This is a genomic window from Enteroscipio rubneri, assembly GCF_002899715.1.
Lineage (GTDB): Bacteria > Actinomycetota > Coriobacteriia > Coriobacteriales > Eggerthellaceae > Enteroscipio > Enteroscipio rubneri.
Window position 1 is genome coordinate 1 of record NZ_PPEK01000012.1, and the last position, 92699, is coordinate 92699.

Below are 92699 nucleotides of genomic sequence, written 5' to 3' on the forward strand. Positions count from 1 at the left end.
ACCCGCGCCGAAGCGCCGTGCGAGCAGCCGGCGCTCGCGCTACCGCGGCGCCGCGTCGGGCGGGCTGCGGACCGAGGCCGCGGAGCGCGTCTCCGTGGTGGGTGTCGGCTCCGCAGGTGCGGCGCTCTCGGGCCGTTGGTCGCTGCTCGCGCCGTCGCCGGAGAACGACACCGTGCGCGCCGTGGCGCTGGTGGAGTCGATCCTCGACCGTTACGGCGTACTCGCGCGCGACGTGGCCCTGCTCTCCGGCGTACCCGGCGGCCTGGGCGCCCTCATGCCGGTGCTGCGGTCGATGGAGGACGCCGGCGACCTTCTGCGCGGCATGTTCGTAAAGGGCCTCGGCCCGGCGCAGTTCGCCGCCCGTGAGACGGTGGACCTGCTGCGCACCTATGCGGCCGACGGCGATGCGCGCGACGGCCGCTCTGGTGCCGAAGGATACGTGGTGCTGGCGGCCGACGACCCTGCATGTCTGTTCGGGGCCGGCCTGCCGTGGCCGCCTCTCTCGGGCGGCGATGCACCCTCCGCGGCGCGCCCCGCGCGCCGGTCGGGAAGCCTCGTGGCCATGCGCGCCGGCGTGCCGGTGCTGTACACCGCGGCGGGCCTGCGCTCCGTGCTGGCCTTCACCGCGGACGAGGCGGCGCTCGAAGAGGCCGCCCGCGCCATCGTCGCCCACGCGGCGCGTGCGGCGCGGCGCGACGGGGCGGAGGGCTCCCGCAAGAAGGTGGTGGTGGAGTCGTTCAACGGCCGGCCCGTGCTGGACACGCCGTTCGCCGACGTCCTCCAGCGGGCGGGCCTCGTCCGCCTGCCCGACGGCATGCGGCTCTACGTGGACCCGTTCGCACGATAGGGTGATTTCGGATCCGTGTTCGCAGGCGCTTCCTAGTCCGATCACGCGGAGAGAGACCGCCATCCGCAATCGTCGCCGTCGTGGTTGCGTTTCCCCTCATGCGCCCGCACCCTATGAAACGCTCGCGCCGGTCGTTTCCGACGGAGCTTGCCATCAGGGCAACCCCTTGGCTTTTCACGTGCGTCCAGCTTGCCCGATATGCACCGTTCGAACGCGGCGGCGGGTCGAATGCGCATTCTGTGATGTGCCGTTAACGATTGAATGGAGTACGCAGAGGCTACATCTTCGTACGGTATGTTCTGAGCGGCTACGGCTTCGGATGCGGGGCGAACAGGAGGTACCGATATGGCTCGAAACGCACGCGGTGACAAGGCTGAAAAGGCCGGCAAGGGCAAAAGCAGGCTGTTCGACGACCTGTCGATCGCGCAGGTTGCCGCCGGTGCGTTGGCGGCTGTCACCTCGATGCTGCTGGCCTCTCAAATTGGGATATACGGATCCGTGATCGGCGTGGGCGTGGGCTCCGTCGTGTCGGCGGTGGCCTCGCAGTTGTACAAGAAATTCCTGCAGGCCTCGGCCGAGAAAATTCAGGAGCTGAAACCGGGCGAGACCGGTCATCTGGGAGGATCGCGTTCAGGCGGCTCCGTTGCGGGCGGTGCTGCAAAAAGCGCATCCGACGAAGACGGGAAGTCTGCCGCCGACAACGGCTCGACGTCTTCCGCCAAGGAAGGCACAGTCGCATCCAGCCGCTCGTCGACGCAGAGATCCGAAGCCGCTGAGCTTGGCGTCGATGTCGAGGTTCGACGCGCTCGAGCGCGGAGAGCGCATAAGAAGAAGGTTCAGCGAGGCGTTGTCATCGTGGCTATCGTATCGGCGCTTCTGGCTGTGGGAGCTTCGGCGCTCATCGTGGACTTCGCCACGACGGGCCAAGGCGTCGGCGCAAAGCCAGCGCCGCTCGTTGGCGCGCAGTCGGACGATCGGGGGTCGTCAGGGCACGAGGCTTCTCAGGACGATTCGGCCGACGCGCGGGATTCCTCCGACAGCTCCAAGCAGGACGACTCGACTTCGGGCGATGCCGGATCGGGCGACTCCTCGTCGGGCACGTCGGGCGATTCGCAAAATTCGAGCGGTTCCCAAGACCAGGGATCGAACGGAGCTGACGGAGGATCCCAAGACGGCGGATCCGGCTCGGACTCGAGCGGACAGCCGAATGGGGGCTCGTCCGGGTCGGGTACGGACTCAAAGCCGGACTCCGGTTCCGATTCCGGTTCGGGATCCGACTCCGGTTCCTCATCGGGCGGCTCGTCCGGCTCGGGCTCCAAGCAGGAATCGCAAGCGGCCGTCGGATCCGACTTCGGCGGCAGCGCAGCTTCATAATGCCGAAGGTCCTCGGGTACGACGTTGCTCGAGAATAGGTCCCTATGGGCCTTCCGGATCTTAGGTAAGCCTCCTCGCTGCATCTTGACTTCGAGTGCGGTCCATGGAGTAGACTGGCATGCATGCCGTTAGCCGCATTGGGCGGGCGACGGCCGTGCATCGCTAACGCCGGGGGATTTCCATGACAGACCTGTCAACCGCCATCGAGCAGATGGTCATGCTCTTTCTTGTCGCGTGCGTCGGGTTCGGTTCGGCGAAGCTCGGCTATCTCGACAACCATACCAAGGAGCGGCTCAATAAGCTGCTGATGAATGTGACGCTTCCCTGCATGGTGATCGCCTCGGCGGAGGGCGCGGGCGCCGACGCTTCGGGCACCTTGATAGGCGGCGCTTTCATACTGGGGGCGGTGCTGTTCTTTACGCTGCTCCTTGTTGGCTTCGTCTGCAACCTCCTGTTGCGCGTCCCGCGCAAGGACCGCAGGCTGTACCTGTTTATGAGCGTCTGCTCGAACATGGGCTTCCTCGGTATTCCCGTGATCGCATCCGTATTCGGCGACGCCAGCATCATCCTGTCGAGCATCTTCGTCATGATGCAGGGCGTGTTCCTCTACAGCCTTGGCTTCATGCTGCTTTCGTCGGAGGAAGGCGGGGGAGAGAAGGTGTCCTGGTCGGCCATCATGAATCCCGCAATGGTGGCATGCATCCTCGCCATCGCGCTGTTCCTGGGCGGCGTCAAGCTGCCTTCGGTGATCCAGGGTACGTTCGATCTGGTGGGCGGCCTCACGACGCCTCTGGCTCTCATGCTCGTTGGCGTCATCATCTCCCAGGTGAACGTGAAGGCGGTGGTCTCCGAATGGCGCCTCTACCTCTACACGGCCGTCAAACAGCTAATCGTCCCCGCCGGGCTGTTCTTGGCGCTCAGGCTGGTTGTCGCATCCCCGTTGCTTGTCGGGGTGTTCGTGCTCATGATGGCTACGCCGGTGGGAACGCTTGTGCCCATGTGGGCAGAGCGGTTCGGTCGCGATCCGGTGCTTGCAGCGAAGGGTACCATCATCAGCACCGCGCTTTCGTTTGCGTTCATCCCCGCGCTCATCACCTTCATGGCGACGGTTTGACGACGAAGCGCGGAAACGTCGAAATCGCCACGATATGGCATGTGCGTGCTTTGCCGGATGTCATGCAGGTATAATGGCTTCCATGAACACGCGAGATGCCATTGGATTCGACGTCGCACCCAGCTTCGGGGGTGACAACTCGGTGTCCGACGACACCGAGACCGCCCTGTCGAAACTCGAGCTTATCATGGGATGCGAAGGGCTTGCGCGTCTCGCATCGTCTACCGTGATGGTGCTTGGTTTGGGCGGCGTGGGTTCGAACTGCGTCGAGGCGCTTGCACGCGGCGGGGTGGGGCGGCTGGTTGTCGTCGACCACGACGTGGTGCAGAAAAGCAATATCAATCGCCAGGCCATTGCCTTCCAAAGCACGATCGGGCGGAAGAAGACCGACGTGGTGCGTGCAATGGTGGCTGATATCAATCCGGACGCACAGGTCGAGGCGCTCGACGCATTCGTGCTCGCGGAAGACGTCCCCGCGCTCCTGGACGCATACGACGGTCGGGCGGATTACGTGATCGATGCCATCGATACGATCTCGACGAAGCTGTCAATCGCCGAATATGCGGATCGTGCGGGTATGCGGCTCATTAGCAGTATGGGAGCGGCGAACAAATTGCTTCCCGAATGCTTGAGAATCGCCGATGTCTACGATACGGTGAATTGCCCGCTGTGCCGCATCATGCGCAAGGAAGGCCGCAAGCGCGGCATCCGGCGGTTGCGCGTGCTGTATTCCTGCGAGCAGCCTGTTCGGGTGCCCGTCCGCGAGGGCGCGACGCGCAAGGAGCGCTCAAATTTAGGTACCGCCTCATACGTGCCGCCCATTATGGGGCAGATGATAGCCGGCGCGGTTCTCCGCGAACTGGCCGGGTTGGATCAGGCGTGATGGAGGCGACGGACCGAGCGTCGGCCTTGAACGCGCGAGAGGAGCCGGCGCCTCGTGCGGTGTTCGATATGCATTGCCATCTGGATTTCGCACCCGACGTGCATGAGGCGGGCGCTGATGCGCAGGAGCAGCTGGCGGGTGCGTTTTCGGTCACCGTGTCACCTGCCGGCTACGTGCGTGCCGCGCGCGAGCTCGACAGCTTCGAGCGCGTGCGCGTAGGCCTGGGGCTGCATCCCTGGTGGATTGCGGACGGGACGTGCGAGGACGAGGTGGCCCTGTTCGAGCGCCTGGCGCCCTGCGAGCGCTTCATCGGCGAGGTGGGACTCGACTTCGGGCGGGAGCATGCGGCGCGCCGCGAAGCGCAGCTCGCAACGTTCGATCGGGTGGTCTCAGCATGCGCGGATGGAGGGAAAGTTCTCTCGATCCACGCCGTGCGGGCAGCGGGTGCGACGCTCGATGTGCTCGAGCGTCGAAGCGCGCTGGCAGGGAACGTCTGCATTTTCCATCGGTTCGCGGGCACATCCGATGAGCTTCACCGTGCCGTGAGGTTGGGTTGTCGCTTCTCGATCAATCCGAAAATGCTGGCTTCGAAGCGCGGGCGCGCCTACGCGCGCTCGATCCCCGAGGATCTGCTGCTGCTTGAAACCGATGAACCATCGGGAGAGGGCGCCGCCTACGACGCGCATGCGGCCCGGCTGCGGCTCGAGAGCATGATCGACGAGCTTGCCGCACTCAGACGGGCACCGCGCTTCGAGCTGGCTGCACGCATTGCGCATAAGAGCGCCGAGCTGCTTTTGTAGGATGTTCCGCCGCAGATAGCAAGTTCGCTTCAACCGGCAGGCGATCTTGTGAGTCGCATGTGGTTTCGCCGGGCGGTCGGCCGCGCCGGTACAATACGGCGCGAAGGGTCTTGCGATCGTGGTCAAACGGGTTGAAAGAAGCGAAGCAAACGGAAGGGGCGACGCGTGGAACTGTTCGAACTCGTGCTTCTCCTTCTCGGCGCCGTGCTGGTTTCCGCCGTTCTCGATGAGATCATACCCCGCGTCTCGCTTCCCCTTGTGCAGATAGCCATTGGCGCGGCCGTCGCGGTGGCGTGGGCGGAACCGCTCGATGTGCAGGTCGATCCCGAATTGTTCCTGGTGCTGTTCATCGCGCCGCTGCTATTCGACGAATCGCGCCGCGCCGACAAGCGCGCGTTGTGGGACAACAGAGGGGCCATTGTCTCGCTGGCCGTGGGCCTCGTGCTGCTCACCGTGCTCGTGGTGGGCTTCGTCCTGCACTGGATTAAGCCTTCCATTCCCTTGACAGCGGCTTTCGCGCTGGGAGCGGCTCTCGGACCGACCGACGCTGTGGCGGTCATGTCGCTTTCGAAGGATATCCGGCTGAGCAAGCGGCAAAAGACGCTGCTGTCGGGCGAGGCGCTCATCAATGACGCTTCGGGTGTCGTTTCGTTCCAGTTTGCGATAGCCGCTGCGGCAACGGGCGCGTTCTCGCTGGTGGAAGCTAGCGCGTCGTTTGCGTTCTCGTTCTTCGGCGGTATTATTCTGGGCTTGACCCTCGGTCTGGCCGCTGAGATCGTGCTTCGCGCCCTGCGCAGTCGCGGTCTGGAAAGCACGACACTTCACGTCGTGTTCGAGGTTTGCATGCCGTTCTTCGTGTTCTTGACCGCCGAGCATCTCGGAGTGAGTGGGATCCTTGCGGTCGTTGCGGCCGGGTTGCTCATGGCCTTCTTCCCGCGCAAGACAACCTCGGACTCTTCGCGCATCAAGATCGTCTCCTCAAGCGTGTGGGACGTGCTCGTGTTCGTCATCAATGGCGTGGTGTTCGTGCTTCTGGGTATGGAGCTGGCCCTTCTCGTCTCGCCGACCTGGGACCGCAGCGGTATGAGCCGGTCGATGCTTGTCGGATGCGTCATGCTGGTCACGCTGCTCGTGGTGGGAGTGCGGTTTCTGTGGGTGCTCGGTATGGAGGCATGGCGCGCCAGAGCCAAGAGGGAGCGCACGGGCTTCGGCCTGACGAAGGCCGCCGTGAAAAGCCTGCTGGTCACGACGCTTGCGGGTCCGAAAGGCGCCGTAACCCTCTCTATTGCGTTCACGATCCCCTACTATCTTTCGACAGGCGTCGCGTTTCCTCATCGCAATGACCTTATTTTTCTGGCGTCGGGCGTGATCGTGTGCACGCTTTTGCTGGCGAACTTCGTTGTGCCCCTGCTAGCTCCGAAGGAGGATTCCGCCGAAGAGGACGATGCGGCGGATCGTGCGGCGGAAGTCGCCATACTTCGCAACGTAATAGCGGAACTGACGAGGGAGCGCGATTCGAAGTCGGATGCGGCACTGCGTGTCGTTGCGAAAGGTTACGAGGAGCGCATCGCGCGCATCGTAGAGAGCGATGTGGCGCCGGAGCGTCTTCTTCAGCTGCGCCGTGAGGTGGTCGAGCGCCAGCGGGCCTACGTGCAGCAGGCCGGCGAACGTGGAGACTTCGCCCGGGAGGCTTGCGATTGCTACAGCGAGCGCCTTGATCGTATGGCCGAGATGCTCGGAGGGCGCCGGCCAGAGCGGCATGCGCAGAAGTACCTGAAGCGACGGGCTTTTTTGCGCGTTCGCGACGCGCTGAAAGGGGCGCTAGGATCTTCGGGGGAAACCGTTGCTGCCGAGGCTGTCGAACGGTACCGCATCGCGGTCGGCGCGGAGCGCTGCGCGGTCGAGTATCTGGCATCTCTTGGGAACCAGGCCGATGCCGACGAAGCGATGGCTGTCAGGTACCTTTTGGGCGAACATCATGCGGCGCTTCGCACGCTTGAGACGCGCGATGCCGAGGAACTGGGCACGCTGGCGGCGTCGGTCGCCGACCTTCAGAGCATGGCCGGGTTGCGGAAGCCGTCTCAGGGGCAGAGGACGCGCATCGTTGAATTGGAGGCAGAGGCGCTCAGGCTCGAGCTTGAGCAGATCCAGAGCATGAAGGAGCAGGACCGTCTCTCCCGCGACCGCGCTCGCGCGCTGCGCGAGGAGGTTTACCTGCTGCAGATGGGCCTTGGAATCGAGTAGGGAGTGTGATCGCACATGGCGATCATTCGAATCGACAATCTTGACGATCCGCGCCTCGCGCCGTATTCAGGCGCTGCCGATGCGCAGCTACGCTTGAGCCCGAGCGCTCCGAACGGTCTGTTCATTGCGGAGTCACGCAAAGTTGCCGAGCGGGCTCTCGATGCGGGCGTTTCTCCTCGCTCGCTGTTCATGGAGGAGCGCTGGCTTGCTCAGAGCATGCCGCTCGTCGAGCGTCTGACGGCTGCTGATCCGTCATTTCCGGTACTCGTCGCCACGCGCGAGCAGTTCCACGCGCTCACGGGCTACGAGGTGACGCGCGGGGCCCTGGCTGCGTTCGAGCGGCCCGCGCTTCCCCGCGTCGAGAAGGTGCTTGCAGGAGCGCGACGGGTGGCAGTGCTCGAGGATATCGTAAACTATACCAATATCGGCGCCGTCTTCCGCTCGGCGGCGGCGCTCGGCATCGACGCGGTGCTCGTCACGCCATCCTGCCACGATCCGCTTTACCGTCGTGCTGCGCGGGTGTCGATGGGGACGGTATTCCAGGTGCCGTGGACGCGCATCGGCAGCGAGCGCGACTGGGCTGCCGAAGGTGTACCGCTGCTTCATGAGCTGGGATTCGAGACCGCCGCGCTCGCGCTTTCCGATGATGCGATACCGTTGCACGACAAACGCCTGCGCTCATGCGACAGGCTGGCCCTTGTTTTGGGAACGGAGGGCGACGGGCTGTCGGCGTCCACTATCATGCGATGCGATATGACCGTCAAGATCCCCATGGACCATGGGGTGGACTCCCTCAATGTAGCAGCCGCCAGCGCCGTGGCGTTCTGGGAGTTGAGGACCCAGAACCGCTGATCTTTTCCTGGATCGCGCGAATTGGCGTGTCCGGGTGTTCTTCTCCGGCGTGTTGTCCAAGCGGAAGAAACGGTGCTGCAACGATCGCGCTTCGACTCCTCGTCGTGCCAACGGATGGCCGTATAGTCCGAAGCGGCGTACCGTCGGGAGAAAGGAGGCGGGCATGGCTTCGGACGAGGCCTGCGAAGAACGCGAAAAGCCGGTGAGCACCGTGCACGGCGTGGCGCTTGTATTTGAAGGCGGCGGCATGCGCAACTCCTATTCGGCGGGGGCGGTGTCCGTCTTGCTGGAAAACAAGCTGTACTTCGATGATGTGTACGGTCTTTCGGCTGGGGCGACGAACGCGATCGACTACGTCTCGCGCGACGTCCGCCGCGCGGAGGCTTCATTCACAAGGTGTTTGGACGACCTCGCATTCCGCCGCTGGCTCGAACCGCTCGTGCACGCGGACGGACTCGATGCGGAGCTGCACGGGCATCGGCGCGCACGGGCGGCATGCTCGTTGCCGTTCGATTTCGCGACGTTTTCAGCCAACCCCGCGCACTTGACGCTGCAATCCATTGATCGCGACTCGGGCGCGACCACGTACTTCACGCGCCGCGATTTCCCGACCGAGCGAATGCTTATGGAGCGAGTGCGCGCTTCGGCCAGCTACCCCATCATCATGTCCCCGACTGTGATCGATGGGCGCGCGCAGTACGACGGCGGCATCGGCGCCGGCGGCGGCATCATGCTGCCACGCGCGATGGACGACGGCCTGCGCCGCTTCTTCGTGGTGTGCACGCGCCCGCGCGGGTTCCGCAAAAAGGAGCGGCCTCGGCGCCTCTACGATGCATTCTTCTGGCGCCGCCCGCGCATGAGGGCAGCGCTCGATTCGTGGAGCCAGCGCTATAATGCAGAGCTGGACTACCTGGCCAAGCTGGAAGCCGAGGGGCGCGCCTATGCATTCTACGCGAACGAGCAAGGCGTAGCGAACACCGAGCGCGACGAGGCGAAGTTGGCGGCCAATTACGAGCGGGGCCGCCGCCAGGCGCAGGCGGAACTCGGCGCATGGATGAGCTTTCTGAACCGATGAAGCTCGCTGTTTCTGCGGCGTCGCGCTCTGGGGCTGGCGGGAGGGCCGTCGGGGTGGTATGTTGAAATGAGGCCTGCGGCGTTGGAACGCGGCATTTCATCGCTGGGCGCGGGGCGTTTCAGCGAAAGAACGAAGGAGGCTTCAATGGAGTTGATGGATGCCATCAAGGGGAGAAGGAGCATAAGGAAGTTCACCGGCGAACCCGTTGCACGGGAAACGATCGAGCATCTGCTCGAGGCCGCAACCTGGGCTCCTTCGGGGCAGAACCTGCAACCGTGGTACTTCGTGGCGCTCACGCAAAAAGAGGATCTTGCGTTCGTGTTCTCTGAGCTTGGGACAACGGCGTTCTCTCATCGCAAAGAGCTTGAGGCGCGTTTCAAGAACAACCCTGAGATCGTCGAGGAGACGATGGAGTTCGTGAGCGCGATGGGCGGTGCTTCGACGATCGTTCTCGCGTTCCTTCATAAGCCCTACAGCGAGGATCTGCTGCCCAGCTGCATCGAAAGCGTGGCAGCTGCCATGGAGAACCTGTGCCTAGCAGCCTATGAGCAAGGCCTCGGTTCGTGCTGGGTCGAGGTGGTCTGCCGGGCGGGAGACGCCTTGCATGAGCGGTTCGCGCCGGACAAGGGCAAGCTCGTCGGCGGGATCGTGCTGGGATACCCGGACATGGAGGCGCGTCCGATCAAGCGCAAGGAAGGCCGCTACGAGATCAGATAGGCGGCGGACGCCGTTTGCGGCTGCAACGGACTGCGTGCCTTCAGATTGCCCCTCCAAGCCGGTGCTTCGCGGATCGCATGGCGTCGGCTGCGTCGATCCGTTTTCCGACGAGGGCGACCGAGTGGCGGCAAACGGCGGATGCTGTGTGTGACGCCGTCGAAAAATGGACTATCCTATGCGCGCGATCGCGATGCTTACGCGAACGGCGGGTTTCTGCCTGCGGCTGCGCTGCAGGCGGGTTTTACACCTATCCGCATCCCGATCCCGATTGAACGAGCGGCCCCGTAGTCGGTGCGCGGCTCTACCAAGTTGCAGACGAAGGCCGGAGCCCGCGTTGACGCGGCCGGACGAAAGGAGCTTTGATGTATCTGACCTGCCTCGATCTGGAGGGCGTGCTCGTTCCCGAAATCTGGATCGCGTTCGCCGAGGCCACCGGCATCCCGGAGCTTGAGCGCACCACGCGCGACGAACCTGACTACGACAAGCTCATGGGCTTTCGTCTGAACGTTCTGAGCGAGCACGGCCTCGGGCTAAAGGAGATTCAGGAGACTATTGCGAAGATCGATCCGCTTCCTGGGGCGCGAGAGTTTCTCGATGAGCTGCGGGCATTCACCCAAGTGATCATCATCAGCGATACGTTCACCCAGTTCGCAAGTCCTCTTATGGAGAAGCTCGGCTGGCCGACCATCTTCTGCAACGAGCTGGCCATGACGCCGGAAGGCGAGATCGCCGGTTTCAGGATGCGCTGCAAGGACTCCAAACTTACCACCGTGCGAGCTCTGCAGTCGTGCGGGTTCGACACCATTGCGGCGGGCGACAGCTTCAATGATCTCGGCATGATACAAGCGAGCAAGGCGGGATTCCTGTTCAAGAGCACCGACGCTATCAAGGCCGACCATCCGGAGCTGCCTGCTTACGAGGAGTACGCCGAACTGCTCGATGCCATCAAGCGGGCGCACGCATAAGCGCCTGTCACCGCGCGTCAGCCTCTCGTCTTTCATCGGTTTCGTTTGACGGCGAAGGCGGGGTGCGGATGCGCTAAAATGAGACGCTTGAGGCAATGAAACGGCGTTTGTAGGACGGCCAGGAACGCCGTCCTGCATCGACATGGGGGAAACGTTGGCAAAACTATCGATTGCGTCCAAGGTCGAAGATGATGCACTGCTGGGCGCGTTCCTCGAACGGCATGGGCGCCGTATCGCGGCGATGCCGCCGGGCATCTGCCCGGTGGCGGCCCAGCTTTCACTTCTGCAGGCCGCCGCTGCCCAGACCTGCGGGAAGTGCGTGCCCTGCCGAGACGGGCTGCCGCGCCTCGTGGCAATGATCGAGCGGGTGGCGGCCTGTGAAGCAGGCGAGGACGAGCTTCGGGCGTGCCGGTCGCTCGCCGAGATGGTGCGCGACACCTCAGATTGCGCAATCGGCTACGAAGCTGCGCAGGCACTGCTCGAGGGCATGGATGCGTTTGCATCCGAGTACGAAAGCCACGTGCGGTCTCATGGTTGCCGCGAGGGCGTGAAGCAGTCGGTGCCGTGCGAGACGCTGTGTCCCGCACATGTCAACGTACCGGGCTATATCGCGCTTGTCGAAGCTGGCGACTATGCAGGTGCGGTCGGCATGGTGCGCAAGGACAATCCGTTCCCGACCGCCTGCGCTCTCGTGTGCGAGCATCCTTGCGAGGCGCACTGCCGCCGCACGCTCATCGATGCGCCTCTTAATATCCGCGGTATCAAGAAGTATGCGGTGGACCATGCGCCGGCTGACACGGTGCCCATTCCTGTCCATAGCGCGGACACGGCACGCACGGTTGCGATCATTGGCGGGGGGCCGAGCGGCCTAACCTGCGCGTACTTCCTTGCGCTCATGGGGCATCGGGTGACGGTATTCGAAGCCCGCAAGCAGCTTGGCGGCATGCTTCGCTACGGCATCCCTGCATATCGCTTTCCGCGCGAACGGCTTGACGAGGACATTCGAGGGATTCTGTCTGCCGGATCCATTACGGCTCGGTGCGAGTGCCCCGTCGGCTTGCATGAAATGGGCGAGATCGCGGAAACCTACGATGCGGTGTATATCGCCATCGGCGCGCAAACGGGCAAGACGCTGCGCATGGATCATGCCGATGCCGCGGGCGTCATGTCGGCCGTCGACCTGCTTGGGCGGATCGGGGACGGTGATTACCCCGATTTCTCCGGAAAGCGCGTGGTTGTGGTCGGCGGCGGCAACGTGGCTATGGACTGCGCGCGCACATCGGTACGCGCGGGGGCCGCGGAGGTGACCGTCGTGTACCGGCGCCGCAAGGAGGACATGACGGCACTTTCGGCTGAGATCGAAAGTGCCATCGCAGAGGGCGTTGAGATGATTGTGCTCCAAGCTCCCGTCGGTATTGAGACTGATGAGGCTGGGCGCTGCGCTGCGCTTATCACCCAGCCGCAGATGATCGGTCCGGTGCGCGGAGGCCGACCTGCGCCGATTGCGGCCGACAAGCCGCAGGACAGGGTAGAGGCGGACGTCGTGCTGATCGCCGTCGGCCAGGATATCCAAGCCGCGCCGTTCGAAGAATACGGCCTGGAGACCAATCGGGGCTGCTTTGTGGTCGACGAGTATCTGGCGGTCACAGGGCGGGATAATGTATTCGCAGGAGGCGACTGTCAGACGGGCCCCGCAACGGCTATCAAGGCCATCGCCGCGGGAAGGGTCGTGGCGCGAAACATCGATGAATACCTAGGCTACCATCATACGCTTCGCTCGGATATCCCGGTACCGCAGGCGCACGAGAATGATCGTACGCCCAGGGGTCGTGTGGAGATTACGGAGAGGCCCGCGCGTGTTCGCAGGAACGATTTCGACCATGTGGAAAACGGCATGAGCCGCGAGGAGGTCGAGCAGGAGTGCGGGCGCTGCCTGCGGTGCGATCGGTTCGGCTTCGGCGTTTCGGAAGGGGGCAGGCAGCAATATGCCTAGCATCAAGATCGACGGGACCGTCTTCGAGGCGGCGGAGGGTGCTACGATTCTGGAGGCTGCGCAGCAAGCCGGCATCCGTATTCCCACGCTCTGCTACTTGAAGGATGCGAACGCTATCGCCTCCTGTCGCGTGTGCGTGGTCGAGGTGGAAGGGCAGGAGCATCCCGTTCCCGCGTGTGCGACCGCTGTGCGCGACGGCATGAGCGTGACAACCGATTCGCTGAAGATTCGAGCGTACCGGCAGGTTGCGCTGGATCTCATCATCTCCGATCATGGATTGGATTCGACGCGCTACTGCTTCTCGTGCGATAAGAACGGCGCGTGCGAGCTGCAGGCGCTCTGTCGCGAGTACGGCGTGCTCGAACCGACGTATCGGCAAGCCAAAGAGCACAAGCCGATTCTGGATGCCAATCCGTTCCTATCCTTCGACCCGAACCTGTGCATCGTCTGCCAGCGGTGCGTGGGTGCATGCAACGCGACCGCGCGCAATCACACGCTTGCTACTGGCAAGCGCGGTGTGCGAACCGTCATCGAGGCGCCATTCGGCGAAGACTGGTTGGCGACGGGCTGTGAATCGTGCGGCAATTGTGCTCAGGCGTGTCCGACGGGGGCTATCGCGGTCAAGCGTCGCGGCGGGTACCGCTCATGGGAGACCGAGCGCGTGCGCACCACGTGCCCCCACTGCGGCGTGGGCTGCCAGCTCGATCTCGTGGTGAAGGATGGCCGAGTCGTGGATGCCGAGGGTGCGCCCGGTCCGTCGAATCAGGGGCTTCTGTGCGTCAAGGGCCGTTCGGCTAGCTTCGACTTCGTGGATGCACCCGACCGCATTCGAACGCCGCTTGTGAAGAATTCCGCAACCGGGGAGTTTGAATCTGCGACCTGGGACGAAGCCCTTGATCTCGTAGCTGCGCGCTTTGCGGAGATACGAGATGCGCAGGGCGGCGGCGCGCTTGCGGCCTTCGCGTGCTCGCGCGCCACGAACGAGGACATCTACCTGTTCCAGAAGATGGCACGGACGGTGTTCAGAACGAACAACGTCGACTGCTGCGCGCGTGTTTGACACGCTCCCACGGTCGCCGGTCTGGCGACCATGCTTGGTTCGGGAGCGATGACGAACTCCATCGAGGACGTTACGCGCGAGGCGGACGTCATCATGCTCGTGGGATCGAACCCCGAGGAGGCACATCCAGTCGCGGGCATGCAGATCCGCGCCGCGGTCGAGCGCGGATGCCGTCTCATCGTCGCAGATCCGCGTAGCATCGGGCTTGCGGCGCATGCCGATATCCATCTCAAGCTGCGGCCGGGCACGAATGTGGCGTTCGCGAACGGCATCGTGAACGTGCTCATCCGCGAGGGACTGTACGACGAGCGTTTCGTGCACGAGCGCACCGAGGGCTTCGAGATTCTGTCTGCGACTGTGCGCGACTATACGCCCGCGCGCGTTGCCGAGATATGTGGCATCGATCAGCGCGATCTCGTGTCAGCCGCGAAGCTGTATGCGGCTGCCGATGCGGCTGCCATCGTCTATTGCCTGGGCGTGACCGAGCACTCAACGGGCACCGACGGCGTCATGGCGCTGTCGAATATCGCCATGGTTACGGGAAACCTGGGACGTCGGGGCGGCGGCGTGAATCCGCTGCGCGGGCAGAACAACGTGCAAGGCGCCTGCGACATGGGTGCCGGTCCGGACGATCTGCCTGGTTATCAGAAGGTGGCCGATCCTGAAGTGGTACGGCGATTCGAGAAGGCGTGGGGCACCGAACTGTCGCGCGAAAAGGGCGTGAAGGCGACCGAATGCTTTCCGGCGATGATCGAAGGCGATATCAAAGGCCTGTTCCTGTTCGGCGAGGATCCTGTGCGCACTGATCCCGATACGACTCATGTGATCCGCGCGCTCGAGGCACTCGAGTTCTTCGTAGTGGACGATCTGTTTATGACCGAGACGGCGAAGTATGCCGACGTCATCTTGCCGGGGCGCAGCTATGCAGAGAAGGAAGGAACGTTCACGAACACCGAACGGCGCGTGCAGCGCGTGCGCAAGGCCGTGGACGTCGCAGGCGATACTCGCCTCGATACCGATATATTCATTGAAATCATGAACCGTATGGGCTACGATCAGCCGCGCTTGACCGCCTCCGAGGTTATGGATGAGATCGCGGCGGTCACCCCCACGTACGGCGGCATGAGCCACGCGCGTCTCGACGGGGAGGAAGTGGCCGGCCGTGGCCTGCAATGGCCGTGCCCGAGCGCAGACCATCCGGGGACGCCCATCTTGCATATGGGCGAGTTCGCCCAAGGCCTGGGCGCGTTCTCCACGCCCGATTACCAACCCTCAGCCGAACTCCCTGACGAGGAGTACCCCTTCGTTCTCATGACGGGCCGTGTACTGTACCAGTACAACGCCTGCGCGATGACGGGGAGAACCGAGGGTTTGAGCGAGCTTGCGGGAAGTTCGTTTATCGAGCTGAACGAGCGCGATGCTGCCGTTCTCAACGTGTCTGACGGCGATCGCGTGCGCGTCTCGTCGCGGCGCGGTGAGCTTGAGACCACGGCTCGGGTGTCGGACAAAACGAATCCTGGTGAGACGTGGATGCCGTTTCACTTCCAAGACGCCAACAGCAACTGGCTGACCAATGCCGCGCTTGACCGTGTGTCGAAAGCGCCGGAGTATAAGGTCTGCGCCGTACGCGTGGAGAAGGCATAAGAAGGGGCCGCACGATCGGCGACCCCTTCTTCTCCAACCGGTAGCCCCGCTTTCTTGTGTCGGAAGCGGGGCTGCTGACGTTTAATCACGCGTGAGCTTGCGATGGACGCGGTGCGGACGGGAAGCCTCCTCGCCAAGACGCTCCACACGATTCTTCTGGTACGCCTCGAAGTTGCCCTCGAACCACGTCCAGGTGCTGGGGTTCTCGTCGGTGCCCTCCCAGGCCAGGATGTGCGTGGCCACGCGGTCGAGGAACCAGCGGTCGTGGCTTGTGACCACAGCGCAGCCGGGGAAGGCCAGCAGCGCTTCCTCCAGGCTGGCCAGTGTCTCGGTGTCCAGGTCGTTCGTGGGCTCGTCGAGCAGGAGCAGGTTGCCGCCCTGCTTGAGCGTGAGCGCCAGGTTCAGGCGGTTGCGCTCGCCGCCGGAGAGCACGCCGGCCGGCTTCTGCTGGTCGGAGCCCTTGAAGCCGAAGCTGGCCACGTAGGCGCGGCTGGGGATTTCCGTGTCGCCCACAATCATGAAGTCGTTGCCGCCGGAGACGACCTCCCACAGCTTCGTGTTTGGATCGATGCCCTCGCGGTTCTGGTCGACGTAGCTAATCACCACGGACTCGCCAATGTCGAGCGTGCCGCCGTCGACCGGCTCCAGGCCCATGATCATCTTGAACAGGGTGGACTTGCCCACGCCGTTCGGGCCGATAACGCCCACGATGCCGTTCGGAGGCAGGTCGAACGACAGGTCGTCGATGAGCACGCGGTCGCCGAAGGCCTTGTGTAGGTGGCTCGCCTCGATGACCTTCGCGCCCAGGCGTGGCGGCACGGGGATCTGGATCTCGTTGTAGTCGAGTTTCTTGTTCGCCTGTGCCTCGGCGGCCATTTTTTCGTAGGCGGCAAGACGCGCTTTGCTCTTGGCTTGGCGGGCCTTCGGGCTCGAGCGCACCCATTCGAGCTCCTTCTTCAGCTTCTTGGCAAGCTTCTCCTGGCTTTGGCCCTGCGCTTCGATGCGGGCGGCCTTCGTTTCAAGGTAGGTGGAGTAGTTGCCCTTGTAGGGGAAGAGGCTGCCGCGGTCCACCTCGCAGATCCACTCGGCCACGTTGTCGAGGAAGTAGCGGTCGTGCGTGACGGCGAGGACGGCGCCTGGATAGCTGCGGAGGAACTGCTCGAGCCAGAGCACCGATTCGGCATCCAAGTGGTTCGTAGGCTCGTCGAGCAGCAGCAGGTCGGGCGCCTCGAGCAGCAGGCGGCAGAGCGCCACGCGGCGCCGCTCGCCGCCGGAGAGGTGCGTGACCGGCTCGTCGGGGTCGGGGCACTGCAGTGCGTCCATGGCCTGGGAGAGCTGGCTGTCAAGGTCCCAGCCGTTCGCGGCGTCGATCTCGGTCTGGAGCTGGCCCATCTCCTCCATGAGCGCGTCGAAGTCGGCGTCGGGCTCGGCCATCTCCATGCCGATGGCGTTGAAGCGCTCCACCTTCGCGAAGATGTCACCGAAGGCCTGCTTGATGTTCTCGAGGACCGTCTTATCCTCGTCAAGCGGCGGCTCCTGTAAGAGGATGCCCACCGAGTAGCCCGGCGTGAGTTGCGCCTCGCCGTTCGTGACCTCTTCGAGTCCGGCCATGATCTTGAGCAGGGTGGACTTGCCCATGCCGTTCGGCCCCACGACGCCGATCTTCGCGCCGGGGTAGAACGACAGCGTCACGTCGTCGAGGATGACCTTGTCGCCATGCGCCTTGCGGGCCTGGTGCATCTGGTAAATGAATTCTGGCATGTCGTGCTTTCTGGTTCGGGGTTGTTCGTGCGAGGGATATTGTCGCACGAGTTAGGACGTGTACTCTACGGTAATTTCCCTGATGCATACGATAATCGCACGTCCCATTGGAGTGCAACGGGGCTTCGCACGAGGTTGTGGCGCGCATAGCGTCTCAAAATGCGGTTCAGTTAGCGCAGGGGTTTGATTGGAATAATAGCAGAGGGCCCGAAAGGGCCCTCTGCAGTGAGTCAAAGTGCCGCCTCCGCGGCGCCCCGAAGGGCAGGTAAGGCTTAGCCTTTATTTTGACTCGCAGTGACATCTTGACTGGTATCAAGATGTGATCCATTCTATCAGGTATATCCTGAAAGGGGAACCTATGAATCTGCGCAACGTCGAATCATATCAAATCGGGTTGGATATCGGAACGGGATCGGTAGGATGGGCGGTGCTCGATGACAAAGGCGATCTTTGTCGCTTCAAGGGTAAGCCGACATGGGGGAGCCGCGTGTTCCCGTCGGCGCAGACCGCTGCCGACACGCGGGTGCATCGCGGTCAGCGCCGCCGCTACGACCGTCGGCGCCAGCGGCTCGATCTGCTGCAAGGGCTTTTCGCCGAGGAGATGGCGAAGGTCGACCCGGAGTTCTTCATCCGCCTGAACCAGGCGCGCCTCTTGCCTGAGGATCGCGACCCGGCCCACGCGGCGTATCGTTGGCCGCTTTTCAATGACGGCGACTTCACCGAGGCGGACTACTACCAGCGCTTTCCTACCATATACCACCTGCGCGCCCATCTGATGGAGTCTGATGAGAAGGCCGACATACGCCTTGTCTACCTGGCGTTTCACAACATCGTGAAGCATCGGGGGAATTTCCTGCACCAGGACAACCCTGCGCTCAGCGCGAAGAACGCCAATATGGGGGATGCGGTTGGGGAGCTGTGCCATGCGCTCGGGGAGTGGTGCGCGAAGTACGATGTCGAGTGCGCATGCAACCAGGATGCGCTCGCGAGGATCTTGAGCGACGCATCGTTGCAGGTTGCCGAAAAACGGGAACAGGTCGAAAATGCGCTCGGAATAGAAAAAGAGTACAAGAAGCTCGAGAAAGCCGTTTCTGCAGCCGTCGTCGGATATGCAGCTGAGTTCTCGCATATCTTTTTCGCCGATGCAGAAGGCAGCAAGTTCGCGCTATCCAACGACGAAAAGGTCGAAGCGTATGCTTGTCCAGATGAAGGCCGTGATCTCTTTGAAGCGATGCAAAAGGTCTATTCGTCCTACGTGTTGATGAGTATACTGAGCGAGGCGCAAGGCGAAATGCTTTCGTTATGCAAAGTGCGGGAATACGATCGCTACGGCTGCGATCTGGAAACGCTCAAAGACCTGGTGCGTGCCTATGGACCTGAACGGTACGACGAATTCTTCCGGGGATCGTTCTACGAGGGGACGCATGACTACGATCCCGGAAAAGCGAAGGGCTACACCAAGTACAACCTGGGTACGAGCAAGCTTTCGCATGAAGACTTTCTGAAAGAAGTTCAGAAGCTCCTGATGGACATCGGAGCGCAGGCGGACAAACGGTATGCGGCCATCGAGCGCGCCATCGAGGCGGGCACGTTTCTGCGCCGCTTGAAGACCAGCGATAACGGCACGATTCCCTATCAGCTGCATCGGGAAGAAATGCTGGCCATCATTGAGCGACAGGCACCGTACTACCCCTTTCTTGCGAGCGAGAAGGATGAGCTTGAATCGCTCGTGACGTTCCGTATCCCTTACTACATTGGGCCGCTCACGCGGAAGAACGCCGCAGTCGATGCCAGGGGTGAGACGCGTTTCGCGTGGTCGTCGCGCAAGCCGGGGATGGAGAACGAGCGCGTCTACCCGTGGAACTGGGAAAAGGTCATCGACAAGGACCAAAGCGCCGAAGACTTCATCCGCCGCATGACCGGCACGTGCACGTATTTGAAGGGCGAGCCGGTGCTTGCGCGCTGCTCGCTTGATTACGAGATGTTCTGCGTGCTGAACGAGCTCGCCGGGGCGCGCTGGACGCAGGATGGAGACAAGAGCTACCGGTTTGACACGGCCGACCGCCTGGGTATCGTGGAGGATCTCTTCAAGAAGCGCAAGCGCGTGACCTACGAGGCGGTGGAGAAGTGGCTGGCGAAGACGCACGGGCCGGAGGGTGGCAAGTCCGTCGGCGGCGCGTACCACGTGTCGGGGGGTCAGGGCGAGGACGCGTTCGAGTCGCAGCTCTCCTCGCACCGCGACTTCTGCAAGATTCTCGAGGTCGATGATCTTTCCGAAGCGGATGCCATCATGGCTGAGGACGTCATTTTGTGGAACACCGTGTTCGAGGATCGCTCCATCTTGAAGCGTAAAATCAAGCTCGCCTACGGCGACCGCTTGAGCGATGCGCAGATCCGCAAGCTCTGCAAGAAGCGCTACGCTGGTTGGGGGCGGCTGTCGGCCGAGCTTCTGCGCGGGCTGCGTAGCGCCACCGACAACGGCCCCAAAACCATCATGGATATATTGCTGGAGGGCGACCCGAACCATGCGCGCCGCATGGGGGCGGCCATGAACCTCATGGAGATACTCCATGACGACCTGCTGGAATTCCAGGCGAAGATCGACGAGCGCAACCGCGAGCGCGCGCTTGAGTCTGGCGGGATGACGGTCGACGAGGTGACGGGCTCGCCGGCTCTGCGGCGTGGCATCAACCAGGCGCTTCGCGTCGTGGATGAGATCGCGCAGATCGCCGGCAAGCCCCCTGCGCATATCTACATCGAGGTGACGCGTGACGAGGATCCTCGCAACAAGGGTAGACGAAGCACGAGTCGCTACAAGGCCTTGGAAGCGGCGCTCGCCAGTTTGAAGGGCCAATATGCTGACGTGTGCACCGAGCTCAAGGAGCGCGATCCGCGCGCTCTCGATGACGAGCGGCTGACGCTCTACTTCATGCAGTGCGGCAAGTGCATGTACTCGGGAAAACCGCTGGATATCAATAAGCTATCGACCTACCAGGTCGACCATATCTTGCCCCAGTCGTACACCAAAGACGACAGCTTCGAGAACAAGGTTCTGGTGTACGCGGACGAGAACCAGCGCAAGCTTGACTCGTTACTGCTGGACCAAAAGCTTATCGGGCGCATGCAGGGATTCTGGCGCACGTTGCGCGATGCAGGACTCATCGGCGACAAGAAGTTCAACAACTTGACGCGCACGAGTGTGGGCGACGAGATGATGAAGAAATTCATCAACCGCCAGCTGGTGGAGACGAGCCAGATCGTGAAGCAGGTGCAGCAGCTGCTTCAGACACGCTATCCTGAAAGCGACGTGCAGCCGGTGAAGGCAGGCGTTTCCCACCAGTTGCGCGAGCAGTGCAGGCTTGCGAAGAGCCGCGAGATCAACGACTTCCACCATGCGCACGACGCCTATCTTGCCTGCCAGGTAGGACGGTTCATACGGTATCGCCATAGCGCCGTGTACAGCGAGCCGGTGAAGATGGCCGCGGTGGTGAGGCAGTTCATCAAGAAGCAGGCTGACGATTATCGCCGTACCCGCGAGATGCCGGGCTCGGCTGGGTTCATCGTGTCGAGCTTCCTAACGCCTGGCTTCGACGTGGAGACGGGGGAAGTGTTCCGCGACGCCTGGAACGCCGAGTTCGAGATAGACCGCATCAAGCGCTGTTTCGACTACAAGGACTGCTTCATCTCGCGCATGCCTGAAGAGACGCATGGGGCGTTTTGGGATGCCACGATCTATTCGCCGAAGATGGCGGGCAAGACGCTCAATCTTCCTTTGAAGAAGGGGCTTGATCCGCAAAAGTACGGCAGCTATTCGCGCGAGCAGTTCGCGTACTTTTTCGTGTACGAGGCAACCAAGCCGAAGAAGAACCAGCGGGTGCTTGAGTTTGCGCCGGTGCCTGTACGTGTGGCATCCGCGCTCGCAAGCGATCCGCAAGCGTTGGACAACTACGCGCGCGAGCTTGCGGAGGGGGCAGGGCTCGTGTTCGAGCGCATCCGTCGGCGGAAGGTGTACAAGTATCAGCAGATTATCATCGGTGATTCGCGGCTGTACATCACGGGGAAGAAGGAGGTTCGTAATGCGCAGCAGTTCGCCTTCTCTCAGGACGAGACGGAGCTGATCTGGCGTATTGAAAAGAGCAAGGATTGCTCGCTGGATGAGTTGCTCGGATTGCTTCGCTCTCTGCAGGGCAAGTATGCTCACTACGCCTCTCGGTTGGGCCAGCAGATGAAGGTGGCTGAAATGGAGGATGCATTCGCGAAGGCAAGCGATGCCGATCAGCGTCGGGCGCTGCTCTCTTTAGTGTCGATTGCGGCTGCGCATACGAACATGATCGATTTGTCGTCGGTTGGCGGCTCGAAATACTCGGGATGTATGAACGCTTCGTTCTCTAAAGAGCTCTCTGCAGGTAAGATCTGCTTCGTAGATTCTTCGGTAACCGGCATGTTCGAGAGGCGTGAGACGGTTGGCCTTTAGAACCATCTTCATCGAGAGCCAGTGCCGATGCAGCTATCAAGGCGGCTACCTCGTGGTGCGGAAGACGGACGACACGAAGAAGATCCACCTGTCGGAGATATCGTCCATCATCTTGCAGAACACGCAGGTGTACTTGAGCGCGTACTTGCTGGCCGAGTTGGCGAAGTGCAAGATATCGCTGGTTGTTGCCGACGAGAAGTGTAACCCCATCGGACAATATCTCCCGTTGTACGGCGCGCATAACGCAAGCAAGCGCGTGACGGAGCAGCTCTCGTGGGGTGAGCCGATCAAGAAGCGCGTGTGGCAGCAGGTGGTCAAGGAAAAGATTCGCCAGCAAGCGCGCGTGCTCGAGGAAAGAGGGCTCGCGGAAGCTGCGAAGTCGCTCTATGCAAGTCGCGACGAGGTGCGGTCCGGCGACACTACCAACCGGGAGGCCCATGCGGCGCGCCTGTACTTCGCCGCGGTGTTCGGCCGCGGCTTCTCGCGCGATGATGATGTCCCGGTCAACGCGGCTCTGAACTACGGGTACGCCGTGCTACTCTCCATGGTGAATAGGGAAGTGGTTTCGCGCGGGTACTTGACGCAGTGCGGAATCTGCCATCGCAGCGAGTACAACCAGTTCAACTTCTCATGCGACTTGATGGAGCCTTTCCGGCCCATCGTCGACCGCTTGGCGTACGAGTACGCGCAAGAGCTTTTCGATCAGGACGTACGGCGTTTGCTGGGCGATTTGGGAAATCGCGTCGTGGTGTACAAGGGAGGCTCGTACCGCCTACATTCGGTGGTTTCCCTTTTCGTGCAAGACTGCCTCGCGGCGCTCAACAAGAACTTGGCGGTGTCTGAGATCGAGGGCTTCGAGCAGTGATGGGCGCTCAGGAGAGGATTCGGTACATGAGGGTGTTCGTGTTCTTCGATCTGCCGGTTGACACGGCGACGCAGCGGAAAGAGTATCGGCTGTTCCGTAAGTACCTTATCAAGGAAGGGTTCCTCATGTTGCAGGAGTCGGTGTACGCGAAGCTGGTGGTGAACGACGCGCAGGCGGGTGCTGCCATCAATCGCCTGCGACAGCACCGTCCTCCGGCTGGGTTGGTGCAAGCGCTTAAGGTGACGGAGAAGCAGTTCGCCATGATGGAATTCATCACAGGCGTGCGACAATCGTACGATGAGCTTGATACGCTGGAAGGATTCGTGGTGCTATGAACCTCGTGCTGTCGGGTTTCTCCGAAGCTCTGGCCTTGGGAAACGACAAGGTATCGGTGCTGGAGGTGCATAACCGCCGGTTGTTCGCGCGAATTTGTCAGTCACTGGCGTCCGAGCTTGATGACGAGGCGCTGGAGCCGTACGCTTTGTGGGATGGCGAGGATCGGCGAAGCTCCAGGAACCGCTTCTTGTTCGTGTTCGATCCCTTCGAGCTTCCCTGGTCGGAGAAGGCGCTGCTTGGCGAGGTGCACGAGCGCGTCGAGGAGATGTTTTTGGCCGAAGACGACGTGCGGCAAGAGATCGAGGCGGCGGGACGGGCCTTGTCGGAGCGAGTGGCATCGTTGGGACTTCGGCTTCAATCGGACTATGCCTTTGAAGTACAATGGGAAATGCGAAAGTATCTGAAGGCATTTGATTTCAGCGTCGAGGTTGATCCTTCCGACGCGCTCCTTGATAACCTGATAAAGTTTTTGAAGCTCGCGTCTGATGCGTCCTTCGATAAGCAGCTGGTGTTCGTGAATCTGAAGACCTTTTTAGAGCCGGATGAGGTGCAAGAGTTCTATCGGCAAGCGGTTTTTTCTAAGTTGAGCGTGCTGCTGCTTGAGAATATCCCGGATGAAGCGAGCTTTGAGTATGAACGAAAAATGGTTATTGACCTGGATTTTCTTCAATCATGAAGATGCCAGCCAGTCAGTTGTCCGTCCTCCTGCAGAGAGGATTTTGCCCTAACGGTTTTGGAGCAGTGACAAACTGACTGGTAGTCAAACTTTCGCGTGTTTACGGTCGTAGCCTGATAGTTTTGGAGCAGTGACAAACTGACTGGTAGTCAAACATTCAGCAGGTTAAAATTATTAAGGGGGTGTTTTGGAGCAGTGACAAACTGACTGGTAGTCAAACCCCACGCACTCGACCTTCCTGTTCCTCACGTTTTGGAGCAGTGACAAACTGACTGGTAGTCAAACACGCCGGCATCGAAGCCGTCGTGACAGAGCGTTTTGGAGCAGTGACAAACTGACTGGTAGTCAAACCCAGACGTACAGCATGGATTTGCCAGCTTGTTTTGGAGCAGTGACAAACTGACTGGTAGTCAAACCTTGCTGCACGAACTCCGACACCTGCTGCTGTTTTGGAGCAGTGACAAACTGACTGGTAGTCAAACTCCACGCTGGTGTACGGCTACACGCAGCTGTTTTGGAGCAGTGACAAACTGACTGGTAGTCAAACCACCTATGTCACGATGGATACCGCTATCGGTTTTGGAGCAGTGACAAACTGACTGGTAGTCAAACCGTGGCGGTGGACTTCGACGGCGTCCTGTGGTTTTGGAGCAGTGACAAACTGACTGGTAGTCAAACGTGCTCCGTCGTGTACTGCCACCACCACTCGTTTTGGAGCAGTGACAAACTGACTGGTAGTCAAACCCCGACGCGTCACAGAGCGGCGGCCCGCGGGTTTTGGAGCAGTGACAAACTGACTGGTAGTCAAACGCTTTCTACATTGCTTCACAGGCCTTGTTGGTTTTGGAGCAGTGACAAACTGACTGGTAGTCAAACTGATGCAACGGATTGAGCATCAAGCACCTTGTTTTGGAGCAGTGACAAACTGACTGGTAGTCAAACCCATAAAGGCGATGTCTTGCCGTTTATTGGTTTTGGAGCAGTGACAAACTGACTGGTAGTCAAACCTAACTACAGGGAGAGCGAAAGGCACTCCGTTTTGGAGCAGTGACAAACTGACTGGTAGTCAAACCGGCCTTGACGCCGGCGCATACAACCTTGAGTTTTGGAGCAGTGACAAACTGACTGGTAGTCAAACTGCTTCGCGCTTCTATGCAACTCCCTTGAGTTTTGGAGCAGTGACAAACTGACTGGTAGTCAAACTCGTGTTCCACAGTGTGATGACGGCTGCAAGTTTTGGAGCAGTGACAAACTGACTGGTAGTCAAACATCATGTGCGGAAAATGCTACGGAAAACTCGTTTTGGAGCAGTGACAAACTGACTGGTAGTCAAACCACTCAAGTTATATTGCCAGTAACTTCCCTGTTTTGGAGCAGTGACAAACTGACTGGTAGTCAAACTCATTCTATCGATGGCGGAACAACTTATAAGTTTTGGAGCAGTGACAAACTGACTGGTAGTCAAACATACTGTTCTGAAAATATCAGACAGGCTTTGTTTTGGAGCAGTGACAAACTGACTGGTAGTCAAACCCAGGATCCGGTCGATCTCCGACCGTGATTGTTTTGGAGCAGTGACAAACTGACTGGTAGTCAAACATCAGGCTTGTCAGATGGGAGCGCGAGAAGGTTTTGGAGCAGTGACAAACTGACTGGTAGTCAAACAGACACGTCCGCCACCACAAACATGGCAATGTTTTGGAGCAGTGACAAACTGACTGGTAGTCAAACCAGCTCCTCTGCCGGTAAGGACTACGCGATGTTTTGGAGCAGTGACAAACTGACTGGTAGTCAAACTCGCCCGCGCGCTTGTAGAGGCGAACTGCCTGTTTTGGAGCAGTGACAAACTGACTGGTAGTCAAACTTGGAGCGAGGACGGGAGCCTGGTTGGCTCGTTTTGGAGCAGTGACAAACTGACTGGTAGTCAAACCTTAATGGTGTTGATACAACCAACTTGCTGTTTTGGAGCAGTGACAAACTGACTGGTAGTCAAACTCGCATTCGGTATGTCCCAAAAAGTATTTAGTTTTGGAGCAGTGACAAACTGACTGGTAGTCAAACGGTGACATATCCGCGAAGCTCGCGGTGCTTGTTTTGGAGCAGTGACAAACTGACTGGTAGTCAAACGCTCCGTCGCTTCAGCCGAAAACACGAGGTGTTTTGGAGCAGTGACAAACTGACTGGTAGTCAAACCGCCGAGTCGCAGGGAAACATACCCAGGTTGTTTTGGAGCAGTGACAAACTGACTGGTAGTCAAACCCGTCTTTTATTTCACTACTTATTAGGAGGTTTTGGAGCAGTGACAAACTGACTGGTAGTCAAACAACCAAATGGCACATACCATTCTACACGTTGTTTTGGAGCAGTGACAAACTGACTGGTAGTCAAACACTTGCACCGTCAACTACTCGCATGCTTCAGTTTTGGAGCAGTGACAAACTGACTGGTAGTCAAACGACGAGTACACGAGAGGAGCATGACGATGAGTTTTGGAGCAGTGACAAACTGACTGGTAGTCAAACCGCGCTTCCTAGTCCGTTCGCCCTGTTGTTGTTTTGGAGCAGTGACAAACTGACTGGTAGTCAAACTGACGCGTCGGGCACTATGCAGGGCATGGCGTTTTGGAGCAGTGACAAACTGACTGGTAGTCAAACATCTTCCAGGGCGCCACCAATGAGAAGTTGTTTTGGAGCAGTGACAAACTGACTGGTAGTCAAACAGGAAAGCACACAGGACAAGGAACCGTCAGTTTTGGAGCAGTGACAAACTGACTGGTAGTCAAACAGCGCGCAAAATGCCGCTACTCTCGAATTCGTTTTGGAGCAGTGACAAACTGACTGGTAGTCAAACGACACCATGGCGACGGCAGTGACTATCGACGTTTTGGAGCAGTGACAAACTGACTGGTAGTCAAACTGCCAACTGGTTCAAGGAGCATGAAGGCTAGTTTTGGAGCAGTGACAAACTGACTGGTAGTCAAACGCGGGCCTGAGCCGCCCGAAGCCGCCTAGTGTTTTGGAGCAGTGACAAACTGACTGGTAGTCAAACGAGCGCACGTGCCGACTCGAAGGCCAGTACGTTTTGGAGCAGTGACAAACTGACTGGTAGTCAAACCAGCTGAAGAAGTCGTGGGCTACGTTGATCGTTTTGGAGCAGTGACAAACTGACTGGTAGTCAAACTAAAAGGAGGAACTAGGATATGGAAGACAGTTTTGGAGCAGTGACAAACTGACTGGTAGTCAAACTGTGTCCGACGTGCTGCTGATGACGCAGAAGTTTTGGAGCAGTGACAAACTGACTGGTAGTCAAACCAATTGAATCATAATCATCTGTAGGATAAAGTTTTGGAGCAGTGACAAACTGACTGGTAGTCAAACATCAGGCTTGTCAGATGGGAGCGCGAGAAGGTTTTGGAGCAGTGACAAACTGACTGGTAGTCAAACCCTCATAGCTCTGTGCTTCGCATGCCACAAGTTTTGGAGCAGTGACAAACTGACTGGTAGTCAAACTCCGAATGCGCGGCGCTGCTATCTAGTTTTGTTTTGGAGCAGTGACAAACTGACTGGTAGTCAAACCAAATCCGTCCGCTACGCGCTCAGGTTGCCGTTTTGGAGCAGTGACAAACTGACTGGTAGTCAAACGGAACAGCTTGTATGGCTTGTGCTGCTTGGGTTTTGGAGCAGTGACAAACTGACTGGTAGTCAAAAGCTGCGCGAGGTCGGCTTGCATAGTTGTCAGTTTTGAAGCAGTGGTGAACATTGTTACCTACAATCACCCGCAAGCGGTCATGCCCTTCGTCATCGACAGAATGACTTCCGGCTAGCGTGGGCGCAGAGGCTCGCATGACGATGACGAACAACGCGAGTGGCGGTCTTATAGCGGGCTAGAATTCCGACTAGAGCTGCTCGTCGAGTGCGTATCGATCGGCCTGAGTAGCGGGCTTGTGACTTTTGGGGTAGCGACATTGCTGATATGCTTCTAGAAAGTTTACGCCAGACAGTAGCATTTTCTCCCCTAGACAATATTAGCCGGCTTTAGCTATTCCAGCAGTAAATCATAAAACCAGATGAGGTTGCTATAGGCGGATACTGTACAGATGGTCTATACTCCGCATCGGAGGAGTGGAGGGCGACTCGATCGCGAGGAGGACTCTCATGGCTGTCAACCGTCAGAAGCTCAAGCTGCTGTACCTTATGCGGATGCTCGAGGAGGAAACAGACTCCGAGCAGGGTCTCACGATGGCGCAGATTCTCGAAAAGCTCGAAGAGCAGGGCATCTCGGCCGAGCGGAAGTCCATCTATCGCGATATCGAGGCGCTGCGCGAGTTTGGTGTGGACGTCCGCACGTATCAGCGCGCTCCGGTCGAATACGCGGTAGAGCATCGCGACTTCGCGTTTCCCGAGTTGCTGCTTCTGGTGGACGCTGTGCAGAGTTCTCGGTTTCTTACGCAACGCAAAAGCGACGCGCTTGTTGAAGGTGTGAAAAGGCTTGCTTCGAAGCGTCAGCGCGCGCTGCTCGACAAGCGCGTGCATGTGGAGGGCCGCATCAAGATGCAGAACGAGTCGGTGTTCTACAGCGTCGACCGCATTCAAGAGGCCATTGCGCGCAAACGCATGATCTCGTTTTTGTACTTTAAGTACGATGCCGCCAAGCGCAAGAAGCCGCAGCATGATGGTGGGCGTTACCTTGAAACGCCCGTGCAGCTTGTGTATTCGGATGGGTACTACTACCTAGTCACCTTCAACGAGAAGCATGACGACTTCGCTACGTATCGTGTTGATCGCATGGACCGTATCATGGTGATGAACGAGCCGGCGCTCAGAAACGAGCGCATTGCGACGTTCGATACGCGTGAATTGGAAAGCCGTGCGTTCGGCATGTACCGCGGCGAGCCCGTCTCGGCAACGTTGCTCGTGAACGAGGCGGCGATGGGTGCTGTAATCGACCGTTTCGGCAAGGAGGTCGATTCCGTTCCGGCGGACGCAGGCGAGGCGCGTGTCCACGCCGTCGTCATGAAAAGTCCTGCGTTCTTCGGGTGGCTCGCCCAGTTCGGAAGTCGCGTCCGTGTCGAGAAGCCGACCTGGCTCGCGCACGAGTACCGCGACTACCTCGCAGATATCGTGACGGCGTACGAATGAGCGTTCCGGCTTTTTTCTGGTGTCGACGAAGCCTCAGACGGCGTGCGGCAACGACCAGATGCGACACGACTCGCGCGAGTGTGCACCCGTGGGCAACGTGCCTCCGATGGTGATGCTCCCTCCATCATCGAGGGTTGTTTCGAGCTCTACAATAAGCTCGCTTTCGTCTGTGTGCAGCACGAAGTTTTCTGCCCGCCGGCCGATCGCGTACGAACAAGGGCGGAAGCTTCTCCATCGCAGGTTCGACGGCTTCTCGGGCTGCGATAGTCCTGTGCGGCATTCGAACGTCGCTAAAGGTTCGTCGGTCTCTATCCTGCCGATGAACAACGCAATATAGGGCCTTCGCATGACGAACGCGGCGATATCGCATTCTTCAAGTCGTATGAGGAACGGCGCGTCAGCAAGATAGTCGCATTCGTTTTCATCCCAGAGCGTCAGCACGTCGACTACAAGCGATCCGGCGGCATCGCGGGCCTGGCGCCTGTTCGCATCCGTTACGCCTTGCGCGTCGTCGAACCAACGCCGGTGAAGATTCGCGAATGTCGTAGCTGCGTCGAGGAGGCGAGTCATCGGGCATCCTGTACGTACAGACCCACACGAACCTGGTGCCAGGGGGCTGCTTCGGGGTCGACCTGAAGGATGCGCAGTTCGAACGCCTCGGCGTGTCCATATGCGCACATAAGGGATACCGCTCGGTTTTGATCAGAGGGAATGTAACCCAGCTTCACGTCTTCGTGATAAATGGCGACCGCTGCGGGATCATGCGGATTTTCAGGCTCGGGCGCAATACGGAGCGTCGCTCCGGGTTTGAGTTCGTTTAGGACGAGCGCACCGTCCCAATGCTGGTATCCTGCGATGTAGTACGTTGCCAGATGGCGCGACGGTTCGTACATGACTGCCTCCTTCGTCCCTTCGTTTCCTCGCGATGCCAATAGTACGCGTTTGCGTCGATGCGCCTGTCCTGCGCATGGGACAGGTAGAGTTCTTTTCCCGAATATGCGGCGATGGGGCTTTCTTGAAATCCGCTGAGTCACGTTGACGCTTACACGGCCGTTCCTCCATCATGGAAGGAAAGCATCCGCAGCAAAAGCGATGAGGAGAGCATATGGCGAAAACGCGCATCGGCATTTTGGGATACGGCAACCTGGGTAGAGGCGTGGAGCTTGCCTGTCGCCAGAACGACGACATGGAGTTCGCGGCGCTGTTCACGCGGCGCGATCCGGCGTCGGTAAGGCCGCTAACGGCCGGCGTGCCCGTGTACGCGGCCGATGATCTGGCTGCTCATCGGGACGACGTGGATGTTCTCGTGCTGTGCGGAGGAAGCGCGCGCGACCTGCCCGAGCAGACGCCGGCATGCGCGAGCCTGTTCAACGTGGTGGACTCGTTCGACACGCACGCAAACATACCCGTGCATTTTGCGAACGTGGACGTGGAGGCAAAGGCGGCCGGCACGGTTGCCGTCGTGTCGGGAGGATGGGATCCGGGCATGTTCTCGCTTGCGCGCTTGTATGCCGAGAGCGTCCTGCCCGAAGGCAAGGACTATACGTTCTGGGGTCGCGGCGTGTCCCAAGGGCACAGCGATGCCATCCGTCGCGTCGAAGGCGTGGCCGACGCTCGCCAGTACACGGTGCCCGTGCACTCTGCGCTCGAGGCGGTGCGCGCAGGTGAGGATCCCGAACTCACCACCCGTCAGAAGCACACGCGCGAATGTTACGTGGTTGCTGAGGAGGGCGCCGATAAAGCCGCTATCGAGCGTGCGATCGCGGAAATGCCGAATTACTTCGCCGACTACGACACCACCGTGACATTCGTGACGCAGGAAGAGCTTGATCGCGACCACGCTGGCATTCCGCACGGCGGCTCGGTCATCCGTTCGGGAGCGACTGGCGAGCGTGGTGAGAGCCGTCACGTGATCGAATATGCGCTCAAGCTAGATTCCAACCCTGAGTTCACCGGAAGCGTTCTTGTAGCTTGCGCCCGAGCGGCGCATCGTCTCGCCCGCGAGGGCCATACGGGCTGTAAGACGCTATTCGACATACCGCCGGCGTACTTGTCGCCGAAAAGCGCCGAAGAGCTGCGTGCGAGCATGCTGTAGTTCCTTATTCGGTATTCAGAGCACTGCCGCAGCAAGCGAGATAGCAGCGAAAATCGTCCCGGCGCATGCGGCTTTCACGCGTTCGCGCTCCGAGAGGTCGAATGACACGCCCGCCAGGCTTCGATACGGCGTGGTCGGGCTCTCGCCGGTGCTTGCTTGCCGGGCTTCGAGCATTGCTCGGGTATGCGCAGGATGACGGATTTTCGAACCGCCCGGACATGCGATCACATGGATGCTCGGGCGACCGTCTTTTTTCGGACGCTCGTGTAGTCCGCGGGGCGCTGTCGATTGGAAGATGGGGAGAGCCGTCTTTCGGTGCACGTGCAGTGCTGCAGGGGTTCCCATATCGTGCTCCTCTCGTCGTGTCGATCGCTTGTGAAGAGCAGTGTACGACGGATGGGATGTATCAAGAGTACCTAAAAGGGTACACCGAGTGCATGCGCATGTCGCAGTCCGAAAAGATCGCGAGCGCTCATGCGCGCTCGCGTTTCCTGCGCCGGGAGTCCCACAACGTGAAGCGGCTTGTATACGGCTCCCTCACGTTCAAGCATGCCCTTGATATGAACGACCGACAAGGCGATGCCGTCGTGCGGAAAGGCAAGCGACGGCAGGTCGCGCTTCGGAATACGAGTACGTCGGGCGAGGGTGATGCGAGGCCTGAAAGGCTTGTTGCCGAAAGGCGCGGCCCCGCGCCCAGCTGCCGCGTAGCCCTGCACAGCGTGCGAGGAGGGCCTTCGAAAGGCTCTGCTGCAGGATCCTACTCGCGCCCCGTCCAGCAATAGGTACACACTTTGTCGCGATCGATGCCGATGGCATCGAGCATGCCGTCGAGCGACTGGTAGCCGAGCGAATCGAAGCCCATCTGCTCGCAGATGGCGTGCAACATGCAGCGCCCGCGTTCGGTAGTGCCGTCGGCGTACTCGTCAAGATGTCGCTGCCCCTCGTCGCCTTCGAGTTCCTGCACGACGCGGCGCGCCAGAAGCTCCATCTCGGATTTGGTGCTCGAGAAGCTCAGATACTTGCAGCTAAACATGATAGGCGGGCAAGCCGACCGCATGTGCACCTCGTCGGCTCCGCACTCGTACAGGAAATCTACGGTTTCGCGCAACTGGGTGCCTCGCACAATGGAGTCGTCCACGAACAGCAGCTTCTTGTCTCGAATGAGCTCGGGTATATGTATCTGCTTCATCTTGGCTACGCGGTTGCGCACATCCTGATTGCTCGGCATGAAGGAGCGCGCCCACGTGGGGGTGTATTTGATGAAGGGGCGTGCGAAAGGGATCTTACATTCCGTCGCGTACCCGATGGCATGGGGAACACCTGAGTCCGGTACGCCCGCCACGTAGTCAAGCTCGGGCAAGGTGCCGTCCCGTTCTTCGGTCTGCGCCATGATTGCGCCATTGCGATAGCGCATGACTTCAACGTTTACGCCTTCGTAGTTCGAATTCGGATAGCCGTAGTACGTCCATAGGAAAGCGCATATCTTCATCTCGTCGCCAGCCGGGGAGATGGTCTCGAATCCGTCGGCATCGACGAGCACGATCTCGCCCGGGCCTAGCTCGTAAGCGTCGTCGTAGCCCAGCTTATGGTAGGCGAACGATTCGAAGGAGATGCAGAAACCCTCGTCGTTCTTTCCTATGAGCACCGGCAGACGGCCCATCTTGTCGCGCGCTGCGATGATCTTGCCATTTTCGGTCATGATAAGCAGCGTAAGGGAACCTTCGATCGAATCCTGGGCGAACTTGATACCCGAGACGAAATCGTCCTTCTGATTGATGAGCGCCCCAACGAGCTCCGTGGTGTTCACCGCTCCTGAGCTCATTGCCATGAACTGCCTGCCGCAGTTTGCAAAGTAGGATTCCACGAGCTCTTCGGCGTTGTTGATGGCGCCGACAGTCGTGATGCCGAACACTCCCAAGTGCGAGCGCACGAGCAGCGGCTGAGGATCGGTGTCGCTGATACAGCCGATGCCGCTCATGCCGTGGAATCCGGGCAGGTCGTCCTCGAATCGGGTGCGAAACGGCGTGTTCTCGATAGAATGGATCTCGCGCTGGAATCCCTCGTCCTCGTCGTAAAAGATCATGCCTGCGCGCCGCGTTCCGAGATGCGAATGATAGTCGACGCCGAAAAACACGTCCAACACCACGTCGCGATGAGATGCCGCCCCGAAGAATCCGCCCATTGCGCACCTTCCGTCCTGCTTGCCTGTCTTGCCAACGAAGCTTTCAGTATAAAGGTTGAAGCGACCTGCCGCACCGAGGTTGGCGCTCGGTTCGCGTATTCTGCACGGATTCCGCCATTCGGAGGCGAGCTGTTCAACATTCGAAACCCCGTACGGCGAACGGTTGGCGGGCGGTCGTTTGACGCCGCCGTGTCGGGCGGGCGACGGCGTGGACACGATCTGCGTTCGGAAACCGCAGCTGCGGTCAAGCGCGCGTACAGTGGACGGGATCAGGAGTCGTCGCGCGACGGCTCCTTCCCGATATGCGCCGTTGGAAGGATTGTCACCATGAAGGGAAACCAGGAACTCATCGATACGCTGAACTCGCTTTTAGCAGGCGAGCTGACCGCTATCAACCAGTACATGGTCCATGCGGAGATGTCCGAGGATTGGGGCTATACCCGCCTGAGCGAGAATTTCAAAAAGCGCTCGATCACCGAGATGAAGCATGCCGAGCGCCTCATCGAGAGGATCCTGTTCTTGGAGGGCACGCCCATCGTGTCCCGCCTGGAAGAGATCTGCATCGGCGCCGAGATACCCCAGCAGGTGGACAACGATCACGCTAAGGAGCTCGACACGGTCAAGGATTACAACGAGGCTATCGTGTTGGCGGGCAACGTGCTGGATTACGCTACGCGCGATATGCTCATGGAGATACTCCAGGATGAGGATCGTCACGTTGACGAGCTCGAAGAGCTTCAGGACCAGATCGAGCAAATGTCGCTGCCGACCTTCTTGTCCACGCAGAATTAACGGACGAGGCTCATCGAGTTTTGCCAAGCTTTGCACAAAGGCCGCAGTCCGGAAGGGTTGCGGCCTTTGTTCGTGCCCGGATGTGCAGGGGGACGGGCCGGCTTCGGTTCTTGGATGCGACGATGGGTCCGTTCGCATATGGTTCGTGTTTGTTGCCGTACGCCCTCGTAGGAGGGTTCCGTTGATAGGATTACCTGGTCGCACTGGTATAATCTAAACGATGTTCATACGGCGGCTGCGTCTGCTGCGGGAATGGGGAAGCAAGTGGGCAAAAAGCGGGGAGTATCACGGAAGAAGCTCGTGCGATATTTCCGCACGGCGGCCGAGTTGTCGGGCAGGGCGGGCGAAGGCGCCGTTCCCGGCCGCGACTGCTACGAGGACGGTCAGGCGTTCTACTCGCTGCTCTGGTACTTCCGCTCGTGCATCGAGGACGATCTCGACAGGGCCGATCTCCGGCGCTACGCCCCGCTCTTGGACGCCTACCTCGGCGCCGACGTCGACGAGGTGCTGCATCCTCCAGCGATCGACCCGGCGCTCGCAGCGGAGGAGGAACGCCTGCTGGCCGAGCTGTTCCCGCAGAGCCCTCACCCGCTCAATGCGAACCAGCGGCTTGCCGTGCACAAGGCGCTCCATTACCCCCTGTCCATCATAAAAGGCCCGCCCGGTACGGGTAAGACCGAGACCATCCTGCGCATCGTGGCCCTGACCGTCGCGCGCGGCGAGCGGGTGGCGGTGGTGTCGACGAACGCGGCCGCCGTCGAGAACGTCGAGCGGAAGGTGGCCGCAGCGCTCGCCTTCCACGGCGAGAAGACGCTCGCGCAGGCTCGCGAGCTGTTCGAGGGCGACCTGGCGTACCGGGCGGCCTGCGCGCATGCGGCCCTGGGCAGCAAGGCGCTCCGTCAGAGGGCGTGCGACCCCCTGACCGGAGCGAACCTCGCGTTCGAGGCGGGCGAGCACGAGTTTCCCGACGGCGAGCGCATCGGCGGGTGGGAGCAGAACAAGCGGCTGGGTGAGTTCGCCGCCAAGTTCCCGTTCGTGACGAGCACGGTGCACTCGCTCAAGAAGTGCTTCGTCGACGGCGACGTGGAGAAGTACGACCTTTTGGTCATGGACGAGGCGTCGCAGACGAACCTCATCGTGGGCGTCGTGGCGATGAGCTGCGCTCGGCGGATGGTGCTCGTGGGTGACGAGGAGCAGCTGCCTCCGGTGATCACCGACGAGCACTGCGCGCAGATGCGGCGCGTCTCCGACGAATCGGGTCTGTTCAAGAAGCGCAAGCGCGGCGAGCGCTCGCCCTACGACATAAGCCGCGAGGGGCTGAGCTTCCTCTCGTCGTGCTACGAGGTGTTCAGCGACCGCAATCCCGAGCTTCGCACGATGCTGACCGAGCACTACCGCTGCCATCCGGCCATCATCGGCTTCTGCAACGAGGCGGTCTACGGCAACGAGCTGACGGTGAAAACGCCGGTGCGAGACGGTAACGTGCCGTGCCCCATCCGGATCTGCTGGTACGAGGGCGACTACCGCGAGGGGACGTGGCCCCCGGGTGCGCCGCCTGAGGAGGATCCGAACAAGAAGACGCGCTCGACCTGCGTGAACCGCAAGCAGCTGGCCATTCTGCGCGAGGAGGAGGCGGCGCATTTGCGCAGTCTGGCCGAGCGCGGGAAGTCCATCTGCATCCTGTCGCCGTTCAAGGGGCAGATATACCTGCTGAAGTCCTTCGTGCAGCGGCTGCTCGAGGACGTCGTGCCTGAAGGCGCAGTGGAGCTCGAGGTGGGCGAGGGTGAGGAGTTCGAGACGAGCGACCTCGAGCAGGTGTACACGCTGACCGTCCATCGGTCCCAGGGCCAGGAGTTCGACGCGGTGTATTTGCTGCCCGTGGAGGACGGTAACTGGGAGTGGCCTTGGTCGCAGGGGCGCCGGCTCGTTAACGTGGCCGCTTCCCGCGCCAAGGAGGAACTGTGCGTCATCCTGTCGACGAAGCTTCTGGACGGCGAGGTGCAGGAGCGGCTCGCCGGGCGGCAGGCCTACGTCAAGAAGCCGGCGAAGGCCGAGGACGATCCCCGCAACCAGGAGATGTTCGTCCGCAAGCTTGTGGAGTACGCGCATCGCACGATCGAGGGACTCTCCTCTGAAGAGGCAGAGCTGCAGCGCTCCCACCCATGGTTCGGGTTTCACCATTCGGTCGTCACGTCCATCTTCGACGACATCCCCTTCCTGCAGAACCCGCGGAAGCGCGGCGGCGACCATGCGCCCGAGCAGTGCATCGAGAGAGTCCTGATGGAGATGGACCTGTGTGGGCTGACCTGCGCGAAGCACGTGACGTTCGACCTGCTGAAGCTGGGGAAGGAGGGGCCGCGGTTGAGCGAATGCTGCGAGGAGGAGTACCGGAGCTCCTCCGACGCGCATTTCGACTTCGTAGTGTTCGATCCGGCGACGGGCCGTGTGGCGATGGCAATCGAGGCCGACGGCGCCCAGCATCGGTTCGATCGCAAAGCGGGCCCGCGCGACTGTTCGCGGAAACTCGCCGACGACCGGAAGAACGCGGTGGTGCGAGACGTCTGCCACGCGACGCTCGCCTGGCTGGGGCTCGTCCGCGATGGATCGCTCCACCCGGGCAGCAGCGCGCAGGTGCGAACGGACGAGGCTGAGTACCGCACGGGCTGGGACGATTGGGTGCACTTCCCGAAGGAGGTGGGGCCCGACTCGTCGTTCGTGTTCCTGCGCATCCCCTCGGACGGCAGCACGTTTTGGGAGACAGAGGCGTTGAAGCGCGCTGCCGTGCGGGTCGGGGCGGACAAGCTCATTGACGGCTATCCGCCGCCCACCATCGAGGCGTACCTGAAGGCGCAGCTACGCGCGTTCGAGGCGGGCGAGGTAGCGGGCCTGTACGTGGCGGCGGGGAAGGCCGAGAAGAAGCCGCGACGGCGGCTCGAGCGCGCGGCTATGCAGGAGGACCGTCCGATGACGATCACAGGGTGCTTGGAGGAATGGCGGCGCGACCCGCGCCTCGCCGCGCTGCTCGAGGGGATGGAGGCGAAGGACCTGAACGCCTGCCTCCTGCGTGCCGGCTATCACTACCTCGAGAACGGGGACTGGAGTCAGCGCAAGCCCACCAAGCTCGGCGAGGGGGCAGGCATGTCGACGCACAGCGGGGAGCGGGCGGGCAGGTCCTTCTCGTGCCCCCAGTACTCGCAGGCCGCACGCGACTTCCTTGCCGAGCGCATGGAGGATATTCTGAAGGCGTGACGCGCTAGGACGCGGCACCTTCCAGTAGCGGCGTGAGCGCGCCCCTCGCGAGGACGGCAATGCCGCGCGTGGCGCGCGAGAGCGTGGTGTAGAGGCGGCGGCGGGCCAGGTCGTCGTCGGCGGGGAAGACGCGCGGCGAGGCGTCCGGGACGATGACGTGGTCGAACTCGAGGCCCTTCGCCAACTTGAGCGTGATGAGTACGATGCCGCTTTCGGGCAGCTCGCCGCGCTCGTCCAAGAGCGGCGGCGCGTCGTCGCCGAGCAGCGCCTGCAGCCGCTTGGCCTCATATTTCCACGGCACGATGACGGCGGCGAGCCCCTCGGCCGCGCGTGCCCCGGCCACGGCAGCGTGCAGGGCGTCCGCGTAGGCGTCGTCTCCGAAGGCGCGGACGGTCGGCGGCTCGTCGGCGCGCTGGATGGAGGAGACCTGGAGCTGCTCCTCGGATGGCAGCAGGCTCGCGAACAGGGCGGTGATCTCGGGCGTCGAGCGGTAGCTCGTCATGAGGCGGCATTCCTCCACCGCGCCGCGCGCGGCCTGGAACACCTCGCGCACCTCGTCGAACGTGGCCGTGTCGGGCACGATGGCCTGGTTCGGGTCGCCCAGCAGTAGAAAGTGTGCGCGACGGAAGTAGCGCGCGAGCACGGCCAGCTGGGCGGCGGTGTAGTCCTGCACCTCGTCCACCATCACGTACTTGGCGTCCGGGTTGCCGAGGCCCGTGAGCGCCATCTTCAGGTAGAGCCACTCGAGCGGCGCGAGGCCGTCGGTTTCGAGGAGTCGCATGCCGATTCGGTCGATGCGCAGCCAGGCGTCGTTCTCCACGGCGGCGAAGGCGTCGGCGTAGCGGTCGGTCAGGTAGCGCAGGGCGAGCGCGCGCTCCTCCTGCTCGTCGGTCGGCGCGATGAACTCGCCGAAGATGCGCAGCTGCTCGTCGGCCTCGAGGGCCTCCAGCTCGTCGAGCGCCTCGTCGGTTCCGGCCATCTGCTTCAGGCGGCTCTCCAGGCGCGCGTGCAGCTCCTCGCGCATGAGCGTGATGCGATGCGGGCCGGCGGGGATGCGGCCGAGCTTCTCTGCCAGCTTGCTGATCTGGTCGGCGGCGATGAGGCGCTTCTCGCCGACGCGGACGTCCTTGAAGTCGTTCGCGTCGAACTCGAACGATTCGACAGCCCGGTCGATGCGCGCGAGTGCGGCGAGCGACACGTCGACGTCGCCGCTGCCGCGGTTGGGCGGCAGCAGGCGGCGCGCGAACTCGTTCCAGGTGAGGCTTTCAGGGTTGTGTTCGCCCAGGTCGGGGAGCACGCTTGCGATGTAGTGGCTGAACACCGGGTTCGGCGAGACGAGGAACACCTCGCTCGCATCGAGGCTGCCGCGCTGCTGGTAGAAGAGGTAGGCGATGCGTTGTAGCAGCACCGACGTCTTGCCGCTGCCCGCGATGCCGCTCACCAGCAGCACCGGCACGTCCTCGTGGCGCACGACGGTGTTCTGCTCCTTCTGGATGGTGGCCGTGATGGCCTTCATCTGCGCGGTGCGCTGCTTCGAGAGCGACGCGAGCAAGAGCGAGTCCTGGATGGCGACGGTGGTGTCGAAGTAGGCGTTTAGGCGGTCTTCCTCGATGTCGAACTGGCGGCGCAGCTTGAGATCGGCCGTGATGGTGCGGCCGTCGGCCACGTAGGAGGTGCGGCCGTTGTCCTGGTTGTAGTAGGTCTCGGCCACCGGCGAGCGCCAGTCCACCACGAGGCGGCGGTAGTTCTCGTCCGAGATGCCGGCCGTGCCGATGTAGAGCTCCTTGGGTTCCTGCCCGGGCTTGAACTGCAAGGCGACCTTGGCGAAGTAGGGCTGCTTGAGCAGGAGCTCCACCTTGGCGAGCTCGGCGGCGTCGGCGTCCTGCGCGAGGTTGTACCCGTCGATCACGCGGTTCATGGCCGCGAAGTCCGCGTAGGTCTCCATCGCGTCGGCGTAGGTGGCGAAGTTGGGCGCGAGCTCCTCGGCCATCGCCTTCTTGTCGGCCGCCGCCTCGCGCTGCGCGCGCTCCATCTTGCGCACGAGGGCGCGTCCGATCTGCTGGAGCTTCGCGTAAGTTTCAGCGAGGTGACTCTGCTCCTGGTCGAAGACGGGATCGGCGCTGTCGTCGGCGGGGTTCTGGAAGGGTTCGGTCGGCACGGGTTCTCCTTGCGGCGCGCATCGGTCAGGTTGAAAAGTTCGCCGAAACATTTTACCGGATTCGGCCGCGCGGGAGGCCGCTGTCAGCGATTCGTGGAATGCGGAAGGCGTTTGCGGCCTTGCGCCATGGAAATCCACCCGAAAACGCATCGAGTTCCGGTTCTGCGCAGGATTCCGTTGTTTTCGCAACGTGCGCGAGGGCGGGCGGGGGACTGTGGGTCCCTCCGACAAATCCGACCAGGGAAAACGAGCCGTGCATTCAGCGCGCGAACCGGAATGCCCGCGCGAAACCGTCGCAAGTCGCATTTTGCGAGGAATTCCTTGGCGCGGCTCTCTCGAGTTCTAGATCAGGATGCCGTTGCAGTGGTCTATCTCGTGCTGGATGATCTGCGCGGTGAAGCCGGCGAACGTTTGCTCGCGCGGTTGGAAGTCTCGGTCCTCGAAACGCACCTTGATGGTGCGGTGGCGCGTCGCGCGGCGGCTGCCAGGAAGCGACAGGCAGCCCTCCTCGGCCTCGTACGCGCCCGAGCGGCTGACGATTTCCGGGTTGAACATGACGCGCGGCGTGCCCTCGTCGTCGAAGACGATGATGCGCTTGGCCGTGCCGATCATGTTGGCCGCCATGCCGACGCATTCGTGGGCGTGTGCCGCGAGCGTGTCGAGCAGGTCCTGCGCCGTCTGCGCGTCGGCCGCCGTGGCGGCCGACGAGGGCAGCGAAAGGAACGTGCGGTTCGTCATGATGGGCCTGATCATTGCGATGCGCCTGGGATCTTAAACCAGCTTGCCCTTGCAGTGGTCGATCATGTGCTGGATAAGCTCGGCGGTCCAGCCGGCGAAGTCGCGCTTGCGGCTGACGAGGGCACCGTCCACCAGTTCTTCGTAGACCACCTTTATGCGCTCGAAGCGCGTCACCTTCGATTCGGCCTCCAGTGTGAGGCAGCCTTCGACGGTCTTGTACGCGCCGAGCGCCTGCTTGAGAACCGGGTTGTACATGACGTGCGGCTGCTCGTCCTCGTCGTGGTAGACGACGACGGCCTTCGCCACGCCGATTTGGTTGGCGGCCAGGCACGCCGCCTCGTCGAGCGAGGCGAGGGTGTCGAGCAGGTCCTGCGCCACGGCGGCGTCCTCGGCGGTGGCGGGCTCGCACGGCTGCGAGAGGAAGGCTTCGTCGGTCACGAGTTCTTTGATCATGATGCTCCCTTGCGGATAGAGGTCTCGTTCTTCTGCGTCGCCGCCCAGGCGCCGCTTCGGTGTCGGTCATTCTATCACGAAGATGCCAAGCGAGCTTTTTCGTCATCGTGCCGCAAGGGCTTGAGATGCATAAGCTTCAACTGTCGAAAGTGCTAATATAAGAGTCTTTTCTTGCTCTTTCAATAGAAAAGGCTATTATAGTGGCTATGATTGATTTCGAGCAAAAGACCCCAGGAGAAATCGCCCTCTCGATTGCGGAGCGTGTTCGGGCGCGTCGGAAAGAGCTCGGGCTCACGCAGAAGCAGCTGAGCGCAAAAGCTGGCATGTCGCTCGCCTCGTACAAACGCTTCGAGCAGAAGGGCTTGATCGCCTTCGACGCGCTGATCCGCATCGCCATCGCGCTTGGTAGCGAGGACGACTTCGACGGGCTGTTCGCGCAGCGCGGTTACGCGTCGATCGAGGAGGTCATCCGTGGCAAGCGCCGTTGACAAGCGGTCAGTCGGGCCTTTCGAGGACATCGATCTTGATGTGAGGTCGCTGATCGTCTCGTTGAGGAGCGCGCCGGTGGGAACGCTCGCGCAGACCGAGGACGGCGTGCTCGCGTTCCAGTACGCCGACTCCTGGATCGAGGGCGGATTCTCCCTGAGCCCGTTCAGCTTGCCGCTCGAACGGAGGGTGTTCGTGGCAAAGCCGCATCCTCTGGGCGGCGTGTACGGCGCGTTCGACGACAGCCTGCCCGACGGCTGGGGAAGGCTCCTCGTGGATCGAACGTTGCGGGAGCATGGAGTCGACCCCTTCTCAGTGGGGCCGCTCGCACGCCTGGCCATCGTGGGGAAAAGCGGCATGGGAGCGCTTGAATACGAGCCGGAGCTGCGTTTGGCGAAGCCGTCGGCGATGGGCGATCTCGATGCCATCGCACAAGCGTGTGCCAAAGTGCTCGCAACCGACTATTCGGAGGATCTTGACGCATTGTTCCTGATGGGGGGATCGTCTGGCGGAGCACGTCCGAAAATCCTTACGTCTATCGACGGCGAGGAATGGATCGTCAAATTCCCGTCATCTCACGACAAGGCCGACATAGGGGCGGAGGAGTTCGCGCTGGCGCTCGCCGCTCGCGCATGCGGCATCGAGGTGCCGCCGGTTCGCTTGCTGCCCTCGAAGCGGTGCGCGGGCTATTTCGCCATCAAGCGGTTCGACAGGACGCGCGATGGCTCTGGGAATGCGCGTAAAGTGCACATGGCTTCGGTCGGGGCGCTCTTGGAGACTTCGCACCGAACGCCGAACCTCGACTACGACCTGCTCATGCGCTTGACGCTCCGGCTCACCGACGACATGGGAGAGGTTGCGCGCCTGGTTCGCCTCATGGCCTTCAACGCGCTTGCGGGAAACCGAGACGACCATGCGAAGAACTTCACGTTCCTTTATGAGGATTCGCTCGGCAGGTGGACGCTGTCGCCCGCGTACGACCTGACGCGGAATCCCGGAATGAACGGTCAGCATGCCACGATGATCAACGGGAAAGGGTCGGGTATCGCGCGGGAGGATCTGCTTGCGGTCGCGTCGCGTGCGGGGCTGCCGGCGCGTGCGGCGCGCACGATGCTGGACGAGGTTGAGGGGAGCGTGAGGGAGGCGCTGGGGAAGCTCGGGTGAGGGCTGCCGTCAGAGCTTCTCGGCGCGCTTGCGCACGGCCTCCAGCGCTGCGGACGCGTCGGAGGCGACGAGCGGGGCGGTGCTGTCCGGGTAGCGGCCGGGGTCGATGCCTTCGAGCGCTTGGATGATGCGCGGCGCGAGCGCGGGTTGCGCTACGGCGAGTGAGGGTATGGCTTGGATGCATTGGCGCGCGGTCGTGGGTTTCGGGTCGCCCAGCAGGTGCGCGAGGTCGTCGAAGATGCCGGCCGTGCGCCCCTCGGCATCCCAGCGGGCGTTCGAGACGACGAGCAGGAAGCCCCGCACGCGCATGAAGGCGCTCTTCGCGTGCAGCAGGCGCGCGAACGTGTCGAAGTGGGCGGCGACGGCGTCGGTCGCTTCGCTGAGCGCGAGCAGCTCCTTGAGCGCCGCGTAGGCGTCGGCGTTGTCGCGGCCTTGCAGGCGCTCCACCAGGAGCTCGATGCGGGCGCGGTCCTCGTGATCGCTCATGGGGCTTTAGCCTCCGCCGTTCTTGCGCTTGAGCTTGGCGGCGATGCGCGTGGCCTTGTCGGCGGCGGCGCGGCCGATCTTCGGGGTGTCCTCGCGCACGTGGGTCGCGGCGGCCCTCGCGCCGTCGGACACCGCGTGACCCACCTTGGGGGCGGTTTCCCGCACGTGTCCGGCCGCCGATTTCGCGCCTGCCGCAGCGGCCCTCGCGCCGGTCTGGGCTCCAGCGGCGACGGTCTTCGCTCCGGCCTTCGCCGTGCGGGCGACGTCGGGCGCCACCTCCTTGGCCTTTGCGGCCGCCTTGCGCACGTAGGGCTCGGCCACCGGCGCCACCTTCGGCGCGACTTTCGCAACCGTCCTCACCGTGGGCATGGCGCGGTTCGCGACGCGCTTCACGGCCGGGGGGAAGGGGGCGAAGCGCAGGGCCTTCTCGGCGATGTCGACCGCCTTCTCGAAGGTCTCGGCGTACTCGGCCGTGGTTTTGGCCGGCTTGCCCGGGTCGCGCGGCTCTCTCGCGTCGTCTTGGGGGCGGCCTTCCGCTGTACCGGGCGCGTTGTCGTCCAAGGTGGCTTTCCTTTCGCGCAGGAAGGGGATTTGCTCCATTCATTCTGCCATATATCGTCCCATATGCATAAGTCGTTGCAGCATTATTCGTTATCCGACACTTTCTTGCTTCGCTATAATGAAAAGCGATGGGGTCGCGATGCGACTGAAGACGCCCATACGAAGGGGAGCGTTCATGGAACCATCTGCTGCGTACTTGCTGGACAATTTGTCGGCTCAGTCGCTTCGCTATATCATTCCGGTTTTCCAGCGAAAGTATGCATGGGATGAAGAGCAGTGTCGTCAGCTGTGGGACGATATTGTTGCGGTCGGGAATGCGGAAAGCGGCAGTCACTTTACCGGGTCTATCGTGTGGGTCCGAAACGGCGAAGTGGGCGGAGACGGTGGAATCACGGCGCTGCTGATCGATGGACAACAACGATTGACCACGCTGTCCTTGCTGTTGCTTGCTCTTGCCGATTTCGCACAAGACCATGAAGGGCGTGCACCGGATGGCGAGGATCTCGATTTTTTTGCAGAGGACATCTGCAACGATTACCTTCTGCACAAAAAGCGCTCGAAGGGACCTGATCGCTATAAGATCACGTTGTCGGAGGAAGACAACGAAACATACCACTCGCTTATCGAGCACGTGGTCGACGCTTCGTCGCCGGTAGTCGAAGAATCGCAGCGCATCCTGGATAATTACGAATTTTTCCGGTCGCGCCTCTCTTCGTATGGCGACCCAAATGCCATTTGGCGCGGCGTACGACGACTGCAGGTCATTTCGGTGTCGCTCAGTCCCGGCGATGACAATCCTCAGCTCATCTTCGAATCCATGAATTCGACGGGAAAAGATTTAGCTGCATCAGATCTCGTACGCAATTTCGTGCTCATGGGTCTTCCGGTCGACGAGCAGAACCGCCTGTACGAACACTATTGGCGGCGCATCGAGCGCACGTTGCAAAGCGCCGTTTTCGTCAGTGCGTTCGATGAGTTCTTACAAGACTATCTGACCATTAGGAATGCGCCCGAGGCTATCAATCGCAAAGACATTTACCCTGCATTCAAGCGCGTAGTGATCGGCAACGATATCGACGAAGGTTGCGAGGTCGAGGGTCTCCTGGGGGAAATGCTCCAGTATGCGGGCTACTATGCGCGCGTGCGTTTGGGATCGGAACAGGACGCTCTCTTGCGAGAGCGGTTTGACAACTTGGTGAAACTAGGCGTGACCGTAGTCGATCCGCTGCTCATGCATTTCTGTTCTTTGCAAGACAGTGGACGCATCGAGCGCAAAGAACTCGTTCGATTGTTGGATATCGCAGAATGCTACCTCATGCGTCGTGCGGTGTGCTCGTGCGCAACTAACTCTCTCAACAAGTTCTTTCCCTCCTGCATTGCGAAGCTTGAAGTGCAGGCTGAAATCGGCAGCGAAAGCATTTCGGATATTTTTCTGGCATTGCTTGAGCTAGAACGCGGAACGGCGCGCCGCTTCCCCGACGATGCGGAATTTGCCGGTAACCTGGCGGGTAGGAACGTATACGCATTCAAAAAGGCGCTTTACTTGCTGTATCGGTTGGAAAATGCTCGCCATGCTAAGAATCCGACCGACTTTTTCACGGGGCAGTTTACCATCGAGCATATCATGCCGCAGAATGCCTTGGCCCATGGAGACTGGATAGACATGCTCGGTGGCGAGGCTGAGGCTGCGCGTGTGCACGCCGAACTGCTGCACAACGTAGGCAACTTGACGGTAACCGCGTACAATTCGGAATTGTCCGATGGGACGTTTTCGGAGAAGAAGTCTCGCATGGTGGGGGGCTTTGGAAACGACGTGGTTCTGCTGTCGCAAGGGGTTGCCGCGGCGGATGAATGGAACGAAGCCGCCATTCTTGCGCGTCGTGACAACCTGGTCGCCGATGCACTCCAGGTTTGGGGTAAGCCGGTGGTCGACGAAACGGTGATGGATCGAGTGAGCGCTCAAGCGAAACCAAAGAGCGCCTCTGCCAGGGCTGAGACTTTCCGGGACCTCTTCGCGAACGGGTTCGTGAACGGGTCGACCGTTCTCGTGCATGAGGGAAGAAACGGCCGGATACTGGCATACGTGACCGAGGATGGGCGAATCAGGATCGAGAACGAAGACGTGGTCAAGAGTCCGTCCGTCGCGGCCATTCGCAGCCAGCAATTGCGCTTTGGCGGCGTGTCGTCGCGAAACGGTTGGCGTTATTGGCGGGTGATGGAGGACGGGAGGCCCGGCGTTATGCTGGATGATCTGCGCCTTCGTGCGGCCGCAGGACTTGACGTCGGCATCCAAACGGAGGAAGGCATCTGCGAACTGCGTGCGAGTTTTTGGGGAGGTCTGTACGAATACGCTTCCGAATACCCGGGCTTTAGCGATGCCTTTGGAGATTTGAGCGAGAGAGTGCGCAACACGTCCCATTACTGCGATCTCTCGTGCGGAACGTCCCGGCGTCATGTGTGCTTGATGCTACTCACGCGGCCCTCGTCACGGGGCGTGGCGGCGCAGGAATGGTTCGACGAGTCGGACGCCTATCCGGATTTTTGGAATCGGCGTGCGGAGATCAACCGCTGTTTCGACACTGAAAGCGAGCCTGAATGGGATGAGCCTGGCGTGGGCAAGAAATCGCGTTCGGTGACGATGCGGTATCCACTTGATGTGACGGATCCAGACACCTGGGAAGAAGCGTACGAGTGGCTTGTTCGAAGAGCTTGGGAGCTTCGCACGGCTTTTGCGTGAGGGGCGAAAAAAAAAGGGGGGGGGCTACTTCTCCTGCCCCAAATACGCGAAGACGCTGCGTGCGGCCAGGAAGACGCCGATGAGGGTCGTGCCGACGCCGATGCCGAACAACACGCCGCTGATGAAGTCGGTGGGATCCGACCCGCCGAACAGGGACGAGAGGGCGAGCAGGCCGATGCCCATCACGATGAGCGCGATGGCGATGATGGTGATGCGCTGGCTCTCGAGGCGTTGGATGCGCGCGAGCATCTCGATCATCTGGTCGTTGTCGTACATGCGCATGTTCTCGCGCTCGTTCTCCTCGCCGTCGAGCAGCTCGCTCACGGTGATGCCGAGGGCTTCGCACAGCTCGTTCACCACGGCGTAGTCGGGTATGCACTTGCCGCGCTCCCATTTCGAGACGGACTTGCTCGAGATGCCGAGGCGCTCCGCCAGCTGCGCCTGAGTGAGGTTGAGCTCCTTGCGCTTGCGGGCGATGAACGTGCCGGTTGCTATCTGGTTCACGATGGGCCTCCTCGGGCGGCGTGGTTGGCTGACGGGCCCATTGTCGCGTGACGGGCGGGGCGAGTCCACCTCCCGGAGGGCGAATATGGGGGCAATCGAGGAGCCCCGCGCTCGCGGCCTTCGCTACTGCGCGTCCGCGCCCGCCGGGATCAGCCCGTTGTCTTCGAACCAGTCGCGGGCGACCTCGCGCATGCGCTCCTCGCGGTAGGCGAACCAGTCGTTCAGGAAGCCCAGGTTGGCGGCGCGGTCTTTGAACCGGCGATAAGGGTGGCGCTCGAAGGCCGCGTCGAGGAGGAGGCTGCCCATCGGGTCGGGCTGCTCGCGGGCGAAGTCGCGCATCCAGCGGAGGTCCTCGATGTCGTAGGAGTCGGGAAGCGGGATCCAACCGTCGGCTTCCAGGTCGGGCTCGGGCTGGTCGACGTCTCCGTAAGCGAACCGATCGAAGGAGGTGTGCAGCTCGCCGGTGAGGGCGTTGTAGTAGGTCTGGTTGTCGTCGCTGGTCATCTCCATGGCTTCGACCACGTCTGCGAGGCTCAGCGACACCTTGCGACGGGGTTTGTCGTCGCTCGCAGGTTCTTCGGCCGCCTCGATCATCTCGTAAACGGCAGGGGATGCGGCGTTGCGCCCGCTTTTGCGTTTCTTCTCTTGGACCTCAATGCCTTCCGGCACCGCCGAGGAGGGCGTTGATCCTCTTCTTCACCTTGCCGTTCGTGTGGGGGAGCCACGTTTCGAGCGCTTGCCGGACGCCGGGACCGCCGGCGCCGTCAGCTTGCCGAGCGCGATGCGCACGCATTCCGGGTTGACGCTCTGCATCCGCTCGATGAAGCCGTCCTTTCCCTGCGAGGCGTCGCTCAGGAAGGCGGACAGGAGCTCGTCGGCGTAGGCGCGCTTCTCGATGTCCCACCCATTGTCGGTGTAGACGAGGACGGGTAGCCTCCCTTCGTACCGGATGGTGAGGTAGCCGTCTAAGATGCAGCGGTCGATCATATTCGTGATCAGCGCCAACGTCTTGTCGGAGAACGCGCCGTAGCACGGGTTGCCGTCCAGGTCGTGGGCGAGCACCTTCTGGTCGCGCGATCCTTTGAGGATCTTCGACAAGAGGGTTCGCCCTCCGGTCGCGATGATCGGGTCCGCGGCCCGCAGTATCGCGACGACCTCGTCATCGCTCAGCGCTTCGACGTCGCCGCAATCCAAACGAAAGCCGCGCTCGACTATTCTCCTCGCCATGCCGCATCACCCGATTCCAACTCGAAGGGTCCCAAAGCCGAACGCCGCCGCCCCCGTTCTGCCTGCGGTCATTCTACCATTGCTGCAAATCGGGTCGAGTGTGTCGAGGCTGCAATCCTTCTTCGGCGTGCTCCTCCCGGCGTTTCCTGCAGCGAGCGGCAGGGTCCTCTTCACAGCAGACCGTGTTTCTCGTAGAGCGCCAGCATCCGCTGGTACATGAGCCGGTTGCCGAGATACTGCTTGAACGTCGCCGACTTCTCCTTCTCCTGAGCCTTCAGCTTGTCCATCACGACCTTTTCGGACTCCATCTGGCGCTGGACCTCTTCCAGCATCGCCTCGAACGCTTGCAGCCGATCTATCCTTCACCTTCGCACGTTGATTTGCCCGCTATTCCCCCTTCTCGGCATTGTAAAGCGCGGGCGGGGTTGCGACGCGGATGCGCTGGTCGAATTGGCGTCGGTTGTGCGGGATTGAGGCAACGGGCGCGTGCTATGCTGGGGCAGGTTGTTCCTGGAGATAGGGGCTCGCATGAATGGTCGCAGGTTGCTTGCGCCTTGATCGGCGGGTTCGAGTTCCGCTTCGTCGAAGGGCTGCTCTCGGCGACGGGGGACGGCGAGGTCGTGGTGTGCGAGACGGGCGACGGCGCAAGAAGGTACGCGACGCGCTAGGCCCGGGAGGCCGGCGGAGGAGCGTCAATCGGCGTCGTGAACATCGCGCTGGTTTACGCCTTGCTCGTGCTCATGATGTCTATAGCTGTAAGGGCAAGAATTCCATTCGTGATAGAATGCAAGTATTGCTATTGCGCTTTACTGTAGCGACTTAGGAGTGTCGTGAAATACTCAGGACTTTTGGACGGCGGGGTCACTGAAGACCAGTTACATGAGTATTTTGCGGGCGGCAAACCCGATGCAATTACGCTTCGCGTGCCGGAGAATCCCAAAGATGCAGCAGCTGAGACTACACAACTTCGCGGTGTGATTTTCTCGGCTTTTATACGCGCGTGTGACAACGAGCTTTCCAAAACGCGTTAGGAGCTTCGAACTTATGACCAAGCAACGACTTGAGCTTACCTGGTACAACAAAGATATGACGCTTATTCCCACAGAAACAGGGAAATATGGATATACGTGGGTTGCGCCATCTGACCCTCGTTACTGCGAGACGCACACGCTCGTATTCGACAAATATATTCAGGGTGCCCAGACTCCGAAAAGTGATGAAATCGAGTACTCTAGTAGAGCTGATTTGCAACCCCAAAGTGACAATCTCATGATTCTCGGCGAATCTGGCGACGTATTGGAAACGTTGACACGCGTGCCAGAGCTAGCGGCAAAGTACTACGGCGCAGTTAAGCTTGTTTATATAGATCCACCATTCAATACGTCGCAAACATTTGAGTCGTACGAAGACAACCTTGAGCACTCTATTTGGTTGACTATGATGCGTGATCGGTTGCTACACCTCAAACAACTTCTTGCTCCTAATGGTTCTATTTGGGTTCACCTGGATGATGTGGAAGTGCATCGTATGCGCTTGCTCATGGACGAGGCGTTCGGAGCGCACAATTTCGTAGCGGAAATCTGCTGGGAGAAGACCTTTAAACCGAGAAACGATGCCAAAGCTGTGTCAGGCAGGCATGATGTGCTTTTGCTGTATCGGAAATCAGAGCAGAATGTGCTGAACAAACTTCCGAGAACGGTTGCTATGGATTCGGCATATAAGAATCCCGACAACGATCCTATGGGACCCTGGACAAGCGCTCCTGCAACGGCACCTGGAGCAAAAACGCACCAGGGGATGGTATTTGGAGTGCAGCATCCCATTACGGGAGAACTAATCTATCCCCCTATTGGACAATGTTGGCGCTTCGGGCAGGATCGCTTTCTTGATATATTGCGCGGCTGGAATGAATCATACGTTCTAAGAGAGATTGAGGATGCGGAAAAGCGAGCTGAGATATGCAATGTATCTACAAGTGAAGTGAGGAAGCAAGTTCCAGCAATCGTTATTCCGGGCTTTTCTTCTGCGACAGGCGAACATGTGTATAGGCGGGGACAGTGGCCGCTTGCGTACCTAACCGGAGGCGGTAAAGGGGGGTTCCGTAAAAAAACTTATCTATGCGATATGGAGCAGAGGGCCATCGAAGATCTTTGGTTTCAAGCCGAAGTTGGGTCAAACGACGAGGCGAAAAACGAAATAAAGATGCTCTTCCCTGGTGAGACGCCATTTTCTACGCCTAAACCAGAGCGATTGTTGGAACGTATCATTCATATTGCAACAGACCCAGGTGATATTGTACTAGATTGCTTTGCTGGTTCTGGCACTACGGCGGCAGTGGCACAAAAGATGGGTAGACGTTGGGTGACCTGCGAACTACTGGCAGCTACCTTTAAGCAGTTCACGCTGCCACGCTTGGAGAAAGTCGTGAACGACCAAGACCCCAGTGGCATATCTCGTACAAAAGGAGGGCGCGTTGTTACCGACGGTGTCGAATTGCCTGAGGGCGTAACGGCTGACGATGCAATGCAATTTTCAACTCTATTGAACAAGCTTATTGCAGACAATGACGAGCTGAAGAAAGACAAGGTTATTGCAACCCTGAAAGCTCTTGTTAAAACGCGGCGTGCAAAGGAAACCGTCAACTGGCGCGGAGGTGGAGGTTTCCAAGTAGCTCATCTTTCACCATCGTGTTTTGACTATGATGCAGAGCTTGGCCGAGTTCTACTGACCCCGGCTGCAGCTGGCGATATGCTTAAGCGCTCAGTCGCGGCAAACCTCGGATTCAGACTCCTTGATCCTGATGATGAGGCTGATGAGGATACCTTTGCAGCCCTCTGCTTCCATGGGCGTCGGGGAAATGCCTTCTTGTATGTCTACGAAGGTGTCGCAAGCGTGGGGCTTGTTAATTGGCTGGTATCGCGAATTAGGCCGAGCCAGACTATTGTACTGGCTGTCACGAGTGTGGCAGACGGTGTCCGCGAACACCTGCGTAGATCTTGCAAAGGATCGCGCATCGTGGTGATACCGGACGACATATTCCCCTGTTTGACGGGAGGCGATGAGTGATGGCTAAGAGGCTTAACATCTCTTTCGATTCCGATTTGCTTGAATCGATAAGCTCTGAATTTGATCTGCGTGCGCCCAATAAGGCTGCCTTGCGCAAACTCGTCTTCACGCTTGACGGCGATTATAGCCCTGACGTTATGCAGGTTCTCAACCTTGCCACAGGTGTTGGAAAGACGTATCTCATGGCTGCCTTCGTGGAATATCTGCGTTGTCAAGGCATCGGCAACGTTGTTATCGTGACGCCTGGCAAGACCGTGCAAGCCAAGACCGTAGCAAACTTTACACCTGGCAACCTGCGTTACATAGCAGGCTCTACGGTGCCGCCTGATGTGGTGACGCCGCAGGACTATTCGGCTTGGGTGAATCGCAGTACCGGGCAGTCGAACATAGCCTATGGGCGGGACGTGCCCGTTCTCGCATTCATTTTCAACATTCAGCAGCTTATCGCCCCGAAGAGCCTCGAGGGTGAAACTTACGGCACCGGGCAGGATGCCGTAAGGCGTAAGCCGCGGCGCTTCGACGAAAACGCGGGCGTGCTCTTTGATTACCTTAAAGAGCTCGATGATCTTGTGGTCATCGCGGATGAATCACATCTGTATTCCTCGAGTGCGGCGGCTTTCAATGCCGCGCTGCACGAACTCGACCCGGCGGCGACGATTGGGCTTACTGCTTCCGTTCAACCCGGTGACAATGTTATCTATACCTATCCTTTGCATCAAGCGATTAAGGACCAGTACGTTAAAACGCCCGTTCTTGCTTTTCGCAAGGGCGGATATGGTGCAGACCAAGCTTCAGAGGAGCAGCAACTAAGAGATGCGCTCCAACTACGCAAAATAAAGCAAACGTTTTACGACCTGTATGCAGAGCAAAATGGAAAAGCGCATCTTAATGCAGTAGCGTTCGTTGTGTGTTCGGACACCGACCACGCGACCCAGGTTTCAGATCTTCTCAGAACGCCGGAGTATTTGGGCAGTAGCATGGCTGTCCTGCAGGTTGACTCGAAACATGATGACGATACCACTCAATACCTACTCGAAAAGCTCGATGCCCCCGAGTCGCCTGTGCTCGCTGTGGTAAGCGTTAACAAGCTCAAGGAAGGCTGGGACGTTAAAAACATTGCCGTCGTTGTGACTCTAAGAGCCATGGCGTCTGAGGTGCTTACGCAGCAAACGATGGGGCGTGGGTTGCGTCTGCCATTCGGTAAGTATACCGATGTGTGGCAGATTGACCAGCTCGACATCATTGCCCATCAGTCATTCCGGGAACTTCTAGACGCCGAGGAAGTGCTCAAGCAGTTTGGCCTAGAAGAAGCAGTGGCAAGCGCTGAGAAGGGAAAGGTGGCTGCAGCTATTCGACAGGCGGCAGAGAATACCGGGGGAATACAAACGACCACCGCGCCCCAGTCGAAAACGTCCCAAAACACAGAAACGCAAGACGGCAGGCAGGGCTACGTGCAACCGAGTTTTGGAATGGAGCGTTCGAGCGGTGCACAAGACGAAATTCAGAATGGATCTCAGAGCGAGGCTCCTACTGTCGGGGCCATGGCCATCGGGGATGAGGGTTTCGCTAGTAACGAGGAGATTTCTCTCGAATATGTCACGATTGAGCGCAACCCTAGGTTCGCAGATGTCGCATACAGGTTTCCCGTCACAGAGATGCTCCTTGAGCAACAGCCTATCGACCTCGCTGACATCAGCGATAAAGCCATCGATGAAGCAGCCAAGCGCGTAACATCAACAGGTGATGTGCTTCTTAGAAAGGAGATTGTTGCTGCGCTCGGCGGCAAGCTACGTGCCATTGACGCCGAAAGTGCGGAGGTTGACTCAATTCACATTTCGAATAAGGATGCAAAAGACGCGCTTGTTAGGCTCGTGATGAACATGCACCTCATACCATCGACCAAGAACGTCGCAGAATACGTGAGCAGCTATTTGGTACCCAAGTTTATGAAGTGCATTACCTTTGATGACTGGACTGTAAAGTCCCTTGATTCCGCGCAGATGCAGCTTCACTCGCTTTTAAAAGAGTATATCGACGAAGTTCAGCGTTCGGCAAAAGAGGTGCCGCAGATTCACCCGAGGGAAATGAGGCTACTTGGATATTCGCTGCCTATGGGCGAGCGTGTTTACGAACCTATCGACTCCGTAGAGCAGTTCAAGCGTGGCCGTGTCTATTCGGGGTGGTTCAAATCGCTCTTTGCGGAGGAGTCATTCGATTCATACAGTGGAGAATATGAGCTTGCAAGGCTGCTCAACACTTCACCTCATATTGTTTGGTGGCACCGTCTGCATCCGCATGATCAGGCATACATTTACTTCAATTCGAAGGATCGATATTTCCCAGATTTTGTAGCCAGGGACGGCGCGGGCACGTATTGGATCATCGAGGGCAAAGACAAGCGCGGTCGTGACGATGCAAAGGTTCAGGCAAAACGAAAGGCGGCCGAGAAACTGGTGCGGAGGCTTGCAATCGAGGAGGAATATGTGGGGCAGACTTGGGGCTACATGATTGCTTACGAGGATGACATTGCGAAGGCTGACAGCTGGGACGATCTTAAGGTGCTTGCTCAGCCTGTGAGCAACGAGGTATAAGATGGCCGATGAGCTTAACTTTGCAATCGAAATACCCTGCGATGGCGACGGCTTCGTTCTCCTACAATGTTCACAATGTGGCGAACTCTTCAAGCTAAGACCAGATGACTGCGAATCTGATGAAGTCGCAGAGATTTGCTGCCCCTCCTGCGGCATCGCTTCGGACAGCTACGTCACCGATGATGTCTTAGAGTTCGCCATGGCTGTTGCAAAGAACGAGGCTTTTTCCGTGTTGCGTAAGGAAATGAAGGAACTTGAGCGCAAGACCAAAGGCAGGGCCGTCTCATTCAAGGCCGGAAACTTTCCAAAACCAGATGACGTGCCGGTCTTGCAGCCATCTATCGATACGCTCGCTGTTGCTACGTGTACGCACTGTAGGAGGCAGATGAAAGTCTCGCTGCTTCTGTCCATGTCTGTGTTCGTTTGTCCACTTTGCGGGGTGAGTAACTTTAATGACCGATAAAACGACTTTTAAGAAGACTCTCTACCTGTTCAATCAGGAATCTAACAGGCTCCTTCAATCCGACTGGGAAGAGTCACCCCGGCCTTTCGAACGATTTCTTGATCGCATGGAAGCCGAGCCAACAATTAAGAAGTATCTTGACGACTGCGTTGCGAACCATACGCCCGAAGGATTCGATGCTGCAGAGGACGTCAGAACAGTCGCAAAAGAGTTCGGCGCGACCTTCGGAAGTTTCAGCACAGTTCCTGAAGAGGAGAGCGCGGAAGTCTATCTGATACTCAAAGAAATTGTCGCTCAGAACATACAGGGACATAGCCATTTCTTCTATGGCTATGCACAGGGGAACAAATTCGCCGACATGTACAAGGGATTCTTAAATAAGGTTGCCCGACGCCTTATTGCGAACATAGGGAGTTATTTGACCATGATCGGAATCGAGATGGGCCTTGATGGTGGCGACTCGCCGACAGCCAACTTTTATGGCTCGGTGCAGAACGCTCAGATAAATCAACCTACAGGCAGTGCTAAAGTCTATGCATCGCAGGCTAGAGTCATGAACGCAAGCGATATTAACGGCTTACTTGAAGCTATTCTGACAGCTGCGGTAGCGGAAATTGACGACAATGAAACGATTGAAGATGTGCGTGATAACGTTGAGGCTATCCGCGATCAAGTAGAGAGCGACAAGCCAAAGCGCGGCGTTCTCAAGAGCGCCCTCAGGTTCTTGGGCAGCATAAATGGTGGCACGCAGTTCACTGCCGCTGTGGTGCAGATAATCGAGTTCTTCAACGAAAGCGGATTCCAATTGCCCTTTCCTGATTAGACAGACGGCTTAACAGCCTACCTGGCGACTTGAATCGATAATGCCCCATGTTGGCTTGGGTGTGGACATGGGGCATTCGATCTGTTTGAAGCGTTCTGCTGGTTGAATCTTTCGGATTTTGTCTCTTAACGGATAAGTCACTCCCACTCTATAAATTGAGTTTCGCGTCTCGTCTACCTGGTAGCGTAGATTATCCGCTCGGCGGACGTGGCGACACTATACGTACACCATAAACTGGAGTGGGACAACTCTGGGTCAAAAACTCTTACCCAAATGAAACTCAGGGGCGTTGGGTAACGCTTTTGTCCCAGTAGCCGATTGGGTGGGGTAGAGCAGTCAAATCCTCCCCTTTTCGACCTTTTTGCGGCACCATGACCCAAAAGCCACCCGCTACAAATGCAAGGCAATAAACGCAAAGCAAAATGATAATGCCTTAACCCCAGGTCAGAGCCTTGTAGGTCTTTCACTATTCACTTGGAATAAATGCAGGTGGCTTGAGCATGATTTCAACGCGTTCACTGGGACGAATTGTCCCAGTGTAGATAGCTGTCGAATCTATGCCTCTCAAATTGAATCTGGAGTTACTTCTTTATCTCGTTTTGATCGGTTGTGTCTTCTGCGTCTGAAGGATTGACGAAGCTAGAAAGAAACGCTGTTTGCCAGACCTTGAAAAGAGGAGATGCCTTTTTGGTCCTTTTTTCCCATCTATCAAGCAGGTCGAGATACTTCGCTTCGTCTGCTTCGTTATGTGCATCCCTGACCTTATAAGCAAGGTCATTGCACTCAGCGCAGAAATTAAGCTTTCCGCCATCGAATGTAATTTGGGCAAAAGACTCGAACAGCTTCTTTTTTCGACCGCAGCAATCACATTTCATCGTCAAGTCCTCCTTCGATAATTACCTCGCTGATGTTTTGTTCCAATAATTGTTCGTCCGTACGGGAGATCGTCTTTCTATTTGAAATCGCCTTTTTAATCTTTGGCTCTAGGTAATCAAGGATGTCTCGCTCTTGTGAATTCGAGTTGATGAGTTGCTTCTGGAGCTTTGATAGCGCTTTATTGTCTTCTGCAAGAGCCTCAAACAGTTTGTCCTGTTCCTCCGCAGAAAGCATGTAATCGAACAGTGAGTTCACGAGAACCGCGTTGAACATTCTCGTAGTGATGATGCAATCATCCTCCTTGAAGACGTTACCAACCGCCTTGGTCGTTGCCCCCGCGATTCCGCCAACCGCCATCCCTACACCCAAGCCGATAGCCTTTCCTGCGGACTTGTTTATAGACCCGCCAATCTTTTTTCCGATTACCCCTCCGGCCACAGCCGTACCGCCGATGCTGCCACCAAACGAGGCCAGAAGAGAAAGCATGTTCTTTACGTACTGGGCGCCTGACATTTTCCTCGAAACGACATCAAACGTATCAGGGACGGCAAAAACTACGAACATGACGCATTCGGCAAGCGCATTTGACCCGAGAAACTTCACGAAGCTCTTTTGCGCCGCGGTGCCATAAATAGCCTTTTTGCCAGCCAGAGCCCGAAAAGCGTTAATGAATCCTTGGACAAATTGCTTATCAAGGTTTTGGCTGAGGCTAACAGCCACGGGTTGAAGGGCATTCGCTGCTCCAGTTCGGGATATCTGAGAAGCCAGGATGCTGCCGGCAAAGCTCAACCCGTATACTTTCAAGCCAGTCCAAAGGGCGGTCTTCGCCGCAGCTTTCGGGTCCTTTGTTTTCCATAGTACTTGAGCAAACGCCACAATCGAGGAAATCCCGAATGCAGAGAGGCATCCAATCGCTCCCGTCGCGGCGTCGTAGGTAATGGATTCGACTGTACCCGCCTTCGCAAGGTTCAGCGCCTGCGAATAAGAAAGACGACCTTTTCTGATGATGTCGTATGCAGCTTCGGGATCGGATACTCCAGGTACCTGACCTGATGATATTTTCGACTTCATTCTGTCAATCGCTGCGGCGTACTGGTCGGAAGGGACCTCTACTTTCATCGGTTTTCCAGAGAGGTCTAGATAGCGAAAAGTTTTTTGTCCTGAAGAGTTCGCATTAAAGCACGCGTCTACGGATGCGTTCGCCGTTTTGCAGTACTTACATTGGACGGGAGCGGCATTCACGATCTTGTCAGGACCATTTTTTGCGTTGTCTCGTCCAACGACCGATGACTGCTCGCCATGGAGCACGTCAAGCAAAGCTCCTGCTTCCTCGGCGTATATTCCATGCCCAGTCTTAGTTTGGTCGGACCCATAAGCGGCATTGAACATTACCGCCTCAGAGTTAACGGCATTAATCGCACTGAAAGACGAGTTTTTAAGAACCTCTTCGGCGGCATTGCGACGTCGAATGAAATCGTCTCGATAGCCGTTAAGCAACTTACATAGGTCTGAACTTGCAAACCTAGCAATCTCGGAGTCACCGGTCTTTAATACGTAATGCTTCTTCGGACCGTTTCCGACTTCAATCACTACGTAATCCTCGGGTGAGTAATACTCCCAAGGAATAATCCGGTACATCGTCTTAGGTGGCTTTGTTTTCTCGTTGCGGCCCTTTGTTACATTATCTGCTTTTATTGCCTTTGCGTTTGCTTTGACTTCGTCCTTGGACGCCTTTACCACAAGAGCCTGTTTCGTCAGAACAACACCTGCTGGATAGCCTCCGAAATTCAGGATGTCAGCCCAGAGGATGTCGTAATCGCTTGGGACAGGTAAATATCTCTGAATCTTCCTTACGTTCTTTTGTGACAGTTTCGTACTCGAATCGGGGAGATTCTTGATTAGTCTTTCTAAGGTTGGGTCCATATACACTCTTTCGTTGTCTGACAAGGGTATTTTAATCCTTGAGATTGCTTTCAGTTGCTAGCTTTAGGAGACGGGTTGTACGGCCAGGGATCCTGGCAGAGTCGTAAACGAAACTACTGACTCAAATCAACTGGGACAATTTGTCCCAGTGCTACTGCTCGTCGAGTTCGGCAAGTCGCTTCATCCATTCGAGCATCTTCCCGCTCTCCAGGTAGTGGAGCAGTAGCCCCTCGCAGAACCTGTCCTGGCGTACGATCGCCAGGATCATCGCCAGCGTGCACTTCGCATCGCAGGCGGAGGCGTCAACGGCCTGGATGTCGTCCACGCCGTGCAGCCCGTAGCTCTCCAGGACTCCCATGTAATCATGCACGTCCATCACTTCGCTCAGGTCCTCCACGCACTCGTGGACCGCCTCGATGAGCATCTCGCCAGCCCTTCCGTACCCGACGAAGGGCATCTGGACCGGATCGTCCGACGCTCCCCTGTGCTCGGCGTCCACGATCCACTCGCCATGCTTCCCCTCGTCCTCGAGGGCGGGGATGATGCTCGTGATCTTCTCGAATCTTCTCAACGCAATCACCTCGTCATCTACTGTGACAGAATGTCGCAGTGGCCCCACTCGTGCCCGCAGGCGTTGCAATGCCACTTGGGGTCGTCGCCGGTGACGCAGCAGCCTCCAAGGACCACGCGGCCCTCCTCGAGGTCGCTTTCCAGCTGCTCGCTGTAGGCGGGCATACCCCAGAGGATGGCAGCCACGCTGCCGCTCCCGCACTTCGGGCATGCGGGGCGTCTTCCGTTCTCGTCGGCCATAGGATCCCTCCCATTCCCCGGGGCGGAGCCCCGTCGTCAAAGGTTTCGTGCGGTTACCATTCTAAAAGCGAGGACGTGCGAGCGGTGTCCGTTAAGACGGACATGCTTCCAACGCCTCGGGAAATACCATTTCCTAAGCTCGCCAGAGGTGTGCGAGCCTGTCGGTCAAGCCTGCCTGCACGTAAGAGCAGCATAAACACAGCACGGGTGGTGATGCGATGTACGTCAGGAACAGTTAGCGCCGGGCGAAGGTCGCATTTCAGCATTGGCGCTGAGCATCCTGCACCGTCGAATAGCGAGGCACTTTCACAGCTGCTGGGACAATCTGTCCCAGCGAGACATCCAACCGATATTATGCCAATTTCTTGAATATGGGACTTAGGGAACCCAAGGGAACCGAAGCCCATTCCCCTCAAAAGACTCCTTTCCCGCTTTCGTGTAGAAGGCTGATGAACGTACATGGCGTAACGCCGCGGAACGCAGCGATACGGCGCGGAAAGGATAGGAGGACGCATGAGACCACAAAGCGACTGCAGCGGCTGCACTGATCAGAACCAGGCCGCGAGTGGCCCCAGCGAATGGATGACCGTAGCCGAAATGCAGGAATACATGCATGCCGGAAGGACCAAGGCCTATGAGCTCATCAAGGCCGGAGAGGTCAGGTCGTACAGGCTGGGAAGGAGGATTCTCGTGAACAGGCTGTCCCTTGACCGATACATAAAAGCAAACGGAACACTTGGCGACCAACCGAACAAATGAGGTCCGAGCCATGTTGATTGCACCCGAAGCTTCGGCGCTATCGAAGGGCGAGGCATCGTCTTGCCGCCTCAAACGAACTCGAAACGAGGCAGACGATGAATGATGCAACAGGACCTAGACCAGTGCCACCTCAGGACTACTACAGCGCCCAGCAGGTGATGGACTTGCTGAGAATAAGCAAGAGAAGGCTGTACGAGCTCGCGGAACGCGACGATGACCCGCTGCCCCTCAGGACTTTCCCGGGGGCAAAGCGTGGATCGATAGCGGATCGGAGGGAGCTCCGCGATTGGGTCCTTCGCAACACCGTCCTAGTCCGCGAGCGCGAGCAAAGGGGCTAGGAGAAAAATGAAGGACATCAAGAGCGAGGGTGATGAGCGCGCTTCCCCTGAAGGGTTCATCACGTTGCATGGGTTCATGATGAAAGGAATGGGACTCTCTGGAGTCCCGCTCCTCGTCTTTGCCCGCATCTACGGCTTCAACTCGGCAGGATTGGACTTTTATGAGAGCAAGCCCCATCTCGCAAGCTTCCTGAACACAACGGAGAGGTCCGTATACAGGGCCTTCTCGGACCTACTCGAAAAGGGGCTGATCCAGGAGTCGGGCTCCCATCGACACGCAAGCGGCGCCGAGACGAAGTGCTACTCGGTCGTATGGTCGGCCATTCCCCCGAGGGCGAGGGGTCCAGACCCTGACAAAACGTCACCCCCTGACAAAACGTCACCCTCTGAAATCTTGTCAGTCGAAAGGGCGCAGGGGGATGACGAATCTTCAGTCCCCGGGCTGACGAATTGTCAGCCAATAAGAAAGGCCGATAACAAAGGTTTCAGATAGGAAAGGCGGCCTCGTTTGAAGGACGAGAGGAATCCATTCATTACGCTCGAGGAGGCAAGGGCCAGGGGATTGAGGTACTCCGAGCCGGAACCGGTTGCCTGCACGTACTGCGGGCGGGCAACCGTTCCCCTCGGCATCGAGTACGGCGGCGAGGTCAGGTGGATCACCCATGAGCCCTGCGGCTGCCCAGAAGAGCTCGAGGCAAAGCGGAAAGAAGAGGAGAGGGAGGCCAAGGAGGCCGAGTCCAAGCTCCAATCCAAGTTCCTCAAGGCGGGTGTCGCCAGGCGCTTCCTCGGCGCGAGGGTCGACCTCGAGGCATCGGCTCGATACCTGTCCAGCTTCGGGGGAAACGGGGGAGCCGGCCTCTACATCGAGGGATGCGTGGGCTCCGGAAAGACCTACGCGGCAAGCGCCATCGCGAAGGCGTTCGTTCTGTCGGGCTACAGCGTGGCCATGGGAACGACCCTCTCAATGCTCGAGGAGATCAAGCGCAGCTACGACGACGACCGCGCGCCTGGCATCAGCCGCTATGTCGGCAGCGACGTCCTGATCATGGACGACATAGGCAAGGAGACGACCAGCTCCTGGGCCCTCACAAACCTCTTCCAAATCGTCAACTCCCGCTACGAGGACATGCTCCCGACCATATACACGTCGCAGTACGACGTAGACACGCTGCTGTCCCGGATGGCCAGATACGGGGACCGCGAGACCGCCGAGGCGATCGTCTCGAGGATCGTGCAGACCTCGACGCATGTCCGCCTGCCGAATAGGGACAGAAGGCGCGAATCCAGCTTTTTCGGTGAAGACGGAACCAAGGGAACCCAAGGGAACCTTAGGCGTCGATGACGGCGGCAGGGTCCCTCCCACTGTTGGTATAAGCGCATTTGGCGGCGAGGAAGAGCTGGTCAGCTGAAACATCCCCGCAAACGAAAACCGAGCTCGTGACTCCTAGCGCCTCGCCGCCGCCAAGCAGAGACCCGCTGGGACAGATTGTCCCACCGACGAAAGGACCGACATGGAGGGCTTCGCACCCATCACAGGAGAGGAGCACGAGCTCCTCGTGGCCAAGTGCCAGGAGAACGGCTGGCTCAAGCGCGGCGGCTACGACTGGCAGGATGACCCCTTCATGGAGGAATACCCCTACGAGTTCTCCAAGGCCGAGAGCATCGAGGGTCTCCGCAACGCGTTCGCGCGCGGGAACTGGGCCATCAGGCAGGGTTTCGTCTACGAGGACCTCGCCTTCATCCAGCAGGTCAACGGCGGCGACGAATGGTGGACCTGCAAGCGCTTCGACGGGGAATGGATCGACTTCGAGAGCTGGAGCTTCGGTCGGATATCGCTAGACCCCGCGGAGTTCGAGGACGCGATGCTACATATGCGTCACGCGACCAAGGAGGAGTGCACATCCCTGCGCTACATGGACTCGAAGATACCCGAGAGGCCTCAGAGCCTCGCCGACAGGGCCCAGGGAGCCATCCAGGCGTCAGCAACGCTCGATTCCGCAACTCAGCACCGACAAGGACCCAACCACACCAGATAAGCCAGGAAACTTAGAGAAAGGCGGCATGTTATGCCAAGTGACTACGGGGACGACTCCGGCGAGAAGCTCGTCGACTGGATGCTGAGAATCGGGCAGGATGCGGGCGGCGCGGCGATGTCGGCAAGCGCCGAAAGGCTCGCAAACGCCTTCAGGAACGCGCGCGGCCAGGTCGCAGGGACCCCGGACGCCGTCGCCGAAGAACTGGAAGACGCGCCTCAGTGGGCGAAGCTCAGCATGGCTGAGTTCGAGCCGCTTCCGGAATACGAATCCATCAGGCAGCTCATCGACGAGGAGCTGGACAGGGCCTCCATCGAGCATGCCTTCCACAACGATGGCGAGCGTGGCTTCCTCGTGTTCAAGGTCGAAGACGCGCCGGACGTCGACGAGGTTTTCGCGGACCTCGAGAGGAAGGCGTCCGAGGCGCTTGACGAAGCCAAGGAGAGGATCGCCCAGCCCAAGTCCAGGGATGCTGAGAGGCTCGCCGTGAAAGCCGAGCAGGCCAAGGCCGCCTCGGCCGCAAGCAAGGCAGCCCGAGAGCAGGTTCGCCAGGTGGAGCGCTTGGAGCAGAAGGCGCGATGAGAAGCGATGTGCTCTTCACCGCCATATGCTCGGCGATCTCCTTCCTCGTCGGAAACGTCATCGCGGGCCATGCCCAGGAAACCGGGGCCAACCCGCTCATGGCGGGTGGGGGATTCGCGGAAACCCTCCCCGACTCCCTTGCATCGGGCCACCTCTTCTACGCAGACACCCTCTCCGTCGCGATCGGCGCGGCCTGCGCCTGCGCGGTGTGGCTCTTCTGGGCCAGGGAGGCTGAGCGCATGGGAAACTACCGGCGCGGCGAGGAGCATGGAAGCTCCAGGTGGGCGACCGCCAAGGAGATGGGGGCCTACGCGGATTCCAAGGATCCGGACAACAACGTCATCCTCTCCTCGCGATCCAAGAAGCGCTTCATCGACACGTCCCACGACCAGAGGACGGAGACCAACAACAACATGCTCGTGGTGGGAGGACCCGGAACGGGCAAGACCCGCTACTACGTCAAGCCGAACCTCTACCAGCTGAACGCCAACTACTTCATCACCGACCCGAAGGGGACGCTGATCATGGACGTCGGCTGGCTCTTCGAGGAATCGGGCTACGACATCCTCACCTTCGACACCATCGACTTCTCCAGGTCCATGCACTTCAACCCTCTCGCCTACGTACGCGACGAGAAGGGCATCCTGAAGTTCGTGGAGTGCCTCGTGAAGAACACGACGGGCGACAAGGAGCATTCCGGCGACCCCTTCTGGGAGAACGCCGAGAAGCTCCTCTACACGGCGCTGGTGGGATACCTGATCGCCCACTGCCCGCCCGAGGACCGGAACGTCGGCGGCCTCATCATGCTGCTCGCCCTCGCAGACGCCCGCGAGGACGACGAGGACTACATGAGCCCGCTCGACATGCTCTTCAACGAGATCGAGACGGGCAGGCGCCTGGCCCCCAAGGCCACGGCCACCGCCTACGACCCCGAGCGGAGGGACTTCGACGAGGGGGTTGAGGCGTTCGAGTGGATCGAGGTCGGCAAGCCCGCGAAGCCGGAAGAGGACTTCTCCCTGGCCACCTACAAGCAGTTCAAGGTGGCGGCCGGCAAGACAATGAAGTCCATCATGGTCAGCTGCAACGTCCGCATGAAGCCCTTCGACATCGACGAGGTCCGCGAGCTCCTCTCCTACGACGAGATGGACCTCGGCCACCTGGGCGACGCGCGCAGGAAGACCGTGGTCTTCGCGTCCATGTCGGACACGGACTCCACCTTCGACTTCCTGTTCGCGCTGCTCATGCACTTGGCGATGGACACGCTATGCGAGGTCGCGCTCTCGAGGTTCCAGGGCCGGCTCCCGCGCCCCGTCCACTTCATGTTCGACGAGTTCGCCAACATCGGCCGGGTGCCCGACTTCGAGCGGATGATCACCGTGACGCGCAGCCGCAACATCGCTGTGTCGATGATCCTGCAGTCCCTCTCGCAGCTCAAGGAGACCTACGGCGACAACAACGCAGCCACCATCGTCAACGCCTGCGACACCTTCGTCTATCTCGGCGGCAAGTCAAACGAGACCAACAAGGAGATATCGGAGATGGTGGGCAAGCAGACCGTGAAGAACATGACGGTGAACGACTCCCGCGGAGCAAGCCCCTCCACCACGAGGAACTACGGCGTGTTCGAGCGAGACCTGATACAGGCCTCCGAGATAGCGCGAATGCCGAGGGACGAGGGATTGGTGCTGATCAACGGCGCGCAGCCCTTCGAGGACAAGAAATACGACCTGCGCAAGCATCCGAGGTCGGCAAGGCTCGAAGGCCGCGGTCCGTTCGACTTCAAGGAATACAGAGCGAGGAGGTGGGCCTATGAGAGGGATTCCCTCGTAGCTGAGTGAGGGTTGCGGCAAGCGCGCGGCGCACAAGGCATCGGAACGCTTCCACACATGCCGATGCTGCCGCAGCCCCATGCAAAGGAGCACGCACGTGCCCCTGAACCCAATTCTAACACCCCGCGACAGCCCATCTTCCACATGCGGGCCAGGGGTGACGATCACATGCAAAGGAGACACATGCTAAACAACATCATCAGCCTCGTTTCGGGCTGCGTGACGTTCCTGGGCGGCTTCCTCGTCGTCTGGGGCGCGGTCAGCCTCGGCCTCGCAATCCGCGAGCAGCAGGGCGGCAGCCAGATCGCGAGCGCGATTTCCACCATCGCCGGCGGCGCGATCATCATCGCCGCATCCATCTACTTCGGTCAGCTGGACACTTCCTGGCTCCCTAACTAGGAGGCCGGAATGTCCCTTCAGATCCCCGTCCAGAAGGACATCGGAGAGTACGAGGAGAAGATCGTCGGCAAGCTCAGCCTCAGGACGCTCGTCTGCGTGACCCTCGGCTTCGCAAGCGCCATAGCAACGGCGGCGATCATCTACTTCTGGGTCGGCATCGAGGTCTCGAATGCCGCCTTCCCGGTCATGTGCGCAAGCCTCCCGTTCTGGCTGGCAGGCTTCTGGCGGCCTTTCGGCATGAGGCTCGAGCAGTTCATCCCCAGGTTCGCCGCCCACCACCTCGATGACCAATCCCTCCTCTACAGGAGCCCGACCGACCCGGCAATCGCCGCAGTCAAGACGGGCAAGACCAACAAGCGCGCACGACGCGCAGCCAAGCGAAAGGGGGCAGAGCTCCATGAGCCAACGAAACAGCAATGACAGGAAGGCGCCGCAGGCCAGGCCCGGGATGCTGGCGCTGCTCCTTGGGGGCGCCGGCAAGGCCAGCAAGACCAAGAAGGCGAGCGACGAGAAGGCGAAATCCCAGAAGAGGCTCAGGCGCTCGGCGAAAGACGTATTGCGATACATCGGCTACGACGCCATGTACAAGGACGGCATAGCCCAGGTGGAGGACGGCCTCTTCAGCCAGACCATCGAGTTCTCCGACATCAGCTACCAATCCGCAAGAAAGGAGAACCAGGAGAACGTATTCACCGTGCTATCGAGCCTGTACAACTACTTCAGCGCGGACACCTGCTTCCAGCTCACCATCGCAAACGTGCCCATTCCCGACAGGGAGATCGGCAAGAGGGCGTTCTTCGAAAAGGGCGACGAAGCGACCTCCAAGTACGTCGAGGAGTACAACGGCATCCTCAACGACAAGATGAGGGAGGGCTTCTCCAACCTCGAGCGCCACAGGTACCTGACCTACATGGTCGGCGCCGCCGACGTCGACGGCGCAATCCCAAAGCTCTCGCGCATCAAGGGCGACTGCATCCAGACCCTCTCGCGAGTCCGGTGCCAGGCGCACGCCCTCGACGGCACCGAGCGCCTGCGCGCACTTCAGTCGCAGCTCAGGCCGAAAAGCGAGTTCACCTTCGACTGGGACAAACTGTCCCACAAGTCGAGCCTGCGCACCAAGGACCTCATCGCGCCCATGCTCATCGACTTCAAGCCCCAGGGCAGGGCGGACGCATTCAGGGTGGACGACGTCTATTGCCAAGTCCTGCTCATCAAGAGCTTCGGATCGGTGCTCGAAGACTACTACATCGCAAACATCATCGACCTCCCGATCCCGCTGTCCGTCAACATCCATGCCCGGCCCCTGGCTCAATCCGATGCGCTCGCCCTGGTGAAGGGCCAGCTCGACTGGATGGACAAGGAGATCATCGACGAGCAGCGAACCGCGGTGAGGAAGGGCTACGACTACACCATCCTGCCCCCTGAGCTCCGCTACTCGAAGGAGGAGGCCGAGGAGCTCCTCGACTTCCTCAGGAACAAGAACGAGAGGCTCTTCCGCTACACGGGCCTCATCTACACCTATGCGCCGACCCTGGAGGAGCTCGACAGGCAGGTCGAGCAGATCGTGAGCGTCGCCCAGGGCAACTCGCTGGGCGTGGAGCCGCTCTACCTGCGGCAGCGCGAGGCGCTCAACTCGGTTCTTCCCCTGGGCAACAACCACGTCGACGTCTTCAGGTACCTGACGACCGGCCAGATCGCCATGCAGATGCCGTTCGCAAGCCAGGAGCTGAACCAGCCCGGCGGCGGTTACTACGGCCAGTCCAAGCAGTCGGGAAACCTCGTCATCTGCGACCGAGGACTCCTTGCGAGCCCGATGGGCTTCGTTTGCGGAAAGCCCGGCAGCGGCAAGTCCTTCTCCGTCAAGAGGGAGATCACGAATACCATCCTCGCGCATCCCGGCGACGAGGTGATCATCTTCGACCCGGCCGGAGAGTACGGCAACCTCATCAGCGCCTTGGGGGGAGCGAACATCCGCCTTGCGCCGGGAACCGACACGACGCTCAACCCGTTCGATACGGCTGCCGTATCGGACCGCAGCGACGCGACCAAGCTCGCCTACAAGACAGACGCGATCCTGGCCCTCTCGTCCGCGCTCATGGCCGAGGGATCGGAAGGCCTGCCGGAGAACGACAGGTCCATCATCACGAGGTGCGTCGGCCTGGCCTACGACCGCTGCGCCCTCGAAGACAGGCTCCCGACCCTGGAGGACTTCCATGCCATCCTCGCGGAGCAGCCCGAGGCCGAGGCCAGGGACATCGCGCTTCGCTACGAGCGCTACGTCCATGGCGCCTTCAGCTTCTTCAACGGCCAGAGCAACGTCGGCTTCGAGAACAGGATCACCAACATCGACATGCACGAGCTGGGCCAGAACATGAAGGTGTTCGGCATGCTCACCGCCTTGGAGATGGTGAGGAACCGCGTCATGGTCACGCCTCCCAGGGATGTCGTAACGTGGCTCTACATCGACGAGGTCCAGTCCCTCTTCGGGCACCCGACCATCGTCGACTACTTCGCCAGGCTCTGGCGCGAGGGCCGAAAGTTCGGCCTCATCTGCACCGGAATATCCCAGAACACCTCGCACATGCTGCTCAACGCCAACGCGCGAGACATGGTGATCAACTCGGACTTCTTCCTGCTCCACAAGCAGGGCCCCGCCGACCTCGAGGCATGGACGGAGATGCTCGACCTCTCCACGGCAGAGAGGGGCTTCATCGACGAGTCCATCAAGGCCGGCGAGGGCCTCCTCGTTGCAGGCGGCATCCGAGTCCCGATCAAGGACGACTTCCCCAAGGGAGAGCTCTTCAAGCTGTTCGACACCAAGCCCGCGGCGATCGCGGAGCGCTCCATGCGCGAGGGCCCGATCGGCGGTGCGAAGTGACGAAGGCAAACGCCTTGTCCCAAAACGATGGCACGTCCATGGCCGACCTCGTCACCAACGAGAAGGCCACCCTGGCGAACACCGGCACCATCACCGACGACGAGGCCCAGATGCTATCGACCCTCACCGAGAGGAAGAGCGCAGCGGGCGTCAGGGAAGCCGCGGAACGCACGACGGGGCAAGCGAGGGGGCATAGGCGCACCTTCGCCTCGAAGGCGGAAGAGGCAGCTATCGCCGAGTCCGCAGCCGGGAAGAGCGGCATGGCCAAGGCGGTAGCCGCCAAGGAGATGCTTGCGAGGATGGCCGTCGACGAGCTCGACGACAGCGAGGAGCTCGAAGGGAGCTCCAAGGCCTACGACGCCCATCGATCCGCCAAGGCGATCAAGGGGCGCATCGCCTCGAGGAGGACAGCCAGAAGGGCGGGGGCCAAGTCCGCCACCGCGCTGGGCGCCAAGCAAGGCGCCAGCGCATCGTCTGCCGCGGCGACGGCGGAGGCGTCCAGGGTCGCGGCGGCCCAATCCGCGGCTGCGGCCTCCCAGGCCGCCGTCTCGTCCTCCGGCGCCGCTGCGTTCGGCGCAGCGGGCGGGGCCGGCGCCTCAATCGCGCTCGGATCGCTCGCGGCCATCGCCGCCTTCGTCATCGGCGTCCTGATCGTCAGCAACCTTGTCAGCGCCCTGTTCGGCTTCTGGGAAAACGAGGCGAACAAGCAATCGCTAGATGGCCTGCCGCCCTACATCACCTATGAGATGGTCGAGGCCGCGCTCGAATGCCAGGAGAAGTACGGGCATCCCGCCGGCTGCACCCTCGCGCAGATCATCGTGGAGAGCGGCCAGGGCGACACCATGAGCAGGCTTGCGACGCGAGACCACAACCTCTTCGGCATGAAGTGGGCGGGGAGCTTCGCGGGCTGCCCCGAGGTCGCAGGAAAGAGCGCCTGGGTGACCAGCGAGGAGTACACGGCCGGCGTCCACACGGCGATCACCGCGTATTTCACGGTGTTCAAGTCCGACGTCGACTGCATCAAGTTCAAGAGCAGGGTCTTCCTTCAAGCCGGAACGTATGCGAACAACGCAACCATCCGCGAGGCCATGGAGAAGCATGACTCGGACCTCATGGCGGAGGGCCTGAAGGATGCGGGCTGGGCCACGAGCTCGACCTATGTCGAGAGCCTCAAGTCCGTGATGGACACCTACGGCCTGAGAAGGTTCGACACCATGACGGTCGAGGACCTCAAGAGCTCGAGGGCGAACGCGAACACTATCGTGGCGGCCGCTTACAGCCAGCTCGGCGTCCCATACGTATGGGGCGGTTCGACTCCCGGCAGGGGCCTGGACTGCAGCGGACTCACCCAATACTGCTACAGGCAGGCCGGGATCGCCATCAGCCATTACACGGAGAGCCAGTACAGCGAGCTCACGCACATCCCCCTGTCCCAAGCGCAGCCAGGAGACATCCTCTACAAGCCGGGGCACGTGGCCATCTACATAGGAGAGAACAAGTACATCCACGAGCCCCATACCGGAGCCGTGTGCTGCATAGGAACGGGAATCGACTACTTCACCTGCGCGCTGCGCAAGGTATGACGAAAGGAGCAAGCCCAATGAACAAGAAGAGACTCATGCTGGCGTGCGCAATCGGAGCGCTGGTGCTGCTCGCGGGCTCGGGGGTTGCCCGCTGCGCCATGCAGCCCTCGGAGGACCCGGCAACCGGGCAGGAAAAGGAATCAGCCCAGAAGGCCGATGCCGACAGCATCAAGAGCTACCTTGGAACAGCCTGGAGCGCCGACGGCGGCTCGAAGACGATGACCATCGCCGACGGGGTTGTCATCGAACGCGAGGGCGACTCCACCTCGGTGACCTACTACGAGGTCGTCTCCGAGCGATCGGACGCTGGCGGGATCTCCGTCAACGTGACCACGACGAAAACCCCGAGGGACGCCCCCGCCCAAGGCGTGATGAGGATCGATGCGTCGACCGAGGAGGTCTCCATCACCTGCGACGCCTTCGCGCTCTCGACCACCTACACCCTCGACGCGGCGCCAGACGCCAAGATCACCCTCTCTGCGCATTCGGACAAGCTCAACGAGCTCCTCGAATCAGACGACGAGAGCATCTCCAACGCGCTTTCGGCCTGGGCGTCGAAGCGCTCTCCCTACGCAACGTCCGCGGCATGGGACGGCGAGGTCTACATCGACTGCAACGGCAAGACCGTGACGACCTCGTTCACGCTCAACGACGGGGCCAGCACCCTGGTCCAGCTCCGCTACGACCAGACCACCAAAGAGCTGAGCGCCCTATGATCGCGGCGGTCAAGCGCATAACGGGGCAGAGGGAGTTCAAGCTCGCCTTCGTCATCGCCCTGGCCTTCCTGGTCCTCACGCTCGTGCCATGTCAGAACGCCTACGCGTCGATCGCCGACGACATCAACTCGTGGCTCTGCGACCTCCTCCGCGAATGGAGCAACTGGATGTTCCACGCGCAGGTGAGCGTCCTCGGCTCGATCGGATACGAGGGAATCCTCGACGCCCCCTTCTCCTCGATGCTCCAGAGCTCAAGCGACGTCTCCATGTACGACATCGCCAGGGGCACCTGGCAGGTGGCGATACTCCCCATCGGATGCGGCGTCCTCGGACTGGTGTTCACCTTGAAGCTCATCGAGATCTCCCAGCGCATGGACGGCAACCAGAGCATGCCGGGCGTCAAGGAGGTCGTGTTCCTGCTCGTGTTCTTCGCCGTGTTCTTGTTCCTCATCCAGAACAGCTTCGACATCATGGCCGCGATCTACGAGGTCATCGGACTTGCGGTCGACAGGGTCGAGGGACTCTTCGGAACGGGCGGGGCCATGAGCCTCGCCGAGGTCTCCATCGTCACCACCGAGGACGACGTGTCGGCCCTCATGGCAATGCTCGTCGTCTCCCTCATCAGCTGGCTGGTGGTGCTGGTGGCCTATATCGTCGCCCTCGTCGTCTGCTGGGCGCGAGCCATCCAGCTCTACATCATGGCGGCCTTCAGCCCGATCCCGCTTGCCTTCCTGGGGTTCGAGCACACCAGGCAGATCGGCATCGGCTACCTCAAGAGCTTCCTCGCCGTGTGCGTGGCGGGTCTGATCATCCTGGTCCTGCTCATCTCCTTCCCAGTCGTGCTGGGGGGAATCGTGAGCGTCAACCCCGGCACGGGCACGCCGGTGGACACCATCGCGAGCGGCCTGACGTACGCGCTCCAATACCTGGCCATGTGCGTGCTGCTGGTCCTGTCCCTGGTCCGAAGCGGAGCCTGGGCCCGAGACATCGTGAGCGGCTTCTAGGCACGGCCTTAGGCGGAGGGAGGTGATGCCCTTGAGATGCGGCAAGGGTTGACGATCGAAGACGAGCCGGGACTTCCACATTGCCCGGCGAATAGACAAGCAAAGGAGAAACACGCATGGAAGACAAGAAGAACGTTTACATCACCGTGCACAAGAGCTTCGTGAGGGAGGGAATCGAGTACTTCGACAAGAAGACGGGCCAGATGGGCAAGTTCAACTCCGTGACCCTGCCCCGCGACACGGTGATGGACGGCATGGATCTGAGCTTCTACCAGTTCAGCCCCCTGTTCGTGAACGAGTCGCGCTTCAAGGGCGAGGACTTCAGGGACATCCCGCTGCTGGCCGACAAGGAGGTCTGGCTCAAGCGCACCGTCATGGACCCGGACGGCAACCCCGTGACCGACGAGTCGGGACGCCCCGTCAAGGACACCGTGAAGGTCATGCCGGGCCAGCTCAAGGAGGCGCTCGACTCAGGCAGGGAGCGTTACCTCGCATCGCTCTCCGAGAGGGCGAAGGGCGCCCGCGAAGGCTCCCGCGAGCTTGCAGGCAACGCAGGCCGCTCGTCCATGAGCCGAGAAGACATCCCGTTCTAGGAGGCGCATGATGAAAGCGAAGACCACGGAGAGAATCGTATCCTCCAAGATCATCAGGGTCGTCATGAGCATGGCCCTCGTATTGAGCGTGTGCGTAGCCACGCCCATGAATGCATTCGCGGCAGGCAGCGTCAACGTCACCATCGGCGACGACATCCCGTATGCGGGCTATTCCACGACCCATATGTATGCCGACGGCGAGGTCGCGTACTGCGCGGATCCCCAGGCCAGCACCCCTGCTCCCGGCACCTACAGCAAGAGCGGCGTGAGCGACACCGACCTCATCGCGGCCATGTGGTTCAGCTACGGCGCGCCCGGCTTCGACGCATCCATGTTCCCCGACTCCTGGTACGACGGCAGCGGGTGGAGCGCCGACAAGTACAAGGCCGCAAGCCATGTGATCCTGGCCTATGCCTACCAGGGCTCCAAGGCCGATGCCGTCTTCGGCACCAACGGCGACTTCGAGGACTGGGCACGCAGCGAGCTGCTCGGCAAAACCTGGAAGTCCATCAAGGCGAGCAAGGGCAAGGTGTCCACCGGCTTCGAGGCCTTCTGCATCCACACGGGCCCTGCCACCCAGGTGCTCATGAGCTTCACCTGGGACAAGGGGGGCCTGAAGGTGGCCAAGGTTGACTCCCAGGCAGGGGCCGAGCCCCAGGGCGACGCCACGCTTAGCGGCGCCAAGTACGACATCGTCAACTCCTCCGGCAAGTACGCCCTCGTCGACGGCCGTTACTACGCAAGCGGCGAGGTGGTGAAGACCATTACCGGACACTGGGACGGCGGCGCCGGCGCGTATATCGCCAAGACTGCCTCCAACGCGCTGCCTTGCGGCACGTACACCGTGGTCGAGTCCGAGGCTCCCGAGGGCTACCTCGTGTCCGACTGGTCCGCCAAGGCCGAGATCGATTCTGACGGACAGGTCGTCGACCTCACCGGCAGCCCCTGCGACGACGACGTGATCCGCGGTGGCGTGTGCGTGACGAAGTCCGACGTCGAGCTCCAGGCGTCCGAGGCCCTGGGCGGCAACTCCCATGACACCCTGACCACCGGCTCCACCCTCTCCGGCATCGAGTTCACCATCACCAACGCATCCGAGCACAAGGTCCTCGTTGGCGACAAGTGGTTCGAGCCCGGCGACGTCATCGAGACCATCGCGACCGCATGGAACGACGAAGCGGGGGCATACACCGCCCAGACCGCTGCCGACGAGCTTCCCTACGGCACCTACACCATCCAGGAAACGAAGGCCAACGACTCCTACCTGCTCACCGACGGAGGGCCACGCACCTTCCAGGTGAGGGCAGAGGGCGCGCTGGTCGCAGGCGACAGGCTCGAGAGGCCCCTGGAGTTCTTCGACCAGGTGGTCCGAAACGACCTGGAGATCGTGAAGATGGCCGAGGACACCAACGCATCCCTGCAGGTGGCCTTCAAGGTGACCAACGTCTCAACCGGCGAGTCCCACGTCCTCGTGACCGACAAGAACGGCAACGTCTCCACGGCCTCATCCTGGAACAAGCACAGCGACAACACCAACGGCAACGACGGCCTGCTCTCCTCCGAGAGCATCAAGGCGTCTGACATGGACTCTAAGGCGGGCATCTGGTTCTCCCTTGGCGAGGATGGCTCCAACGCCGCAGTCGATGACGGTCTCTCCGCGCTCCCTTACGGCAAGTACGTCCTGGAAGAGCTCCGCAGCGACTCCAACGAGGGCTATGACCTGGTGACCAAGACCTTCGTGATCGAGCGCGACTCCACCGCGGCCAAGCCCGTGTGGATGAGCCTCGACGACAAGGAGGGTCCGAAGATCCAGACCGAGGAGACCGACAAGGCCGACGGCGACCACGTGGCCCAGGCTTCCGCCGAGACCACCCTGGTCGACACCGTCTGGTACGAGAACCTCAAGAACGACGGCACCGAGTACACCGTAACCGGAACCCTCATGGTGAAGTCCACCGGACAGGCCCTGCTCGACGCGGACGGCAACGCCATCACCGCCACCAAGACCTTCAAGCCCAGGCTGAAGGCCGGCGAGGTCCAGCTCGAGTTCACCTTCGACTCCAGCCTGCTCGCGGGCGAGGACATCGTTGCCTTCGAATCCATGGTCTCCGACGGCATCGAGGTCGCAGTGCACGCCGACATCAGCGACAAGGACCAGACCGTCCACTTCCTGGACATCCGCACCACCGCCGCCGACCAAGCCGACGGCGACAAGCTGGTGACCGGCACCGAGATCACCGTGGTCGACGAGGTGGCCTACGAGGGCCTCGTCCCCGGCACCGAGTACACGCTTGAGGCGACCCTGGTCGATGCCGAGACCGGGGAGCCCGTCATGGTCGAGGACGGCCTGGTGGAAAAGCAGGTGACCGGCAGCGCCACCTTCACCCCTGACGAGGCCGATGGCACCCAGGCAGTGGAGATCGCCTTCGACGGCACCGGCCTTGGCGGCAAAAGCCTGGTGGTCTTCGAGAAGCTTTTCGCGGCAGATGTCCAGCTCGCATCCCACGAGGATCCTTCCGACGAGGGCCAGACCGTGACCGTGGCCGAGATCGGCACCAAGCTCACCGATGCCGCCGACGGCGACCAGATCATCGTCACCGGCAAGGTGAAGCTCATCGACACCGTCGAGTACAAGGGCCTCGTCGCGGGCGATACCTACACCGTCCACGGCACCCTCATGGTGAAGTCCACCGGAGAGGCGCTCGCCGACGCAGAAGGGAACCCCGTCGTGGCTTCCGCTGAGTTCGTAGCAGAGAAGGCCAACGGCACCGTTGACGTGACCTTCGAGTTCGATGCATCTTCGCTCAACGAAGGCGACTATCTCGTCGCATTCGAGGAGTGCCTGACCGCCGAGGGTAACCTTGCGGCGGCCCACCAGGATATCGACGACGCGGGACAGACCGTCGTCGTCGACAACCCTGACACACCTGAGGTTCCCAAGACCCCTTACGACAAGACCGGAGCAACCGCACCCGTCAGCACCATCGGCATTTTGGCGCTCGTAGGTGCAGTCCTCGCCGGTGCGGGCGCAGCGGCACTTGCGCTCATGGGCCGTCGCAAGAAGGGGGATGCTGGCGAATCCGAGCCCGATGAGGAGGTGACCGAGTAAACGGGAGGGCTGCGAGGCCATTGCGCCTCGCAGCCCTTTTTCTCTGTATATGAAGAACGGAACAAAGAAAGCGCTTGTCGCACTCTCGTGCCTGGCGATTGTGGCAGGAGTCGCCATGTTCGTGTTGGGGCAGGGCGGGGTAGAGCAGAACCCCTCCCCGACCTACCAACGTGCAATCACGGATCAAGATGAGGAGGGCCAGGACAGAGTCATCGACTGGGGTTCGCTCCCGGACAGCGTAATCGCATGGGTCTACGTGCCTGGCACCACCATCGACTATCCGGTTGTCAGGGGATTCGACGAGGACCCGGGATTCTACCTATTCCACGATGCGGAGGGGAGATATTCCGCATGGGGCACTCCCTACGTTGCCAACGGCTGCGAGGAGGGTCTGGAAAGCCCCCTAGTCATGGTCTACGGGCACCACATGTCGGACGGGACGATGTTCGCCCCGCTGGCGGGTTACAGCAGCAGGCCTTTTGCCGAGGAACATGCTGAGATCATCTTGTACACGCCTGATCGAACCCTGCATCTCGAGCCTGTGCTCGTCAACGTCATCAACGCCAACAAGAAGAACGTGCGCCTGAGTTTCGGCGAGCAGGAGGAGCTGGAAGAGTACATGGCCGCAGAGGAGGCGGAGAGCGAGGTCGTGCTTGACGGATACCGTTCCGGCAGACAGGTATTCGCCTTCGTCACGTGCTCGTACGAGACGAGCAACTCGAGGACAGTCGTCTATGCGATGGAGGCCGAATCATGATTCACGCAGCATTACTGCCGCAGCTGCATCGCTGATGCGAATGGAAGAGCTGGGATACCTGACCATCTTTCAAGACGGCTTCTCGACAATCAACCTGATGGCGACGAGCAACGCCCTTGCTCGTGAGCTGCGCGCCATACGAAGGCTAGCTGCGGATGATGGATCGACATGAGCCTCGGAGGGAATATGCAGGGTATGCTTCAGGAATGGAGAAGGGCGAGTATGGGACACTGCGCGATGAAACGACCGCTAGAATTGCCTAAACGAAATGGAGGTTACGATGAACAATAAAGACTACTCTCTCCTGAACAAGACCCTGATCATCACTGACATGTACAAGACCGACCGAGATCCAATGGTGCTCGGCGGCGTTGCGATCCGAGCCGAGGACCTCGAGGAGTTCATCGAGGCCGTTGAGGAGCTCGCCACCAATCGCTTTGGAGGCGCGTCTTTCTCTGAGCTGCTGGATAACGATCTCGACGACGACACTGCGAGGGCATCGTCAGCCCGTTACGACAGAGAGCAGATCGACGCCATGTTCGCCGAGGTTAAGAGGATCCTCGGACGGGACGAAGACCTGTAGATATGGCAAGGGCGCGGTTGAACCGCGCCCTTCGTTTGCTCTGGGGATTAACCGAGGTCTTTTCTCTTGAAAGATGTTGAGAGCATCATGAGAAGAACATCGTTAACCATTCTTCCCCTGAAATTGCAAAGTGCTGTGAACGGGGTTCTGCTGAGCAGGTTCATCTCCTGCTCTGTGATGCGGCCTTTTTCTGGTGGACAGTGAACGATTAGGCCGCAGCGCGAGTTCTTGGCGCGGACAACCGACTCGAAATCATCTGGCTCCAGATAACCATAAACGACAATCAGCAGCAGGGCGTCATGGGCCTTATCAACGTGCTTGCTGGAGACACGCTGGATATTCTTGTTCTTTATAAGCCCCGAATCAGTGAGGTCTTCGCAGATGTCGCGATAGTCGTTTTCCCCTGCTACGACCAGAATCTTCTTGCCGAACAATGCTAGTCCGAATCTCCACAGGGCCTGGGTTACGCCAGCGAAAGCGCCAAGCACGATGGCGACAAGAGCTAGGAGGCCGAATAGACGAATCGCGAGATCGAGATAACCGAAAACGGCTACTGCGGCATCGATGATTGCGGATGGATTATCCATAGGTTCTCCTATTCCACGTTGATGAAGAACGGGTTGCTCCAGCGGACGCAATAGCCTTTCCTCACCACGAAACACTGCACATAGTGCTTTCCTGTGTACGCTGTCTCCTCGCGTCTTGAAGTCTTACCTTCGTTTGGTATCTCGAATCCGCCTCTACGGCAAACGCGCAGGGCTTCTTCTCCGGTGTTTGTGACCTGCCACTTGACGGAACCGCCTTTAACCGGACCGCAGTTCACCCTGTACACAACCTTTGATCCTTTTGGTATGGCGGGCCCGTCATTGACAAGATCGAACGACTCCCCAGAAGGCAGGGTGACGGTTGCCGTAATGGTCGCGTTTGGCTTCGGTGCCTGCATGGGATAAGCGAGTTTCTGCCTGTGGCCCACTTTCAACGCGGCGTCTTGGCTCATGGCTTTCACGAGAGACATGGAGCCGGCGGATGCGTCTCCTGTAGGGAAGTTGTCGCCGAGGATGGTCTTCCACGTATCGTTGGAAGTGCCATTCTCGGCCAAAAGCGTGAGGTGCTGGTTCAACTTCTCCACGAATTGCGAAAAGTCGGAATGCTGGTATTTCGCCGCAAGGTTGTTGCCGCTTATTGCGGGATCCTCGATAAAGGGGACGCCATGAGATTCAAGCTCGTCAACGTATGCAGTTGCGAGGTTTGCCATCGTCTGCATTACGCGCTCTTCGATATTCAGCCCTGCTTCCGGCAGATTATCGGCAATCATCTTCTCCAGAGTGATGCCTTTGGGAAATTTAACCCATGATGGGCAATGCTCCCTTCGCCACCATTTCATGATCTTCACCAGGGGCTTGTAGTTGTTGTCGAATCCCTGGTTAACTTCGGTGGACCAGGAGATATGGCCTTTGGGGTCGGTGCGCTTCCAGGTCCCGTCTGTCCGGGAGCCGATGTACAGCAGGCCATCTTCGTCTTTGGCTAAAGGCACAATATCCAAGTGGAAGTTCGCCATGTCAACGCCTACGGAATGGGTCTGTATCCTGGTGCTTTTATAGCAGCTGCGCTCCCTGATCGCCTTTTCGAGTTCGTAGAGCACGGTGTATGGAGAGTCGTCAATGGAATGGGTGGTTTCGACGATGATGTCAATATCGCAGCTATCCGAATCCTTCTTTGGGCGAATGAAGGTCTGCTTGGCATAGGATCCCGAGAGGTAAGTGTCGACGTGAGTATTTTTGTAGCTGTCGCATGTTCTAAGATGTTCTCTGAGATTGCGATGAAGCCTGCTTGCTTCGTCGATTGTGGACTTGCTCGGGTTGATGTCCTTCAGGAATGATTCAAAGTCTGCGTTATTGGTCATATAACCGCCTTTCCAAACAAATGTTCCGTCGTCGGACATTATAACAGTATGGTCACACTAAACAACATATAGATATAATGCAAGAATGAAAACACAATATATTGTGTGTATGACAATAATGAGGCCGCAATTATTATAAAGCTCAAATAAAAGGAGCCTGTCCTTTCTAACGGACAGGCTCCTTTGCTCTCCATGTCTTACATGAACCTGAATACGGCTTTGATGAGCCACCTGATGAATCCTGAGATGCACTTACCAATCAGCTTCATCCATATCACCCCAATCCTCGGAGACGACCCTTGCATCGCCCTTCTCCGGTTGCTTTTTCATCGCTGCTAACGCGTATTCAACCGCGGTCTTTGTCACTCCGGGGATAGCCGGGTTCTCCTCTCCGGTTTCTATGACCATGAAGGCATGCAGCTTCCTTATCCTTTCGAGTACGCCGTCGTTCGAGGCACCGATGCGCATGAGCGCGGCTGACTCGAACTCCCTCATATTGCAGACATCACCGGCGACCCTCGCGATGACCATCTCTCCATCGACGGTGACGTCGCATAGCTCCTTTGCCTCCTCCGCGGTAGAGAGTAGGAATCTCCATCCGCGGGACCGCCTTGCAACGGGGATTCCCGCGGCACCCTTTCGGAACTCGGGCTTGGCGGCGTAGTAGTTCGCGACCAGCCAAAGCCCCTCTTCCTCGATGTCGCCCAGGCCGATCTCGAAATCCGTGAGCATGTTCTTCGAGTCGAATGGCGCGGAAGTGGCATAGGCGCCCGTATCAAACACATCGATGCGCCCACCCGGGTAGGTGATTCTGATGTTCATCGTTCGTTCCTCCTTCGCTGTTGCTCGCGTTGCCTTGCAGCCAGGCTTCTCTGCTCGTTCTGGCTCGCCCTGGACCTGCGCCTGTCGACAAGCTCCTGTTGTCTCTGTTCGTACCTGACCTGCTGCGGCATGAGCCTGTGCTCGGTCATGTACTCCTTTGCCTGCATGAGCCTTTGGGCGCCCTCGCTGCCGATCTGGCCGCGCCGGGAGAGGGTAGCGAGGCGAGCATCGAATTCCTCCAGGGACTCGACATCGAACTTCGCGCAAGTCTCCAGCGCAGCGGAGAGCTTTGACAAGTCCTCCAGGTCGTTCAGCTCGATCGCGTTTTCGGCGCGCTTCCTGATCTCGTCAACGGACTTCTCGGTGGGTCTGTATGCCCCGCTCCTGTCGAAGCGCCGCTGCAGCATCTGCTTGCCGTAGGTGTAGCCCAGGCGCTCCCCAGAAACCTTCTTCGAGGGCCAGTCCGCAAGCGAGAAGATCCAGTCGTCCCGGCGCGCCTTCGAAGAGTTGTCGGCCACATGCACGTCCAATGCGTCCAGGATCGCGAAGAACTCCGCCTCGCTGGTGGCCATGGTCTTCGCAAGGGCCACGCGCGCCCTGATATCGCCGACCCAGGTGTATCCGCCCGCCTTGGCGATCTCCCTCTCCTGCCGTCCCAGGTAGACGTTTCTCCGTGTCCTGGGCGCGTTAACCTTGTTTTTCTCAGCCGCGTCAGCCTTGCCCTCAGATGGCTTCCTCTGGTTCGACAGGCCCGAAAGTCCTCGCTCCCGCGCCATGTCCTGCAGCGCCCGGTTAAGGTCCTCGGGGTGCTCGGTGTGCATTCTGTTGCCAGTTAGGAGGTTGGTACTATTGACGACGATGTGGGCATGGGGGATGCCGCGAGCGTTGTCGTCGTGGTAGACGATGGCGATTTGGTTGTCGGGGAAGAACCTGAGGGCCCAAGCGCCTGAAAGCTCCCGCAGCTCTGCAAGGCCGATGGCGTCATCTGGGTCCGGGGAGAGGACGAAGTGCTTGAAAGTTCTGGCCCTCATTCCATGCCAAGGTTCGTCATGTCCAAACTCGGCCCTTGTCGCATCCATCTCGACATCCCAGAGCACAAACTCTTTCTTGTCCTCGGGAGTGTCGATGTCTTTACGTTCGTCCCACGAGAGATTGAAGAAGTCCCTTGCTAACGCGCGGTTCTTCTTCTCCAGATACCGCCTGATTCCGACGGTTGAGCCATGCCCCGATATCGGTTTCAGAATTGGCATTACTTGTCAGCCACCAAAACAAGGCTCTGCATCTGGCCGAGCTCGTAGGCGAGGCGCTCAGCGTTGCGGTTCACGGTGACGAGCTCCACCTCGATCTCCTCCGCCTTGGTGCCGATGAACTCTCGGTCGATGGTGCCGCGCGCGACGTAGTAGTTGATGGAGTTCATCGCATGGACTGCCTGGTTGTAGTGGTACCCCCATTTGGTCAGCTCCCTGGACATAGCGTTCATCGCCTTTCGGTCCACGAGAATCGCATGCTCCGCCTCGGGGTTCTCCTCGGTGGCCAGGGGGATTCGCACGAGGTATCGGAGATACTCGGATTTGGTCAGCCCCGCATCCTCGCAGCGCTTCTCCAGCTTCTCGTAGTCTTCTTGAGCCATGCGGAAGGTGAGCCGCTGTTCCTTGTTGGTCTTCTTTGCCATGGTTTGCTCCTATGCTCTCCGCGCATCGCGCGGTCGTGGTTTGTCTAAAGCAGGGGCGCGGGGGATCCCCCGCCAGGTGAGCCGCTTTTCTTTTCACCGCGGCCGCCTGCTATTCCGGGCGTACTCCGGAGCGAGCCCTCACACAGCTCGCGACAAAGCTGCTCGAACGTGCCCGGAACAAGTGCCTTGGGCTGTCAGATTTCTGTCTGACGCCCATGGGCTACTTGCTGGATTTGCCGCCTGAGCCCCTTACGGGACCAGGCCGGCATGGAAGGTCATCTCTTCATGAAGCGGGCCGTCATCTCCGCTATCTCGCGGAGGGCCCGCAGGTCGTGGTCGGTGACGTTGCGGTGCGGCTCGTCGAGCCACGCGGCGATCTGGCGCTTGGCCTTCGCGAGCCTCGGGTCGGCAACGTGCTTCTTTCCGGCGTACTCGACCACGTAGTCGGACAGCTGCTTCTTGCTGACGAAGCCGCGTCCCTTGCGCTCGTAGAGGTCTGACTGGTCGCGTTTGGGGAGGTTGCTCAGCGCCTCGACGGCGGCGGCGGTGAGGTTGCCGCTGTCGGCCTCAGCGGCCCATTCCGGGGAGAGGTCCTCGGCGATCCTTCGGGCCATGCGCTCCTCGCGCTGGATGGTCTTGCCGGAAACCTTGCGGCCCGTCTGCTGCTCGATGATCCTCGCCTTGACGTCCTCGGTGCGCATGCCCGTGAGGGACTTGTCGCTTTGGCGCAGGGCCCTGACCTCCATGCCGAGGGCACTCGTCGCGGCGGCCCTCTCCGAAACGGTCAGCGCCCTGACGAAGTAGTTCGCCGTGTGCAGCAGCGTCACGGACTGCTCGTCGCTTATTCCCTCGATGATGCGGCAGGGCATCTTCTCGTACGAGGGGTCCTCCCTGGAGAGTAGCTCGTATGCCGCCTTGCGCCTGTGGCCCGAGATCATCTGCCATGAACCGTCGCCCATCTTCCTCACCAGCGGGATGTCCGTCAGGCCGTTCTCGGCGATGGAGAGGGCGAGCTTGCGGATGCTCTCGCGGTCCATGGAGTAGGTCACGTTAGCGGGGTGGTCGGCGATGGTTCGAACGTCGATCTCTACGACGGGGTAGCGCTCCCTGGTCTTCGAGGATTGGTCCAGAAGACCCGTGATGGAGAAGCCTGCGGCCACGTCCCTAGGCGAGCTCATGGGATATCTCCTCGGCGAGCGCCGCGTAGTCGAGCGCCGGTCTGCTGCCGGGCTCGAAGGCCGTCACGGGCTTCCACTGCCAGCTGCCTTCGCATACCTTGGAGCTGGCATGGATGACGGTTTCGAACTGGGACTGCGGGAAGAAGTTGTCCAGCACCTGCGCGCCGGTGGACTCGGCGTTGGTCATGCGTCCTGGGACGCAGGTGCGCAGGATGCGGTACTTCGGCGTCGGCATCCTAAGCGCCTCCGCAATCGACTTGGTTGCCTCTACCGTGAGGGCGGTGCCGCGCATGACGGTGGAGTCAAGCTTCACGGGAATCACCACCAGGCCATTGTCGGCAGCGGCGAGGTAGGCGTTGAAGGCGAGGCGCTTCATGACCGGGGAGCAGTCGATGAGACAGACGTCGTAGTCCTCGGAGGCGTCGTCCAGGGCGAACTTGAGCCTCTGCTCGCGCAGGAGCAGCTCGTTTTGGTCCACCAGCTCGATGGTGGAGGGGATCACGGAGAGCCCCTCGGTGTCGGTCTCGTAGGCGAGCTCGGAGACGGGTCGTCCTCCGTAGAGGAGCTCGATGGAGGTGCGGTCCTCGGCGGCCGCCCTCTCGTAGAGGCCGAAGAAGTCCGTGGCAGAGGCCTGTGGGTCGAGGTCGATCAACAGGACCCTCTTGCCCTGGGAGGCGTAGATGCTGGCCAGGTTCACCGCCGTGGTGGTCTTGCCGACGCCTCCCTTGTAGTTGGATATGGCAATCGTGCGCATGGAAATCCCTTTCCTTCTTGCATCGGTGACGCGGGCGATGTGGAAGTCCCGCGCCAACGAAACCTTATTTCGTCGGAATCGTACGTTTTTGTCCGACAAACACATCATATCACAAAACGTACGATAACGTACGATGTAAGAAGGAAAGGTGTGCCGCGGAGATCCATGGGCATGGGCTCGTCGTGCGAGCAAACGAAAGCCGGGCGCCCCTGCGGGCGCCCGGCCTCCTCCTCGGAGGAGTGGAGGTCGCTACTCCTCGTCGGACTCCATCGTGGAAAGCTGGTTGATGTGATGGCGCAGGAGGGCTCGGTCCTCGCTCACGACCATCATCGAGATTGCGTCGAATCGGACCGAGATGTCGCCTCGGTCGGCGTTCTCCGCGAGCCACTTGGCGGCAAGGGCCTCGCGCTTGACGCGGTCGTTGTCCTCCTCGGGGAAGCCGTCGGTGGCGTTTTTGGCCTCGACGGTGACGAAGACGATGGTGTCCTCGTCCATCGCGACGACGTCGATGGTGCCGAAGCCGTCGGGTGCCTCCCAGCTGGTGGAGAGGACTTCGTAGCCCCTGCGCTCCAGGAACCTCTCGGAAGCGGCGATTGCCTTCTCGTGCAGATTGCTCATAACGTGACCTCCTAGTCTTATCGGCTCGCCCCTGTGGCTTGCCTTGTGACACGGAGAGCGCGCGGGTCCGAGGGGAGCGGAAAGGGAGGAAGCGAAGGCATGTCTTGGAATGATCATCCCCATGCCGCTAGTTTTCCGAAGCGCAGCGGTTTGTTTCGGTGGGATCCAAACCTCCCTCCCACCGCCGAAAGAAATCGGAAAAGTATCGCGGCCCTTGTAGCCCCTTCGGTTCCGTGCGAGCGTGCGTGGTCAAGGGAAGCCAGGGCGAGACGGCAGGCGGAGGGTGTGTGGAAGATGCTCGGGCTAAATCGCCACCCGGGAGGCCGTGGCCGCTGGGTGCCTGGAGGCGGCACTATGGGACACCCATCTATTCGGTAACCGCGTTCTGCGATAGAATGTGAGGATGCATTTGTCGGACAAAACGCAAGGCCGGAGGCGGTGTTTCCCCGTGACGTACAACAACAAGGCCAAGCTTAAGACCCTCTACGTCAAGCAGATGCTCGAGGAGGAGACCGATGCCGAGCACGGCCTGTCCATGAGGCAGATCATCGAGAGGCTGGAGCATCTCGGGGTCAAGGCCGAGCGCAAGAGCATATACCGCGACATCGAGGTGCTCATGGAGTTCGGCTGCGATATCCGGACCTTCCAGAGGAACCCGGTGGAGTACGCCATAGTCCGGCGCGACTTCAGGCTCGACGAGCTCATGCTCATGGTCGACGCGGTGCAATCGAGCAGGGCGCTTACCATCAGGCAGGCGAACGCGCTGGTGACCAACATCAAGATGCTGGCGAGCGACCATCAGAGGGCCCTGCTGGACCGCAGGATCCACGTCCCGGGCAGGATACGCACCAAGAGCGAGGGGGTGTTCGCCAACGTGGACGCCATCCACGAGGCCATGAGGCTCCGCAGAAAGGTGGAGTTCACCTACTACCGGCGCGACGTCGACGGTAAGCGCTACGCGACCCGCGATGGCAGGCCGCACGTCGTGACGCCCGTGGAGGTCGTCTATGCGGACGGGTTCTATTACCTTACCGCTTGGGACGACGACCACGGCAACATGGCCGAGTACCGCCTGGATCGCATGGGAAAGGTGAGGGTGTCCGATAGTAAGGCCTCGCATAACGATGAGATTAATCATCATGTATACGATGAGGCGAAATACGAGTACTTCGGCCGGTTCGGCGGCGACGAGGTCATAGCTACGCTGAAGGTCCGGGCCGACAAAGTGGAGATAGTGATGGACCGGTTCGGCGATGCCGCCGAACTGAGCCGGATCGATGACGAATATGCGCGTGCCCGCGTGCGCATCCGCAAGAGCGAGCAGTTCTTCGGATGGATAGCGGGCATGGGCAAGACGGTAACGATCGCCGGGCCGAAGAGCCTGGTTGAGGAATACAGGAATTATTTGAAGGAACTGATAGAGGACTAAAGATGGAGTATCTGGACAACACAGGCAGGCAGCGCCTTGGCGATGCTCTCCGGGAGTCGATCGACTCAGGATCGAAGCTCTCAATCATTGCTTCCTTCTTCACCGTTTTCGCATATGGCGAATTGAGGGAAGAGCTCTCGAAGGTCGACGAGCTCAGGTTCATTTTTAGCGAGCCCACGTTCATCAAGCAGATGCAGGCCGACAAGGTCCCTATGGAGTTCGTTCTCTCCAAGAGGTCCCGTGAGAGGGGCGTCGGAGGTACGGGCCTGGAGCTCACGCTGAAAAACAACCTTAACCAGCGCGCTATCGCAAGAGAGTGCGCCCAATGGGTTCGCAAGAGGGCGAGCTTCAAGACTGCGAAGCAAGCTGGCATGATTGCAACGAGTGGAACGTACCATGTAGCCAATCCTGCCTCGGAGGATCATGCATTCATGGGCTCCCAGGCCAACTCCTTCACGCTTGAGGGTCTCGGCTATGAGCGCAAGCCCGGCGTCGTCACTGGAGTCAGCCATTTCCAGACGACCATGGAAGCCATGGGCTTGAAGGCAATGTTCGACGGTATTTGGGACAACCCCTCGATGGTTGAGGAAGTCACTGATGAGGTGGCCCTCCAGATAGAGACGCTCTATCGCGAGAACCCGCCCGAGTTCGTCTACTTCCTGACCCTGTACCATCTGTTCCGTGACTTCATGGAGGATGCCGAAGACCCCATCAGGCCAGGCCTGAAGTTCGAGGAATCCGTCGTCTGGAACAAGCTCTATGATTTCCAGAAGGACGCCGTTGTAGGGGCCATCCGCAAGCTCGAGAAGTACAAGGGCTGCATCATCGCCGACAGCGTCGGCTTAGGTAAGACGTACGAAGCCCTGGCCGTCATCAAATACTATGAGGAGAGAAACGGCCGCGTGCTCGTCCTCTGCCCGAAGCGCCTGCGCGAGAACTGGACGCTCTGGACCCGCGGCAATGATGACCGCAACCCCCTTGCCGACGACCGCTTCGCCTATGACGTACTCAACCACACGGACCTGTCCCGCTACCACGGCATGTCGGGAGACATCGACCTGGAGCACCTGCGTTGGGGCAACTACGACCTCATCGTAATCGATGAGTCCCACAACTTCAGGAACAAGTCCACGGACTCCGAGAAGAAGGATCGCTACACACGTCTCATCGAGGACGTCATTAAGTCCGGAGTGCGCACCAAGGTGCTCATGCTTTCCGCTACCCCTGTGAACAACCGCCTGCTGGACCTGCGAAACCAGGTGGAGCTCATCACCGAGGGCAATGACGAGTACCTGGCGGATACCGACGGCATCGCCTCGATCACCCAGGTCACGAAGGTTGCCCAGGCGCGCTTCTCTGAGTGGAGCAAGCTGCCCGACGAGGAGCGCACGACCGAGAGCTTTGTGAACGCGGTGAACGCCGACTACTTCAAGCTGCTGGACGTGCTCACGATCGCCCGCAGCCGCAAGCACATCGCCAAGTACTACGGTGCCGCAAGTGGGACATTCCCGCAGCGCAGGGCGCCGCTGGCATACAAGACGGCGATTGACCTAGACGGCGAGCTGCCGCCGATCGCCGAGCTCAACGACATGATCGCGCAGCTGACCTTCGCCCAGTACCAGCTGCTGGGATACGTCCGCCCGGAGAAGAAGGGCAAGTACGCCGACAAGTACGGCGACACCTGGGGCAAGGACTTCGAGAGCCAAGTGCACCGCACGGCCGCAGTGGCCAACCTCATGCGCGTGAACGTGCTCAAGCGCATGGAGTCCTCTGTCAACAGCTTCAGGATCACCCTTGAGCGCATACTGGGGGCATGCACCTCCATGCGCGACAGGCTGGACAACATCGGCTCGTCCGTATCCTATGAGACATCCGGGTGGGACGGCGAGTTCGACGACGATGACGACGCCGAGGAATTCGCTTCCGGCGGCAAGGTCCAGGTAGACCTGCGCGACGTCGACGCCCTCAGGCTCGGAGAGGACCTGGACTACGACATCGCCAAGCTCAACGTGCTACTCGACTATGCACGCCAGGTCACCCCAGAACGAGACGCAAAGCTGCAGCAGCTCAAGGCCTTCATCGCTGACAAGGCCACCAATCCCTACAACCCAGGGAACTCCAAGGTCCTGGTGTTCAGCGCGTTCGCGGACACCGCTGACTACCTGTTCGACCAGCTTGCCGAGCCACTGAAGAAGGAGCTCGGCCTGGAATGCGCAGAGGTCTCGGGCAACGGCAGCAGAACCTATTCGCTTAAGCTTAGGCGCGCTACTTTCGAGAGCGTGCTCGGGCACTTTGCGCCTGTGGCCAAGGAGCTGTCCGAGGTTGACCGCAGGCGCGGCGAGATCGACATCGTATTCGCGACGGATTGCATCTCGGAGGGCCAAAACCTGCAGGATTGCGACTGCGTGGTCAACTACGACATCCACTGGAACCCGGTGCGCATCATCCAGCGCTTCGGCCGTGTCGACCGCTTGGGATCCAAGAACACCCAGATCCAGCTGGTCAACTTCTGGCCCGATATCGAACTCGACGAGTACATCCAGCTCGAAGGACGCGTGAAGGGGCGTATGGTCCTCATGGACGCCAGCGCCACAGGCGAAGAGAACGTCCTTGAGGCCAAGCGTAGCGGCGAGATGAACGACCTCCAGTATCGACGCAAACAGCTCGAGCAGCTCCAGCAGGAGGTCCTGGACTTGGAGGACATCTCTGGCGGCATCTCTATCACGGACTTCGCCTTCGATGACTTCCGCGTCGAGCTGCAGCGCTACGCCAAGGAGCATCCCGGATTGCTGGAAGGTTCCTCTCAGGGCCTCCATGCCGTCACGGTCATTCCCGACGACCTAAAATCAGAGGTGCAGCCCGGCGTCATCTTCTGCCTCAAGCAGAACGACGAGAGCAGGAACCCCAAGGACACCAACCCGACGTTCCCTTACTACGTCGTCTATGTGACCGACGATGGGATCGTCAGGTCAAAACACACCAATCCGAAGGTCGCGTTGGACGTCATGCGGGCGGTTTGCGCCGGCAGGCCCGAACCGCTTTACGACCTGTGCCGAGAATTCAACGTGCAGACGAGAGACGGTGCAAGTATGAGCGACTATTCCGACCTCCTGGATGCGGCAGTATCCGAGATCACCGGCGTGCAGGAGAGCAAGGGAATGGAAAGCCTGTTCAGCCTTGGCGAGGTGGGCAACGGCGCGGGCCTCGGCTTCGACGACTACTCCCTGGTCAGTTTCGTGGTGATGAGATGACGATGCGGTTGAACGACATATTCAGACTTCCCGAAGCCGCCCTTGCGGGCGACAAGCGCATCCCCAAAACGATGCTCGTCTCCCAGGCCGCGCTCACGAAGCACGAGCAGAAGACCCTGGACAAGGTGAAGCGTGTTGAGCATTTCGCCACTGTCCAGAAGTCGACCACAAGGATTCCCTCCTGTGTGAACGACGAGAGGGACATCCAGGGAATCATCTTCCTGCGTTGCGAGATGGCTGGCGATTCGGAGGCCTATGCGGACGTCGGCAAGCTTCTTCACAAATGCTTTCCGAACCCCACGGTCATCGTATTCGACGGAGAGAGCCATATGTGCATTTCCGCATCGGTGACCAGGAAGAGCCTTTCGGAGAAGGGCGCCGTCGTTGTCGAGGATGTTCAGAGTACGGGTCGATTCGCGATGGGTGACTGTCAATACGCGGCGTTCCTTGAAGCCTTGGACTTCGACAAGCTAGATCAGCGCGACCTGCTCTGCTACGTGAAGGACATTGCATGGAACATCCAACTGTCACGAAGTGTTCCAATGCTGGGATTCTTTCCGATGTGCAGCGAACACGACAGGGGCAAGCTTGCCGAGTTTATCAGCGAAAGCAGCAGGCTAAGCAAGGAGCTCCACGATGTTCAAATCGCCGGCAAGGACAAGGACGCTACTTTAAACGAGAAAGCGAAGCTGCGAATGCGCGGCAAGGAGATAAAGAGAAAGAGCGACAAGATCGCTGAAGAGATTAAGGAGATTTGCGATGGAGGAAATTAAGGCCATGGACCTTGAGTCCAAAGACTTGGTGGCAGAGCGCATCGAGCAGATGAAGGCCCTGTTCCCGGAGATCGCCACCGAGGGTGACGGCTCCATCGACTTCGAAAAACTCCGTCTTGTTCTTGGCGATGAGGTCGAGGATAGTGACGAGCGCTACTCGTTCACTTGGCCCGGAAAGCAGGAAGCGATTCGCCAGGCACAAACCACAAGTGCAGCAACTCTTCGTCCCTGCAGAGAGAAGTCTATCAACTGGGATGCGACGGAAAACATCTATGTCGAAGGTGACAATCTTGAAGTTTTGAAGTTGCTTCAGCGCGGTTACCACGGAAAAGTAAAACTGGTTTACATTGACCCGCCCTATAACACCGGTGGGGATTTCGTCTATAAAGATACTTTTGGCGCATCTGTTTCTGATTACCGCAAACAAGCTGGATTGTCTGGCCAGTCTAATGCGAAGACTGATGGCAGGTTTCACGCTAACTGGTGTTCAATGCTTTACCCCCGCCTGAAGCTTGCTCGAGAACTTATGACTAATGATGGTGTCATTGTTGTTAGCATTGATGAGAACGAACGAACGAATTTGCAGCTTCTGCTTAACGAGATCTTTGGTGAAAATAATTTTGCTGGAGAAATAATTTGGAAAAACAGCAGCAAGAATGACCAGGCATATGTCTCCATGCAACACGAGTACATGCTTATTTACGTGAAAGACAAGACCGCAAATCCTGGCGAGTGGACAGAGCGAAAAGAAGGTCTTGAGGAAATCTACGCTGCGTTTGATGGGTTCAAAAATACATACGGCAATGATTGGAAGGCTATTCATAAAGCCGCTCTCGAGTGGTATAAGCAATTTCCTCCGTCTAATCCGGTTTATGGCAGCAAGCATTATTCATGGATGGACGAGAATGGAATCTATTTCCCGTCTGACATCTCTGGCCCAAATGCTCATGTACGGTAAGGAAGCAAGCAACCGAAAACAAGAGATAGACCGCCAGCACTACACTATTCCGAACCAAAGACCAAAAGATAAGCATTGTGGGAAAATCTAAACTTTTGGATTTTCCTACAATGCCAACTACGGCGGAATCCCTCCCACTCCTTATATCTTTCTGTATACATTGAATTTGTATTTAGTAAAATGCAGACAACACCACGGATCGGCTTTTGGTTGGACAATTCCAACCAAACACCACAGCAGACAGCAGAAAACATTCTGAACGCTAGGAAGCCGGTATGATTGTTACATATAAGGGGAAGAAAAATTTCTTTTAGGTACTTGCTTTCCTAAAACTGATGTGATACAATGATTTAATCCAGAAAAGGAGTAAAAAATATGCGGCAAGGTATTCTTAAATAAAACTATAATCAAATAGTGGGAACAAAGGATTATGATAGCTCCTTTTGTATGGGCTTAGTTTTTTGTACCCAATTTAAGAATACTTTTGCCTTATCAATTTTGACATATCCCCAAAAACAGCAATCACAAACAGGTGTATGCTGTATATGTGTATGTCCGCAACTTATAATCCCCAGTGGTAAAAGTATTTTACTGCTGGGGATTTTTATGCCCTTTGGGGCTGTAAAGGGAGGACAATCACATGAAAATAATCAATATTGGAATTCTTGCCCATGTAGACGCTGGAAAGACGACCTTGACGGAGAGCCTGCTATATGCCAGCGGAGCCATTTCAGAACCGGGGAGCGTCGAAAAAGGGACAACGAGGACGGACACCATGTTTTTGGAGCGGCAGCGTGGGATTACCATTCAAGCGGCAGTCACTTCCTTCCAGTGGCACAGATGTAAAGTTAACATTGTGGATACGCCCGGCCACATGGATTTTTTGGCGGAGGTGTACCGCTCTTTGGCTGTTTTAGATGGGGCCATCTTGGTGATCTCCGCTAAAGATGGCGTGCAGGCCCAGACCCGTATTCTGTTCCATGCCCTGCGGAAAATGAACATTCCCACCGTTATCTTTATCAACAAGATCGACCAGGCTGGCGTTGATTTGCAGAGCGTGGTTCAGTCTGTTCGGGATAAGCTCTCCGCCGATATTATCATCAAGCAGACGGTGTCGCTGTCCCCGGAAATAGTCCTGGAGGAAAATACCGACATAGAAGCATGGGATGCGGTCATCGAAAATAACGATGAATTATTGGAAAAGTATATCGCAGGAGAACCAATCAGCCGGGAAAAACTTGCGCGGGAGGAACAGCAGCGGGTTCAAGACGCCTCCCTGTTCCCAGTCTATCATGGCAGCGCCAAAAATGGCCTTGGCATTCAACCGTTGATGGATGCGGTGACAGGGCTGTTCCAACCGATTGGGGAACAGGGGGGCGCCGCCCTATGCGGCAGCGTTTTCAAGGTTGAGTACACCGATTGCGGCCAGCGGCGTGTCTATCTACGGTTATACAGCGGAACGCTGCGCCTGCGGGATACGGTGGCCCTGGCCGGGAGAGAAAAGCTGAAAATCACAGAGATGCGTATTCCATCCAAAGGGGAAATTGTTCGGACAGACACCGCTTATCAGGGTGAAATTGTTATCCTTCCCAGCGACAGCGTGAGGTTAAACGATGTATTAGGGGACCAAACCCGGCTCCCTCGTAAAAGGTGGCGCGAGGACCCCCTCCCCATGCTGCGGACGGCGATTGCGCCGAAAACGGCAGCGCAAAGAGAACGGCTGCTGGACGCTCTTACGCAACTTGCGGATACTGACCCGCTTTTGCGTTGCGAAGTGGATTCCATCACCCATGAGATCATTCTTTCTTTTTTGGGCCGGGTGCAGTTGGAGGTTGTTTCCGCTTTGCTGTCGGAAAAATACAAGCTTGAAACAGTGGTAAAGGAACCCTCCGTCATTTATATGGAGCGGCCGCTCAAAGCAGCCAGCCACACCATCCATATCGAGGTGCCGCCCAACCCGTTTTGGGCATCCATAGGACTGTCTGTTACACCACTCTCGCTTGGCTCCGGTGTACAATACGAGAGCCGGGTTTCGCTGGGATACTTGAACCAGAGTTTTCAAAACGCTGTCAGGGATGGTATCCGTTACGGGCTGGAGCAGGGCTTGTTCGGCTGGAACGTAACGGACTGTAAGATTTGCTTTGAATACGGGCTTTATTACAGTCCGGTCAGCACGCCGGCGGACTTCCGCTCATTGGCCCCGATTGTATTGGAACAGGCATTGAAGGAATCGGGGACGCAGCTGCTGGAACCTTATCTCTCCTTCATCCTCTATGCGCCCCAGGAATACCTTTCCAGGGCTTATCATGATGCACCGAAATACTGTGCCACCATCGAAACGGCCCAGGTAAAAAAGGATGAAGTTGTCTTTACTGGCGAGATTCCCGCCCGCTGTATACAGGCATACCGTACTGATCTGGCCTTTTACACCAACGGGCGGAGCGTATGCCTTACAGAGCTGAAAGGATATCAGGCCGCTGTCGGTCAGCCGGTCATCCAGCCCCGCCGTCCAAACAGCCGCCTGGACAAGGTGCGCCATATGTTTCAGAAGGTAATGTAAAGATACATAATCGTCAAGACGGCAACAATCAGAAGTTATGGAGGGTAACAATGGAATATAGTAAGGAAGATTTAATGGAAGCAAAAAAGCAAATTTGGGGAGTGGGAGAGAACATGGGAACAGAGGAAAGTAAAAAAATCTGGGAGGAGAACGCACAATTTTGGGATAATGCAATGGGCGACCAACACCGTCGTTCATATCCTCGAAAACCGAGAGTACACCGGATGTCTGGTGAACTTCAAAACGGAAAAGCCTTCTTATAAGGTCAAGCACAGCATAGAGAACCCCGTCGAGAAGCAGGCCATTTTCGAGAACCACCATGAGCCGATCATCGACAAGGAAACATGGGAACGGGTGCAGGAGTTACGCAAACAGCGCAAACGCCCGAACCGCTACGATGAAGTGGGGCTGTTCTCCGGGATTTTGTTCTGCGCCGACTGCGGCCATGTGCTGTATCAGCAGCGGTATCAGAACAAAGACCGCAAACAGGACTGCTACATCTGCGGCAGCTACAAGAAGCGCACCCGCAACTGTACGGCGCACTTTATCCGCACCGATCTGTTGACCGCTGGTGTCCTGGCAAATCTCCGGCAAGTGACCGAATACGCAGCCAAGCATGAGAGCCGGTTTGTGAAACTACTTGTCCAGCAGAACGAGATCGGCGGCAAGCGAAAGACCGCCGCAGCCATCAAGCAGCTTGAACAGGCGCAGGAACGCATTTCTGAAATCAGCCGCATTATCAAGCGGCTGTATGAGGACAATGTAAACGGCAAAATCAGCGATGAGCGTTTCATGGAACTGTCGGCTGACTACGAAGCCGAGCAAGCGGAGCTGAAAAAGAGAGCCGCCGCCCTGCAAGCCGAACTGGACAAGTCACAGGCAGCTACCGTCAACGCCGAGAAATTTATGGGCATTGTCCGCAAGCACCTTGCCTTTGAAGAACTGACCCCCACTCTCTTGCGGGAAATGATCGAGAAAATTGTGGTGCATGAGTGCAGCTATGATGAGAACGGCACCCGCAGGCAGGACATTGAGATTTATTACAGCTTTGTCGGCAAGATTGACTTGCCCGAATAACCGCCCGACCTATCCGACACAATGGCCAAGTGTCGGATAGGAACGGCAAAATTTTTTGCACTTCTATTGCTTCTTTATCACACATAAGCAAATGCTGGCCAATACGTATATGACGTTATTCATCCGGCGACAGGCAAGGTTTGCAAAATGCCCTCAACTGGATGGAGATATCCGCAACAGGAAATGGAGCGACGCGTGTCAGAAGGCCTTGTGGTAACGTACAATTTTTTGCGCACTTTGACAGCAGGATAGCGTCCAGATAGGAAGGAGGGCACGGCCCGCCCCGGTATGATTCGAGTTGTCGAGACAAGAAGCATATTGGAGGAGAGCCATGCCCGA

78 protein-coding genes and 1 CRISPR repeat array are annotated in these 92699 nt (G+C 59.4%); of the genes, 53 read left to right on the forward strand and 25 right to left on the reverse strand.

What is annotated here, in order from left to right; genetic code table 11:
* From C2L71_RS09245 to fdhF, 12 genes are all read left to right on the forward strand, one after another.
* A partial coding sequence (locus tag C2L71_RS09245) for an Lhr family helicase (RefSeq protein ID WP_420841322.1) occupies window positions 1–847 on the forward strand: 847 nt, incomplete at its 5' end.
* A gap of 345 nt (window positions 848–1192) precedes the next feature.
* Window positions 1193–2221: a hypothetical protein gene (locus C2L71_RS09250; RefSeq protein ID WP_103265482.1), complete on the forward strand. Its 1029-nt coding sequence runs from the start codon at window positions 1193–1195 to the stop codon at window positions 2219–2221.
* Between the two features lie 181 nt (window positions 2222–2402).
* Window positions 2403–3335 (forward strand): AEC family transporter, encoded by a 933-nt coding sequence (locus tag C2L71_RS09255; protein WP_103265483.1) that lies wholly within the window; start codon window positions 2403–2405, stop codon window positions 3333–3335.
* A gap of 187 nt (window positions 3336–3522) precedes the next feature.
* Window positions 3523–4218 (forward strand): tRNA threonylcarbamoyladenosine dehydratase, encoded by a 696-nt coding sequence (locus tag C2L71_RS09260; RefSeq protein WP_420841324.1) that lies wholly within the window; start codon window positions 3523–3525, stop codon window positions 4216–4218.
* On the forward strand, window positions 4218–5018 hold the full coding sequence (locus C2L71_RS09265) for a TatD family hydrolase (RefSeq protein ID WP_103265484.1): 801 nt from the start codon (window positions 4218–4220) through the stop codon (window positions 5016–5018). The genes C2L71_RS09260 and C2L71_RS09265 overlap by 1 nt, the downstream gene beginning before the upstream one ends.
* Before the next feature lie 165 nt (window positions 5019–5183).
* Window positions 5184–7262 carry a Na+/H+ antiporter gene (locus C2L71_RS09270; RefSeq protein WP_103265485.1) on the forward strand — a complete coding sequence of 693 codons (2079 nt, stop codon included), beginning with the start codon at window positions 5184–5186 and terminating at the stop codon, window positions 7260–7262.
* Between the two features lie 15 nt (window positions 7263–7277).
* Complete coding sequence (locus C2L71_RS09275; RefSeq protein ID WP_103265486.1) at window positions 7278–8114, forward strand: TrmH family RNA methyltransferase; 837 nt, start codon at window positions 7278–7280, stop codon at window positions 8112–8114.
* Between the two features lie 163 nt (window positions 8115–8277).
* Entirely contained in the window at window positions 8278–9189 is a 912-nt protein-coding gene (locus C2L71_RS09280; RefSeq protein WP_103265487.1) for a patatin-like phospholipase family protein, read from the forward strand.
* Window positions 9190–9333: 144 nt separating this feature from the next.
* The gene (locus C2L71_RS09285) at window positions 9334–9906 is read left to right on the forward strand and encodes a nitroreductase family protein (protein WP_157938961.1); all 573 of its coding nucleotides are present in this window, start codon (window positions 9334–9336) and stop codon (window positions 9904–9906) included.
* A 362-nt stretch (window positions 9907–10268) separates the two neighbouring features.
* Window positions 10269–10871 carry a bifunctional phosphoserine phosphatase/homoserine phosphotransferase ThrH gene (gene thrH / locus C2L71_RS09290; RefSeq protein WP_103265489.1) on the forward strand — a complete coding sequence of 201 codons (603 nt, stop codon included), beginning with the start codon at window positions 10269–10271 and terminating at the stop codon, window positions 10869–10871.
* A 154-nt stretch (window positions 10872–11025) separates the two neighbouring features.
* Complete coding sequence (locus C2L71_RS09295) at window positions 11026–12864, forward strand: NAD(P)-binding protein (RefSeq protein ID WP_187143324.1); 1839 nt, start codon at window positions 11026–11028, stop codon at window positions 12862–12864.
* Window positions 12857–15568: a formate dehydrogenase subunit alpha gene (fdhF, locus tag C2L71_RS09300; RefSeq protein ID WP_103265491.1), complete on the forward strand. Its 2712-nt coding sequence runs from the start codon at window positions 12857–12859 to the stop codon at window positions 15566–15568. Before C2L71_RS09295 ends, fdhF begins: the two co-directional genes overlap by 8 nt.
* A gap of 81 nt (window positions 15569–15649) precedes the next feature.
* Here fdhF and ettA read toward each other — a convergent pair whose 3' ends face one another.
* Complete coding sequence (ettA, locus tag C2L71_RS09305; RefSeq protein WP_103265492.1) at window positions 15650–17329, reverse strand: energy-dependent translational throttle protein EttA; 1680 nt, start codon at window positions 17327–17329, stop codon at window positions 15650–15652.
* A 358-nt stretch (window positions 17330–17687) separates the two neighbouring features.
* Here ettA and cas9 point away from each other — a divergent pair, with 358 nt between their 5' ends.
* The 5 genes from cas9 (at window position 17688) to C2L71_RS09330 (ending at window position 28818) form a co-directional block, all read left to right on the forward strand.
* Window positions 17688–21803, forward strand: coding sequence for a type II CRISPR RNA-guided endonuclease Cas9 (gene cas9 / locus C2L71_RS09310; RefSeq protein ID WP_103265493.1), 4116 nt, complete (start codon window positions 17688–17690; stop codon window positions 21801–21803).
* The gene (gene cas1, locus C2L71_RS09315; protein ID WP_103265494.1) at window positions 21793–22668 is read left to right on the forward strand and encodes a type II CRISPR-associated endonuclease Cas1; all 876 of its coding nucleotides are present in this window, start codon (window positions 21793–21795) and stop codon (window positions 22666–22668) included. The genes cas9 and cas1 overlap by 11 nt, the downstream gene beginning before the upstream one ends.
* Before the next feature lie 26 nt (window positions 22669–22694).
* The gene (gene cas2, locus C2L71_RS09320; protein ID WP_103265495.1) at window positions 22695–23003 is read left to right on the forward strand and encodes a CRISPR-associated endonuclease Cas2; all 309 of its coding nucleotides are present in this window, start codon (window positions 22695–22697) and stop codon (window positions 23001–23003) included.
* Window positions 23000–23680, forward strand: coding sequence for a type II-A CRISPR-associated protein Csn2 (gene csn2, locus C2L71_RS09325; RefSeq protein WP_103265496.1), 681 nt, complete (start codon window positions 23000–23002; stop codon window positions 23678–23680). The genes cas2 and csn2 overlap by 4 nt, the downstream gene beginning before the upstream one ends.
* A gap of 54 nt (window positions 23681–23734) precedes the next feature.
* A CRISPR array of direct repeats spans window positions 23735–27387; the repeat unit is 36 nt; unit sequence GTTTTGGAGCAGTGACAAACTGACTGGTAGTCAAAC.
* Window positions 27388–27834: 447 nt separating this feature from the next.
* The gene (locus C2L71_RS09330) at window positions 27835–28818 is read left to right on the forward strand and encodes a helix-turn-helix transcriptional regulator (protein ID WP_103265497.1); all 984 of its coding nucleotides are present in this window, start codon (window positions 27835–27837) and stop codon (window positions 28816–28818) included.
* A gap of 33 nt (window positions 28819–28851) precedes the next feature.
* On the opposite strand, the gene C2L71_RS09335 is transcribed toward C2L71_RS09330, so the two are convergent.
* Together C2L71_RS09335 and C2L71_RS09340 are read right to left on the reverse strand one after the other, a co-directional pair.
* Window positions 28852–29388, reverse strand: coding sequence for a hypothetical protein (locus C2L71_RS09335; RefSeq protein ID WP_103265498.1), 537 nt, complete (start codon window positions 29386–29388; stop codon window positions 28852–28854).
* Complete coding sequence (locus C2L71_RS09340) at window positions 29385–29711, reverse strand: HIRAN domain-containing protein (protein WP_103265499.1); 327 nt, start codon at window positions 29709–29711, stop codon at window positions 29385–29387. The genes C2L71_RS09335 and C2L71_RS09340 overlap by 4 nt, the downstream gene beginning before the upstream one ends.
* 212 nt (window positions 29712–29923) lie before the next feature.
* Between C2L71_RS09340 and C2L71_RS09345 the strand changes: the two genes are divergently transcribed.
* A complete protein-coding gene (locus tag C2L71_RS09345; RefSeq protein ID WP_103265500.1) occupies window positions 29924–30913 on the forward strand; it encodes a diaminopimelate dehydrogenase in 990 nt (329 codons plus the stop codon).
* 757 nt (window positions 30914–31670) lie between these two features.
* Here the strand turns inward: C2L71_RS09345 and C2L71_RS09360 are convergent.
* Window positions 31671–33095: an amidophosphoribosyltransferase gene (locus tag C2L71_RS09360; protein ID WP_103265503.1), complete on the reverse strand. Its 1425-nt coding sequence runs from the start codon at window positions 33093–33095 to the stop codon at window positions 31671–31673.
* Window positions 33096–33422: 327 nt separating this feature from the next.
* Here C2L71_RS09360 and bfr point away from each other — a divergent pair, with 327 nt between their 5' ends.
* Window positions 33423–33887, forward strand: coding sequence for a bacterioferritin (gene bfr, locus C2L71_RS09365; protein ID WP_103265504.1), 465 nt, complete (start codon window positions 33423–33425; stop codon window positions 33885–33887).
* A gap of 300 nt (window positions 33888–34187) precedes the next feature.
* The gene (locus tag C2L71_RS09370; protein ID WP_187143326.1) at window positions 34188–37136 is read left to right on the forward strand and encodes an AAA domain-containing protein; all 2949 of its coding nucleotides are present in this window, start codon (window positions 34188–34190) and stop codon (window positions 37134–37136) included.
* A gap of 4 nt (window positions 37137–37140) precedes the next feature.
* Here C2L71_RS09370 and C2L71_RS09375 read toward each other — a convergent pair whose 3' ends face one another.
* From C2L71_RS09375 to C2L71_RS09385, 3 genes are all read right to left on the reverse strand, one after another.
* Window positions 37141–39294, reverse strand: coding sequence for a HelD family protein (locus C2L71_RS09375; RefSeq protein ID WP_239926591.1), 2154 nt, complete (start codon window positions 39292–39294; stop codon window positions 37141–37143).
* 342 nt (window positions 39295–39636) lie between these two features.
* Window positions 39637–40047, reverse strand: coding sequence for a peptide deformylase (locus C2L71_RS09380; RefSeq protein WP_103265506.1), 411 nt, complete (start codon window positions 40045–40047; stop codon window positions 39637–39639).
* 18 nt (window positions 40048–40065) lie between these two features.
* Entirely contained in the window at window positions 40066–40485 is a 420-nt protein-coding gene (locus C2L71_RS09385; protein WP_103265507.1) for a peptide deformylase, read from the reverse strand.
* Window positions 40486–40691: 206 nt separating this feature from the next.
* Here C2L71_RS09385 and C2L71_RS09390 point away from each other — a divergent pair, with 206 nt between their 5' ends.
* The gene (locus C2L71_RS09390; RefSeq protein ID WP_103265508.1) at window positions 40692–40973 is read left to right on the forward strand and encodes a helix-turn-helix domain-containing protein; all 282 of its coding nucleotides are present in this window, start codon (window positions 40692–40694) and stop codon (window positions 40971–40973) included.
* Window positions 40957–42135 (forward strand): type II toxin-antitoxin system HipA family toxin, encoded by a 1179-nt coding sequence (locus C2L71_RS09395; RefSeq protein ID WP_204600476.1) that lies wholly within the window; start codon window positions 40957–40959, stop codon window positions 42133–42135. Before C2L71_RS09390 ends, C2L71_RS09395 begins: the two co-directional genes overlap by 17 nt.
* Before the next feature lie 9 nt (window positions 42136–42144).
* Here C2L71_RS09395 and C2L71_RS09400 read toward each other — a convergent pair whose 3' ends face one another.
* Together C2L71_RS09400 and C2L71_RS12160 are read right to left on the reverse strand one after the other, a co-directional pair.
* Window positions 42145–42621 carry a SufBD protein gene (locus C2L71_RS09400; RefSeq protein WP_103265509.1) on the reverse strand — a complete coding sequence of 159 codons (477 nt, stop codon included), beginning with the start codon at window positions 42619–42621 and terminating at the stop codon, window positions 42145–42147.
* 6 nt (window positions 42622–42627) lie between these two features.
* Window positions 42628–43221: a hypothetical protein gene (locus C2L71_RS12160; protein ID WP_170042483.1), complete on the reverse strand. Its 594-nt coding sequence runs from the start codon at window positions 43219–43221 to the stop codon at window positions 42628–42630.
* Window positions 43222–43357: 136 nt separating this feature from the next.
* Here C2L71_RS12160 and C2L71_RS09410 point away from each other — a divergent pair, with 136 nt between their 5' ends.
* Window positions 43358–45919 carry a DUF4268 domain-containing protein gene (locus C2L71_RS09410; protein WP_170042485.1) on the forward strand — a complete coding sequence of 854 codons (2562 nt, stop codon included), beginning with the start codon at window positions 43358–43360 and terminating at the stop codon, window positions 45917–45919.
* A 24-nt stretch (window positions 45920–45943) separates the two neighbouring features.
* On the opposite strand, the gene C2L71_RS09415 is transcribed toward C2L71_RS09410, so the two are convergent.
* The 4 genes from C2L71_RS09415 to C2L71_RS09430 all read right to left on the reverse strand — a co-directional run bounded on the left by C2L71_RS09415 (window position 45944) and on the right by C2L71_RS09430 (window position 47982).
* The gene (locus tag C2L71_RS09415) at window positions 45944–46423 is read right to left on the reverse strand and encodes a helix-turn-helix domain-containing protein (RefSeq protein WP_103265512.1); all 480 of its coding nucleotides are present in this window, start codon (window positions 46421–46423) and stop codon (window positions 45944–45946) included.
* Window positions 46424–46546: 123 nt separating this feature from the next.
* Window positions 46547–47092, reverse strand: coding sequence for a UPF0158 family protein (locus C2L71_RS09420; RefSeq protein ID WP_103265513.1), 546 nt, complete (start codon window positions 47090–47092; stop codon window positions 46547–46549).
* 27 nt (window positions 47093–47119) lie between these two features.
* On the reverse strand, window positions 47120–47650 hold the full coding sequence (locus tag C2L71_RS09425; RefSeq protein WP_103265514.1) for an RQC-minor-1 family DNA-binding protein: 531 nt from the start codon (window positions 47648–47650) through the stop codon (window positions 47120–47122).
* 170 nt (window positions 47651–47820) lie between these two features.
* Window positions 47821–47982, reverse strand: coding sequence for a hypothetical protein (locus C2L71_RS09430; protein ID WP_204600477.1), 162 nt, complete (start codon window positions 47980–47982; stop codon window positions 47821–47823).
* A gap of 159 nt (window positions 47983–48141) precedes the next feature.
* On the opposite strand from C2L71_RS09430, the gene C2L71_RS12050 reads away from it, so the two are divergent.
* The 6 genes from C2L71_RS12050 to C2L71_RS09455 all read left to right on the forward strand — a co-directional run bounded on the left by C2L71_RS12050 (window position 48142) and on the right by C2L71_RS09455 (window position 54593).
* Window positions 48142–48318: a hypothetical protein gene (locus tag C2L71_RS12050; RefSeq protein WP_157938962.1), complete on the forward strand. Its 177-nt coding sequence runs from the start codon at window positions 48142–48144 to the stop codon at window positions 48316–48318.
* Between the two features lie 162 nt (window positions 48319–48480).
* A complete protein-coding gene (locus C2L71_RS09435) occupies window positions 48481–48681 on the forward strand; it encodes a hypothetical protein (RefSeq protein ID WP_103265516.1) in 201 nt (66 codons plus the stop codon).
* A 13-nt stretch (window positions 48682–48694) separates the two neighbouring features.
* A complete protein-coding gene (locus C2L71_RS09440) occupies window positions 48695–50716 on the forward strand; it encodes a site-specific DNA-methyltransferase (protein ID WP_103265517.1) in 2022 nt (673 codons plus the stop codon).
* A complete protein-coding gene (locus C2L71_RS09445; protein ID WP_103265518.1) occupies window positions 50716–53307 on the forward strand; it encodes a DEAD/DEAH box helicase family protein in 2592 nt (863 codons plus the stop codon). Before C2L71_RS09440 ends, C2L71_RS09445 begins: the two co-directional genes overlap by 1 nt.
* A gap of 1 nt (window position 53308) precedes the next feature.
* The gene (locus C2L71_RS09450; protein ID WP_103265519.1) at window positions 53309–53770 is read left to right on the forward strand and encodes a hypothetical protein; all 462 of its coding nucleotides are present in this window, start codon (window positions 53309–53311) and stop codon (window positions 53768–53770) included.
* Window positions 53760–54593, forward strand: coding sequence for a hypothetical protein (locus C2L71_RS09455; RefSeq protein WP_129588500.1), 834 nt, complete (start codon window positions 53760–53762; stop codon window positions 54591–54593). Before C2L71_RS09450 ends, C2L71_RS09455 begins: the two co-directional genes overlap by 11 nt.
* 581 nt (window positions 54594–55174) lie before the next feature.
* Here the strand turns inward: C2L71_RS09455 and C2L71_RS09460 are convergent.
* The 4 genes from C2L71_RS09460 to C2L71_RS09475 form a co-directional block, all read right to left on the reverse strand.
* The gene (locus tag C2L71_RS09460; RefSeq protein WP_103265521.1) at window positions 55175–55468 is read right to left on the reverse strand and encodes a hypothetical protein; all 294 of its coding nucleotides are present in this window, start codon (window positions 55466–55468) and stop codon (window positions 55175–55177) included.
* Entirely contained in the window at window positions 55458–57392 is a 1935-nt protein-coding gene (locus C2L71_RS09465; RefSeq protein WP_103265522.1) for a hypothetical protein, read from the reverse strand. Before C2L71_RS09465 ends, C2L71_RS09460 begins: the two co-directional genes overlap by 11 nt.
* Before the next feature lie 151 nt (window positions 57393–57543).
* Window positions 57544–57963, reverse strand: coding sequence for a DUF6508 domain-containing protein (locus C2L71_RS09470; protein WP_129288588.1), 420 nt, complete (start codon window positions 57961–57963; stop codon window positions 57544–57546).
* A 17-nt stretch (window positions 57964–57980) separates the two neighbouring features.
* Complete coding sequence (locus C2L71_RS09475; protein WP_103265524.1) at window positions 57981–58202, reverse strand: hypothetical protein; 222 nt, start codon at window positions 58200–58202, stop codon at window positions 57981–57983.
* A gap of 582 nt (window positions 58203–58784) precedes the next feature.
* Here C2L71_RS09475 and C2L71_RS12355 point away from each other — a divergent pair.
* The 17 genes from C2L71_RS12355 (at window position 58785) to C2L71_RS09560 (ending at window position 75365) form a co-directional block, all read left to right on the forward strand.
* The gene (locus C2L71_RS12355; RefSeq protein ID WP_275664975.1) at window positions 58785–58961 is read left to right on the forward strand and encodes an excisionase family DNA-binding protein; all 177 of its coding nucleotides are present in this window, start codon (window positions 58785–58787) and stop codon (window positions 58959–58961) included.
* 95 nt (window positions 58962–59056) lie between these two features.
* A complete protein-coding gene (locus C2L71_RS09485) occupies window positions 59057–59299 on the forward strand; it encodes a MerR family transcriptional regulator (RefSeq protein ID WP_039689039.1) in 243 nt (80 codons plus the stop codon).
* A gap of 7 nt (window positions 59300–59306) precedes the next feature.
* Window positions 59307–59792: a helix-turn-helix domain-containing protein gene (locus C2L71_RS09490; RefSeq protein ID WP_103265526.1), complete on the forward strand. Its 486-nt coding sequence runs from the start codon at window positions 59307–59309 to the stop codon at window positions 59790–59792.
* Between the two features lie 15 nt (window positions 59793–59807).
* Entirely contained in the window at window positions 59808–60641 is an 834-nt protein-coding gene (locus C2L71_RS09495) for an ATP-binding protein (protein ID WP_103265527.1), read from the forward strand.
* Window positions 60642–60810: 169 nt separating this feature from the next.
* Window positions 60811–61335 (forward strand): peptide ABC transporter substrate-binding protein, encoded by a 525-nt coding sequence (locus C2L71_RS09500; RefSeq protein WP_103265528.1) that lies wholly within the window; start codon window positions 60811–60813, stop codon window positions 61333–61335.
* Between the two features lie 30 nt (window positions 61336–61365).
* Window positions 61366–61914, forward strand: a complete 549-nt coding sequence (locus C2L71_RS09505) for a hypothetical protein (protein ID WP_103265529.1) — start codon at window positions 61366–61368, stop codon at window positions 61912–61914.
* Entirely contained in the window at window positions 61911–63752 is a 1842-nt protein-coding gene (locus tag C2L71_RS09510) for a VirD4-like conjugal transfer protein, CD1115 family (RefSeq protein WP_103265530.1), read from the forward strand. The genes C2L71_RS09505 and C2L71_RS09510 overlap by 4 nt, the downstream gene beginning before the upstream one ends.
* 174 nt (window positions 63753–63926) lie before the next feature.
* Window positions 63927–64142 (forward strand): hypothetical protein, encoded by a 216-nt coding sequence (locus C2L71_RS09515; RefSeq protein ID WP_039689029.1) that lies wholly within the window; start codon window positions 63927–63929, stop codon window positions 64140–64142.
* A gap of 9 nt (window positions 64143–64151) precedes the next feature.
* Window positions 64152–64562 carry a PrgI family protein gene (locus C2L71_RS09520; protein WP_103265531.1) on the forward strand — a complete coding sequence of 137 codons (411 nt, stop codon included), beginning with the start codon at window positions 64152–64154 and terminating at the stop codon, window positions 64560–64562.
* A gap of 28 nt (window positions 64563–64590) precedes the next feature.
* Window positions 64591–67020 carry a VirB4-like conjugal transfer ATPase, CD1110 family gene (locus C2L71_RS09525; RefSeq protein ID WP_420841325.1) on the forward strand — a complete coding sequence of 810 codons (2430 nt, stop codon included), beginning with the start codon at window positions 64591–64593 and terminating at the stop codon, window positions 67018–67020.
* Window positions 67021–67034: 14 nt separating this feature from the next.
* Window positions 67035–68603: an NlpC/P60 family protein gene (locus C2L71_RS09530; protein ID WP_420841323.1), complete on the forward strand. Its 1569-nt coding sequence runs from the start codon at window positions 67035–67037 to the stop codon at window positions 68601–68603.
* 17 nt (window positions 68604–68620) lie between these two features.
* Complete coding sequence (locus tag C2L71_RS09535) at window positions 68621–69319, forward strand: hypothetical protein (protein ID WP_039689021.1); 699 nt, start codon at window positions 68621–68623, stop codon at window positions 69317–69319.
* Window positions 69316–70323 (forward strand): VirB6/TrbL-like conjugal transfer protein, CD1112 family, encoded by a 1008-nt coding sequence (locus C2L71_RS09540; protein WP_103265534.1) that lies wholly within the window; start codon window positions 69316–69318, stop codon window positions 70321–70323. Before C2L71_RS09535 ends, C2L71_RS09540 begins: the two co-directional genes overlap by 4 nt.
* 116 nt (window positions 70324–70439) lie before the next feature.
* Window positions 70440–70916: a DNA gyrase gene (locus C2L71_RS09545; RefSeq protein WP_103265535.1), complete on the forward strand. Its 477-nt coding sequence runs from the start codon at window positions 70440–70442 to the stop codon at window positions 70914–70916.
* Window positions 70917–70923: 7 nt separating this feature from the next.
* On the forward strand, window positions 70924–74025 hold the full coding sequence (locus C2L71_RS09550; RefSeq protein WP_239926593.1) for a VaFE repeat-containing surface-anchored protein: 3102 nt from the start codon (window positions 70924–70926) through the stop codon (window positions 74023–74025).
* A gap of 115 nt (window positions 74026–74140) precedes the next feature.
* Entirely contained in the window at window positions 74141–74782 is a 642-nt protein-coding gene (locus C2L71_RS09555; protein WP_239926595.1) for a class B sortase, read from the forward strand.
* 280 nt (window positions 74783–75062) lie between these two features.
* Window positions 75063–75365 (forward strand): hypothetical protein, encoded by a 303-nt coding sequence (locus C2L71_RS09560; protein ID WP_129588501.1) that lies wholly within the window; start codon window positions 75063–75065, stop codon window positions 75363–75365.
* A 47-nt stretch (window positions 75366–75412) separates the two neighbouring features.
* Here C2L71_RS09560 and C2L71_RS09565 read toward each other — a convergent pair whose 3' ends face one another.
* From C2L71_RS09565 to C2L71_RS09600, 8 genes are all read right to left on the reverse strand, one after another.
* Window positions 75413–75952, reverse strand: a complete 540-nt coding sequence (locus C2L71_RS09565) for a hypothetical protein (protein ID WP_103265538.1) — start codon at window positions 75950–75952, stop codon at window positions 75413–75415.
* 8 nt (window positions 75953–75960) lie between these two features.
* The gene (locus C2L71_RS09570) at window positions 75961–77268 is read right to left on the reverse strand and encodes an SMODS domain-containing nucleotidyltransferase (RefSeq protein WP_103265539.1); all 1308 of its coding nucleotides are present in this window, start codon (window positions 77266–77268) and stop codon (window positions 75961–75963) included.
* Between the two features lie 252 nt (window positions 77269–77520).
* A complete protein-coding gene (locus tag C2L71_RS09575) occupies window positions 77521–78090 on the reverse strand; it encodes a hypothetical protein (RefSeq protein WP_103265540.1) in 570 nt (189 codons plus the stop codon).
* Window positions 78087–79340 carry a relaxase/mobilization nuclease domain-containing protein gene (locus C2L71_RS09580; protein WP_103265541.1) on the reverse strand — a complete coding sequence of 418 codons (1254 nt, stop codon included), beginning with the start codon at window positions 79338–79340 and terminating at the stop codon, window positions 78087–78089. Before C2L71_RS09580 ends, C2L71_RS09575 begins: the two co-directional genes overlap by 4 nt.
* Entirely contained in the window at window positions 79340–79762 is a 423-nt protein-coding gene (locus tag C2L71_RS09585; protein ID WP_039689003.1) for a plasmid mobilization protein, read from the reverse strand. The genes C2L71_RS09580 and C2L71_RS09585 overlap by 1 nt, the downstream gene beginning before the upstream one ends.
* A 275-nt stretch (window positions 79763–80037) precedes the next feature.
* Entirely contained in the window at window positions 80038–80940 is a 903-nt protein-coding gene (locus C2L71_RS09590; protein WP_103265542.1) for a ParB/RepB/Spo0J family partition protein, read from the reverse strand.
* Window positions 80927–81694 carry a ParA family protein gene (locus C2L71_RS09595; protein WP_103265543.1) on the reverse strand — a complete coding sequence of 256 codons (768 nt, stop codon included), beginning with the start codon at window positions 81692–81694 and terminating at the stop codon, window positions 80927–80929. Before C2L71_RS09595 ends, C2L71_RS09590 begins: the two co-directional genes overlap by 14 nt.
* A 249-nt stretch (window positions 81695–81943) precedes the next feature.
* On the reverse strand, window positions 81944–82312 hold the full coding sequence (locus C2L71_RS09600; protein ID WP_103265544.1) for a YraN family protein: 369 nt from the start codon (window positions 82310–82312) through the stop codon (window positions 81944–81946).
* Between the two features lie 448 nt (window positions 82313–82760).
* On the opposite strand from C2L71_RS09600, the gene C2L71_RS09605 reads away from it, so the two are divergent.
* The 7 genes from C2L71_RS09605 to C2L71_RS09640 all read left to right on the forward strand — a co-directional run bounded on the left by C2L71_RS09605 (window position 82761) and on the right by C2L71_RS09640 (window position 92360).
* Window positions 82761–83741, forward strand: a complete 981-nt coding sequence (locus C2L71_RS09605; protein WP_103265552.1) for a helix-turn-helix transcriptional regulator — start codon at window positions 82761–82763, stop codon at window positions 83739–83741.
* Between the two features lie 2 nt (window positions 83742–83743).
* Entirely contained in the window at window positions 83744–86992 is a 3249-nt protein-coding gene (locus tag C2L71_RS09610) for a helicase-related protein (protein WP_103265545.1), read from the forward strand.
* A 2-nt stretch (window positions 86993–86994) separates the two neighbouring features.
* Window positions 86995–87765 (forward strand): DUF4391 domain-containing protein, encoded by a 771-nt coding sequence (locus C2L71_RS09615; RefSeq protein ID WP_103265546.1) that lies wholly within the window; start codon window positions 86995–86997, stop codon window positions 87763–87765.
* Entirely contained in the window at window positions 87752–88723 is a 972-nt protein-coding gene (locus C2L71_RS09620; RefSeq protein ID WP_103265547.1) for a site-specific DNA-methyltransferase, read from the forward strand. Before C2L71_RS09615 ends, C2L71_RS09620 begins: the two co-directional genes overlap by 14 nt.
* 640 nt (window positions 88724–89363) lie before the next feature.
* Window positions 89364–91283 carry a tetracycline resistance ribosomal protection protein Tet(W) gene (tet(W), locus tag C2L71_RS09630; protein WP_009305318.1) on the forward strand — a complete coding sequence of 640 codons (1920 nt, stop codon included), beginning with the start codon at window positions 89364–89366 and terminating at the stop codon, window positions 91281–91283.
* Between the two features lie 50 nt (window positions 91284–91333).
* The gene (locus tag C2L71_RS12525) at window positions 91334–91546 is read left to right on the forward strand and encodes a hypothetical protein (protein WP_425321209.1); all 213 of its coding nucleotides are present in this window, start codon (window positions 91334–91336) and stop codon (window positions 91544–91546) included.
* Window positions 91452–92360: a DUF4368 domain-containing protein gene (locus C2L71_RS09640; protein WP_425321208.1), complete on the forward strand. Its 909-nt coding sequence runs from the start codon at window positions 91452–91454 to the stop codon at window positions 92358–92360. Before C2L71_RS12525 ends, C2L71_RS09640 begins: the two co-directional genes overlap by 95 nt.
* Window positions 92361–92699: the final 339 nt, after the last annotated feature.

Coding starts and splice junctions, on each gene's coding strand:
- C2L71_RS09565 (WP_103265538.1), bottom strand. CDS start 75,952: ATGGATAATCCATCCGCAATCATCGATGCCGCAGTAGCCGTTTTCGGT.
- C2L71_RS09575 (WP_103265540.1), bottom strand. CDS start 78,090: ATGAACATCAGAATCACCTACCCGGGTGGGCGCATCGATGTGTTTGAT.
- C2L71_RS09335 (WP_103265498.1), bottom strand. CDS start 29,388: ATGACTCGCCTCCTCGACGCAGCTACGACATTCGCGAATCTTCACCGG.
- C2L71_RS09510 (WP_103265530.1), top strand. CDS start 61,911: ATGAGAAGCGATGTGCTCTTCACCGCCATATGCTCGGCGATCTCCTTC.
- C2L71_RS09525 (WP_420841325.1), top strand. CDS start 64,591: ATGCTGGCGCTGCTCCTTGGGGGCGCCGGCAAGGCCAGCAAGACCAAG.
- C2L71_RS09275 (WP_103265486.1), top strand. CDS start 7,278: ATGGCGATCATTCGAATCGACAATCTTGACGATCCGCGCCTCGCGCCG.
- C2L71_RS09255 (WP_103265483.1), top strand. CDS start 2,403: ATGACAGACCTGTCAACCGCCATCGAGCAGATGGTCATGCTCTTTCTT.
- C2L71_RS09345 (WP_103265500.1), top strand. CDS start 29,924: ATGGCGAAAACGCGCATCGGCATTTTGGGATACGGCAACCTGGGTAGA.
- C2L71_RS09250 (WP_103265482.1), top strand. CDS start 1,193: ATGGCTCGAAACGCACGCGGTGACAAGGCTGAAAAGGCCGGCAAGGGC.
- C2L71_RS09535 (WP_039689021.1), top strand. CDS start 68,621: ATGAACAAGAAGAGACTCATGCTGGCGTGCGCAATCGGAGCGCTGGTG.
- C2L71_RS09550 (WP_239926593.1), top strand. CDS start 70,924: ATGATGAAAGCGAAGACCACGGAGAGAATCGTATCCTCCAAGATCATC.
- C2L71_RS09390 (WP_103265508.1), top strand. CDS start 40,692: ATGATTGATTTCGAGCAAAAGACCCCAGGAGAAATCGCCCTCTCGATT.
- C2L71_RS09640 (WP_425321208.1), top strand. CDS start 91,452: ATGCAATGGGCGACCAACACCGTCGTTCATATCCTCGAAAACCGAGAG.
- C2L71_RS09450 (WP_103265519.1), top strand. CDS start 53,309: ATGGCCGATGAGCTTAACTTTGCAATCGAAATACCCTGCGATGGCGAC.
- C2L71_RS09520 (WP_103265531.1), top strand. CDS start 64,152: ATGTCCCTTCAGATCCCCGTCCAGAAGGACATCGGAGAGTACGAGGAG.
- C2L71_RS09400 (WP_103265509.1), bottom strand. CDS start 42,621: ATGAGCGATCACGAGGACCGCGCCCGCATCGAGCTCCTGGTGGAGCGC.
- cas9 (WP_103265493.1), top strand. CDS start 17,688: ATGAATCTGCGCAACGTCGAATCATATCAAATCGGGTTGGATATCGGA.
- C2L71_RS09280 (WP_103265487.1), top strand. CDS start 8,278: ATGGCTTCGGACGAGGCCTGCGAAGAACGCGAAAAGCCGGTGAGCACC.
- C2L71_RS12355 (WP_275664975.1), top strand. CDS start 58,785: ATGACCGTAGCCGAAATGCAGGAATACATGCATGCCGGAAGGACCAAG.
- C2L71_RS09430 (WP_204600477.1), bottom strand. CDS start 47,982: ATGCTGGAAGAGGTCCAGCGCCAGATGGAGTCCGAAAAGGTCGTGATG.
- bfr (WP_103265504.1), top strand. CDS start 33,423: ATGAAGGGAAACCAGGAACTCATCGATACGCTGAACTCGCTTTTAGCA.
- C2L71_RS09460 (WP_103265521.1), bottom strand. CDS start 55,468: ATGAAATGTGATTGCTGCGGTCGAAAAAAGAAGCTGTTCGAGTCTTTT.
- csn2 (WP_103265496.1), top strand. CDS start 23,000: ATGAACCTCGTGCTGTCGGGTTTCTCCGAAGCTCTGGCCTTGGGAAAC.
- C2L71_RS09555 (WP_239926595.1), top strand. CDS start 74,141: ATGTTCGTGTTGGGGCAGGGCGGGGTAGAGCAGAACCCCTCCCCGACC.
- C2L71_RS09505 (WP_103265529.1), top strand. CDS start 61,366: ATGCCAAGTGACTACGGGGACGACTCCGGCGAGAAGCTCGTCGACTGG.
- C2L71_RS12160 (WP_170042483.1), bottom strand. CDS start 43,221: ATGGAGCAAATCCCCTTCCTGCGCGAAAGGAAAGCCACCTTGGACGAC.
- C2L71_RS09570 (WP_103265539.1), bottom strand. CDS start 77,268: ATGACCAATAACGCAGACTTTGAATCATTCCTGAAGGACATCAACCCG.
- C2L71_RS09615 (WP_103265546.1), top strand. CDS start 86,995: ATGCGGTTGAACGACATATTCAGACTTCCCGAAGCCGCCCTTGCGGGC.
- C2L71_RS09590 (WP_103265542.1), bottom strand. CDS start 80,940: ATGAGCTCGCCTAGGGACGTGGCCGCAGGCTTCTCCATCACGGGTCTT.
- C2L71_RS09600 (WP_103265544.1), bottom strand. CDS start 82,312: ATGAGCAATCTGCACGAGAAGGCAATCGCCGCTTCCGAGAGGTTCCTG.
- C2L71_RS09595 (WP_103265543.1), bottom strand. CDS start 81,694: ATGCGCACGATTGCCATATCCAACTACAAGGGAGGCGTCGGCAAGACC.
- C2L71_RS09445 (WP_103265518.1), top strand. CDS start 50,716: ATGGCTAAGAGGCTTAACATCTCTTTCGATTCCGATTTGCTTGAATCG.
- C2L71_RS09515 (WP_039689029.1), top strand. CDS start 63,927: ATGCTAAACAACATCATCAGCCTCGTTTCGGGCTGCGTGACGTTCCTG.
- C2L71_RS09585 (WP_039689003.1), bottom strand. CDS start 79,762: ATGGCAAAGAAGACCAACAAGGAACAGCGGCTCACCTTCCGCATGGCT.
- C2L71_RS09545 (WP_103265535.1), top strand. CDS start 70,440: ATGGAAGACAAGAAGAACGTTTACATCACCGTGCACAAGAGCTTCGTG.
- C2L71_RS09410 (WP_170042485.1), top strand. CDS start 43,358: ATGGAACCATCTGCTGCGTACTTGCTGGACAATTTGTCGGCTCAGTCG.
- ettA (WP_103265492.1), bottom strand. CDS start 17,329: ATGCCAGAATTCATTTACCAGATGCACCAGGCCCGCAAGGCGCATGGC.
- C2L71_RS09330 (WP_103265497.1), top strand. CDS start 27,835: ATGGCTGTCAACCGTCAGAAGCTCAAGCTGCTGTACCTTATGCGGATG.
- C2L71_RS09340 (WP_103265499.1), bottom strand. CDS start 29,711: ATGTACGAACCGTCGCGCCATCTGGCAACGTACTACATCGCAGGATAC.
- C2L71_RS09265 (WP_103265484.1), top strand. CDS start 4,218: ATGGAGGCGACGGACCGAGCGTCGGCCTTGAACGCGCGAGAGGAGCCG.
- C2L71_RS09580 (WP_103265541.1), bottom strand. CDS start 79,340: ATGCCAATTCTGAAACCGATATCGGGGCATGGCTCAACCGTCGGAATC.
- C2L71_RS09610 (WP_103265545.1), top strand. CDS start 83,744: ATGGAGTATCTGGACAACACAGGCAGGCAGCGCCTTGGCGATGCTCTC.
- C2L71_RS09540 (WP_103265534.1), top strand. CDS start 69,316: ATGATCGCGGCGGTCAAGCGCATAACGGGGCAGAGGGAGTTCAAGCTC.
- C2L71_RS09485 (WP_039689039.1), top strand. CDS start 59,057: ATGAATGATGCAACAGGACCTAGACCAGTGCCACCTCAGGACTACTAC.
- C2L71_RS09385 (WP_103265507.1), bottom strand. CDS start 40,485: ATGATCAAAGAACTCGTGACCGACGAAGCCTTCCTCTCGCAGCCGTGC.
- C2L71_RS12525 (WP_425321209.1), top strand. CDS start 91,334: ATGGAATATAGTAAGGAAGATTTAATGGAAGCAAAAAAGCAAATTTGG.
- C2L71_RS09620 (WP_103265547.1), top strand. CDS start 87,752: ATGGAGGAAATTAAGGCCATGGACCTTGAGTCCAAAGACTTGGTGGCA.
- C2L71_RS09455 (WP_129588500.1), top strand. CDS start 53,760: ATGACCGATAAAACGACTTTTAAGAAGACTCTCTACCTGTTCAATCAG.
- C2L71_RS09475 (WP_103265524.1), bottom strand. CDS start 58,202: ATGGCCGACGAGAACGGAAGACGCCCCGCATGCCCGAAGTGCGGGAGC.
- C2L71_RS09285 (WP_157938961.1), top strand. CDS start 9,334: ATGGAGTTGATGGATGCCATCAAGGGGAGAAGGAGCATAAGGAAGTTC.
- C2L71_RS09360 (WP_103265503.1), bottom strand. CDS start 33,095: ATGGGCGGATTCTTCGGGGCGGCATCTCATCGCGACGTGGTGTTGGAC.
- C2L71_RS09560 (WP_129588501.1), top strand. CDS start 75,063: ATGAACAATAAAGACTACTCTCTCCTGAACAAGACCCTGATCATCACT.
- C2L71_RS09440 (WP_103265517.1), top strand. CDS start 48,695: ATGACCAAGCAACGACTTGAGCTTACCTGGTACAACAAAGATATGACG.
- C2L71_RS09500 (WP_103265528.1), top strand. CDS start 60,811: ATGGAGGGCTTCGCACCCATCACAGGAGAGGAGCACGAGCTCCTCGTG.
- C2L71_RS09490 (WP_103265526.1), top strand. CDS start 59,307: ATGAAGGACATCAAGAGCGAGGGTGATGAGCGCGCTTCCCCTGAAGGG.
- C2L71_RS09260 (WP_420841324.1), top strand. CDS start 3,523: ATGGGATGCGAAGGGCTTGCGCGTCTCGCATCGTCTACCGTGATGGTG.
- thrH (WP_103265489.1), top strand. CDS start 10,269: ATGTATCTGACCTGCCTCGATCTGGAGGGCGTGCTCGTTCCCGAAATC.
- C2L71_RS12050 (WP_157938962.1), top strand. CDS start 48,142: ATGCTGGGGCAGGTTGTTCCTGGAGATAGGGGCTCGCATGAATGGTCG.
- C2L71_RS09380 (WP_103265506.1), bottom strand. CDS start 40,047: ATGATCAGGCCCATCATGACGAACCGCACGTTCCTTTCGCTGCCCTCG.
- C2L71_RS09425 (WP_103265514.1), bottom strand. CDS start 47,650: ATGGCGAGGAGAATAGTCGAGCGCGGCTTTCGTTTGGATTGCGGCGAC.
- cas2 (WP_103265495.1), top strand. CDS start 22,695: ATGAGGGTGTTCGTGTTCTTCGATCTGCCGGTTGACACGGCGACGCAG.
- C2L71_RS09465 (WP_103265522.1), bottom strand. CDS start 57,392: ATGGACCCAACCTTAGAAAGACTAATCAAGAATCTCCCCGATTCGAGT.